Raw genomic sequence first — 109,606 nt, forward strand, 5'->3', positions numbered from 1 at the left:
GCATCTTCCAGGATGTGGTCGACGCGGTGGCCGAGCGTTTCCGTGCCCTTCGCGCCGGGCACCCGGAGCACGAGCCCGATCTCGGCCCCATGATCAACCAGGCGCAGCAGCGCCGCGTCCTCGGCTACCTGGAGCGCGGCCGCAACGAAGGCCTGTCCATCGTGGGCGAAGGCGTGGTGGCGCTCGATGCGCCTCCCGGCGGCTATTACGTGGCGCCGACCTTCCTTGCCCCTGTTCCGCACGGGAGCCTCCTGTCCCAGGAAGAGGTCTTCGGCCCGGTTCTGGTGGCAACGCCCTTCGAGGACGAGGCGGAGGCGATCCGTCTCGCGAATGGCACGCAATACGGCCTTGTGGCGGGCGTCTGGAGCCGGGACGGGATGCGCTCCACCCGGGTCGGCCGCGCCATGCGCGCGGGCCAGGTCTTCGTGAACTGCTACGGCGCCGGCGGCGGCATCGAGCTGCCCTTCGGCGGCTTCGGCCGCTCGGGCCACGGCCGCGAGAAGGGCTTCGAGGGCCTGATCGAGTTCACCACGACCCGAACGCTCGTCATCGCGCACGGATAATTCAATACGTCTCACATCAGGGGAAGAAGCATGAATCGCCTTGAAGGCAAGGTGGCGCTCGTCACGGGTGCCGGATCCGGTTTCGGTCTGGGCATTGCGCAGACCTTCGCGCGCGAAGGCGCCAAGGTCGCCATCCTCGACATCAACGAGGCGGCCGCCAAGAGCGCCGCCGAGGGAATCGGCGCCAATGCCATCGGTCTGGCTGCCGACGTGGCGAAAGCCGCCGACGTGAACGCCGCCGTGGAGAAGACGGTCGCGGCCTTCGGCAGGCTCGACATCGTGGTCAACAACGCGGGCATCAGCCACCGCAACCGACCAATGCTGGAGGTCGAGGAGGACGAGTTCGACCGCGTCTTCGCGGTGAACGTGAAGTCGATCTATCTCTTCGCCAAGGCGGCCGTGCCGCTGATGCAGAAGCAGAACAGCGGCGTGTTCATCAATGTGGGCTCGACGGCGGGCCTGCGCCCGCGCCCCGGCCTCACCTGGTACAACAGCACCAAGGGCGCCGTGCACACCATGACCAAGTCCATGGCCGTGGAGCTCGCGCCCAGCCGGATCCGCGTCTGCGCGCTGGCCCCCGTGGCCGGCGAGACGCCGCTGCTCGCCACCTTCATGGGCGAGGACACGCCCCAGAAGCGCGAGCAGTTCGTGAATTCCATCCCGCTCGGCCGCTTCTCCACCCCGCAGGACATCGCCAATGCGGCGCTCTACCTCGCCTCGGACGAAGCGAGCATGATCACCGGCGTGGTGCTGGAGGTCGATGGGGGACGGTGCATCTAGCGCAACCTGTTGCCCTCCCCTTACGGGAGGGCACAAGCGCATCACGCCTTCGACCACGCGAACGGCAGCGGCGCCTCCTTGAAGGCGAAGCGGTCGAGATGCGAGGCGACAACGCCCTTCATCCGCTGCAGGGTCTCGTCGTCGGGCGCCTCGACCGCGACCGTCAGGGCGTCGGATTCGGCCGTCATGGTGGCGACGGCGTTCGGGAAGCGCACGACGCCTTCGTTCCCGGAGAGCTGAACGTCGAGCTTGTGGCTCCAGTGCTTGCAGAGCTGCTGGAGATATCTGGCGCCGTTCGCGGTGGGCACCCGTGCCGTTTCAACAGCCATTTTAAACCCTTTCCCTGCCGCCGGAGCCGTCTGGACGTGCCGGCCTCGCGGCTTTGCCGACGAGGCTGCTTAAGCCCCGCCGAGGCCGAAGTTAAGTGAACAATCGGTCATGATGCTCTTCCATCCGGCGCCATCCTGCGTAAGCTGAAGCGACCGCGACCTGTCGCAGCCCTACCGGATGGAGTTCACGCCCGATGACGAAGCGCCTTCTGACCGCCGCCCTTCTCCTCTCCGTCAGCGTCATCCCGGCCTTTGCCGCCAAGACCTCCCTGGTGGTGGGCATGCCCATCGAGCCCCCGGGCCTCGATCCGACGGTGGCAGCCCCCGTGGCCATCCGCGAGGTCACCCTGGCCAACCTCTACGAGGGCCTCGTGCGCATCGACCGGACCGGCAAGGTGCAGCCGCTGCTCGCCAAGAGCTGGGAGGTCTCGCCCGACGGGCTGACCTACACCTTCCGCCTCCAGGAAGGCGTGAAGTTCCACGACGGCACGACCTTCGATTCGGCCGATGTGAAGTTTGCCTTCGACCGCGCCCGCGACCCGAAATCGACCAATGCCCAGAAGCAGATCTTCGCGCCCATCGAGTCCATCGAGACGCCCGATCCGCAGACGGTGGTGATCAAGCTCAAGAACCCGTCGGGCAACTTCCTCACCTATCTCGGCTGGGGCGATGCGGTGATCGTCGCGCCGGAGACGGCCGCGACCAACGCGTCGAATCCGGTCGGCACCGGGCCGTTCAAGTTCAAGACCTGGACGCGCGGCGACAGGGTCGAGCTGACCAAGAACCCCGATTACTGGCAGAAGGACAAGGTGAAGCTGGAGAACGTCACCTTCCGCTTCATCAGCGACGCGCAGGCGCAGGTCGCGGCCCTGCGCGCCGGCGACGTGGATGCCTTCCCCAACCTCGGCGCGCCCGAGCTCTTCGCCGAGTTCCAGAAGGATAACCGCTTCAAGGCGGTGGCCGGCAACACCGAGGGCGAGACAGTCGCCGGCATGAACAACACCAAGAAGCCCTTCGACGACGTGCGCGTGCGCCGCGCGCTGATGCATGCCATCGACCGCAAGACGCTGATCGAGGGCGCCTATTCCGGCTTCGGCACCCCCATCGGCAGCTTCTTCTCGCCGAACCATCCCGCTTATGTGGATATGACCGGTGCCGTTCCCTACGACCCCGCCAAGGCGAAGGCGCTGCTGAAGGAAGCTGGTTACGGCGACGGTCTCTCCATCACCATCAAGGCGCCGCAGATGGCCTATGCCAGCCGCTCGGCCGAGCTGATCGCGGCCATGCTCTCCGAGGTGGGCGTGGAGCTGAAGATCATCCCGACCGAGTTCCCGGCCAAGTGGATCGAGGAGGTCTTCAAGAACAAGGATTACGATGTCACCATCGTGTCCCACACGGAGCCGCTGGACATCGATATCTTCGCCCGCGACAACTACTACTTCAATTACAAGAATGATAAGTTCAAGCAGCTGATTGCGGATGCCGCCAAGACCACGGACGAGAAGGCGCGCTTCGCCAAATATGCGGAAGCGCAGAAGATCCTCGCCGAGGACGTGCCGGCCCTCTTCCTGTTCCAGCTGCCGAAGCTCGGCGTGTGGAACGCGAAGCTGCAGGGCCTATGGGAGAACTCCCCGATCCCGGTGAACGACGTGACGGAAGTGTCGTGGACGGAGTGAGGCATCCGCATCGTCTCACGCCGTCTCCTGCGGCAACCCCCCACGTCATCACCGGCCTTGTGCCGGTGATCCCGACCCGAAAAGCAAGACGCTCTTCTGATCGAGATGGCCGGGACAAGCCCGGCCATGACGGTGAAGGATGTCATTCCCGGCCGGAGCGCAGCGGAGCGGAAGGGAGTCCACTCACACACGCTGCGCTATGGATCCCCTTCCCTCGCCTGCGGCTCGCCGGGGATGACACAACCCCTCCCCGCAAGGGGGAGGGAAAAGGCTTGGCCTAAACACATGCTGCGTCTCGTCCTCTCCCGCCTCGTCTCGCTCGTCGTGACGCTGCTGTTCGTGTCGCTGGCGATCTTCCTGATCCTGGAGGTTCTTCCGGGGGATCCGGCGGCCATCATGCTCGGCACCTCCGCGCGGGAGGATACGCTGGCTGCGCTGCGCCAGGAGCTCGGGCTCGATCAGCCGGCGCTCCTGCGCTACCTGTACTGGGTCGGTGGAATTCTCCAGGGCGATCTCGGCACGTCGATCACCTACAAGATGCCGGTCTCGACGCTGGTGGCCGAGCGCATGAACGTGACGCTGCCCTTGAGCCTGCTCGCGATCCTGATCTCGACCGCGCTCGCGCTTCCGCTCGGCGTCGCGGCGGCTGCCCGGCGTGACGGGCCGGTGGACCGCGCCGTGCTGGTCTTCAGCCAGCTCGGCGTTGCGGTGCCGAATTTCTGGATCGGCCTCTTGTTCATCCTGTTCTTCTCCACCTGGCTCGGCTGGTTTCCGGCCGGCGGCTTTCCCGGCTGGAGCGCCGGCATCGGCCCTGCCCTCCAGGCGCTCCTCCTGCCGGCGGTGGCGCTCGCCCTGCCCCAGGCCGCCGTGCTCACCCGCGTCACGCGCTCGGCAACCCTCGAGGTGATCGGCGCCGATTTCGTGCGCACGGCCCGCGCCAAGGGCGTCGACAAGGGATCGACCCTGCGCCGTCACGTGGTGCCGAACGCGCTCATTCCCGTCACGACGATCCTCGGGTTGCAGCTCTCGTTCTTCTTCGGCGGCGCAATCCTGGTGGAGAACGTGTTCAACCTGCCCGGCCTCGGGCGCCTCGCCTATCAGGCACTCAACCAGCGCGACCTCGTGGTGATCAAGGACATCGTGCTGATCTTTTCCGGGCTCGTGATCGTTGTGAACTTCCTCGTCGATATCGGCTACGCCATCCTCGATCCGCGCCTGAGGGGCCGGTCGTGACGAAGCGCTCCCGCATTCCGCTGAACTCCGCCCTGGTCGTCGGCGGCATTCTCACCGCGCTGCTCATCGTCACCGCTCTCGTATCCCTCGTCTGGACGCCGGAGGTGCCCACCCGCGTGCGCGTGGTCATGCGCCTCAAGGGACCTGGAGAGGTCGGGCTTCTCGGCACGGATCATTTCGGCCGCGACGTCGCCTCACTGCTCATGGTCGGCGCCTGGAACTCGCTCGCCATTGCATGGCCGGCAGTTTTGCTGGGGGCTGCCATCGGCACCGCCATCGGCTGCGCGGCGGCGGCGTGGAAGGGCATCGCCGACGAGATCGCCATGCGCGTCTCCGACGTGGTGTTCGCCTTCCCGGCGGTGCTCTCCGCCATCATGATCGGCGCGCTCGTGGGCTCGGGGCCGCTCGCGGCCATCCTGGCGATTGCGGTGTTCAACGTGCCCGTTTTCGCCCGCGTCACCCGCGGCGTTGCGCTCCAGGTCTGGACCCTGGACTACATCGCGGCGGCGCGCGCCATCGGCAAGCATCCGCTGCGCATCACCTGGGAAGACGTGATGCCCAACATCGCCGGTGCCCTGATCGTGCAGGTCACGATCCAGCTCGCGCTCGCGATCCTCACGGAGGCTGGCCTGAGCTATCTTGGCCTCGGCGTACGCCCGCCCAATCCGAGCTGGGGCCGGATGCTCAGCGATGCGCAGACCTATCTCTCGCAGGCCCCGCATCTCGCCATCGCGCCCGGCATCGCCATCGCGCTGTCGGTGCTGGGGTTGAACCTCCTCGGCGACGGCTTGCGCGATGCGCTCGATCCGACGCTGAAGGGTCGGGGTGCTACGGCTTAGAAGCATGATGTCTTCTACGCACACACGTCATCACCGGCCTTGTGCCGGTGATCCCGATTGCATGAGGCGCTGCGCTCTTCGGATCGGGATGGCCGGGACAAGCCCGGCCATGACGGGGCGGTTTATCGAACCCTCTAAGCCGCCTTGCTCATACCCTGGTGCACATCCGCAAGGATCTCATACGAACGCAACCGCTTGCCGTGATCGTAGATCGCCGAAGCGACGATGAGCTCGTCCGCGCCGGTCTCGGCGATGAAGCGTTCCAGCCCCTCCCGCACGGTATTGGCGGAGCCGACGAAGGAGCAGGAGAGCATGCTCGTGGCCTGCGCCTTCTCGTGCGGCGCCCAGTAGCTCTCGATGTCGTCGATGGGCGGCTGGAGCTTGCCGCGCGCTCCGCGGAACATGTTGGTGAAGGCCTGCTGCGCGGAGGTGAAGAGACGTTTCGCCTCCTCGTCCGTGTCGGCGGCGATCACGTTCACGCCCACCATGGCATGGGGCCGGTCGAGCTGGGCTGAAGGCTGGAAGCGCTCGCGATAGACCTGCAACGCCTGCACCAGGGCGCCAGGAGCGAAATGCGACGCGAAGGCATAGGGCAGGCCCAGCATGGCAGCCAACTGCGCGCCGAACAGGCTCGAGCCCAGGATCCAGATCGGCACGTTGGAGCCCGCCCCCGGCACGGCCTGGATCGCCTGGTCCGGCTGCACGGGTCCGAGCAGCGCCTGCAGTTCCAGCACGTCCTGCGGGAAGGTGTCGGCGGCGGCGGGATCACGGCGCAGCGCCCGCAGGGTCCGCTGGTCCGTGCCGGGTGCCCGGCCGACCCCGAGATCGATGCGGCCCGGATAGAGCGCATCGAGGGTGCCGAACTGCTCGGCGATCACCAGCGGCGAATGGTTCGGCAGCATGATGCCGCCCGCGCCGACGCGGATCGTCTTCGTGCCGCCGGCCACATGGCCGATGGCCACGCTCGTCGCCGCGCTGGCGATGCCCACCATGTTGTGGTGCTCGGCGAGCCAGAACCGGGTGTAGCCCCAGTTCTCCGCATGCTGCGCCAGATCGAGGGAATTGCGCAGAGCGTCGGAGGGTGTGAAACCCTCGGGAACATGCGCGAGATCGAGGATGGAAAAGGGAGGCATCGGCGTCTTCCGGCTGTCTGGGCGGTAACCTGACAGATCAGGTCTGCACGCGCGGTCTGCAAGCCATCGCTCGCCCGGTGGCGACAACTGAGCCATGCGCCGGGCGCAGGCTCTGCCGGTTCAGCTTGTGCCGCCCCCTGAATTCGGAGCGTCAGGGGTGGGGCGGCCTCACCCCGGGTTCCTGAACCGTCAGGCGCGAGTGCGCGCAGTCGATCTCGGCCACGACCCCGTAGGGCAGCGTGGCAATCGGGTCCGTGTGCCCGAAGTCGAGTTCCGCCAGCACCGGCAGATGCGGCAGGCCCGCCTCGTCCAGGGCACGCAGGACCGCCCTGTCCTGCTCCCGGCGGTAAGCCTCGTCCGTCTGCCCGCCCGGCCGCCCGAGCACGATGCCGGACAGGCGGGACAGGATGCCCTGCGCCGCGAAGTTGCGCAGCCAGCGGAGCACCTGTGCGGCTGCCGGCGCCTCCTCGGAGGTCTCGTAGAACAGGATGGCCCCGTCCCAATAATCCAGCGGCGGCCACCATGCGGAGCCTTTCAGCATCTCCAGAACCTCGGCACAGCCGCCGATCAGATGTCCTTGGACAATCCCGGTGCCCTGCAACGTGCGTGGACCCGTCGAGGGCGTGAGCTTCCGGCGCCGGCTCTGGTTTTCCGGGTCTTTCCACGGCAGGTGCTCGACGGTCCACCCTTCGCTGTTCGGCTCGACTTCGCCGACAGGTGCCGTTTGGAAGAGGGCCTTGCGCAGAGCGTTCTCGGCATAAGCGTGCATGCCGCCGTTCTCGGCAAAGCCCGACATGATCGTCGGGCCGTAGAAGGAGCAGAGACCGGCCTTGAGGCAACCGAAATGCAGAATGGTCGGGTCCGAATAGCCGAGAAACACCTTGGGATTGCGCGCGATCACGTCCAGGTCGATATGCGGGATCAGCCTGATCGCATCATCGCCGCCGATGCTGGCGACGACGCCACGAATCGAAGGATCGGCGAAAGCGGCATTGATATCGTCGGCGCGTGCCTTCGGGTTTCGGTCCAGCCAATCCGCCTCGCGCAGGGCGTGAGGCATCTCGACCGGCACAAGCTCGAAGGCCTCAACCAGATAACGTTTTCCGGCCTCGTAGCGCTGCGGGAAAACCGCCGGGCCGCCCCAGCTCATCGACACGATGGCGACGCGATCGCCCGGCCGAAGAACTTGGGGTTTGACGAGAGGTCTTCTCCACCAGCGATCCGCCATGACGTCTCCTGCGAACGAGCGATCCTTCTTCGCAGATTGCGGGCATAAAGAAAACGGCGCCGCTTGCACGGCGCCGTCCTGTTCATCGGATGAAGGCTTGAGACTTAGAAGTCCATGCCGCCGGCGGGCATGGCCGGAGCCGCTTCCTTCTTCGGCTTCTCGGCGATCATCGCCTCGGTGGTGATGAGCAGGCCTGCTACGGAGGCGGCGTCCTCAAGGGCGACACGCACGACCTTCGCCGGGTCGATGATGCCGAACTTGTAGAGGTCGCCGTACTCGCCGGTTTGGGCGTTCCAACCGGCCGCGTAGTCCCCGGCCTCAGCCACCTTGCCGACGATAACGGAGCCGTCCTCACCCGCGTTGATGGCGATCTGGCGCGCCGGAGCCTGAAGCGCGCGGCGGACGATCTCGACGCCGGTCTTCTGGTCGTCGTTGGCGGGCTTCACGCCGTCGAGCGCCTTGAGGGCGCGCAGCAGGGCCACGCCACCGCCGGGCAGGATGCCCTCCTCGACCGCTGCCTTGGTGGCGTGCATGGCGTCGTCCACGCGGTCCTTCTTCTCCTTCACCTCGATTTCGGTCGCGCCGCCGACGCGGATCACCGCAACGCCGCCCGCGAGCTTGGCGAGGCGCTCCTGGAGCTTCTCGCGGTCGTAGTCCGAGGTGGTCTCCTCGATCTGAGCCTTGATCTGGCCGACGCGGGCCTCGATGTCGCGCTTGTCGCCGGCGCCATCGACGATGGTGGTGTTCTCCTTCTCGATCACCACCTTCTTGGCGCGGCCGAGCATGTTGAGCATGACGTTCTCGAGCTTGATGCCGAGATCCTCGGAGACGACCTGCCCCTTGGTGAGAACCGCGATGTCTTCCAGCATGGCCTTGCGGCGATCGCCGAAGCCCGGAGCCTTCACGGCGGCGATCTTGAGGCCGCCGCGGAGCTTGTTCACGACGAGCGTCGCAAGAGCCTCTCCCTCGACGTCCTCGGCGATGATCAGCAGCGGCTTGCCGGTCTGAACCACGGCCTCCAACACGGGCAGCATGGCTTGCAGGCCGGAGAGCTTCTTCTCGTGGATGAGGATGTAGGGATCCTCCAGTTCCACGCGCATCTTCTCGGCATTGGTGATGAAGTACGGCGAGAGATAGCCGCGGTCGAACTGCATGCCCTCGACGACCTCAAGCTCGGTCTCGAGCGACTTCGCCTCCTCGACGGTGATCACGCCCTCGTTGCCGACCTTCTGCATGGCCTCCGCCAGCATGCGGCCGACATCCGCGTCGCCGTTCGCCGAGATGGTGCCGACCTGGGCGATCTCGTCGTTGGACGTGACCTTCTTGGCGTTGTTCTTCAGATCGGCCACCACGGCCTCGACGGCGAGATCGATGCCGCGCTTGAGGTCCATGGGGTTCATGCCGGCGGCCACAGCCTTGGCGCCCTCGCGGACGATGGCCTGGGCCAGAACCGTCGCGGTGGTGGTGCCGTCACCGGCGATGTCGTTGGTCTTCGAGGCCACTTCGCGCACCATCTGGGCGCCCATGTTCTCGAACTTGTCGGCGAGCTCGATCTCCTTGGCGACGGTGACGCCGTCCTTGGTGATGCGCGGAGCGCCGAAGCTCTTCTCGATCACCACGTTGCGGCCCTTGGGACCGAGGGTGACCTTCACCGCGTCGGCGAGAATGTCGACGCCGCGCAGCATCTTGTCGCGAGCGTCGAGGGCGAATTTGACTTCCTTAGCAGCCATGGTTCGTCACTCCTGATGAGACGTAACGATGTGTGACTCTGATTGCGGGATTGGCCTTAGGCGGCCTTCTTCTGGGCGGCGGTTTCTTCCAGCACGCCCATGATGTCGCTCTCCTTCATGATCAGGAGATCCTCGCCATCGATCTTGACCTCGGTGCCGGACCACTTGCCGAACAGCACGGTGTCGCCGACCTGAACGTCGAGGGGCACGAGCTGGCCCTGCTCGTTGCGGGCGCCCGGCCCGACGGCGATCACCTCGCCCTGCTGGGGCTTTTCCTTGGCGGTGTCGGGAATGATGATGCCGCCGGCGGTCTTCTCTTCCGCGTCGATGCGGCGGACCACGATCCGGTCATGCAAAGGACGGAACTTCATGAAGCTTCCTCCAATGATATCAGTCTGTTAACTGCCTTCAAGCGGAGCCGTTCGGGCCTCCGCGGTCGATGATTTGGTTGAAGGAACTTCATCGTTCAAGAGGAGTGTGAAAAAATTTTTGGCACTCTTGCTCGGGAGTGCCAGACGGCTCCGTAACAGCCCTGATTAGACAATGCCTCGCCTCGGAGGCTAAGCCTCCCTCAGCCGGCGCAAGGGGCGCCCCTGGAGAACGATATGAGCGACAAGATTGTGAGGGACAGCAACGGCGCCCAGCTGAACGAGGGCGATTCCATCCAGGTCATCAAGGATCTCAAGGTAAAGGGCTCGTCGACCACCCTGAAGCGGGGCACGGTCTTCAAGAACATCCACCTGACGGACGACGAGGGCGAGATCGAATGCCGCTCGGCCCAGATCAAGGGTCTGGTGCTCAAGACCGAGTTCGTGAAGAAGGTTTATGGCGAGCGCCCCGCCGGGTCGGCTCAGTAATGCGGCGGCGGAGGCTCAGGCGGGCGCGGCCCGCCGGCGCTGTCCTCGACCACCTCGACGCGGTCCTGCACCTCGGCGAGCTGTCGCCTGAGGGCGTCGATCTTCTTCCACTGGTCGATGACGGCCTGGTTCAGGTCCTCGATCACCTTGTCCTGGTAGGCGACGCGCACCTCCAGGGCCTCGATGCGGGCATTGACGGCATCAGGATCGGTCATCGTTAGCCTCCCCTGCCTCTACAAGGCCGTGGCCGAGGGCGACGCGCTCGTCGAACACGAAGCAATCGCCCTTCCAGCGGCTCTCGGCCTCCGGCACATCTTCGAGGTATTTGAGGATACCGCCCTTCAGGTGGAAGACCTCCTCGAAACCCTGGTTCAGCATGTAGGAGCTGGCCTTCTCGCACCGGATGCCGCCGGTGCAGAACATGGCGACCTTGCGGTGCTTGGCCGGGTCGAGCTCCTTCTCGACGAACTCCTTGAACTCGCTGAAGCGCTTGATCCGGGGATCGACCGCGCCCTCGAAGGTGCCCAGCTCGACCTCGAAGTCGTTGCGCGTGTCGAGGAGCACGATGCCGGGCTCCTCCAGCAGGCGGTTCCACTCGGCCGGCGATACATAGGTGCCGACCCGGCGCAGGGGATCGGTCTGCGGGTCGCCGAGGGTCACGATCTCCTTCTTCAGCCGCACCTTCATGCGCTTGAACGGCATCTCGGCGGCTGAGGAGAACTTGAGTTCAAGTTTGTCGAGGCGGCCACGGAACAGCGGCCCGTCCCGCAGTTCCGCCATCAGGGCGTCGATGCCCTCCTCCGTTCCGGCCACGGTGCCGTTGATGCCTTCATGGGCGAGCAGGAGCGTGCCCTTGATCCCGAGGTCGAGGCAGAGCGCATGAAGCGGGTCCTTGATCTCGCGGAAATCCGGCAGCGGGACGAACTGATAGAGAGCGGCAACCTTGTACGTCATGGCGGCTGTTTATCAGGAGGAGGCCAGCCGGGGAACCCGGTGTCCTCGTTGCTGATGTCGCTCTGGATCCCCTTCCCGGTCCTGCGGACCGCCGGGGATGACAGTGAGGGTGTCATTCCCGGCCGGAGCGTCAGCGGAGGGGAAGGGAATCCAGAACCGCGTATCGACCACTTCTGAGGCAGCTAAACCTTCGGCCAGGGCCGCCTGTCCGGGCACATCTCCTCCCAGGCCTGGGAGAGCCGCAGCACGCCCACGTCGTCGAAGCGGCGGCCGACGATCTGGAGGCCGATGGGTAGGCCCGCACTTGTGTAACCGGCATTCACGGAGGATGCCGGCTGGTCCGACATGTTGAACGCGACCGTGTAGCCGATATGCTCGAAGGGCTCCTCCGGATCGTGGATAGGGGATGCGAGCTCCGCCGGATAGGCCACGCAAGGCGCGACGGGCGAGATCACGAAATCGAAGCGTTGCGTAGCGGCTACCGCCGCATGGCGCATCACCATCATCTGGTTCATGCCGCTATAGACCTCCGCGCCGGTCAGGTCCTTTCCGCCCTCGGCCCATTGCCGGATGTAGGGCAGGATTCTGCCGCGCTCCTCCTCGCTCAAGGGCGCCATGTCGGTCCAGGCGCGCTGGCGCCAGAAATCGTCGAGACCGTCGAGCATCTCGCGGGTGACGAAGGCCGGCATCGCCTCGATCACAGCGCCGGCGTCACTGAGGAGTTGCGCAGCCCGCTCGACTGCGGCGCGGATCTCCGGATCGAGCGCCATGCCGATGCCGGCTTCCATCATCACGCCGATCCTCAAGCCCTTGAGGTCGATGTTCAGATCGAGCCAGGGCAGATCCTGATAGGGCAGGCTCATGGGATCGCGCACGTCCGGCCGCGTCAGGCTCGTCATCATGAGGGCGGCATCGCGCACCGTTCGCGTCATCGGACCGGCCACACGTCCGTAATAGGTCGGGTCGATGGGGATGCGCCCGAAGCTGGGTTTGAGGCCGAACACGCCGCACCAGGACGCCGGTAGCCGGATCGAGCCGCCAATGTCGGTGCCGATATGGAACGGCCCGTAGCCCGCTGCCGCAGCCGCGCCCGCGCCGGCCGAGCTGCCGCCTGGGTTCTTCGAGAGATCCCATGGGTTGCGCGTGAGCGGATGGAAGCTGGAGAGTCCGGAGGAGAGCATGCCGTAATCCGGCATGGTGGTCTTGGCCAGGATGATCACGCCGTCCTCGCGCAGGCGCGCCGCTGAAGGCGCATCGTCGGCGGCAGGAACGAGCGGGCGGGCGGCGGTGCCGAGCGGCACCGGCGTGCCCCTGGTGGCGATGTTCTCCTTGATCGTCGCCGGTATCCCGTCGAGCGCCCTCGCCTCGCCGCGCATCCAGCGCTGCTCCGATTCCCTCGCAGCGCTAAAGGAGGCATCCGGATCGAAGGCATAGAGCGCCTTAAGTTGCGACTCGTAAGCCTCGATGCGGGCAATGACCGCCTTCGTCACATCGACGGGCGATACCGCCTTGCGGGCATAGGCATCGAGAAGCTGAGAACCCGACCAGTCGGCGAGGTCCGCAGAGGAATCCCGAGAAGGTAGGTGTGCCGACGATTGCGTGCTCAATGCAGAATTCTCCCCTGGCCGGATTTGCGTTCAGCCATGCTGCAACCTTCCTTGCCGGGGGTAAACCGCTTTTGCAGGCGCGCGGCGCATGGGGCCATGAAGCAGACGCAGGGAGAGGCTTGCGGGTTATACGGCAGGATTGCTGCCCTGCTCTTTCGAGGCATGCCCGCCCACGTGTCGGCACAAAGGCGAAAAAGAATCGGTTGTCGTCTATGGACCGCTCCGTCGGGCGCTTCACGGATAACATCTTTGAGAGGAGGCGGAATAACCGGACCAAATGCTTGTTCATAAGCTTGAGTGGCGCAGACTCATCCTCAAGTTGTGTTACTATAATCCTGCTTCGATGCTCGACTTCCTATCCCGGAGATCGGCACAACACGGTGATACCTTGCCATGAAGAATGGTCCCAAGGCTGACATTCACCGAAAGAACCGGCTCCTCGCCGCTTTGGAGCCAGAAGACTTCTCTTGGCTGGAGCCCCATCTCGAGATTGTGGATTTGCCGCGCGGCAAGGTGCTCTTCGAGATGGGAGAGCCCATCAGGCACACCTACTTCCCCCATGACGCAATCGTTTCTCTCCTGACGGTCCTTCAGAGCGGCGGATCGGTCGAAATGGCCGTGTTCGGCCGGGAGGGCGCCCTCGGATTCGTCAGCGCGCTCGTCACGCGCCAGTCGTTCGGACGCTACATCACCCAAGTCGCAGGAACGGCATCGCGCGTTGCCTTGGAGTGGCTGAACGAAGGTGTGGCGGAACGGCCGAAGCTGCGGCACGCCATGTTCCGCTTCACTGAAGCCTTCTTGGCGCAAACGCTGCAGACGGTTGCCTGCAATGCCGTTCACAGCGTGGAGGCCAGATGTTGCCGCTCCATCCTGACGACGCGCGATCGCACGGATCGGGACGATGTCCCTCTCACCCATGAGACACTGGCCGAGATGCTGGGCGTTCAGCGCTCCACAGTCAGCAGCGTCACGAGCGCCCTGCAGAGGTCCGGCCTTATCCTTCAGGGACGAGGCACGATCCGAATCACCAACCGGGAAGGCCTCGAGGCCACGGCCTGTGAATGCTACCGCGCCATCTGCGAAAGCTACGACAGGCTCCTGCCGGGCGCGCTCAGATGCGATTGACGGCATAAGCTGGGCGGTTCGGTACGGAAGAGCACACAAGTTTTCAATGAAATCGATTTCTTCGAATCTTGTGTCGGGTTCCCAACAGACGGGGTAACTCTAGCTTAGTACCTTCAAACTCTATTAACGCAAAGTTAATGTGAGGACGAAGATGGATGATATTAAGTTTCATCAAGATAAACCCGATAACGGGCCTCACCATCCAAGAATCTACTCACCCGCCTTCCAACCTTTACTGCAATCCCTCCTTGCAACCTTGGCCGATCTCGATTTCGACTACGAGAAGGAGAGAGAGAAGCTCAGCAACGCATCACCCGACACCAGCATCAGGATCCGTGCTCTCGAGAAGCTCAAGACCCGGCATCGCGAGCGCCGCGAACCTTACATTCAGCAGCTCGCCATCCTGCAGAAGCGCATGATGGAAATGAGGTCCTGATCACATCACACCAGCCTGCACATTTTCGGTGCGCCGGAAAGCCGGCACCGAGCATGGAAAAACAAGAATTCTTACGGGGGCAAGCACTCGATGAACAGGTCAGACAAGTGCCGTCAGAAGACCTGAGCACATCATCCATGTTCACGCGGGAACGCAGCCAATGACAGAGGAAGAGATTGAGGTCGTTGCGGAAGAACTGGCCAAGGTCGGTGGCGTGACCTGGTATCCGGGCCGGGAAAGGGGAACCCTGATGAGGGTCGTCTGCGATCGCTATCGCGATCGCGCCAGGATGGCCATCGCGGCTCTGGAGCGCCACCGGGCTGCGCGCGAGGCGACCGAGGCGACATTGTCCCAGGACAACGAGAAGCCGGCAGCACATTCGACGATCAGCGCGCCGACCTCCCTCGCCAGCGATGAGATCAGGCCGGGAGCAACCGTGATCTACCGCCCTCCCGGAGACCGCAGGGCCTATCCGTGCCGCGTGGTCGAGATCGAGGGCAACCGCGCCTATCTCGCCCCCATCCTCCGCGCCTGCACGGAGTGGGTCTCCATCGAGCACCTCATGCCCTCCAGGACGACGGACGGCGTCGTGTCTCAGGACTAGCGCATTGTGCGGACCCGGCGGGCCGCGAAGAACGATGCTCTTGTTCGAAGAGGACGCATCGGATGGATCCCAAAAGTGGATTCCACTTTTGGGTCCGATGCTCTAGGCGGCGAAGCGGCGGATCTGGAACCGGGAGATGTCGCTCGCCGATGTCTTTCCGACGGCGAGGTCGGCCAGCACCTCGCCGATCACGCTCGCGAACTTGAAGCCATGTCCGGAGCATGGCGACGCCAGGACGATCCGCGGGTCGACGGGCGAGAGATCGACCACGAAATCCTCGTCCGGCGTGCGGGTGTACATGCAGGCGCGCATCTGCCGGAGAGGGCCGTTCGCATCGGGTATGGCCAGCTTGAGCATCCGCCGGATCTGCGCCTCGTCGGCAGGGCCGCCATCCTGCGCCAGGTCGTGTGCCGCAGGCAGAACGGCCCCTTCGCGATGGGAGGCCGTCTTGACGCCGGTACCGGCGAAATCCGGAAAGCCGTAGCAGGCGTCGTCCTCCGATTCGAGCAGGAAGACCGGGCAGCGATCCGGCGTGAAGAGCGACGGCTCGAGCGGCGAGAACCAGCCGAGCACCTGACGGGTGATCCTGAGATGCGGTTTCAGCGCGGGCGCGAAATCGCCGATCCAGGCGCCGGTCGCGACGATCACCGAGCCGGCCTCGATCACCTCCGCGTCCGTTCGCACGCGGATCGCCGCACCGAGGGGCTCGATGGCCACGACGCGCGTGTTCATGCGCGTTTCCGCCCCGCGTTTCTCCGCCAGCTGCACGAAGGACCGGATCGCCAGCTCCGGCCGCAGGAATCCACCCTCGGGCTGGAACAGGCCGGTCCAGTTCAGCGGCACCTTGAAGCCGGGAAAACGCCGGGCGATGTCGGCAGCGTTCAGCACGTCATGGGTCAGGCCGTGCTGCCTTGAGGCATCGAGGGAGCCGCTCACGATGGGAGATCCGGGATAGCCCGCCTCGAGAACACCCGTCACGGTCAGGATCGTCTCGCCGGACAGGTCCTCCAACTCGCGCCACTTCTCCAAGGCCCGCTGCACCAGAGGCACGTAGGACGGATGCTCGAAATAGGACAGGCGGATGATCCGGCTCTCGCCATGTGACGATCCCCTGTCATGGCCCGGCTCGAACTGCTCGATGCCGATGACGCGCTGTCCCTGTCGAGCCAGGTTGAACAAGGCGGCGCTGCCCATGGCCCCGAGGCCGATCACCGCCACATCGCACGTTTTCATGGGATCACCCTCACCGACCTTTCGCGAGGAACCGCCGGCCTCACGAACCGAATGTCATCGGGCACCGTAAAGCCTTCTACGCTCCTGCCAATCCATATCACGCCCTCGACCCCAGTGGTCCGCAGGAAAGAGCAGCCCGAAGGCGGGGCCAGAGAGCTCCCGCGATGGCCCTCGTGCAGTATCGAAACCGGCCTGCTGCTCCCGGAGATTCCACCCATTTTTGCCGGAACTCTTTCGACCCGGCGGCAATTCCTGTCCATCCAATCAGGAGAAGTAAAATGAGCCGCGGCTTTCCATCCATGACAGCACTTCTGGGCCTTCTGGCCGTTGCCGGTTTCCAGAACCGGGACAAACTCGCCGAGATGTTCGGCAACGCCTCGGGCAACCGAGGGGGGCTCCCAGGCGGAGCCGGTCAGCAGCCGGGCGGCATGGGAGGCCTCGGCACTCCCGGCGGGCTTGGGGGCCTCGGCGGGCTTCTGGGCGGCCTGGGCGGCAATGCGAGCCCCGGAGGCGTCGTCAGCGGCGGCCTGGGTGAGCTGGTCGAACGCTTCCGCCAGAACGGTCAGGGCGACACGGTCGATTCCTGGGTGGGCACCGGCGCCAACAAGGAGGTTGCTCCGGACCAGCTGGAGCGCGCCATCGGCCCCGACGTGCTCGCAACGCTCACGCAGCAAACCGGTCTGTCCCGCGAGGAGATCCTGTCCCGTCTGTCGCGCGACCTTCCCCAGGCGGTGGACCAGTACACGCCGCAGGGGCGCATTCCGAGCCATCAGGAGTTCTAGTCCGCGGCACACGCATCGCGCAGCGTTCAGGCCTGCGCTCCGGGATCGAAGCCCGGAGCGCAGGCTTTTCTGCGTTGTGCGGACCCGACCCGCTCACCATCCGAGCGGCGCACTTCGGCCCCTGCGCAACTCTACCCTTTTGTCCCGGCCGCTACCCCTATCGTTTCCTTCCCCGGACCCGCCGATGCGGTAGGCTGTCCCGACTTCGCCCGACGGCGAAGCGAGGGAGACGCTGATGCACACGGATCGGTTTGTCGTCTTCAAGTTCCAAGGCGAGTGGCTGGTCACCTACGCGGACCGATTGCAGACGGCATTCGCAACCCGCGAGGATGCGGAGCGCTCCGCATTCGATGCCGCCGGCATGCTCGCATCCAGCGGCCATGCGGTTTCCGTTCTCATCATTCCCGATGGAGCCGACGGTGCGATCCCCCTCCCCGACAGGAGCGAGCCGAGAACGAACCTGAACTGACCCGAGGCCCCCGACCGGGGCGTCTCGCCATCAACCCTGGGGATAAGGGAAGCCTTGGCTACGTACCTTCCAGGCAAATCCAGCCTGCCGCAAGCTTGGGCATTCAGTTGCCACAATTGGAAGGTCCATTAGCCAAGATTGCTCGATTGTTCATTGGAGAGGATTGTGATCGCAGCCTACGATCTCGACGAGATGGTCGATCTTCTAGCCCTCAATCGACCGCTTCACGGCCCCGCCGGCCGGGGCATGACCGGCAAGGTCGCGACGCTGCCTCTCCGCGAAGCCGTTGCCGTCGTTGTCGAGGAATGGGCCGACGACAAGTTCCGGCAGCTCAGTGCCGTCATCGTCAGGCCTTCAGGCCCTGCCATCCGCGGCTTCGAAGAAATCAGAGATCTTTACGCAAAGGCCGAGGCCGCCCCGGCCTCCTGACCGGCCGCGCCGTCGCCCGCGGACGGCGATTTTGGACCTTGACGAAAGGACCCTGTTCGCGTCTATTGCGCCACCTGCGAAGCAGGATCCTGGATCCTGCCTTTTTCGCCTGGAGACGTGGCCGAGCGGCTGAAGGCACTCGTTTGCTAAATGAGCATACCCCAAAAGGGTATCGAGGGTTCGAATCCCTCCGTCTCCGCCATCCCTTCCGTCACGGTCCGCGATATCCCGTTCAAGCCGAGGCTTTGACGAAGCCTGCGGTCGACCTTCAAGGCTGAACGAGAGCGAAGGGTGAGATCAGCCCTTCACGCTCACCACGCCGGTGGCCACGGCCGGGCAGGCCAGAACGAATTCCGAATGCAGTTGGGTGAGCTCGAGTCCGCTCACGACCGTGCAGCCCTTCAGGTGCGGCCTCGTAGCGATGTACTCGACTGCGGCTTCCTCATGCCTGACGCCGGTGCGCGCCGGCACCGGCACGATCCCGCGGCGCTGCTCGCAAAGGGTCTGGACGGCCTCGGACACCGCGTAGGCAGCGACCAGGATCGTCGGCTCTCCCGGCCTCTGATAGACCTGATACCCGCCGCCGCATCTCGTCTCGACCAGGGCCACAGGGGTCGCCACGTAGTACGAGATCGATCCGGGAACCGTGCCTCGGGCGCAACCTGAAACGGATGCGGCGATGGCCGCAGCGAGAGCCAAGGGCAAGGTCCGGGTGAGCATCGGTTCCTCGGAATGAGAGCAGGTTCAGCCCTCCTAGCAGCAAATGCCGAGCTTGTCTTGAGGCTCCTGCGCTCCGTCCACTCCCTGCCGCCGAGGGTCTGTGCTAATCCGGCCAGCCAGATGCAATGCAGGAGCAGGATAAGAGCATGACGGATATTCGGCGTGTCGGGGTGGCCGCGCGGTACAGCGATCTCGTGATCCTTGGCGATACAGCGTATTTCTCGGGCTACGTCCCCGAGACGACCCTCGACGGGTCCGTCGCCGAGCAGACCCGGGACATTCTCGGGCAGATCGAGCTGTCCCTGGGCGAAATCGGCAGCGGCAAGTCGAGGCTGCTGCAGGCGACCATCTGGCTTGCCGATATCGCGTTCTACGACGAGATGAATGCCGTCTGGGATGCCTGGGTCGTACCAGAGCAGGCTCCGGCGCGGGTCTGCGTCGAATCCAGGCTGGCGAATCCCGCCTACAAGCTCGAGATCCAGGTCACGGCTGCCCTTTGAGGCTGCTTCAGCCCTACGCCCGCTCGGCCCTGGAATTGGCCTTGGCCAGGGCATTCATGCGCTTGCGCTCGAAGTGCTTGGCCACGCGCAGGTGGCGCCAGGTGGCGTAGTTCATGGCGATGAGGAAGCCGTAGGTGCCGCGCAGGATGTGCAGGCGCCCGAAATAGGCCTTCAGGAACGCGGCGGGAAACTCGAAGTAGACCCGCCAGGTTGGGATGGAGATGCCCCTCACCTCAAGGTCGATGGCCTGCTGGTCGGTATAGCTGTTGAGCTTGGCCAGCTGGTCCCCGAGGGACCGCACGGACCGGTGGTGAACGAGGCCCTTCAGCTTGCCGGTCTTCGTGCCCGGGTTCAGGTCGACCCGGTCGTGAACGAGCGAGGCGGAATACCGGCCGGCATCCCGGCGATAGAGCCGGACCGGCGCGACCCGGTACGCCAGGGCATGCGGCGCAGCCTCCCCCGGGAAAGTCTCGGCGATGCGCAGGCAGTAGGCCTGGCAGGGCGGCTCCCCATGGGCGAAGAGGCCGCGGATTTCGGCCAGAAGCTCCGGCGAGACCTCCTCGTCGGCGTCGAGGTTCAGGAGCCACTCGTGCCGGCACTGATCTTCGGCAAAGCGCTTCTGGAGCCCGTAGCCGGGCCAGGGATTGTGGATGACGCGGGCGCCGAGTTCCTCGGCCACCGCCTGCGTCCCGTCGGTCGAGCCGGAATCGACGACGATCAGATCGTCCGTCAGCCCCCGGAGCGCGCGGATGGTCGCGCCGATCCGGTCAGCCTCATTCTTGGCAATGATGAAGACGGAAACAGGAAGCATGGCAACGGGTGCTAGCCGCCCTGTCGATCCGTGGCAAGGGCCTTGCACCTCCCGGGGAGATGCGCCCGTTGCAATCTGTCACGGCTGTGTCGCCAATCCCTCAGCCTGCAGGGCGTGCTTCACCATCGGGCGGGTGGAAACCCGCGTCATGTACTCGATGACCGCCGGATGGGCCGAGAGGTCGATCCGGTGAAAGCGGGTCCAGCTGAGCACGGTGAAGCAATAGGCATCCGCCACGGTGAAATGCTCACCCGCAAGGTAGGAACGCTCTCGGAGGCAATGGTCGAGATAGGCGAAACGGCGCTGGAGCTGGCTGACGGCCAGTTGCCGTGCCTTGGGCGGCATCGGAGCCGTCCAGAGGGGATCGAAGCCCTTGTGCAGCTCCGCGCCGGTGAAATCCAGCCATTCCTTGACCCGGTAGCGGTCCAGGGATCCCAGCTTCGGCAGGAGACGGGCGCCAGGGGCCTGATCCGCCATGTATTCCAGGATCACCGGCACTTCGGCCAGGATGTCCCCGGTCTGGAGGACGAGGGCCGGGACGTAACCTTTCGGGTTGATCCTGACGAAATCACGCCCCGAGGCCGTCGTTTGGGTTTTCAGATCGACCTTGTCGTACTCGATGTCGAGGCCGGCTTCACAGGCGATGATCCGCGGCGCAAGGGAACAGGCTCCGGGGGTGTAGTACAACTTCATCGTGACCCTTCTTCCCGCGCCCCCACGGGAAATTAAAATTATAACGTAACACGATGGCTTATTCCTACGTCATACCGTGGCGCTTTCAAGGCGTCTTAGACTTATTGATACTTTATTTCACAGATACGTGGGCGCCCGTCAGAGCAGCTCCCCTTCACGGGCATGGCCGGTCGCCCCGGCCTTGGAAGGCTTGCGGACGCGCAGCTGCGCCAGCAGCGGGAAATGGTCCGAGGCAACCCGGGTCAGGGGGTTGCGCACCGGTCCGGCATCGACCACCTCGATCGACCTGGTGACGAAGACATGGTCGAGGCGCAGTACGGGCGCACGGGTGTGAAACGTCGGCTGCGGCTCCCCGAAGGAATTCGACAGCTGGGCGTCTCGAAGCCTGTCGGCGATCATCCGGTAGGAGCGTGAAAGGGGCGGCGCATTGAAGTCGCCCAGCAGAATCGCCGGTTCGGCGCAGTCGGGATGGCCGATCCAGTCGGGACCGACGAGGGCCGCGGCCTGGGTCCGTCGCTCGCCGGAACGAAGGGACAGGTGGGCATTGACCACCTGGATCGCCTGGCCGTCGATCTCGACGGAAACCCAGAGCCCGCTGCGCTTCTCGAAGGAGGGCCGCGTGGACTGGGTCGGCAGGCGCCCGGACTTCACGACGCGGGAGGGGTGGCGGCTCAGAACAGCGATGCCGTACTGCTCTCCCAGAACGCGGATCGTGGGCTGAAAATGCAGGTCCATGCCCAGAGTCGAGGCCACAACCGCCGCCTGATCGATCTCCCCTGCCCGCACCCGCCCGACGCGGACCTCCTGCAGGGCCACGATGTCCGGCTCGCAGGATGCGATGACCTCCGCGATCCGGGTCGGGGAGATCTTCCGGTCCGTGCCGAGCCAGCGGTGGACGTTGTAGGTGAGGATCCGAAGGGGCTGCCCCGAGTTGTCGCTGTGCTTCAAAGGTTCGTACCGGCTCAATCGTTCGTTACAGGTAATGGCACCGCCTCGCACGGCACAAGCCAAGAGTCTCAAGGGCGCGGCGTATTCAGCAAACGTGTCGGATCAATGACTCTGCAAAGGCCCCGGTTCCAAGGCCTGGCAGGGCCCTCAATTCACTTTTCGGGGCACTTGACCTTCCCATCATTGGAAGGACTAAACCTCGTTCCTACATCAGGGATGAGGAGATTCATCATGGCCGCCGGCAAGCTTGCCCCCACCGACACGCTCGACATTCCGATCCAGGGCATGACCTGCGCCTCCTGCGTCAACCGGGTCGAGAAGGCGATCCGGTCGGTGGAGGGCGTGAGCGCCGCCAACGTGAACCTGGCGACGGAGCGGGCGCATGTGGAATTTGCGTCCGCCGGGGCCGATCCCCTCGCCGTCGCCGAGGCGATCCGCCAGGCGGGCTATGAGCCCTCCGACAGCACGGTCGAGCTCAAGATCGACGGGATGACCTGCGCGTCCTGCGTCGGCCGGGTGGAAAAGGCGCTCAGGCGCGTCCCCGGCGTGCTGGAGGCGAACGTCAACCTGGCAACCGAGCGGGCGTCCGTTCGCTATCTCGGGGGCCCGGACATGGTGGGCCGCCTGATCGGCGCCGTCGCGCAGACCGGCTACGAGGCCGAGGCGCTCCGCCAGGACGATGACCGGACCGACCGGGAGCGGGCGGCCCGGGATGCGGAGATCTCAGACCTTCAGCGCTCCCTCACGCTCGCGGCCATCCTCACCCTGCCCGTCTTCGTGCTCGAGATGGGCTCCCATTTCATTCCCGCGGTCCACGACTGGGTGATGGGCACCCTCGGGCACCGCACCAGCTGGTATCTGCAGTTCGCGCTGACCACCGTGGTTCTGTTCGGCCCTGGCTTACGGTTCTTCAAGAAGGGCGTGCCCGCCCTCCTGCGCCGCTCGCCGGACATGAACTCCCTCGTGGTGCTCGGCACCAGCGCGGCCTATGCCTATTCGGTGGTGGCGACCTTCGTGCCAGGCCTGCTGCCCGCCGGCATGGCCAACGTCTATTACGAGGCCGCCGCCGTCATCGTGACCCTGATCCTGCTCGGGCGCTACCTGGAGGCCAAGGCGAAGGGGCGCACCTCCGAGGCGATCAAGCATCTCATGGGCCTGCAGGCTAAGACCGCCCGCGTGGTGCGCGACGGCCACTCCCAGGAGATCCCCCTCGATCAGGTGATCGCCGGCGACGTGGTGCAGGTGCGCCCGGGCGAGAAGATCCCGGTCGACGGCGAGGTCGTGGAGGGCTCCTCCTTCGTGGACGAATCCATGATCACCGGCGAGCCGGTGCCGGTGCAGAAGGCGGAAAGAGCCGAGGTCGTCGGCGGGACCATCAACAAGACCGGCAGCTTCACCTTCCGTGCCACCCGCATCGGTTCCGAGACGGTGCTGGCGCAGATCATCCGCATGGTCGAGCAGGCGCAAGGCTCGAAGCTGCCGATCCAAGCGCTCGTCGACAAGGTCACGGCATGGTTCGTGCCGGCCGTAATGGCGGCCGCCGCCCTCACCTTCCTGATCTGGCTCGTTCTCGGCCCCGAACCGGCGCTCACCTTCGCGCTGGTGAACGCGGTCGCCGTGCTGATCATCGCCTGCCCCTGCGCCATGGGGCTGGCCACGCCGACCTCCATCATGGTCGGCACGGGCCGGGCGGCGGAGCTCGGTGTTCTCTTCCGGCAGGGCGAGGCGCTGCAGAGCCTGAAGGAGGTCGGCGTCGTCGCCCTCGACAAGACCGGAACCCTGACTCAAGGACGCCCGGACCTGACCGACTTCGTGACCGCGCCCGGTGTCGCCGAGGCAGAGGCCCTGAGGCTGGTGGCGGCCGTGGAAGGCCGCTCGGAGCACCCGATCGCGCAAGCCATCGTTGCGGCCGCCGAGAAGCGCGGCATCGCCCTGCCCTCGACGGACAGCTTCGAGGCCGTGCCCGGCTTCGGCGTCTCGGCCACGGTCGAGGGCCGAAAGGTCGATGTAGGCGCAGACCGTTTCATGACGCGACTCGGGCTCTCCATCGCGGACTTCGCCGACACGGCCGCGCGTCTCGGCGCCGAGGGCAAGAGCCCGCTCTATGCGGCCATCGACGGCAGGCTTGCCGCCATCATTGCGGTGGCCGACCCGATCAAGACGTCGACCCCCGAGGCCATCGCGGCTCTCCATGCCCTCGGGCTGAAGGTCGCCATGATCACCGGCGACAACCGCAGGACGGCGGAAGCCATCGCCCGGCAGATCGGCATCGACGAGGTGGTGGCGGAGGTCCTGCCCGAGGGCAAGGTCGATGTGGTGAAGCGCCTGCGCACGACGCATGGCAGCATCGCCTTCGTGGGCGACGGCATCAACGATGCGCCGGCGCTCGCCGAGGCCGATATCGGAATCGCTATCGGCACCGGCACGGACATCGCGATCGAGAGCGCCGACGTGGTGCTCATGTCGGGCGACGTGCGCGGCGTGGTGAACGCCATCGCGCTCTCGAAGGCCACGATCCGCAACATCAGGCAGAACCTGTTCTGGGCCTTCGCCTACAACGTGCTGCTGATCCCGGTGGCCGCGGGCGCCCTGTATCCGGTCAACGGCATCCTGCTCTCGCCGATCTTCGCCGCGGGCGCCATGGCGCTCTCCAGCGTCTTCGTCCTCGGCAATGCCCTGAGGCTTCGCGGCTTCGAGGCTCCCGTTCCATCCGCGCAGGGCGCCGCCCCTGCCGCCCAGACCGCAGAAGGTGTCGCATGAACATCGGACAGGCCGCTCAAGCCTCCGGCGTCTCCGCCAAGATGATCCGCTATTACGAATCCATCGGACTGATCCCGAAGACCGTGCGGACGGAAGCCGGGTACCGGGTCTATTCGGACCGTGACGTGCATACGCTCCGCTTCATCCGGCGCGCCCGCGATCTCGGCTTCTCCGTCGAGCAGATCGCCGATCTCGTGTCGCTCTGGCAGGATCGCGAGCGGGCCAGCAAGGACGTGAAGGCCATCGCGCTCGAACATGTGACCGTGCTCGAGCGCAAGATTCGCGAATTGCAGGAGATGGCCTCGACCCTGACGCACCTCGCCAGGAACTGCCATGGCGACACGCGTCCGCACTGCCCGATCATCGAGGAACTGGCGAACGACGAGGCCGGCCACCTGCACGTCAAGCCTGATGCGAAGTTCGGCGCGCTGGGGAAAGCCCCGGTGCGCTAGACGCCGTGCGGATGGCGCCTGCGCTCAAGCCGCCATCTCCACCTCGCGGCTGCGGCCGAGATCGCGCATGAGCTGCTCGTAGCGCGGAATACGCTGAATCTGTCGGCCGTAATGGCGGCGCAGCGAATCGACGAGCCGCCCGTTGCGCGACAGCAGGTCGTCGGCAAACTCGATCATGCGGGAGTTCGGCCATGCCTGAGAGCGGATCTCGACCAGGCGCTCGAAGAGGCGATCCTCGCTCTCCTCCGGGTGCGTCTGCGCCAGCAGCGTCAGCATCGCCGCCGTCGAGCGGGACACGCCCATGTGGCAGTGGACGAGCAGATGCCCCTCGACCGTCCCGGCACGGCCCGCCGCCACCTCGTCCCCGAAGCGCAGCACCGCCTCCACATGCTCGGGCTCCGGCAGGATCATTCCCTGTGTCGGGTTGATGATGTCATGGAAGCGCAGGATCGTCCTGTGGTGAGGATCGTAGGCCTCGAAAGCCTCGGGATCCGGATGATCCGGATCGAGGATCGACAGCACGTGGGTCACGGACCGCTCGCGCTGGTCCGGCAGTTCCGAGATGCCGCAGATCGTGAGCATCTGGATGGAAGGGGGCTGCATCAAAGCACTCGCTCGAAAGCTGAATCGGGACGGAGACCCTAGCGGATCTTTTCGAGACGTTAACTCACGGCTGCCGGATTGGGTCGCATCGATCAAAACACTGTGTCTTGCAAACCACAACGGGTCTCTGCCACATTTCGGCCACCGAAGATCCACCTTCTCGTCACCGCCGGGACTATGTCTCTTGAGGAGTGCCGCCGACGCCTGCAAGGGTCGGTGGATGAAGCCAATAACCAGAAACTGCAGGTTCCCCCACTGATGTTTGCTGCACTGGCCCCGAGCCGATTCCTGTTGCGCAGAGCCGTTCGCGCCCTTGTCCTGCTTCTTCCCGTAGCCCTGGCGGCGTGCGTTTCCACCCAGCCCCCTCAGCAACAGGCCGTGCGCCGCATCGATCCTGTCTATGCGGCGATGTATGGGCCGCGCCCCGATGAGCCCCATCCGCTCCCGGCCACCGACATCTCCGAGGTCGACCCCCGCTTCCTGCGCCGCGAGGTCGCCTATTACGGTCGCGAGGAGCCCGGCACCATCGTGGTCGACACCGCATCCCGCTATCTCTACCTCGTGCGCGAGGGCGGCCGCGCGATCCGCTACGGCATCGGCGTCGGCAAGGAAGGCCTGGCCTGGGGCGGTCGCGCCCGCGTCGGCCGCAAGGCCGCTTGGCCGCGCTGGACCCCGACCGCCGCGATGATCAAGCGCGAGCCGGAGCGCAACGCCCGCTGGGCCGGCGGCATGGAAGGCGGGCTGGACAACCCGCTCGGCCCGCGCGCGCTTTATCTCTATGACGACGGCCGCGATACGATGTATCGAATTCATGGCACGACCGAGCCATGGTCCATCGGACAATCCGTATCGAGCGGCTGCATCCGCCTGTTCAACCAGGACATTATCGACCTCTACAATCGCGTGCCGGTCGGCTCGCCCGTGGTCGTGCTGCAGGGCCAGCGCCTCTTCGATGTGGGTGACGAGTTGCGGGTATCGTCGGCGTATTGACACACCCGCACCGCCCCGAACGGAGCAAAGGGCTAGCCGCCGGCTAGCCCTTTTTCTTAGGTGACCCGTTGCCTCGCGTGTGTAGGATCATCCTGTCTCTGCTGGAGGCATGGTCATGACAGTCGAACGCGCGATCCTTCTGACCGTCGGCGGGCTCATCATCGTCAGCGTCCTGCTCGCCGTCTACGTCAACATCAACTGGCTCTGGCTCACCGGCATCCTCGGCGCCCATCTGGTGCAGGCCTCGTTTACGGGCCTGTGCCCAGTGGTGATGATGTTCAAGCGCATGGGTCTGCCGAGCAAGCCCGGCTTCACCTGAGTCTCGCCCTGCCTCTGGAGGCTTCAGTGCGCTGTCCTATGACTCTGTGCTGGACAGAGTCATAGGAGCCTTCATGGAAGAGTCGTTTTCTCCGGCGCTGCACTTGATCACGCGCGCCATCGAGATCGGCGGGATCGCCGTCATCGTCCTTGGGCTTCTGGGAGCAACCATCGCCGTTCTCTGGCAGGTGCTGCAGGGGCGCTCCGGCCTTGAAGCTTTCGGCCTCTACCGATCCAACGTAGGGCGAGCCATCCTGCTCGGGCTCGAGTTTCTGGTTGCGGCTGACATCATCAACACGGTGGCCATCGATCCAACGCTCCAGAGTCTCCTTGTCCTCGGCGGAATCGTCTTGATCCGAACCTTTCTGAGCTTCTCCCTCGAAGTGGAAATCGAAGGGCGCTGGCCCTGGGACCGGCACAAGGGAGAAAGCGAACGTTCCTCAAGCCGCTCGTCCTAAGGCGGGAACACAGGCCTCGCAGATCGCCGCGATGTGGCGGTGATCCGTCCCGCAGCATCCGCCGAGCACCGACAGATGGGGCATGCGCCGGCGCAGATCCCTGTAGCGCTGGGCCAGATCGACCGGATCGCCAGGATCGAGCTCGGTGGATTCATCGAGTTCGGCATGGGATTTGGCCGAAGCGTTGGCGCGCAGGCCGCGGATGCGTCGGGTCCAATCGTCTCGTCCGTCCAGAACCCCGTCGAAATGGGTCGGGTGTGCGCAATTGATCATGTAGTAGGCCGGCGTATGACCGGTCTCCCGATCGGTTCGCTCGATGGCAGACTGGAGGGTTTCTCCCGATGCCAGCCTGCCGTCCGTCTCGACGGTGAACGAGACTACCACGGGAAGGCCAAGGGCTTCCGCCGCCCGGACGATGCCGATCGCCTCCTCGGCATAGTTCATGGTGATGGCGCTCACCAGGTCCGCTCCTGCCTCGCGGAAGGCTTCGACCTGCAGCGCGTGATAGGCCTGCGCCTCCTCCGCCTTCATCTGCGCGTCGGCCCTGTAGCCGTCGCCCCGCGGACCGATCGCGCCGTTGATGAAAACCCGCTCCCTGCTGTCGGAGAGCCTGTCACGAAGGTGAGTCGCCCAGAGCACGGCCTCCCGATTGACCTCCATCAGATCCCCGGGAGAAACGTTCAGCTTCGCGGCCCAGTCCGGATTGGCCCGCCATGTCGGCGTGTCGAGGATGAACCCGACGTCCCGCTCCACGGCCGTGCGGATGAACGGAGCGAAATACGTCTCGAGCCTCGCCCGCCCCTCCTCGCTGCGCAGCAGAGGAAAGGCCGCGAAACAGGGAAGATCGATGCCTTCGAGAAACACGAGCGCTGTTTCGAGGCCGCCGTCGGTCAGAAAAATAGCCTGGTCGGACGGAGGAAAGGCAAAGCGGCTGCTGGTCATGGAAGCATCTCCCTTGTGCTCACGCCGATGCTACGGTGTCACCCAACCCTTTAAGCTGTTCGCAACCCTACAGCGCCTTACCGATGCATGATGTGAGATAAATCACAGATGATCGCGAGACTTTCTCTTCTGGCGCGTTAGGTCATTCGCAAGAAGTATTGCCCATACTCATCTTTCAAACTCTGCAATATCTGCACGGAAGCGCCTGTGAACGACACACGACTAGGATGCCAGGGATGCCGGACCAGCGAACCGCTCCCGTTCGATTTCACCATGGCCTTCCATCCCATCATCGACATAACCCGAGGTGCCGTCTGGGGCTATGAGGCGCTCGTGCGCGGCACCAAGGGCGAGTCCGCCGGGGCGATCCTGTGCCAGGTCGATGAGGAGAGCCAATACAAGTTCGACCAGGCCTGCCGCGTGAAGGCCATCGAACTGGCAGGACGCCTGTTTCCGGCAGCGGAGGACACGAAGCTCTCCATCAACTTCATGCCGAATGCCGTCTATGAGCCGGCCGCCTGCATCAGGACGTCCCTTGAGACGGCACGGCGCGTGGGCTTCGATATGAAGCGCATCATGTTCGAGTTCACCGAGAACGAGCGCATGGTGGACACGAAACACGTCGCCAGGATCGTCGCGGAATACCGGCGTCTCGGCTTCATCACCGCCATCGACGATTTCGGTGCGGGCCACGCGGGCCTGAATCTTCTCGCCAACTTCCAGACGGACCTCATCAAGATCGACATGGAGCTCATCCGCGGGATTGCGGATTCCGCAGCCCGTCAGGCGATCCTGTCCGGCATCCTGGTGATGGCCCGCGCCCTCGACATCACGATCGTCGCCGAGGGCATTGAGACGGAGGCGGAGCTCGCAACCTTGAAGAGCGCAGGCATCGACCTGTTTCAGGGCTTCCTGTTCGCACGCCCCGCCGTCGAAAGCCTTCCCGCGGTTTCTTTCAGCGTCTGACCCAATTGGGCGGCAAACACGGTTGACGCCTCGGCGCGCCGGGATTACGAACGCTGTCCCGGCCGCCAGCCGCCGCCACTCTTCCAGTGTCCGTCGGCTCCATTCCTGCCCTCTTCTGGCGCTTCAGCCGCATGGCTGACGCAGCCTGCCGCCTGACCTCATGGCGGCCCCCTGCGGGCAGATGATTTCGACAACAGCAGCTGTTCACGTGAGACCCGAAAAGGTCCGGCGCGGCTGCTTCCGACATTCGCAGATCCACCATGAAGGATTTCCAATCAGGTCTTTTCCTGAACAAGATCCCGTATGTACGGGCCGGTTCGGGACCCAACCCCATCGTCGTGCTCAACGGCGGGCAGGCTTTCGTCAGACGCCCCACACCGGCCCGCGCCCTGCGCGATGCGAAACGCATCGCGCGTCTTCTGCCCCGCAACAGAACGGTCTACATCCTGGGTTACGAGCCCTCCCCCCCGGCCGATCACGGCATCGGCGCCATCGTGGAGGACATCGCGCGCATCCTGCAGGATGAGATCGGCCCTGCCGCCGTCATGGGCATCTCCTTCGGCGGCTTCGTCGCCGCGCGGCTCGCGGCGGCGCATCCCGGCCTCGTGGACCAGTTGATCCTGCTGGTGAGCGCGCACCGCTTCTCGCCCGCGGGCCGCTGCAGCATCGACCGGCAGATCGAATGCGCCTGGCGGGGCGACTTCGAGGGTTTTCTCGAAGAGTTCGGCCTCGTGTTCCGCCGCCCCTGGCTCAACTGGCTCCTTCGCGCCCGTTTTCGCCAGGAGCGTCATCGCCTGCACGAGACGATGAACGATCCCGCCACCATCGTGCGCGGGCTCCATGCCGTCGCGGGCGAGGATTTCGGGCAGGATCCCACGTGGCTCACCGGCATCCGGGCTCCCACGCTGATCGTCGGCGGCACGAAGGATCCGTTCTTCGACGTAGACGCCATGGCGGAGACCGCGCGCCTGATCCCAAGCGCGCAGCTGAAGCTGTTCGAACGGGAGACCCACATGCTCCCGGTCGAGCGGGCCCGCAGCGTCGCGAAGGCGGCGAAGGCGTTCCTCGAGCTGCATCCGCCGCGCAGGAGCGGCGGCCCGTATCAGGCGGCCGCTCCTCCATGAACCTCAATCACCCACCTGCACCAGAACGTGCCGCTTCTTGCCGGCGGTGAGCTTCAGGGCTCCGTCGGCGAGATCGGCGGCGCTGACGGGCGCTTCCGCATCCTGCACGAGCGCGCCGTTGAGTCTCGCCCCGTTGTTGAGCACGAGACGGCGGGCTTCGCTGCGGGAGGCGGACAGGCCCGCCCGGACGAGAAGCTGCGCGACGGTGACGCCGGAATCGAACTCGGACCGGGAGAGGCCGACGCTCGGAAGGCCGGCGGCATTCTCACCCTCCCCGAAGGCGCGGCGTGCGGTGTCCGCAGCCTCGCGTGCGGCCTCATCGCCGTGGGCAAGCCGCGTCGCCTCTGTGGCCAGGACCTGCTTCGCCTCGTTGATCTCGGCGCCCTTCAGCTGCCCGAGCCGCTGCACCTCGTCGAGGGGCAGTTCGGTGAAGAGCCGCAGGAAGCGGGCGACGTCGTCATCCTCGACATTGCGCCAGAACTGCCAGAACTCGTAGGGGCTCAGGCGGTCGGCATTGAGCCACGTCGCACCGCTTGCGGTCTTGCCCATCTTCGTCCCGGCGGAGGTGGTGATGAGCGGCGTCGTCAGGCCGAAGAGCTGGCGCTGGTCGATGCGGCGGCCGAGCTCGATGCCGTTGACGATGTTGCCCCACTGGTCCGAGCCGCCCATCTGCAGCACGCAGCCGTGATGTCGCGACAGTTCCAGGAAGTCGAAGGCCTGGAGCACCATGTAGTTGAACTCGAGCAGCGTGAGCGGCTGCTCGCGCTCGAGCCGCAGGCGCACGCTGTCGAAGCTCAGCATCCGGTTGATGGTGAAATGCGTGCCGAAATCGCGCAGGAAAGGCAGGTAGCGCAAGGGATCGAGCCAATCCGCATTGTCCACCATCACCGCATCGGTCGGGCCATTGCCGAAGGCGAGGTAACGGGAGAAGACCTGCCTCAAGCCCGCAGCGTTCCGGGCGATCTGCTCACCGTCGAGCAGTGGCCGGCCCGCATCACGGAAGCTCGGATCGCCGATCTGCGAGGTGCCGCCGCCGATGAGCACCACCGGTTTATGGCCGCACTTCTGCAGCCAGCGCAGGGCCATGATCTGCACGAGGCTGCCCACATGCAGGCTGTCGGCCGTGGCGTCGAAGCCGATATAGGCCGCGACCGGCCCGGCCGAGAGCCGCTCGTCGAGAGCCGTCAGATCGGTGCATTGATGGATGAAGCCGCGCTCGATGAGCGTCTTCAGGAATTCGGACTTCGGGGTGCTCATGTCTGTCTCCTGGGGTTTAGCGGAAGCCGCTGCCCGGAGACCTGATCACCAAATGAAGATGCCGCCGGAGAGCGGCGGCATCGAACGTTTGGTCGCAACCGAACGGAGCCGCCCTATGGGGACGGCGTAAAATAGTTCGTGAAATTGGTGCGACCGGTGATCATGTTCATGGTTCTACGAGAAATCGGCGCATCTCGTCAATTTACTTTTTGCGGACCGCTACCGAAGACCTGAGTATCAAAATACTGTCCGATTCTTTTTCTGAGATAGACGAGCGTTTCGTGACTATCAGGGCGGTCGAAATCAGAACCGAAAGAAAAGATTGTTTCAGTCTTCATCGGTGGCTTATAGTGAGAGATCACTTCCGTGCTGACAGCATCAAGATCGTTACGATCAGTCTCGCTGATTGGCCTATCAAGATGAAAGCGGAGCTTGACCCACTCTCCAGATATAGAGCCAGTTACGAAGATTATTTGAGGTATAATCTCGCCAAGTAGCGCTGTCTGCAGAATGAGCCTTAGCTCTTGTTCAAGCTCTGTTTTCTTGTTCATCTGATCCGATTACTTAACAACTTAGCATACTGCCTTAGAAATACCCCTTCAAATTGCTCCGCACCCGCTCCAGCACCGGCACGTTCGGATCCGGCAGGGCGAAGGTTTGTCCCGTGATCCGCTCGAAGGCGTCGATATAGACCCGCGAGGTCTCCAGAACCACATCCTGCGGGATTGCGGGGATCTCGTCCTTGTAGGGATCGCAGCGCGCCACCACCCAGGTGCGGACGAAGTCCTTGTCGAAGCTTTCGGGGCGCTCTCCTGCCTCGAAACGCTGCTGATAGCTCTCCAAGAACCAGTAGCGGCTCGAGTCCGGGGTGTGGATCTCGTCGGCGATCATGATGGTGCCGTTCTCGTCGATGCCGAACTCGTATTTCGTATCGACGAGGATGAGGCCGCGTTCACGGGCCATCTCCCGCCCCTTCGCGAACAGCGCAAGGGCGTAGTCGGAGACCGTGCGCCACTGCTCCTCGCTCAGCAGCCCCTGCCCGACGATCTCGGCGGGAGTCAGGGGCTCGTCATGGCCGCCGTGGAAAGCCTTGCTCGTCGGCGTGATGACGGTGTGCGGCAGCTTCTCGTTGTCGCGCATGCCATCCGGCAGACGCATGCCGTACATCTCGCGCTCGCCCTTCTTGTAGAGGGAGAGGATCGAGGTGCCCGTGGTGCCGGCGAGATAGTCGCGCACCACGATCTCGACGGGCATGATGGTGAGCCGGCGCCCGATCAGCACGTTTGGATCGGGGTATTCGATCACGTGGTTGGGGCAGATGTCGGCGGTCTTCTCGAACCAGAACTTCGCCGTCTGCGTCAGCACCTGGCCTTTCAGCGGAATGGCCGCGAGGTTCCGGTCGAAGGCGCTCAGGCGGTCGGACGCGATGATGATGCGCCGCCCGTCGGGCAGGTCGTAGTTGTCGCGCACCTTGCCGCGGTAGTGGTTCGGCAGTTCCGGGATGGTCGCGTCCTCGAGGACATAGCCGGCATAGGCTCCAAGGGCTGCTTTATCCACCATGCTCACCTGCCAAGGGTTTCACGCGCCGCGCGGGAACGGCGGCAGGCGGAGTTCTAGCCGGAAATTGCGCCCGTGCTAGGCCCCGGCGGCCAAAAACCTGCCCTGTCCACCAGAACGACCCGGCTCTTTGCCCCTACTGGCCGGCCCGGGCGTCCTTGCGATAGGTGGCGTTGAGGCCAGACAAGGTCACGGTGGTCTCGTAGCCCTGGGCGTCGACGATGGTCCACGCTTTCAGCGCATTGGTCCGGGTGTCGAAGCGAAGCGTGATCTTGGACGTGCCGCCGAGGGTCGCGCTGTCGTCGAAGCGGACGGTCACGATGCCGTCGCGGCCCACCTGCACGTCCCGCACCTTGGTGTCGCGCGCGAGGTCGATGTTGTCCTGCACGAGGAACTTCAGGGGCGTTTGGCCGACCGGGTAGACGTCATTGGTGCCGAGCTTCTTGTCGCGGATCGCCACGTTGCGCCCATCCGAGATCACCTCAAGGGTGCTCGGCGGCGAATAGGCGAAGTGGAACTGGCCCGGGCGGCGCAGGGAGAGCGTGCCCTCCGCCTGCTGGCCGTTGGGGTTCTTCTGCACGAAATAGGCCGACATCTGGTCGAGGCTGTTGAAATAGGCGTTCACCCGGTCGAGGGCCTCCTCGGGAGATTTCGGCCCGGGCGGCGAGGTCGGCGTCGGGGCCGACGCGGGCGCGGCGACAGCCGTCGCGGCGGGTGCAGCGGGAGCCGGGGTGGAGCGGGCGGGCTTCGGCGGCTCGACAACCTTCGCCTGGACCGGCGCGGCAGGCTTGGGCAACTCGGCAGGCTTGGGCGGCCCCGCCGTCTGGACGGGCGGCGTGGGAGCCGGCTTCTCGGGCTCGGGCGCAGCCGGCTTGGCCTCGACGGCGGGCGCGGGCTGAGGCTTCGCTGCCCTCTGGGGCTCGGGCTTCGGCTGGGCCTGCGGCTGTGCGGCCCTCTGCGCTGCGGGAGCCTGTGGCTTCGGGGCAGCGGCTCTCGGTAGCGGACGGGGCTGAGCCTGCGGGCTCGGCCGGGCGACGGCCGGTGGAGCCGGCTCTGCCTGGGGAGCAGCCTGAGGGGCGCTCACCGGAGGCGCCGGCTTCTTGAAGATGCCGTCGAGGAAACGGGTCAATGGATCGGAGGGCTGCTGAGCGGCCGCTGGAGACACGCACGCCAGGGCGAGGGCAAGACCGAGAATGCAACGCGAGGACGAATGAAGCATGACGCCACTGCTAACCTGAAAATGCACGAAGGCCGGTGCGCAAAAGCACGGCCTGGCAAGGATTTATGGCTCGGATAAGAGGCTGAATGAAGGCAGGAACCTTGGCCGTGAAAGCGATTCGTGTCCAGGGCGGCCGAAGGCAATGCCGCCCCTCAGGCGGCATCCGCCAGTTCGTCATCATCCATGGCTTGGCGGGCAGGCGCAGCCTTGGACTTTGGGGGCTTGGGGGCTCGCGGGCGGGAAGGCTGCCGCTTCTTGCCCTTGGCGGGCTTCGCCTGCGCGCCGATGCCCCTCCACAGAGCCTGCCAACTCCAGGCGCCGGGCCCGGTGAGAGCATAGAAAAGGAGCCCGGCCAGGACCCCGAGATGCGACAGGAACACGGCCTGCTCGGCTTGGCGCGTGAGGCCGCCGTAATCCCAGAACCGGTGCAGGGTTCCGGTCGTGATGACAAGGGCGGCGATCAGGGCCGAGGTGCTCAGGCGCGGAGCGAGGCCGAGAACCAGGGCCAGAGGCCCGAAGACCTCCGCCAGGACGACCAGGGTCGCCACCACATCCGCATAGGGCATGCCCTTCATCGTCAGCGTGGCGGCGAAGCCGGAGATGTTCGTGGCGCGTCCGATGGCCGCCGGCAGAAAGCAGCCTGCCAGCAGAAGGCGGTTCAGCAGCAGAACTCCGTTGATGCCCGCACCCCTGTCCATGCCTCTGCCCTCTCCATCGCGCCGGCCGGGAATCGGCCGCTGTCCGAGGAGCATTTGAAGGACAGGTTCTTAACCTGTTCTTAGCGGCAGGAGAGCGATCCACCGCTCTCTACAGCTTGAGATTTCTTTCCCGCAGCATGCTCTCCCAGCGCAGGGAGTGCTCCACGATGGTGGCGAGGTCGTCATGGCGCGGCTGCCATCCCAGGCGGGAGCGGATGCGGGTCGAATCCGCCACGATGGTCACCGGATCGCCGGCCCTGCGGGGTCCGTAGCGCGCCTCCACGGGCTTTCCGGAGACCTTGCGGACGGTCTCGATGACCTCCGACACGGAGTATCCGTGCCCATAGCCGCAGTTCACCACCATGCTCTCGCCACCGTCGCCGAGATGGTTCAGGGCCAGCACATGCGCCGCGATCAGGTCGGTGACATGGATGTAGTCCCGGATCCCGGTTCCATCCGGCGTCGGGTAGTCGGTGCCGAAGATCTCCATGTGGGAACGCATGCCGAGGGCGGTCTGGATCGCCACCTTGATGAGATGCGTCGCATTGGCCGTCGACTGGCCGTGGCGCATGGCGGGATCGCATCCCGCCACGTTGAAGTAGCGCAGGATCACGTAGCGCATGTCGTGGGCGGCCGCGACGTCGCGCAGCATCACCTCGGTCAGCTGCTTGGAGCTGCCGTAGGGAGAGAGAGGCGCCAGCGGCGCATCCTCGCCGATGGGCTTGTCGGAGGTGTTGCCGTAGACCGCAGCCGTCGACGAGAACACGAACTTCTTGATCCCTGCGGCGACGGCCGCGGCCATGAGGGAGCGGCTTTTGACGGTGTTGTTCAGATAGTACCCGAGGGGATCCTCCACGGACTCGGGCACGACGAGTTTGGCCGCGAAATGAGCGATGGCATCGATTCTGTGCGTCTGAAGGGTGCGCAGGACAAGCTCGAAATCGCCGACATCGCCGACGACAAGAGGCACTCCCTCCGGCACGGACCATCGAAAGCCGGTCGACAGGTTGTCGAACACGACGGGCTTGTGGCCGGCATCGAGAAGAGCCAGAACCATATGGCCGCCGATATATCCAGCCCCGCCGGTGACGAGAACGTTCATGAAATCTCCTGGAGGTGCCCGCTCAACATTTTGGCATCGTGGCTCTATTGCACCTGGATTTCCAGATCAATCCGGGGCCGATAGACGTTAGAATAGCCTGTCAGACATGGACGGATGCAGAATGGACGATCGTAAGGAATATTGGTGGGTTCGCTACGAGACCGCGATTCAGCCGGCCGAGGTCGGCTTTGTGGGCGGCATACCGGTCAGCTTTCGGTTCATCGGGCTGGCGGGCAGCATTCCGGCCGCATCGGCCGAACTGATCGAGCGCCTGCCCTCTCCTCCCGTGCCCATCATCAGCGCCCCTATCGAGACCTCGCCTCGGAGCCCGGCCCAACCGCAGCGATCGGGCTCGTGGCTGTGGTTCATCGGAATCCTTCTTCTGATCCTGGTCGCCCAATGCTCGGGGCAGCTCTTCGACATGCTCAAGTAATAGCCGGCCGGCAAGCTTTGCAATAAGCGCCCTCCGCATCAAGAGCGAAGCATCCGACCCTTTAGGGGTAGAGGAGGTAATTCTAGAGCATTAGCTTCGCATGAAGTGCTGGAATGGCTAATTCCAAATTGCGCAGCACATACAAAATGCATCCATTCCGATTTTACAGTAATGCCTATTTAATCTGAGCAATCAGGCAGTCACCGATGAGGAAAACGCCGTTATGCTCATGAATACGATCGGGACGAGATCTATTCCTCCCTGAGTGCCCGTGCCGGCACGAAACGTCGAGGCACCCCCGCTTTGCCAGACGGGCTCGAACCCACAATCGAGCAGAGCCGCCCATAAGAGGCGACATCAAACATGAACGGCGCTTCGCGTCAGGCGCACCGGACCCTTGTCTGGTGACGATGACGCTCGCCCTAGGCCCAACGCATCCATCCTCGAGCGCACAAGGATATCGCGAATGCCCACCATCTTCCTAGATAATCCATCGAGCGATCCCGCCGAGAATGTCGCGCGGATTCAGAAGGCCATCGCAGACGCCAACAAGCAGTACATGGATAACCCTGACGGAGGTCAGGTCACCGTGCAGCTCGGCGCCGGAACCTGGGTTGTCACGGGCGACAGAACGAATCCCTCGAAAGGCGCCATCGAACTCCTGTCGGGTGTCGCGCTGACGGGCTCCGGCAACCGCGATACGGTCGTCAAGCTCGAGGACAACTTCGATGCCCGTATGAACGGCATCGTGCGGACGGCGCTGGAGAACGTCGACAACGTTACGATCTCCAACCTGGTCATCGACGGCAACCGGGCCAACAACATCGGGCACCAGGCCGCCTTCATCTGCGGCACGAAAGAAGAATCCGGCAAGGTCCAGACCAACATCACCCTCGACAACGTCGAGGCCAGGAACTGCACGGCCTATGGCATCAACCCTCATGAGATCACGTACGACCTGACGGTCAAGAACTGCATCGCCTACGGCAACGGGCTTGACGGCTTCGTTGCGGACGGCGTCGTGCGTGGCGTCTACGAGAACAACCTCTCCTATAGCAACGATCGCCACGGCTTCAACATTCAGAACGCCTCGTCCGACCTCATTCTTAAAGACAACGTCGCCCATCACAACGGCCTGGGTGCAACCGGCGGCGCGGGCATCGTCATTCAGCGCGGCAACCTCCAGCGCGGCGATGAGCCTGAAATCGTCCACGTGACCAACGTTCAGATCATCGGGGGAGAGTATTACGCCAACACCCGCGAGGGTATTCTGGTCAAGCTGTCCGACAATGTGACCATCAGCGGAGTCGAGGTCTACGGCAACATGCGCCAGGGCGTGCGCATCGAGGGCTCTGCCAACACGATCCTCAAGGACAGCCTGATTTCGAAGAATTCGCAGGAGATCCCGGGTGAGTATGACGAGGTCCAGATCCGCCTGCGAGAGGATTATCCGGACGGCAACCCCGACAACAATCCAGCGACCAACCCGATCAAGAATTACTACTCGGTCGGCACGAAGATCCTGAACAACATCATCAACCCTGAGGACGCGCGCTACGCAATCCGCGAGGAGCCCACGAACACTGCCGGCGGACCGACGGGAACGGTGGTCGAAGGCAACACTACGGGCGGCATTGCGACCGACGGCAACGATACGCTCACCGGCTCCGGTGGCGTCGATACGATGGCCGGCGGCAAGGGCGACGATACCTACATCGTCAACAAGGATGGCGACACCATCATCGAGAATGCCAATGAAGGCATTGATCTTGTCCTCGCCTCGGCCAAGCATACCCTGGCAGCCAACGTCGAAAACCTGACGTTGACCGGCACCGCCTCCATCAACGGCTATGGCAACGAACTCGACAACGTTCTGATCGGCAACGCCGGCAATAACAATCTCGAGAGCTTCGGCGGAGCGGACACGCTCTACGGCGGCGATGGCCTCGACACCCTGCAGGGCGGCGATGGGAACGATGTCTATATCGTCCACGATGCTGGGGATCTGATCGTCGAGAAAGCCAATGGTGGCCTGGGCGGCTACGATCACGTCTTCGCCGGCGTCAGCTATACGCTCACGTCTCAGGTCGAAGAGCTGACCCTGGTGGGAACAGCCAACCTGACTGCGACAGGAAACAGCGGCACGAATACGTTGAACGGCAATGCCGGGCACAATGTTCTGAACGGCGCCGAAGGAGCCGACAGAATGAAAGGCGGCTTGGGTAACGACAGCTACTATGTCGACCACACCCAGGACATCGTCATCGAAGCGGATGGAGAAGGGATCGACACCATCCTCAGCTCGATTTCCATTCCCATCTCCAGCCCCCTGGCCGCCAACGTGGAAAACCTGTGGCTGCTCGACCCGGCCAACCCCGGTGACCCGCTGACGAAATGGGCAAAGGACGGCGCAGGCAATCAGCTCAACAACCTCATTATCGGCAACAGCACGGACAACAAGCTGTATGGCTATGGCGGCAACGACACCCTTCTTGGCGGCGCCGGCAACGATACCTTGGACGGCGGCGAAGGAAACGATGTGGTTCAGCTCTCCGGAAACCGGGCGAGCTACGCGATCAGCGGCACCCTTGCGAACAGGACCATCGCCGGTGGCCCTGAGGGTACGGACACCTTGCTGAACATCGAGGTTCTGCAGTTCAAGGATGGTAGCCTTGTTGGCGACACATGGGTTCCGAACCCGGTTGCCCCTCCTCCCCCACCTCCTCCCGGCAACACCGGCAACCCGGTCGTCTCTCGCAACGGAACGTCCGGCTCGAATACCCTCAACGGCAGCGACAATGTCGATGACCGCATGAAAGGCCTGGGAGGCAACGACACCATCAAGGGCCGCGGAGGCAATGACAGCCTCTGGGGCGGCTCCGGCAACGACAAGGTCTATGGTGACGCTGGCGACGATTATGTCAGCGGCAGCTCGGGCAATGACAGGGTCTATGGTGGCTCCGGCAACGACAGAGTGTACGGCAGCAGCGGTAACGACCGAGTCTATGGCAGTTCCGGCGACGACTACGTCAATGGCGGCTCCGGCAATGACAGAGTCTATGGCGGCTCGGGAGACGACAGGGCTTATGGCGGCTCAGGTGATGACAGGGTCTACGGCGACTCGGGTGATGATAGGGTCTACGGCGACTCGGGTGATGACAGGGTCTACGGCGGATCCGGAAACGACACGGTCAATGGCGGATCGGGCAACGACCGGCTCTACGGCGGCTCCGGCAGCGATGCTTTCGTGTTCAACACAAAGCTCGGGAGCGCCTCGTCGGACCGCAAGGTCAACTTCGACAAGGTTGTCGACTTCAATGTCAAGTATGACAGCTTCCTCCTCGACAATCGTGTGTTCGATGAGCTCGGCAGCGGAACGTTCTCCAATCCGAAGCAGCTGGAGAAGGAGTTCTTCACCAGCAGCGGCAAGGCTCGGGAGCGGGACGATTACCTGATCTACAACAAGAAGACAGGCGTGCTCTCCTACGACGTGGACGGCTCGGGCTCCAAGGAGGCGGTGGAGTTTGCTCAGCTGAGCAAGAACCTCAAGCTCACCTACAAGGACTTCTTCATCATTTGATGAAGTCGCATTCGAAGAGCCCCGGCCGAAAGGTCCGGGGCTCTTTTTGTTTTCGCCCGTGAACTTCGGCCACCGGGTGCCTGCCACCAAACCGGCGGATCGCAGTTGAGTGATCGGAAGGACAGGTGACAACCATCATCGACCTCTATAAAGACGAGGAAGTTTCACATTCTAAAGAAACAGAATATTATATTTCACATCTGAAAGATGCTAATATGGCCGCGCATGGCGCCCTGGACCTCATCGGCCGGACCCCTCTCGTCGAGGTGACGAGTCTCGACCCGGGTCCGTGCAGGCTTTTCCTCAAACTGGAGAGCGCCAATCCCAGCGGCTCCATCAAGGACCGGCCGGCCCGGGCCATGATCGAAGCGGCGGAAGCCGACGGGCGCCTGAAGCCCGGCGGCACCATCATCGAGGCAACGGCCGGCAACACCGGCGTCGGCCTCGCGCTGGTCGGGGCCAGCAAGGGCTACCGCACGCTGCTCGTGGTGCCGGACAAGATGTCCCGCGAGAAGGTGCTGCATGCCAAGGCCCTCGGCGCCGAGGTGGTCATCACCCGCTCGGACGTGGGCAAGGGTCACCCGGACTACTACCAGGACCTCGCCCAAGCGATCACCGCCAGGACGCCCGGCGCCGTCTACATCAACCAGTTCGAGAACCCGGCCAACCCGGCCGCCCACGAGGCGAGCACCGGCCCGGAGATCCTGGACGGGATGGACGGAGACGTGGATGCGGTCGTGGTCGGCGTCGGCTCGGGCGGCACGCTCACCGGCGTCGGGCGCTATCTCAAGAAAGCATCGCCCAAGACAGTCATGGTGCTGGCCGACCCGGCAGGCTCCATCCTCGCGCCGCTGGTGGAGACCGGGCAGATGATCGAGGCCGGCTCCTGGGCCGTTGAGGGCATCGGCGAGGACTTCGTGCCGCCGAACTGCGATCTCTCCTTGGTGAAGAAGGCCTACTCCATCACCGACAAGGAAAGCTTCTCGGCCGCCCGAGAACTCCTGCGCAAGGAGGGCATTCTGGCGGGCTCCTCCTCCGGCACGCTCCTGGCAGCAGCCCTGCGTTACTGCCGTGAGCAGACGGAGCCGAAGAGAGTCGTTACCCTGGTCTGCGACACGGGCGCCAAGTATCTGTCGAAGGTGTTCAACGATGCCTTCATCGCACAGGAAGGCTGGCTCGACCGCAAGGTGACCGGCACGGTCCGGGACGTGGTGATCAACCCGTTTGGCGAAGGCGCCACCATCTTCGTCTCGCCCACCGAGACCCTCCGCTCAGCCTTCGCGCGCATGCGCTCCTCCGATGTCTCCCAGTTGCCTGTGATCGACGACGGCCGTGTGGTCGGCCTCATCGACGAGAGCGATATTCTCGATGCGCTGGTGGCCAACGAAGGCGCGCCGCAGAGCGTGTTCGACAAGCCGGTGCGCGATGTCATGGTCACGCGCCTGCAGACCATTGCAGCCGATGCTCCCGTCCGGGAGCTTCTGCCCCTCTTCACCGCCGGTCTCGTGCCGGTGATCATGGACGGCGATGCCTTCGTCGGCCTCGCCACCCGCATCGACCTCATCAACTTCTTCCGGATCCAGCCCCAATGACCGCCCGCAACCAGCTCGATTTCGCCACCCGCTGCATCCATGCGGGCCAGTCGCCGGATCCCACCACCGGCGCCGTGATGATGCCGATCTACGCAACCTCGACCTTCGCGCAGGAGAGCCCCGGCGTTCACAAGGGCTTCGAATATGCCCGCTCGCAGAACCCGACCCGCATGGCCTTCGAGCGCTGCATCGCGGATCTCGAAGGCGGCTCGGCAGCCTTCGCCTTCTCCTCGGGGCTTGCCGCCAGCGCGACCATCCTCGACATGCTGGAGCACGGCTCGCACATCGTCGCCTCCGACGATCTCTATGGCGGCACGCGCCGCCTGTTCGAGCGGGTGCGCCGGAAATCGGCCGGGCTCGACATCACGTATGTCGATCTCGGCGATGCGGAAGCCGTGAAGGCGGCTCTGCGCCCCAACACCAAGCTCGTCTGGGTCGAGACGCCCACCAACCCGCTCCTCAAGCTCGCCGATCTCGAGGCGATTGCGACGGCAACGCGCGGGCATGGCACCTGGCTCGTGGCCGACAATACCTTCGCCAGCCCGTGGGTGCAGCGGCCGCTCGAGTTCGGCTTCGACATCGTGGTGCATTCCACCACGAAGTACCTCAACGGCCATTCCGATATGGTCGGCGGCGTGGTGATCGTCGGACAGAACCAGGAGATCCGCGAGAAGATCGCGTTCCTGCAGAACGCCGTTGGCTCCGTCTCTGGTCCTTTCGACAGCTTCCTGGCGCTGCGCGGCCTGAAGACCCTGTCGCTGCGCATGGAGCGGCACTGCACCTCGGCGCTCAAGATCGCCCAATTCCTCGAAGCACATCCAGGCGTGGACGGCGTGATCTATCCGGGCCTCGCCTCGCATCCGCAGCATGAGCTCGCCAAGCGCCAGATGCGCGGCTTCGGCGGCATCATCACGGCCCGCATCAAGGGCGGCCTCGACGGGGCCACGCGCTTCCTGGAGCGCTGCCAGCTCTTCACCCTGGCGGAGAGCTTAGGGGGCGTGGAAAGCCTCATCGAGCACCCGGCGATCATGACCCATGCCTCCGTGCCGCCGGAGGTGCGGGCCGAACTCGGCATCGACGACGGGCTCGTGCGCCTGTCGGTCGGCATCGAGGATGCGGACGACCTGATCGAGGATCTGCGCTCCGCGCTTTCGTAGAATGTCGATGTGAGCGATGCCTGCTCCGGCAACCCTGGAGCAGGCATTTCTTTCTCAAGCCGTCGGCGAAAACCGCCCCACGAGCTGATGCCGGTCACCGGGATAGGTGAGCCGCGCTTCGGTGACGAAGGCGCCTGCCTGCCAAGTCCGGCGCTCCAGTACGAGGCAGGCCGCGCCGGATTGGATCTGGAGCCGCTTCGCCATCGGGCCATCCGCGTTGACGGCACGCACGATGTGCTCCGCATCCGTCCACGGCACTCGCCGCAACAGCCACGTGCCCGGTGGGTCTTCCTTGAACGGCTCCTTGTCGGCCTCGGGCACGGTGGCGAGGTTGATCAGGCGCTGCTCGAAGGCGAGCGGCACGCCATCCATCACATGCAGGGTCGAGAGGCAGAGCATCTCCGTGCCCGGCTTGAGCCCCGTCCGTTGTGCGGCAGCGGCGTCGATGGGCTCGATGGAACGGTGCAGGATCTTGAAACGGTACTCAATTCCGGCGCGCGCCGCTTCCAAGGCGAAATCCTGAATCTGCAAAACCGCCTGCTGGTTGCTCGGCTCCGCCACGACGGTGCCTGCGCGGCGCCGGCGGGTGATGAGGCCGTTCGCGGCGAGCGTCGAGAGCACCTTGTTCACGGTCATGCGCGAGCAGCCGTATTCGGTCATCAACTCGTGCTCGAACGGAATGCGGTGCCCCGGCGCCCATTCGCCGGACATGATCTTGGCCTCGATGTCGTCGCGGATGCGCTGGTGCAGATGTTTCATGCCGCCTTCATCCTCCCTCAGACCAGGATGCGGGCCATGGCCTGCACGTAGCGGGCGCGGATCGTATCGCGGCTCACGTGCCGGCCGTTCCTGACCACAGGCTTGCCGGCGACGAACACCGTGTCGATGGCGGCCCTGCCGGCCACGAACACGTAGGCATCGAGCCAGCGGTCGCCCGAGACGGCGGCGAGATCGGGATGATCAGCGTCGAGCACGACGAAATCGGCACGATGTCCCTCGGCGATGGCGCCGATCCGCCGCCCGAGCGCCTGCGCCCCGCCCGTCAACGCCGTCTCGTAGAGGCTGCGCCCCGTGGACTGCCCCTCACGCTCGGCCAGAACATTGCGGGCACGGTGCTTGAGGCGCTGGCTGTACTCGAACTGCTTGAGTTCCCCCGGGGCCGAGATCTCGATGTTGGAATCGGACCCGACGCCGAAGCGCCCGCCGGCCGCCCGATGATCGACGCCCTCGAAGATGCCGTCGCCGAGATTGGCCTCGGTGATCGGGCACAGGCCCGCCACGGCGCCGCTCGCGGCGATGCCCTTCACCTCCTGCGGGTCGAGATGCGTGGCGTGGATGAGGCACCAGCGTCGGTCGACAGGGGCATGGTCGAGCAGCCACGCGACAGGGCGCTGCCCCGACCACGCCAGGCAATCCTCCACCTCCTTCACCTGCTCGGCGATGTGGATGTGGACCGGCCCCTCGCCTGCCATCGCGACGACCTCGCCGAGGCTCTCAGGGAGCACGGCGCGCAGGCTGTGGGGCGCTACGCCCACCACAGCATCGTCGAGTCCGGCCACCTCCCTGCGCGCTCCGTCCAGCAGGCGGGCATAAGATTCGACGTCGTTGATGAAGCGCCGCTGCCCCTCCGTCGGCGCCGCGCCACCGAATCCGCCCTGCGCGTAGAAGACCGGCAGAAGCGTCAGGCCCATGCCGGTCTCCTGCGCTGCAGCCGCAATGCGCCCGGAGAGTTCCGCGATATCGCCAAAGGGGCGCCCTTGCGCATCGTGGTGCAGGTAGTGGAACTCGGCGAGCGCGGTGAAGCCGCCCTCCAGCATCTCCATCATAGCAAAGGCCGCGACCGCCTCCACATCGTCCGGTGTGAGGGAGCCGAGGAAGCGGTACATCACCTGCCGCCAGGTCCAGAAGCTGTCGCCCTCGGGCCCGCGCGTTTCGGCAAGGCCCGCCATGCCGCGCTGGAAAGTATGGCTGTGCAGGTTGGGCAGTCCGGGTAGCGTGATCCCGGCAATGCGCTCGCGACCATCAGGCGAAGCCTCGGGATGCACGGCGGCGATTGCCCCGCTCTCGACGTCGATGCCGACGTTGCTGGCCCAGCCGCCGGGCAGGAGAGCGTGATCGAGAATGAGCCTGCGCATGGCGGACACCTTTGCTGCAAAGCGGCCTGACCTCGGCAGCCGCCAAAAAGCCATGCGGTCGCCCGACCATCAGAACCGATCGAATACGTCTAGACAATATCAATTGTTTGTATTTATGTATAGACATAATCGCAAACGAACCGGAGCAGGAACATGCGCTTCGACCGGGTCTGGCTCAATGCTCGCCTTGTTACGCTCGCTGGCGAAGGCCTCGGGATCGTCGAGAACGGAACTGTTGCCTCCACGGACGGTCGCATCGCCTTTGCCGGATCGATGCAGGATATGCCTACAGGCTGGGACGCAGCCGAGCGGATCGACTGCGAGGGCCGCTGGATCACCCCAGGGCTCGTCGATTGCCACACACATCTGGTCTATGGCGGCGACCGCGCCCACGAGTTCGAGCTGCGCCTCAACGGCGCGAGCTACGAGGAGATCGCCCGCGCCGGCGGCGGGATCGTCTCCACCGTGAAGGCGACCCGGGCGGCGAGCGAGGACGCGCTCGTGGCGAGCGCCCTGCCCCGGCTCGATCATCTCATCGCTGAGGGCTGCACCACAGTTGAGATCAAGTCGGGCTACGGACTCGACCTTGAGACGGAGGCTCGGTCTTTACGCGCCGCGCGCCGCCTCGAGCAGGAACGCCCCGTCTCCGTCACCACCACGTTCCTCGGCGCCCATGCGCTGCCGCCGGAGGCGAACGGCGACAAGGACGCCTTCATCGAGAAGGTCTGCCGAGAGATGCTGCCGGCGCTCGCCCGCGAGGGACTGGCCGATGCTGTCGATGCATTCTGCGAGGGCATCGCGTTTTCGCCGGAGCAGACCGCGCGCGTGTTCGACGCCGCCAAGGCGCTGGGCTTGAAGATCAAGCTGCACGCCGACCAGCTCTCCAACCTGCACGGCGCGAAGCTCGCCGCCGATCATGGCGCGCTCTCCGCCGATCATCTCGAATACACCGACCAGGAAGGTGCCGCCGCCATGGCGAAGGCCGGCACGGTGGCGGTGCTGCTGCCGGGCGCCTTCTACATGCTGCGCGAAACGAAGGTGCCGCCGATTGCCGCCTTTCGCGAAGCAGGCACCAGCATGGCGCTTGCAACGGACTGCAACCCCGGTACATCGCCGCTCACCTCGCTGCTCCTCACCATGAATATGGGCGCCACCCTGTTCCGCATGAATGTCGAGGAATGCATCGCAGGCGTGACGCGCGAAGCCGCGCGGGCGCTGGGCCGGCTCGATGAGATCGGCACGCTCGAGCGCGGCAAGAGCTGCGATCTCGCCATCTGGAATATCGAACGGCCTGCGGAGCTCGTCTACCGCATCGGCTTCAACCCGCTTCACGCCCGTGTCTGGAGGGGACAGTGACACAACCCATCATGCTTCACCCCGGCTCCGTTTCCCTGGCCGACTGGCGCAGCGTCTATCTCGGGGCTGACATTGCCCTGGATCAGGATTGCCGCAGGGCCATCGAGGCCAGCGCAAAGACCATCGACGACATCGTCGCCAAGGGCGATCCGGTCTACGGCATCAATACCGGGTTCGGAAGGCTCGCCAGTGTGCGCATCGGCGCGGCCGATCTCGCGACGCTCCAGCGCAACATCGTGCTCTCGCACGCCGCCGGCGTCGGCGAGCCGCTGCCCATTCCTGTCGTCCGGCTGGTGATGGCGCTGAAGCTCGCGAGCCTCGCGCAAGGCGCGTCTGGCGTCCGCTGGTCCACCATCGAGCATCTGACGGCTTGCCTGAAGGCCGGGCTCGTTCCCGTCATTCCGGGCCAAGGCTCTGTCGGCGCCTCGGGCGACCTTGCGCCGCTGGCGCACATGACGGCGGGCCTGATGGGCGTCGGCGAGTTCTTCGTCGACGGCGTGCGGGTGAAGGCGGAGGCGGCTCTCGCCCGCGCCGGTCTCACGCCGCTTGTGCTCGGGCCCAAGGAGGGCCTGGCGCTTCTCAACGGCACGCAGGTTTCGACCGCACTCGCGCTCGCGGGCCTGTTCGAGGCCGAGCGCGTGTTCCGCGCCGCTCTCGTCACGGGAGCGCTCGCCACCGATGCAGCCAAGGGTTCCGACGGGCCCTTCGATGAGCGCATCCAGAAGCTGCGCCGCCATCGCGGGCAGATCGAAGTGGCAGCCTCCTTGCGCGCCCTGATGCAGGGCAGCGCGATCCGCGCCTCGCACCTCACCAACGACGACCGCGTGCAGGACCCGTACTGCCTGCGCTGCCAGCCGCAGGTGATGGGCGCGGTGCTCGACCTGCTGCGGCAGGCGGGCGAGACGCTCGGCACCGAGGCGAATGGTGTCTCCGACAATCCGCTCGTGTTCTCGGATACGGGCGAGGTGATCTCCGGCGGCAACTTCCATGCGGAGCCGGTGGCTTTCGCCGCCGACATGATCGCCATGGCGCTCTGCGAGATCGGATCGCTCGCCGAGCGGCGCATCGCCATGCTGGTCGACCCGACGCTCTCAGGCCTGCCGGCCTTCCTCACGCCGAAGCCGGGTCTGAACTCCGGCTTCATGATCCCGCAGGTCACGGCCGCCGCTCTGGTTTCCGAGAACAAGCAGCGCGCCTATCCGGCGAGCGTCGACTCGATCCCCACCTCCGCCAACCAGGAGGATCATGTGTCCATGGCGACCCATGGCGCCCGCAGGCTCCTGCCGATGGCGATGAACACCGCCAATGTCATCGGCATCGAATATCTGGCCGCCGTCCAGGGCTGCGACTTCCACGCCCCGATGACATCGAGCGAGCCCCTGGAGCGCGCCCGTGCCCTGCTGCGTGCGCAGGTTCCGCACCTCGACGACGACCGGCACATGGCGCCCGAGATGGAAGTGGCCACGGCCCTCGTCGCCTCCGGCGCCCTCGCCGACGCAGTCGGCGGCGACGTGCTGCCGCTCGTCACGGATGAGGCGAGGTAATGAGCACGAAGCTTCCGGACTGGCTCACGGTCACTCGTGGCGATGCACCCCTCGTGGTGAGCCTGCCGCATACCGGCACCGACATCCCGGCCGAATACGAGCGCGGCCTCGTCTCGCCTTGGCTCGCGCGCAAGGATGCCGATTGGTGGATCGAGCAGCTCTACGACTTCGCCGCAGGCTTAGGCGCCACGGTGATCCGCACGACGATCTCCCGCACGGTGATCGACGTGAACCGCGACCCGTCCGGCGTCTCGCTCTACCCAGGGCAGGCGACGACGGAGCTGTGCCCCACGACCACCTTCGACGGCGAGGCGCTCTATCGGCCCGGAGCGGAGCCCACGGCCGAGGAGATCGCCGAGCGCCGCGCCCGCTTCTTCGATCCCTATCACGAGACGCTCCGCGCCGAGACCGAGCGCCTGCGCGCCCAGCACGCCAGCGTAGTGGTCTACGATTGCCACTCGATCCGCTCGGTGATTCCGCGCCTGTTCGACGGCACCCTGCCCCACTTCAACATCGGCACCAATGGCGGCACCACCTGTGCCCCTGCGCTGAGCGACGCCATCGAGACAATCTGCGCGAACAGCGGCTTCAGCCATGTGGTCAACGGTCGCTTCAAGGGTGGATACATCACGCGCAGCCTTGGGCGCCCTGAGGCGGGCGTTCATGCCGTCCAGATGGAGCTCGCTTGCCGCGGCTACATGCGCGAGCCGCTCGGACCTGTTTCCGAGAGCGAATGGCCCGCACCGTACGACGAGGCCTATGCCGCACCCATGCGTTCCGCCCTCACCCTCATTCTCCAGACCTGTCTCAACTTCGCCCAATCCAAAGCCTGAGGACCGTCTCATGACCCGCATCGACAACGCCCGCGTGATCCACGCTCCCCACGGCACCGAACTGTCCGCCAAGAGCTGGCTGACGGAGGCGCCCCTGCGCATGCTGATGAACAACCTCGACCCGATGGTCGCCGAGAAGCCTGGCGAGCTCGTCGTTTATGGCGGCATCGGCCGCGCCGCGCGCGACTGGGACAGCTTCGACCGCATCGTCGCTGCGCTCAAGAACCTCAATGAGGACGAAACGCTGCTCGTGCAGTCGGGCAAGCCCGTCGGCGTGTTCCGGACGCACGCGGATGCGCCGCGCGTGCTGATCGCCAATTCCAATCTCGTGCCGCACTGGGCCACCTGGGACAAGTTCCATGAGCTCGACCGCAAGGGCCTCATGATGTACGGCCAGATGACGGCCGGCTCCTGGATCTATATCGGCACCCAGGGCATCGTGCAGGGCACCTACGAGACCTTCGTGGAGGTGGGCCGCCAGCACTACAATGGCGACCTCTCCGGTCGCTGGATTCTCACCGGCGGACTCGGTGGCATGGGCGGCGCGCAGCCGCTCGCCGCCACCATGGCCGGCGCTTCGTGCCTCGCGGTCGAATGCCAGCCGAGCCGTATCGAGATGCGCCTGCGCACGGGCTATGTCGACCAACGCGCCGACACGTTGGACGAGGCTCTCGCAATCATCGAGCAATCCTGCCGCGACAAAAAGCCGGTTTCCGTCGGCCTCCTCGGCAACGCCGCCGAGGTCTTCCCGGAGATCTACCGGCGCGGCATTCGCCCGGATGCGGTGACGGACCAGACCTCCGCGCACGATCCGATCAACGGCTACCTGCCGAAGGGCTGGACGCTTGGCGAGTGGGAGGCCAAGCGCGAGACAGACCCGAAGGCCGTGGAGCATGCCGCCAAGCAGTCCATGGCCGAGCACGTGCGCGCGATGCTCGACTTCCACAAGGCCGGCGTGCCGACCCTCGACTACGGCAACAACATTCGTCAGATGGCGAAGGAAGAAGGCGTGGACAACGCCTTCGACTTCCCGGGCTTCGTGCCGGCCTATATCCGTCCCCTCTTCTGCCGCGGCATTGGGCCGTTCCGCTGGTGCGCGCTCTCGGGCGACCCGGAGGACATCTACAAGACCGACGCCAAGGTGAAGGAGCTGCTGCCCGACAACAAGCACTTGCACAACTGGCTCGACATGGCCAAGGAACGCATCAAGTTCCAGGGCTTGCCTGCGCGCATCTGCTGGGTGGGCCTGGGCGACCGCCACCGCCTCGGCCTCGCCTTCAACGAGATGGTGGCCAAGGGCGAGCTGAAGGCGCCGATCGTGATCGGCCGCGACCACCTCGATTCCGGTTCGGTTGCCAGCCCGAACCGCGAGACGGAGGCCATGAAGGATGGGTCCGATGCGGTCTCCGATTGGCCGCTCTTGAACGCGCTTCTCAACTGCGCATCGGGCGCCACCTGGGTGTCCCTGCACCATGGCGGCGGCGTCGGCATGGGCTTCTCGCAGCATTCCGGCATGGTGATCGTCTGCGACGGCACGCCGGAAGCGGCCAAGCGCGTTGAGCGCGTGCTCTGGAACGACCCGGCGACCGGTGTGATGCGCCATGCGGATGCGGGCTACGACATCGCGGTCGACTGCGCCCGCGAGTTCGATCTCAACCTGCCGAGCCTGCGCTGATGAAGGCGCGGGTCATCCGCAGCGAGGATCTCGTCCGCGCTCCCTGGAAGAACGGGGGAGGCACGACCGCGGAGGTCGCGGCCTTCCCGGAAGGCTCCGGTTTCGACACGTTCGGTTGGCGCATCAGCATGGCCGATGTCGCCTCCGACGGGCCGTTCTCGGCTTTTCCGGAGATCGACCGCACGCTGATCGTGGTCGAGGGCGGCGGCATTGAACTCGACGTGGAGGGTGTCGCCTATCGGTTGGACAAGGCCTCTCCCAAGCTCTCCTTCTCCGGCGGCGACATCACCATCGGGCGGCTCCTCTCGGGACCGATCCGCGATCTCAACGTCATGACCCGGCGCGGCCAGTTCCGGCACCGGGCGCGGTTCGTGGAATCCGGCGTGGCGCTGCTCGCCGAGGAAACCCGCGTCGCCTTCCTTGTCGCGCTCGACGGTTCCTTCGACGTGACCCTCGATTCGACCATTCATTCGCTCCAGGTGCTCGACACGCTGATGCTGGAGGCGACGCAGGATCTCATCCTGCTCTCCGGGACGGGCCGGGCGATCCTCGTCGAGATCGCGCCCGACCAGCCGACCTGAGAGTGCATTTTCGGCGGACGGTGCCCAAAACAACGGCAGGAGCAAATGTCTATACATTTGACATTGCCGCTCCGTCATGGTGCCATTCGCCCGCTCGGACAAGAATGCACGATGCGAAAACCGAAACCTTCCAGAGGGCGCGGTCGGCAGAACGAGCCAGGGAACTTGGATAAAACGGAGGCTGCAATGAAGGCGGTATTGGGTGGTTTGGCCGTGTTGGCGCTGGCGGTCGGGTCCGCTTCGGCGCAGGAGACGAAGGTGACCATCGGCATCTCGGGCTGGACGGGCTTCGCGCCCCTGACGCTCGCCAAGGAAGCCGGCATCTTCAAGAAGAACGGCCTCGACGTGACGATCAAGAAGGTGCCGCAGGCCAGCCGCCACCTCGCCATCCAGTCAGGCGACATCCAGTGCGCCGCCACCACGGTGGAGACCTGGATCGTGTGGAACGCCAACGGCGTGCCCACCAAGCAGATCTTCCAGCTCGACAAGAGCTACGGCGCCGACGGCATGGTGGTGCGCAACGACGTGGGCTCCATCAAGGACATCAAAGGCAAGCAGGTGGCGGCCTCCGCCCCCGGCACGTCGCCTTATTTCGTGCTGGCTTGGATGCTGAAGAAGAACGGCCTCTCCATGAAGGACGTGACCGTGGTCAACATGGAGCCCGGCCCGGCCGCGCAGGCCTTCATCGCCGGGCAGAACGACGCGGCCATGACCTACGAGCCCTATCTCTCCTCCGTGCGCGCCGCACCCCAGGCCGGCAAGATCATTGCCACCACGCTCGATTATCCGGCCGTGATGGACACCTTCGGCTGCACGCCGAAGTTCCTCACCGACAACCCGAAGGCTGCCAAGGCCCTCGCCGACAGCTATTTCGAGGCTCTCGAGATGATCGAGAAGGATCAGGCCAAGGCCTACGAGATCATGGGCGCGGACGTGAAGCAGACGGGCGAGGCCTTCGGCAAGTCCGCCCAGTATCTGCGCTGGCAGGATCGCGAGGCCAACAAGAAGTTCTTCGCGGACGAGTTCAAGACCTTCTCGGCCGAGGCCGCCGACCTGCTGCTCGAAATTGGCGTCATCAAGCAGAAGCCTGACATGGACGCCCTGGCGGACACGAGCTTCATCCAGTAACCCATTCTTCCGGCGGCCCGGTTTCGTCCGGGCCGCCTGCCCCTCCCTCACCCGCGCCATCCGGAACATCGATCCGGATCGCAGAGCAGATTCCCCATGCCTCGACCCCTCGAACCCGTCAGCCAGGGCACGCGCGTCACGCTCGGCATTTCCTTCTTCGTGCTCTTCGTGGCGGCCTGGGCCTTTGCGACCCTGGGCGGTTTCGTGTCGCGCACCTTCCTGGCCGATCCCATCACCATGCTGCAGGACGGCTGGCTGCTGCTCACGCGCTTCGGCTTCCTGGGCGATATCGGCATCACCGTCTGGCGCGTCGTCGGCGGCTTCGTCATCGCAGCCGCCATCGCCGTGCCGCTCGGCATCCTGATGGGCGCCTACAAATCCTTCGAGGCGTTTCTCGAGCCCTTCGTGTCCTTCGCGCGCTACCTGCCCGCTTCCGCCTTCATCCCGTTGCTCATCCTCTGGGCCGGCATCGGCGAGATGCAGAAGCTGCTGGTCATCTTCATCGGCTCGGTCTTCCAGATCATCCTGATGGTGGCAGTGTCTGTGGGCAACACGCGCCGCGATCTCGTCGAGGCAGCCTATACGCTCGGCTCCTCAGACCAAGGCGTGGTGAAGCGCGTGCTCATCCCGGCCAATGCGCCGGAGATCGCCGAGATCCTGCGCCTCGTGCTCGGCTGGGCCTGGACCTACGTGATCGTCGCGGAACTCATCGGCTCCTCATCCGGCATCGGTCACATGATCATCGACAGCCAGGCGCTGCTTGCGACAGGCCAGATGATCTTCGGCATCATCGTCATCGGCATCATCGGCCTGATCTCCGACTTCCTGTTCAAGGCCGTCAACCGCTCGCTCTTCCCGTGGAGGCTCGCATGACCGGCACGATCCTCCAGATCGACAACGTCTCGCGCGTGTTTCCCGGCGTGCGCGGCGGCGCGCCCGTGCGGGCGCTCGAGCCCACGAGCCTGCAGGTGGCGCAGAACGACTTCATCACCATCCTCGGCCCCTCCGGCTGCGGAAAGTCGACGCTCCTGCGCATCGTGGCAGGCCTCGACCGCCCGACCGATGGGCGCGTGCTGCTCAACGGGCGCGAGATCAAGGGGCCCGGCGCCGACCGGGGCATGGTGTTCCAGTCCTACACCCTCTTCCCGTGGCTCACGATTGCCGAGAACATCGCCTACGGCCTGCGTGAGAAGGGCATACCGAAGGCGCAGCGCCAGGAGATCGTCGCCTCCTACACCGAGAAGGTGGGCTTGCGCGGTTTCGAGAACCACTACCCCAAGCAGCTCTCCGGCGGCATGCAGCAGCGCACCGCCATTGCCCGCGCGCTCGCCAACGATCCGGACATCCTGCTGCTGGACGAGCCCTTCGGGGCGCTGGACAACCAGACCCGCGGACTGATGCAGGAACTGCTGCTCGGCATCTGGGAGCGTGAGCGCAAGACCGTGCTCTTCGTCACTCACGACATCGAGGAAGCGATCTTCCTCGCCTCCCGCGTCATCGTCATGTCGGCCCGCCCCGGCCGCATCAAGGCCGACATCCCCGTCGACCTGCCGCATCCGCGACACTACCGGATGAAGACGACGCCGGAGTTCTCGGATCTGAAGGCGCAGTTGACGGAAGAAATCCGCGTCGAGGCCATGCAGGCGGAAGGCGTGCATTGACATCGCCCCCGATGTGCTTCCGCTTTCGGGATATCCCTTCCGGATGAATTGACCCGGTTCCCCGTTCAGGTGACGCTTCCTGTCTCTGAACGGGGAAGGCACGATGCTCAAGCGCCTGTTAGCCGGATCCATCTTCATCACGAGCATGTCTCCCGCCATGGCCGACATCCTGATCGATCAGGCGATGATCACGGGTGGGGAGTTGCGTGTCATTGGCCGATTGAGCAAGCCGCGCCAGACGTCGATCACGCTCGACGAGCAGCATCAGACGAAGACCGATGCCAACGGACGCTTCACCTTCCGTCTCGCCTATCATCCTGCAACCTGCATCGTGAGCATTCAGGCCGATGACGAGCAGCGCCAAGCGGTGATCGGCTTCTGCGGGCAACGAGCTCCGGTCGAGACCGCCAATGCCGCCGTCGTTGCTCCTACGGAGCCTGGGCCTGCCGGGCCGATGGGGCCTCAAGGCGAGCCCGGGCGCGACGGAGCGCCGGGTCCGCAAGGCCCCGCCGGACCCGAAGGGCCTCCGGGCCCTCAGGGCGTCGCCGGCATGCCTGGGCCGCAGGGTGAGCCCGGCCCGGTCGGCCCTCAGGGGCCTGCCGGACCGCCCGGGAACCCGGACGCGGTTGCGGGACTGCAGGGGCAGCCTGGCCCGATCGGACCTGAGGGACCGCCCGGACCTCCCGGACCCCAGGGCCCGCAAGGCCTGGCAGGACATCAGGGTCCCCAGGGGCCGCAGGGCACCCCCGGCCCGCGAGGAGAGCCGGGCCCGGCCGGCCCTGCGGGTTCCGTAGGCCCTCCGGGACCTGTTGGAACCGTAGGCCCGACAGGGCCAGCCGGTCCTCCCGGACCGCAGGGTGCTGCAGGTGAGATCGGTCCCATCGGACCTCCCGGCCCTATCGGCCCGATTGGTCCTGCTGGCCTGACAGGGCCTGTCGGACCGGCCGGTCCCGAGGGCAAGCCGGGACCGGAGGGCAAGCCTGGAATCGCAGGAACCATCCTGAGAGTCTTCGTGCAGGAATGCGCCTCGCAGGCTCGCTGCACGGCGCGGTGCGACGAGAACGAGTATCCGGTCAACGGCACCTGCAACCGCGGCGACCGCTTCGACATGGACGAAGCCGGCGTGTACTGCTTTTCCACGACCGAGAGCCCTCAAGGCATGATCGCCCGAGCGATCTGCGCCAGGAAGTAAGCACGCCGGATTCATCATGAAACGCGAGATCGGCACGACGCAGCCGAGGCCATGAAGCGTCACCGCGAGGCGGTTGACCCGGCAAGGATATAGCCCGAGAGCCGATCCGCACCGTCAAGGCCACGGGGCGTGAAACCTGTGGGATTTCAGAGGGGGGAGAGAAATGGTGCCCAGGGACGGAGTCGAACCGCCGACACTGCGATTTTCAGTCGCATGCTCTACCAACTGAGCTACCTGGGCATTCGATGCGCGGCAAGGCCGGGCGCGTCGTGGAGGGGTGTATAGTCAGACAAAGACCCTCTGTCCAGCGGGTCCGAGGAGAAAAATGCAGATGGGGGCGGATCACGTCTCCCGCCGGTCCTCGTCCGGGTCGTCGGGTTCGCTCTCGACAACCGGAATGGCGTAGCTGCCGGTGAGCCAGCGGTTCAGATCCACGTCGGCGCAGCGCCGGGAGCAGAACGGCCGATAGTTCGGCTCGGTGGGCTTGCCGCAGATCGGGCATTTTCCGGTCGAGGCCTGGGGCTTGTTCTCGTTGGCGGCGTTCATCCCTTGCCTCCTTTCCTTCACAAGCGGCTTAGAGCATAGGACCTAAAAGTGGACACCACTTTTCCGCACGATGCGCTAGGTGGCTGCTGGTTACGCCCGATGCAAGACCGGGCTGTGCTATGGAAAGCCGCGTCAGGCTGCGTCGAGCCAGGAGGAGCGGACGGGATAGCCCTCCCCGTCGAGAAGGGCGACGGCCTCGTAAAGCGGCAGGCCGACCACGTTCGTGTAGGAGCCGACGAGCTTGACCACGAAGGTGCCGGCAAGCCCCTGTATGGCATAGCCGCCGGCCTTGCCCCGCCACTCGCCGGAAGCGAGATAGCGCTCGAACTCGTCCCGCGACAGGCGCTTGAAGCGCACCCTCGTTTCCACGAAGCGTTCCCGGATCGTGTCCTTGGGGGTGATCATGCAGACGGAGGTGTAGACCCGGTGCTGGCGGCCCGAGAGCAGGCGCAGGCAGCCTGCCGCCTCGTCCTCCACCTCGGCCTTGGGCAGAACCCGCTTGCCGACCACCACCACGGTATCGGCCGAGAGCACATAGGAATTCGTCAGGTCCTCGCGGGTGCGGGCCACCCTGCGGGCCACCTCGGCCTTCGAGCGGGCCAGACGCTTGGCCAGTTCCTTGGCGCTCTCGTTCTTCAGGGGCGTCTCGTCCACGTCGGCGGGAAGGAGCGCATCGGGCTCGATCCCCGCCTGCTGCAGGAGAGCGAGCCTGCGGGGCGAGGCGGAGGCGAGAACGAGCTTCGGTCGCGCGCTGGGATTCGACACCTCGGAAGACGACGCCACTTTTCTCTCCACGCTCCGGGATTTCACTAAGGCTAGGCTAGATCCGGTGACAACATGGCACCAGGGGACGATGAATCAAGCCGCGGGGGGCTCCTGCTCCGAGCTCGCCGGCTGGGGCTGCGCCGCCTGCGCGGCATGGGCGCGGTCGAGCTGGCGGTAGCGCATGACGCTCAGCGGAATGGACGCCAGGAACAGCACCGTGATGGCGGTCAGCATCTCCCAGGGGAAGTTCGCCAGGAGGCCGAAGAGCGCCGCCGACAGGACGAAGATCGGCAGAACCCAATGGCGCGGCACCTTCAACCCGATGGTCTTGCCCGAATAGACCGGGATGGTGGACACCATCAGGAAGGCCAAGCCCAGCAGGTAGACCAGCGCGATCGGAGCGGCAGCGGCCCCCATCGGAACGCCGAGGAACGACAGGTAGAGGGGCAGCATCGAGGTCAGCGCGCCGGCTGGCGCCGGCATGCCGGTGAAGAAGTTCTTCTTCCACTCGGGCCGGTGGGGATCGTCCAGCATCACGTTGAAGCGGGCGAGACGCAGGACCATGGCGATGGCGAAGACCAGCACCGCGATCCACCCGACCGCCTTCAGCTCGTTCAGCAGGAAGCTGTAGAGGATAAGAGCCGGGGTCACGCCGAAATTGACGAAGTCAGCGAGCGAATCGAGCTCCGCGCCGAACCGGGACGTGCCCTTGAGCATGCGCGCCACCCGGCCATCGACCCCGTCCAGGAAGGCCGCCACCACGATGGCCACCACCGCGGGCTCGTAGCGCCCCTCGAAAGCCAGCCTGATCGCCGTGAGCCCCAGACACAGGGCGATCAGGGTGATGATGTTCGGGATGAGGACGCGCACCGGAACCGGCTTGAAGAGGCGCCGGCGCGGCTCGTTCGGGTCGGGGGCGAAGGGGGGAAAAAGATCGCTCATGGCATCACATCTAGGGGGTGCCAGCTTAACCGGCAACCGACTCCGGAGGTGTTTCCCCCGTCATGGCAACACCTCCGGCCCCTGAGGGACCTTATTTTCCGGTCTCGAGGCAGAGCCCGGGAGCCGGGACAGGCCCTACCCGACGCGGTACTCCCGGGCAGGCTCGTTGGCGGTCAGGTCCGCAAGCACCGTCTCGCCCGCGACGGCCGTCTGGCCGAGGCCGACGAGAACCTGGGCGTTGAGCGGCACGAAGATGTCGAGGCGGGAGCCGAAACGGATCAGGCCGAAGCGCTCGCCGGTGCTCAGGTGGTTGCCCACCTTGACGAAGGACACGATGCGGCGCGCCACGAGGCCGGCGATCTGCACCACGCCGATCTTGGCGTGCGCCGTCTCGATGACGAGGGCATTGCGCTCGTTGTCCTCGCTCGCCTTGTCGAGTTCGGCGTTGAGGAACAGGCCCGGCGTGTAGAGAATCTGGGTGATCCGCCCCGCGACCGGCGAGCGGTTCACGTGGCAGTCGAACACGTTCATGAACACCGAGATGCGGGTCATGGGTTCGGGCGGCAGGTCGAGCTCCGCCGGCGGCACTGCGGTGGTGATGAGGTTCACCCGGCCGTCGGCGGGGGAGACCACGAGGCCTTCCCGGACGGGCGTCACCCGCGGCGGATCGCGGAAGAAGTAGCACACCCACACGGTCAGAATGGTGCCGATCCAGCCCAGCGGCGACCAGAGCCAGGCCAGAACGATCGTCGCGAACAGCGCGATCAGGATGAAGGGATAGCCCTCCTTGTGGATCGGCACGAAGATGCGGCGCATCGATTCCAGAACGTCGGTCATTTTTTCAAAGCCTCAGAGCGCCAGCGCATCGTGCGGAAAAGTGGTTTCGGTTTTCCGCGCTCAACGATGCGCTAGTTAAGAATGAGCATCGGATGGATCCCAAAAATGCAAATCCACTTTTGGGTCCGATGCTTTAGTCGGGATGGCAGGCGGAACCGCTTCTTGTCAACCTGCCACGCTCTCGCGGCTGCGTTCCTCCTCCTGGGCCCGCTTGAGGGCTTCGCGGGCCTGATCGGCCTCCCGCTGGCGGTTCCACATGGCGGCGTAGACCCCGCCCTGGGCCAGCAGGCTCCCATGGTTTCCGCGCTCGACCACCCGGCCCTGGTCGAGGACGATGATCTCGTCGGCCCCGATGACCGTGGACAGACGGTGGGCGATCACCAGGGTCGTGCGGCCGCGGCTGACTCGGTCGAGGGCATCCTGGATCTCCTTCTCGGTGAAGGTGTCGAGGGCCGAGGTCGCCTCGTCGAGAACCAGGATCGGCGGGGCTTTCAGGATCGTGCGGGCAATCGCCACGCGCTGCTTCTCGCCGCCTGAGAGCTTGAGGCCGCGCTCGCCCACGGGCGTGTCGTACCCCTCCGGCAGAAGACCGATGAAGCGGTCGATCTGCGCAAGGCGAGCCGCCTCCTTCACCTCCTCGGGGGTCGCGTCCCAGCGGCCGTACTGGATGTTGTAGCCGATGGTGTCGTTGAACAGCACGGTATCCTGCGGGACCATGCCGATGACCTTGCGCAATGACCCCTGCTGCACCTCGGCGATGTTCTGCCCGTCGATGAGGATGCGGCCGCTATTAGGCTCGTAGAAGCGGAACAGCAGGCGCGAGATGGTGGACTTGCCCGCGCCCGAGGGACCCACGATGGCCACCGTGTGCCCGGCCGGCACCTCGAAGCTGACGCCCTTCAGGATCGGCCGCTCCGGGTTATAGGCGAAATGCACATCCTCGAAGCGCACGACCGCCTGCTCGACCTGGAGGGGCCTGGCGCCCGGCTTGTCCTGGATCTCGGGGTTGCGGTCGATGATCTCGAACATGTCGTCGATGTCGATCAGCGCCTGCTTGATCTCGCGGTAGAGCATGCCCATGAAGTTCAGCGGGATGTAGAGCTGCACCAGCATGGCGTTGACGAGCACGAAGCTGCCGATGGAGGCATTGCCCGCCATGATGTCCCGTGCGGCCAGCACCATGACGACGGCCATGCCGATGGAGAAGATCACCGCCTGGCCGGCGTTGAGCACGGCGAGCGAGGTATAGGTCTGGGTCGAGGCCTTCTCAAAGCGCTCCATGGAGCGGTCGTAGCGGGCGGTCTCCCGCTGCTCGGCGCCGAAATACTTCACCGTCTCGTAGTTCAGGAGCGAGTCGACCGCCTTGGTGTTGGCGTCCGTATCGGAGTCGTTCATCTGCTTGCGGATCGTGATCCGCCACTGGGTCGCCTTGTAGGTATAGGCGAGATAGACGACGACCATGACGAAGACGACGGCCGAATAGACCCAGTTGAACTCCCATGCGAGGAGGCCCAGCACGAAGACGAACTCGAGGATCGTCGGCAGGAGCGTCAGCACCACCAGGCGCGACAGCTCCTCGATGCCCTCGCGGCCGCGCTCGAGCACGCGGGTCAGGCCGCCGGTCTTGCGCTCCAGGTGAAAGCGCAGGGACAGTCGGTGCATGTGCTCGAAGGTCTGCAGGGCGAGCTGTCTGACCGCATGCATCGCCACCTTGGCGAAGACGCCGTCGCGGACCTGCGTCAGCACCGCCATGATGATGCGGGTGAGGCCGTAGATCGCCGTGAGCAGGATCGGCGCCTTCCAGATCCAGGACCCGGCCGTTGCGGCGACCTCGGTCGCTTGGTTGCCGCTGCTCGTGACGGCCACGAGCGCGTCCGTCGCCCATTTGAAGGCAAAGGGCGTGACCATCGTGACGCCCTTGGCGACCAGAAGCAGGGCAAAGGCCAGGAAGACCCGCCGCTGAAGGTCCGGGCGGCCGTGGGGCCAGATGTAGGGCCAGAGCTTCTTCCAGGTGGGGGCCAGGCCGCTCGGCTCGGGCCGGGCTGCGCCAGTCGTCGGGACGGCGGTGGAGGGAGGCATCGGTGAGGTCCAATCGAAAGCTTGGACCCCGATATAAGCCATCGTCAGGGTGAATTCACCCTGCCCCAGGAAATGTCCTGTGCAGCCTCCTCGGGAGCGGAATCAGTTGCTCCTGGGCTCCTGATCGCCGGGCAGGACGAAGACCTGTCCCGGGTAGATCAGGTCCGGATTGCGGATCTGCTCCTGGTTCGCGCCATAGATCACGGTGTAGCGCAGGCCCTTGCCGTAGACCCGCTGGCTGATGCGCCACAGATTGTCGCCGCGGGATACGATGGCCGTGTTGATGTTGGGGATCACGATCGTGCCGGCATCGGCCAGCTGCCCCTGCGGCAGAGCCGAAGCCACCTCGCGCGATGCCTGCGGCTGGGAGGATGCCGGGGAGCCGGATGTGCGCTGCTGACCCGGCGCAGGAGCCTGGGGCTGAGCGGAGGCCACCTGGGCGGGCACGTTGAAGCCGACCTCGGCCCTCGACCTGACCTGACCGGAGACCGGATCCACGTCATCCAGGCGGATGCGATAGTCGCCGGGCTTCACGCCGCTGGCGATGGAGAAGGACACCCGGCCGTCGCCTCCGGCTCCTCCGGGAGCGATGAAGCTCTCATTGAGGTAGAGCCGGATGGTGGCTCCCGGCGAGGATTGTCCGGACACATAGAGCTTGCCCTCCTCCGCCTCGACCGTGACGATCTTGATCTCGGGCCGGGGTGAGGGCGTGGCGGACGGCGCGCCCGCAGCGGCAGCGGCGGGAGGAGCAGCCGGCGGCGGCGGGGAGACGGTCGGGGCGGCGCCGGCCTGCTGCTGGGGCGCAGGGGGAGCGGCTGGCTCGGCCTCGGACTTCGGCGCCTCGGCCACCTTGGTCTCCGGCGGCTCCGGATTCGACAGGACCACCGTGGGTTTGTCCGGGGATGTCAGCGTCACGAGGGGTCGGGTCTTCCCGTCCGTGATGACGACCGTCACGGCCTGCGCGGAGCGCTGGCGCGTTCCGTCCGGCGCAATGGATTGCAGCACCACCTGGTGGGACCCGGGCGGCAGGGGCGGCGGCACAATGGCGAAGAGCCCGGAGGCGTCGGCCGCCGCGCGGGCATGAACCTGATCGCCCCTGAGAAGCTCGATGGTGGCCCCTGGGGCCGCGCGACCGGCAATGACGCTCTCCCCGTCCGGCTCGACGCGCACGACATCGAAGGAAGGAACGATGGGGGCGTCCTTGGGCTGCGCGGCAGCGGGAGTTTCGCTCGCGGCAGGTGGTTTGGCGGCGGCCAGCTGCTGGCCGGGCGAAGACTGGGCCTGGGGAGCGACGGGCTGGGCCGTCTGGGCGGACGATCCGGCCTGCGGGGCTGCAGGCTTTCCGGACCAGGACCAGTAAAGCACGCCGAGGAGCACCGCGACGACGGCTGCTGCTGCAGCGCCGAGAAGCGCGATGGTGCCCTTTAACTCTTTCGGATGCGCCATGATGCTTTTTCTCAAACGCGGCACTTTCCGCCATTTAAACCGTTTATCTTTCAAAAGGCTACGGCCATAAAGGACAAAATATGCTCTACGACTCAGCCAGGGAGGCTCCCCGCCTCCCCGAAATGCCCATGTCATCTGTCAAACCGATCAAATCCATTTGTGTTTATTGCGGCTCCGGCTTCGGAGACGACCCTGTTTTTGCCGAGAATGCTTTGGCTTTGGGCCGCCTCATGGCCGAACAGGGGATCAACCTGGTCTATGGCGGCGGCAATGTGGGCCTCATGGGCACCGTGGCCCAGTCGGTCCTCGACCATGGCGGTTATGTCACAGGGATCATTCCGGAATTCCTGAAATCCCGCGAGAAGCTTCTGGACGACGTGCAGGAAACCCTCGTCGTGCCGGACATGCACACCCGCAAGCGGCTGATGTTCGAAAAGGCCGACGCCTTCGTGGCCATGCCCGGCGGCATCGGCACCCTGGAGGAACTCGTCGAGCAGATGACCTGGTCACAGCTCGGGCGCCATACCAAGCCGATCCTGATGCTGAGCACCAAGGGCTTCTGGAAGCCCCTGCTCACCCTGATTGCCCACATGCGCGAGCAGGGCTTCATCCGTCCCGGGCTGGAGCTCAACTATCTCGTGGCGGAGCGTGTCGAGGAGGTGATCCCAATGCTGGAAGCCTCCGCCCGCCGGGTCGGGATCGTCAGCAACGAAGAGGCGATCGAGAGCCGCTTTTAAAAACGTTGATTATCCTGCGCGGGACAACACAAGCCCGCCCAGGATCATGCCCGCCGCCAGGAGCCGCTGCCAGGTGATCGCCTGCACGGGAAGGCCGAAGGCTCCGACAGCGTCCAATACCAGGGCTGCAGCGACCTGCCCGAAGATCAGGGCCGCCACGGTGCTGACCACGCCGAGCTGCGGCACGCCCCAGATCACGACGGCGACGTAGAACGCGCCCAAAAGCCCTCCGAGCCAGGACCACCAGGGAGCCGCGGCCATGGCGCTGCCCGATGGCCATGCGCCGCGGACCGCGCTGAGCACGGCCAGAACAACGAAGCCGATCCCGAATGAGATGCAAGCCGCCAGCACGGGATCGCTGAGGGATTTCGCGAGCGCTGCATTGATGGGCGCCTGGGCCGCCAGGAATACGCCGCCGACGAGGATTCCTAGGAGCGGGAGCAGGATGGAGATGTTCATGGGAGCCTCAGAAGAAGCATAGGCTTGAATTGGCAGGTCGTGCACGCACAGACCTCATCCTGAGGAGCAGACAAAGTCTGCGTCTCGAAGGATCTCCAGTGCCCTCTGGAATCTGCTTCGAAACGGTCGCTTAGGCGACCTCCTCAGGATGAGGTCGAGTTTACGAAAACGGCTAAAGCGCCGCCCCACCCTTCAACAGTTTGTAGATTATCGAATCCGTCAGCGCCTGGAACGAGGCATCGATGATGTTCGGCGAGACGCCGATGGTGGTCCAGCGCTCGCCCGTGCCGTCGGCGAACTCGATCAGCACCCGCGTGACGGCGTCCGATCCGCCCTGATAGATGCGGACCTTGTAGTCGACGAGTTCCAGGTCCTGGATCAGGTGCTGGTACTTGCCGAGATCCTTGCGGAGCGCAACGTCGAGCGCGTTCACCGGACCGTTGCCCTCGGCCGCCGAGATCAGCACCTCGTCGCCGACGCGCACCTTCACGATGGCCTCGGATGCGGTGACGAGTTCGCCGACCGCGTTGAAGCGGCGCTCCACATTGACGGAGAAACGCTCCACATCGAAGAAGGCCGGCACCTCGCCGAGCATGCGCTTGACCAACACGTAGAAGGATGCGTCCGCGCCCTCGAAGGCGAAGCCCTCCGACTCCTTGCGCTTCACCTCGTCGAGCACGCGGGCGATGCGCGGATCGCCCTTCTGCAGCTCGATTCCGCAGCGCTTGAGCTCCGCCAGGATGTTCGACTGGCCGCCCTGATCCGACACCAGAACCTTGCGCGCATTGCCAACGACTTCCGGCTCGACGTGTTCATAGGTGCGCGGATCCTTGAGCACCGCGGAGGCATGAATGCCGGCCTTCGTGGCGAAGGCGCTGGAGCCCACGAAAGGCGCATGACGGTTGGGCTGCCGGTTGAGGATCTCGTCCACCTGCCGCGATACATGGGTGAGCTGGCCCAATGTCTCGTCGGTGACGCCGAGATCGAAGCGGGCGGCATAGCCGTCCTTGAGCTTCAGGGCGCCGATGAGCGTGATGAGATTGGCGTTGCCGCAGCGCTCGCCGAGGCCGTTGAGCGTGCCCTGAATCTGGCGCGCACCCGCCTCGACAGCCGCGAGGGAGTTGGCGACCGCGCAGCCGCAATCGTCGTGTGCATGAATGCCGAGATGCGCGCCCGGCACCGTCTTCGTGACCGTGGAGACGATCTGCGTCACCTCGTGAGGCAGCGTGCCGCCATTGGTGTCGCACAGCACGATCCAGCGCGCCCCCGCCTCATAGGCCGTCTTCACGCAAGACAGCGCGTAATCGGGATTGGCCTTGTAGCCGTCGAAGAAATGCTCGCAATCGACGAGCACCTCGCGGTCCCTGGCGCGGGCCGCCTCGACGCTCTCGTGGATTCCGGCGAGGTTTTCCTCCGGGGTCGTCTCCAGCGCCACGCGCACATGATAGTCCCAGGACTTGGCGACGAAGCAGATGGCGTCGGCCTCGGCTTCCAGCAGGGCCGCGACGCCCGGATCGTTCGACACCGAGCGCCCTGCCCGCTTCGTCATGCCGAAGGCCGTGAACTTGGCGTTCTTCGTGCGCTTCCCAGCAAAAAAGGCGGTATCCAGGGGGTTCGCCCCCGGATAGCCGCCTTCCACATAATCGATGCCAAGCCGGTCGAGGAGCGTGGCGATCGCCTTCTTGTCCTCGAGCGAGAAATCGACCCCCGTCGTCTGCGCCCCGTCGCGCAGGGTGGTGTCGAAGAGATAGACGCGTTCTCGACTCATGACGACAACTTCCTGTCTTCGGGCGGCGCCAGCCGTTTTTCCATGGTGGTGGTGCCGAGCCATTCATCGCCCAGTGGCATCGTGTTGCGGCGCTGCGGCTGAAACCCGTGCTTCTGGAAGAAGGGCTGCGCATTGTCGCTCACCTCGGCGACAATGCGCGAGGCGCCGCGTGCGGTGGCGAGCTTCTCAACCGCATCGTAGAGCATCGTGCCGATGCCCTGCCCTGCCACGGCCGGATGCACATGGAACAGCTCGATCAGCTCGTTGTCTTTCAGCGCAATGAAGCCGACGGGCGAGCCCTCGACGGTGGCCACCAGCGTGAGGCTTTTGTTAAGCTTCTCGGCGAAGGCATCATCCTCGGCGAGAGCCATCCAGGCCTCCTGCTGGCTCTCGCTGTAATCCTCGCCGGTCAGCTCCGCGATGCTCTCCTCGTAGATGTCGACGAGCACCTGCAGGTCGGCGGGCAGGAAGGGACGGAGCCCCGGTTTCGGCAAGGCCTGTCCCATCAGCGTGCCCTTCCCTTGCTGTTCCACTTTCCTCCAGCCTCATCCTGAGGAGCAGACGCAGTCTGCGTCTCGAAGGAGGATCCAGCGCGCACTGGAAGCTCCTTCGAGACGGCGCTGCGCGCCTCCTCAGGATGAGGGCAGAGGAAGGCAAAGCCGGTGTCCTGGACAGCTGTGAGGCTCATCGCGCCACCTCCCAGGTGGTGGTGCCGTCCTTGTTGTCCTTCACCACGACGTTCAAGGCCGCGAGTTCGTCGCGGATGCGGTCGGATTCGGCCCAGTTCTTCGACGCACGCGCTTCCTTGCGGGCGGCAATCAACGACTCGACCTGCGCGGGATCGACGCTCAAGGCCAACTGCTTGCGCGCCTTCCAGGCCTCTGCCCCTTCGAGCAGGAAGCCGAGCGCACGAAGGTTCGCGCCGAGTTCATCGTGAGCCCCCTGCCCGTCGAGGGCATGAAGCTCCGCCAGCATCTTCGGCGTATTGAGGTCGTCCGCCAGCGCATCGAGGATCTGGTCCGAGAGGAAAGCCGCCTCTCCGCTGCCCGCCAGTTCGTACCAGCGGTCGAGGGTCTTCTCGCTTTCCTCAAGGCCCTTTGTCGTCCAGTCGATGGGCTGGCGGTAATGGGTGCGCAGCATATTGAAGCGCAGCACCTCGCCGGGCCAGTCCTGCAGCAGCTCGTTGATGGTGAAGAAGTTGTCGAGCGACTTCGACATCTTCTCGCCTTCCACCTGCAGGAAGCCGTTGTGCATCCACACATTGGCCATGCGCGGCGTCTCGAAGGCGCAGCAGGACTGCGCGATCTCGTTCTCGTGGTGCGGGAAGACGAGATCGATGCCGCCGCCGTGGATGTCGAAGATCTCGCGCTCCGTCGGGTCGGCGCAGGTGAGCCTGGTCTCGAAAGCCTGGATCAGGTGCCGCCACGCCATGGCCGAGCACTCGATGTGCCAGCCAGGACGGCCGGGCGTCGCGATGCCGGCCGGGGACGGCCACGCCGGGTCCTGCGGGCCCGAAGGCTTCCAGAGCACGAAATCCATCGCGTCGCGCTTGTAGGGCGCCACGTCCACGCGGGCGCCGGAGAGCAGCTCGTCGAGGGAGCGCTTGGAGAAGGCGCCGTATTTCGGCACGCCGTTCAGGTTCTGCATGGCCGCGACCGAGAACAGCACGTGCTCCTCGGCCACATAGGCCGCCCCACGGGCGATGAGGCGCTCGATGATCATGCGCATCTCGTCGATGTGCTCGGTCGCCCTGGGCTCGACGAAGCGCGGGGGCTTGCCCGCCTCGTTCACGTCCTCGGGCATGAGCACGCCGAGCGCCCGGATGTCGGCGTGGAACTGCTCCTCGGTCTTGCCCGTCACGACCCGGATGGCCTCGTTATGGGGCAGATCCGGGTAATCCCGGGCCGCCCGGGCGTTAATCTTGTCGTCCACATCGGTGATATTGCGCACATACGTCACGGCTTGCCTGCCGTACACATGTCTCAACAGACGGAAGAGAAGGTCGAAGACGATGATCGGGCGGGCGTTGCCGATGTGGGCGTAGTCGTAAACGGTGGGTCCGCAGACGTAGAGGCGCACGTTCTCAGGGTCGATCGGGACGAACTCGTCCTTCGACCGGGTCAGCGTGTTGTAGAGGCGAAGCTTGGCCGCCATGAAACCATACCCCTGTCAGGCCGCAGGCCGGAGGGTGGTTTCGATCTTGGAATGAGAACGAGACGGCTCCAGCCAGCGAAGTGCGCTAGCCGCAAATAATCCCGGAAATGAGGATCGTTGCCGTGTTCATGAAGCCATCAATGCCTTTTCAGGCTGAAGTCGTCAAGATTTCCGATTCGGTAATCATGTTGAATTTGCACGGCCGCATGAAACGGGTTCTGCCCGTGCGCGTTAGAGCTTTGTTCACGCACACTCGTGACATAATGGCACGAGTTCAACCAATGAGGTCTTCGATGCGCCGCGCATTTGCCATGCTCGGAATGGGTACTGCCGTGTTTTTTGCAGCCGCGTCCCTGACGCTGCTCCCCAATGGTACCCAGGCCTCTTCGTCTGAGGCGACCTTCATGGTCCCTGCCGCCGACGGCTATGGCGTCGCGGAGTGCCTCATAACAAACCAAGCTTGTGGCCAAGTTGTGGCAAACGCCTGGTGCGAGGCTCACGGATACGCCAAGGCCGTTTCCTTCCGGCAGATGGCGCCCCACGAGACCACGGGAACGATCCAGAAGGCCTCCTTCGTCCCCAAGGAGCCGCCGGTCTCCGTCACCTGCTCGAACTGAGATCTGACCTAAGGTCATGCGTTAGGGAGCCGGCTTTCGGCTCCCTTTTTTGCGCCCTACCCGTTCAGCCACTCCCCGCATTTGGGCGGCACCTCGGTACCCCAGGGCATCAGGGGCACGGTCGAGGTGGAGTTCTTGGGCGAGCCCTCGATGGGCCGGTCCGAATAGACCATGTAGACCAGGGTGTTTCGCTTCACGTCGCAGCCGCGCACGATCTGCATCTTCTTGAAGATCAAGGAGCGGCGCTCGCTGAACACCACGTCGCCCTGGCCGAATTTCTGCTTGAACTTCACCGGCCCGACCTGCCGGCACGCCAGCGAGATGTCGGACACCTCCTCAGCCACGCCGAAGGTGCCGGCGATGCCGCCGCGTTCCGGGGTCGTGTAGTGGCAGGCCACGCCCTCGACCACCGGATCGTCGAGCCCGTACACGGCGAGCTTGTCGTCCGGGGTGAGCGCCCGCCAGACCGTGGACTTCTTGAAGATCAGGTCGGGCTCCTGCGCCGCGGCACCGGTGGCGGCAGCCAGGGTGAGGGTCAGGGCCAAGGCGATTCGTGCAAGCATCTTCGGTTTCATCTCCCACCGTTACGCTGTCATGTGGGGATGGCCGGGGCTTTTGGCGAGGGTCTATTCCGGCTGATGGCAGACGACGCAGATCTTGTTGCCGTCGAGGTCGCGAAAGTAGGCGCCGTAATAGTTCGCATGGTAGTGCGGGCGCAGGCCGGGCCTGCCCTCGTCCGTGCCGCCCTGCGCCATGGCGGCGGCATGGCAGGCGTTGACCGCGCTGCGCTTGGGCGAGAGCAACGCGATCATGGCCCCGTTGCCGACGCTCGGGGGCTCCCCATTGAAAGGGCGCGCTACCAGGAACTGTGGCGGCCCGCCAGGCAAACCCCACCCGACGAGCATGTCGTCCGAGTACCGAATTTCATGCCCGAGTGGCGCAAGGACGGCATCGTAGAACGACCGCGCCCGGGCGAGGTCGTTTGCCCCGATGGTCGTATGGGAGTACATGCTGGATCTCATTTCGGAGTCGCTCCTGGGGAAAGCTAGACAGCTTCCCCTGAAGCAGGCAAGGCGTTAATCACAATAGGGTCAAATTCGGGCGTCACATGACGAGCGACCCCGGCATAGGATGCCCAACGGACCGGTTCTGCGATCAGCTTCATGACAAAAATCCCTTTTCTCCGCTCCATCATCGCTCTGACGGCCTTTCTGGCCGCCGGACAGGCGGCGCTTGCCCAGTCCGCGCAGTGCCAGCGCTTCCAAGCGGAGCTGGCTTCCCTGGAGCGCAGCGGCGGCAGCGCGCCGACCGGCCAGATGCGCGCCCAGCGGGCGGAGATCAACCGGCTCATCGCCTATTACCGCAATATCGGCTGCGAGCGCGGTCCTCTCGGCTTCCTGGCCGGCCCCGCCCCGGCCGAGTGCGGCTCCATCGCCACCCAGATCCGCCAGCTCGAGGCCGGCTATGCCCGCCTCGCGGCGCAGGGAGCAGACCAGGGCGAGATCGAAGCCCGGCGCAGGCAGCTTCAGGCTGCGGTCCAGCAGACCTGCTCCACGGAGCCCCGCGGCTTCTTCGAATCGCTGTTCGGCGCCCCGCGCCAGCAACAGCAGCAGCAGGTCATGCCCGAGGGCCAGCCGATCATCGCCGATGACGGGCCACGGTCCCTCGGCGGCGGGCGCCTGATCTGCGTGAAGACCTGCGACGGCTCATTCTTCCCGCTGACCACCCCGCCAGGCGGCGGCCAGAGCGCGAACGAGATGTGCCAGGCCCTCTGCCCCGGCACGGAGACCACGGCTTTCGCCTATCCGGGCGGCGACAACGGCCTCAGCCGGGCAGCCTCGCTCTCCGGCAACCAGCCCTACACCTCGCTGGCGAACGCCTTCAAGTTCCGCAAGACCTTCGACGAGAGCTGCGCCTGCAAGAAGCCGGACGAGAGCTGGGCGGTGGTGCTGCGCAAGGCCGAGAGCATGCTCGAGCAGCGCAAGGGCGACCTGATCGTCACCGCCGAGAAGGCCGAGGAGCTGTCGCGCCCCAAGACGCAGGCCGCCCGCAAGGCCGCCGACAAGAAGGCCGAGGATGAGGCCAAGGAGGCCGCCGAGATCGCCGCCGCCGCGCCGACCGCGAGCAAGGAATCGGCCGGCATCGGGCCGCAATCCATCGACACCGGCACAGTGGTCCTCCAGGGCGAGGGCGCGAAGCGCGAGGTCGCAGCCGGCAACGGACAGAAGAAGACCGTCCGCGTGATCGCCCCCGACGTGATCCCGGTTCCGAACGTCCAGAACTGATCGTTCTGTCCCACGCGCTTCTTGTCATTCCCGGCCGGAGCGCAGCGGAGGGGAAGGGAATCCATAGCACTGCGTGTGCGGGTGGATCCCCTTCCCGGCCTACGGCCGCCGGGGATGACAGCGGCAGTCAGGCACGTCCATTCCACGCCGCGCCCCGTCATGCTATCACCCCGGCATGAAGCTGCTCGATTCTCTTGAGATGCCCCGCCCTGCGGGCGCGGCCGACCCGATCATCACCGTCTCGGGCCTGACCAAGACCTATGCTTCCGGGTTCCAGGCCCTGAAGAAGGTCGACCTGGAGATCCGGAAGGGCGAGATCTTCGCGCTGTTGGGTCCCAACGGCGCCGGCAAGACGACGCTGATCAGCATCGTCTGCGGCATCGTCAATCCGAGCACCGGTACGGTGATCGCAGACGGCCATGACATCATCCGGGATTTCCGGCCCGCCCGCACCAAGATCGGGCTCGTGCCGCAGGAACTCACCACCGATGCCTTCGAGAGCGTCTGGGCGACGGTAAAATTCAGCCGGGGGCTCTTCGGCAAGCCGCCGAACCCGGCCTACCTCGAGAAGATCCTGAAGGACCTCTCTCTGTGGGAGAAGCGCGACAGCAAGATCATGACGCTCTCGGGCGGCATGAAGCGCCGGGTGATGATCGCCAAGGCCCTGTCGCATGAGCCCACAATCCTGTTCCTCGACGAGCCCACCGCCGGCGTCGACGTGGAGCTGCGGCGGGACATGTGGGAGATGGTCCGCCGCCTCAGGGAGAACGGCGTCACCATCATCCTGACCACCCACTATATCGAGGAGGCCGAGGAGATGGCCGACCGGATCGGGGTGATCAACAAGGGCGAGATCGTCCTTGTCGAGGACAAGCATGTTCTGATGCAGAAACTGGGCAAGAAGCAGCTCACCCTGCAGCTTCAGGAACCGCTCGCGAGCCTGCCGCCCGAGCTGCAATCGGAGAACCTCCAGCTTTCCGAGGACGGCGCCGAACTCGTCTACACCTTCGACACGCAAAGCCGGGAGACCGGTATCGCGGGCCTCCTGCGCCGGTTGAGCGAGCACGGCATCGACTTCAAGGACCTGCAGACCTCCGAGTCGTCGCTGGAGGAAATCTTCGTCAGCCTGGTGCGGGGGCGCGCATGAACTTTTATGGAATCAAGGCCATCTATCTCTTCGAGATGGCGCGCACCTGGCGCACGATCATGCAGAGCATCGCCTCGCCGGTGCTGTCGACCTCGCTCTATTTCATCGTGTTCGGCTCGGCCATCGGCTCGCGCATGGCCAGCATCGACGGCGTGAGCTATGGCGCCTTCATCGTGCCGGGCCTGATCATGCTCTCGATCCTCACCGAGAGCATCTCGAACGCCTCCTTCGGCATCTACATGCCGAAGTTCACCGGGACCATCTACGAGGTCCTGTCCGCGCCGATCTCGGCGGTTGAGACCGTGATCGGCTATGTGGGGGCGGCCGCCACCAAGTCGATCATCATCGGCACCATCATCCTGATCACGGCACGGCTCTTCGTGGATTTCTCCATCGAGCATCCCCTGTGGATGATCGCCTTCCTGGTGCTGACCTCCGTCACCTTCAGCCTGTTCGGCTTCATCATCGGCATCTGGGCCGACAGCTTCCAGAAGCTGCAGATCGTGCCCCTGATGATCGTGACGCCGCTGGCCTTTCTCGGCGGCAGCTTCTATTCCATCAACATGCTGCCGCCGTTCTGGCAGAATGTCGCGCTGTTCAACCCGGTGGTCTATCTGGTGAGCGGCTTCCGCTGGAGCTTCTACGGCGTCGCGGATGTGGGCGTAGGCATCAGCCTCGGCATGACCCTGGTCTTCATGCTGATCTGCCTTGCGGCTATCGGGTGGATCTTCAGGACGGGCTACAGGATCAAGGCGTAAGCGGCATCAAGGCACAAGCGGCGGCTTTCACTCGCCTCTCGTCATGGCCGGGCTCGTCCCGGCCATCCACGTCTTTGCGGTGTATGGAAACGTGAATGCCCGCAACAAGTGCGGGCATGACGAGGGGACGAGGTTTGGCCCTAAGCCGCCTGCCCGGCCAACCGTGCCTTCGCGCGCTCCGGCCCGATCAGCGGCAGCAGCGCGGCCAGCTCCGGTCCATGATCGAGCCCGGTCAGCGCCAGACGCAAGGGCATGAACAGCGCCTTGCCCTTCATGCCCGTGGCGGCTTTGACCGCTTCCGTCCAGGTCTTCCAGGTGGTGGCATCCCAAGGGGCCGCAGGCAGGACGCCGGTCGCGGCCTCGATGAAGGCCTTGTCCTCAATATCAGGCGTCACGGGACCGCGCACGATCTTGGCCCACTCCACCGCATCCCGAACCTTCGTCAGGTTGCCGCGAACCGCATTCCAGAAGGCCTCGCCCTCGTCCGCGCCGAGCTGCGCCAGCCGCTCGCGGGCGGCCTCATAGGGCATCTCGTGGATAAGGCGGGCGTTCAGGTGCTCCAGCTCGCTCTCATCGAACTTCGCCGGCGCGCGGGAGATATGCGAGAAATCGATCAGCTTGGCGAGTTCGTTGAGATCCGCCACCGGCCGCACGGCCTCGGCCGAGCCGACCAGCACCGCCAGCGAGGCCACCGCCTGCGGCTCGAGGCCGGCATCGCGCAACCCCTTCACCGATAGGTGGCCGAGGCGCTTGGACAGCCCCTCGCCGCTTGCCGTGATCAGCAGGCTGTGATGCGCGAAGGTGGGAGCAGATGCACCCAGAGCTTCGAAGATCTGGATCTGCACCGCCGTGTTGGTGACGTGGTCCTCGCCCCGGATCACATGGGTGATCTTCAGATCGATGTCGTCCACCACCGATGGCAGGGTATAGAGATAGGTGCCGTCCTCGCGCACCAGCACCGGATCGGACAGCGAGCTGCAATCAACGTGGCAGGGGCCGCGCACGAGGTCGTCCCAGGCGACGTTCGTCGACTCCAGGCGGAAGCGCCAATGGGGCTTGCGGCCCTCGCCTTCGAGCTTGGCACGGTCTTCGTCCGTGAGCTTGAGGGCCGCCCGGTCGTAGATCGGTGGCAGGCCGCGGGCGAGCTGGCGCTTGCGGCGGAATTCCAGTTCTTCCTGGGTCTCGTAGCAGGGATAGAGCCGCCCGGCCGCCTTCAGCCGCTCGGCCGCGGCATCATAGAGATCGAAACGCTCCGACTGGCGCACGACCACGTCGGGCGCGATGCCGAGCCAGTGCAGATCGGCCTCGATGGATTCCGCGTATTCCTGCTTCGACCGCGCCAGATCCGTGTCGTCGAAGCGCAGGATGAAGGTGCCGCCCTCGCGCCGCGCATAGAGCGCGTTGAGCAGGGCGACGCGGGTGTTGCCGATATGAATGTGCCCGGTCGGGGACGGGGCGAAGCGAACGATGGGCTTGGACATGCGCCAACCCTATGGCGAAGGGAGCGAAGGCGCGCAAGGGGCTCGCGCCTTTCAAACCTTACCTTTGAGGGAGACGGAAGACCTTCGTCAGGAAATTCCTCACTTCCGCCTGCGCCGCCTGCGTGGCGGCCTCGTTGTATTGCGAGGACGGCCCGAGCTCCACGCAGGCATCCCTGTAGCTGAACGGCTGGCCCGTCGCCGCATTGATGATCCGCCCGTTCTGTTCACGGCGAAGGCAGTTGCGGGCCGTCTGGGCATCATCAACGGTATTGAGGGCAGGCCCCGCCGTATTGTCGAAGCTGTGGCGAGCGTCGGGATAGACGCTCACAGCCACATCCTGCCCGGCCGCAGCCAGCCGCCCGATGTAGTCCTCGCAGGGCGGTGCCGGGTTCCAGTCGTCGGCCGCCCCATGGAACATGCGGACAGGCCCCGCAACCTCCAGGTCGCTCTCCAACTCGAAGTTGCAGGCGGGATAGAAAGGCAGATAGGCCACGATGGACCCCTTCTGCGGCCCGTGCAGGGCGTGGAAGCGCTTGAGGCTGCCGTAAAGCGTCGCGATGCCGCCCCGCGAGAACCCCATCACCGCGATGCGGGAGGCGTCGATGCGGGGGTCCGCCGCCAGGATTTCGGCGGCCCGATAGGCATCGTAGGATTGGTTGAACTGGCCGACCTTCTCCTGATCGGTCGCGATCTGCTCCAGGCCCCGGCCGGTATAGCTGTCGATACGCAGGGTCGCGATGCCCATCCCGTTCAGAAAACGCACCCAGTTCGAGATGCCGGGGTTCCTGTAGCCGCCCGACCCGTGCAGGAGGATGACGGAAGGAACAGGAGCCTGTACGGCCGGGAGCTGAAGCGTGCCCGTGAGCGTTACCGCCTGGCCTGATGCCGTCTCACCCTGCAGGAACGCGTCGTCGCTGAGCGACAGGGACGGGATCGGGAGGGTCTCCTCGGGAGGCGCGGACGGCTGGCCGATGGCCGGTGCAACGCCGACGAGGAGGCCGAACAGGATTGGCAGCAGCGCAAATGACGGCTTCATGATCCTGGCTCCAGAACGGATGTCAAAGATCGCCTGCCCCTTTCCCGACGATGCACGCAAACCGGCGCACAGTAAAGGTTGTGCGCCCGTCCCTCGGCAGAGGTCTATACGTCCATCGACCCAACGCGCGGCTTGCCCATGGCGCGCTCCAGGGCTTCGTCCTTCTGGTGGGCCGCCAGTCCCTGATCGCGGTAGCGGTTGACGATGGGATAGCGGCGGTCGCGGCCGAAGTTCCGGCGCGTGACCTTCACGCCTGGAGCCGCCTGCCGGCGCTTGTATTCGGCGATGTAGAGCAGGCGCTCCACCTTTTTCACCACCTCCAGGTCATAGCCCTTCGCCACGATCTCCGAGACCCGCAATTCCTGCTCGACGAGCCCGCGCAGGATCTCGTCGAGATCCTCGTATGGCGGCAGCGAATCCTGATCCTTCTGGTTCTCGCGCAGCTCAGCGGTCGGCGCCTTGGTGAGGATGTTCTCGGGGATGACGATCCCGTCAGGCCCCAGCGCGCCCTTGGGCTTCCAGCGGTTGCGCAGGGCCGACAGGCGGTAGACCTCCATCTTGTAGAGGTCCTTGATCGGGTTGAAGCCGCCGTTCATGTCGCCGTAGATCGTGGCGTAGCCGACCGACATCTCCGACTTGTTGCCCGTGGTCAGCACCATGGACCCGAACTTGTTCGAGATCGCCATCAGGATCGTGCCGCGGGCGCGGCTCTGGAGGTTCTCCTCCGTGATGTCCCGCTCCCGCCCGGCGAACAGGGGCTGCAACGCGGCCTCGAAGCCCTCCACGGGCTCGGCGATCGGCAGGGTGTCGTAGCGCACTCCCAGCGCCTTGGCGCATTCCTCGGCATCCTTCAAGGATTCGCCGGAGGTGTAGCGGTAAGGCAGCATCACGCAATGCACCCGCTCCGCCCCCAGCGCATCCACCGCCATGGCGGCGCAGATGGCGGAATCGATGCCGCCGGACAGCCCGAGCACCACGCCGGGGAATCGGTTCTTCTCCACGTAGTCGCGAAGACCCAGAACGCATGCGGCGTAATCGGCCTCCTCGCCCTCCTCCACTGTGACGACCGGTGCATCCCGGCAGACCCAGCCCTCCTCGCCCTTCTCCCAGGTGGTGAGTGCGATGGTCTCCTCATAGGCCGGCAGGTGGCAGGCGAGCGAGCAATCCGCGTTGAGCACGAAGGAGGCGCCGTCGAAGACGAGTTCGTCCTGGCCGCCGACCTGGTTGAGGTAGATCAGCGGCAGGCCAGTCTCGGTCACCCGGGCGGCCGCGATGTTGAACCGCTCCTCGGTCTTGCCGCGCCAATAGGGCGAACCGTTGGGCACGAGCAGCATCTCGGCCCCGGTCTCGGCAAGGCACTCGACCACATCGCCGGTCCAGATGTCTTCGCAGATCGGGAGGCCGAGCCTGATGCCGCGGAAATTCACCGGCCCCGGCAGGGGTCCGGCCTCGAAATTGCGCTTCTCGTCGAAGACGCCGTAATTGGGCAGGTCGACCTTGAAGCGCACGGAGACCGCGCCGCCGTCGAGGAGCGCATAGGCATTGTAGAGGAGCCCTTCCTCCCTCCACGGCAGGCCGATGAGCAGGCCGGGCCCGCCATCCGCCGTCTCGCGGGCGAGCCGTTCGAGCGCGGCCCGGCAGGTATCCTGAAAGGCGGGCTTCAGCACGAGGTCCTCGGCGGGATAGCCCGCGAGGAACTGCTCGGCGAACATCACGATATCGGCTCCCATCCGGGCTGCCTCGGCGCGGGCTTGTCGCGCCTTCTCTTCGTTCCCGGCCACATCGCCGACGATGGGGTTGAGCTGCGCGAGCGCGATCTTGAGAATGTTCTGAGCCATGGCACCTGCAGATTTAGCGCGGGGTCGGGTGCGCAGCAATGCAAAGGGTAAGCTTTCCCACCAGAGTTGAGCCCCGGTGGAGCAGCCCTGATCTGCCCCTGATTTCCAAGCTCGATTGGAGCCGCCACGGCGGGTTCATCGGGCTTGTGCAGAGTTCAAGCATAGAGGGAACCCGTTACAGCCCAGTTCGTTGTTCCAACACGAAATTACCTGGGAGACTGACATGTTGAAAGGCGGCTTGCTTTGGCTCATCGGCATTCCCCTGCCGATCATCCTGATCCTTTTCTTCATGGGGTGGCTGAGCTGAGTTCGAATACCAGTAGAGTTGCGTATGCGTAAATGAAAAAGGGGCGCCGGAAGCGCCCCTTTTTCTTGAACCTTTCAGTTGTTCATTCCGCCGCCAGGGCGGCCGGTTGTTCCCTTGACTGGCGCTCGCGCTTGATGAGCTCCGAGGTCAGGAAGGCGATCTCCAGCGCCTGCTCGGCGTTGAGGCGCGGGTCGCAATAGGTGTGGTAGCGGTCGCGCAGGTCCGCATCCGTGAGCGCGCGGGCGCCGCCGGTGCATTCCGTCACGTTCTTGCCGGTCATCTCCAGGTGGATGCCGCCCGCATGCGTCCCTTCCGCCTGATGGATGGCAAAGAAGTCCTGCACCTCGCTCATCACCTGCTCGAACGGCCGGGTCTTATAGCCCGACCCCGCCTTGATGGTGTTGCCGTGCATGGGATCGCAGGACCACACCACCGTGCGCCCTTCCCGCTCGACCGCGCGGATCAGGCCCGGCAGATGATCGCCGACCTTGCCTGCGCCGAAGCGGCAGATCAGGGTCAGGCGGCCCGCCTCGTCCTCCGGGTTGAGGGCATCGATAAGCCTGAGCAGCCCGTCGGCCGAGAGCGACGGGCCGCATTTGAGGCCGATCGGGTTCCTGATGCCGCGCATGTATTCGATATGGGCGTGGTCCGGCTGGCGGGTGCGGTCGCCGATCCAGAGCATGTGGCCCGAGGTGGCGTACCAGTCGCCGGTCGTGGAATCGACCCGGGTCATGGCCTCCTCGTAGCCGAGCAGCAGCGCCTCGTGGCTCGTGTAGAAATCCGTCGAGCGCATCTCGGGATGAGTCTCGGGATCGATCCCGATGGCCCGCATGAAGTTGATGCTCTCGGTGATGCGCTCGGCCAGCTCGCTGTAGCGCGAGGATTGCGGCGAATCCTTCACGAAGCCCAGCATCCAGCGATGGGCATTCTCGAGATTGGCATAGCCGCCGGTCGCAAAGGCGCGGATCAGGTTGAGCGTCGCGGCCGACTGGCGGTAGGCCATGAGCTGGCGGCGCGGATCGGGCGTGCGGGCGTCCGGCGTGAAGGCGATGTCGCTGATGATGTCGCCGCGATAGCTCGGCAGCTCGACGCCGTCGATGGTCTCGGTCGAGGCCGAACGCGGCTTGGCGAACTGGCCGGCCACGCGGCCGACCTTCACCACGGGCGAGCCGCCCGCATAGGTGAGCACCACGGCCATCTGCAGGAACAGGCGGAAGAAATCGCGGATGTTGTCAGCCGAATGCTCGGCGAAGCTCTCGGCGCAGTCGCCGCCTTGGAGCAGGAAGGCCTCGCCCTTGGCGACCTTGGCCAGGGTCTTCTTCAGCTTGCGGGCTTCGCCGGCAAAGACGAGCGGGGGAAAGCCGGCGAGCTGCTGCTCGACGCTCTCAAGCGCCTCAAGGTCCGGATAGGCCGGAACCTGCTGGATCGGCTTGTTTCTCCAGCTGTCGGGCGTCCAACGCTCGGTCATGACACTTACCCCCGTGTCCTTTCTTCAATGCTCATCGTGCACCGCAACAAGCGGCATGAAACGGCACCTATACACGACACAAACAAAAAGGCGAGTGCCGAAAGGCCGCGCGGGATGCGCCCGGCACAAGGGAGGTGCCTCAGAAGGAATTTGCGTCTTTCGCTTCATTGGTCTCGAAAAGCGGCTTCGCTGCGTCGAATAGGTCTCTGGGCAGCATGCGCAAGTCGTTGGCCTCAAAAGGAAGGTGTTGCAGGTAACGCCCGACGATCTGCGCGACGGCTCTCGCCTGAGCGGCATCGCGACGCCGCTTCGTCGGATCCCGGTCGGGCTGCCCCGACAGCCAGAGCTTGTAAGCGGCAAAGACCCTCGGATCGCTCGCCACGATCCGGACAGGCCCGCCTTTTTCATCGATCGCAATGGCCTCGAAAGGCGGTGCACTCTCGTGCCATGCCAGCCCATCGATCGGCACAGCGGTGAGGTCATCCTCCACACATCCAACCTGCACTCTCTCGTTCTGCCAGGGTGGATTGCGTTGAGGCTTGATCAGGTCGACGACATAGCCCTCCCGGTTGACGGCGCGGAACGTTTCGCTGGTCCGCTCGAAGGATTTGTCGACCTTCCGCAAGAGGCCGATCAGGGCCGGCTCAGCCACGTCATCGCTCGTGACGATCCTGAGAGACAGTCTCGCGTCGAGGAGCAGGTCGATATCGAGCGTCGTCGTGATGTCAGGATCAACCATGACACCGGCAACGGCTTCGTAGGCATAGACGGCATTCGTGCCGACGATGCGGATGCCGTTGCCGAGCAGACCGGCTTCATCGAGGGCCCGGATCACCCTGGCGCCCATCAGCGGAACGCGCCCGAGCCTGACGGCCCTGTTGATCGCCGCCTGCCGGACCATGACCTCGCGCATGGACTTGAGGCGCTCGACAGCCTCCTGGCGCCCCTGCTCCCAATCAGCCTTGATCTTCTCCGTCTCGGGACTGCGCCTTCCTTCCGATTTCTGGCGTCGGTTCCCCGAGGCATCGTAGTAGCTGCGGACCAGGTACTGCTCGCCCTTGACCTCTTGCCAGACAAGAGAGCCACGGTAGCTCTCCGCCCGTAGCTTCGCCTCATACCAAGACGCATAGCGCTGGTCCGAGTTAACCTTCTCTCGCCTCTGGTCGTTATTAAGCTCTTGAAAAGTCACTGTTTCAACACTTGACATTCATCTGCCACCAACCTGTTGAAATTGAACTTACTGACTCTAGGGTCAGGTTTCAACAGTAAGGCGATAAAAGCATCAATGATGTTGAAACGAGATTATCCCACCGCCTCGGGCTTCTTCACCACCACCGGGGTACGCATGGTCACCAACTCCTCCGCTGCCGTAGGGTGAACCGCCACGGTGCGGTCGAAATCGGCCTTGGTGGCGCCCATGGTCACGGCGATGCCCGCGAGCTGGATCATCTCGCCTGCGTCGTGCCCCATGATGTGGACGCCCACGACCTTGTCGGTGGCCTTGTCGACGATGAGCTTCATGAAGACCCGGTCCTTGCCGCCCGAAAGGGTCGCCTTCATGGGACGGAAGGCGGTCTTGTAGACGTCGATGTCGCCGTAGATCGCCCGGGCCGCGGCCTCGCCGCAGCCGATAACGCCGATCTCAGGGGTCGAGAACACGGCGGTCGGGATCAGGTCGTGATCGACGATGGTGGGCTTGTTGCCGAACACCGTATCGGCGAAGGCATGGCCCTCGCGGATGGCGATGGGGGTGAGGTTCGCCCGGTTGGTGACGTCGCCCACGGCGTAGATCGACGGAATGAGGGTCTGGGAATAGGCATCCACCGGGATCGCCCCGACCTCGTCGAGAGTGATCCCCGCCTTCTCCAGCCCGAGCCCCTGGGTGTTGGGCCGCCGCCCGGTGGCGACGAGAACCTGATCGACCGTCAGGACCGACCCATCGGACAAGGTCGCGGCGATGCCGCCGGATGTCTTCTCCAGGCTCGTGAGGGTCCGGCCCAGGGCCAGGTTGACGCCGCGCTGCACATAGGCCTCCCCTAAGGCCGCGCGGACATCGTCGTCGAAGCCGCGCAGGAGCATGTCGCCCCGGTGCAGGAGCGTGACCTGGCTGCCGAGGCCCGCAAAAACACCCGCGAATTCAACCGCGATATAGCCGCCGCCGACCACCAGGACGCGCTTCGGCTGGGTCTCGAGGTGGAAGACCTCGTTGGACGTGATGCCGAGCTCGCCGCCGGGAATGACGGGCTCCAGGGTGGGATGGGCGCCCACCGCCACGAGGATGGTGCGGGCGCGGATCCGCGCCCCGGTCTTGAGCACGTGGACCGTATGCGCATCCTCGATCACGGCGCGGCTGTCGACGATCTCGACGCCGGCCTTGTCGAGATTGGTCCGGTAGATGCCCTCGAGCCGGTCGATCTCCCGGTCCTTGTTGCGGATCAGGGTGGCCCAGTCGAAGCGGGTCTCGCCCACGCTCCAGCCGAAGCCTTGCGCCTCGTGGAACTCCTCGGCGAAGCGGCTGGCATAGACCATCAGCTTCTTGGGCACGCAGCCGCGGATCACGCAGGTGCCGCCGACCCGGTACTCCTCCGCCAGCATGACCTTCGCGCCGTAGCCGGCGGCGATCCGGGCCGCGCGCACGCCGCCCGATCCGCCGCCGATGACGAAGAGGTCCACATCGAATGAGCTCATGGCGCGGTCTCCGCTCGAATCCTGTTCAGACAGTTCATATAGGGACAGTTTCGGGTGATGTCGCCCGCCAGCCCTGCTTCAGGCACATGGCTGCCCGCCCTGTCGTGATGCTCTTACGTCAGGGTTCAACAGCGATAAAGGAGCAAGCGCTTGCCGCTCCCTGGTTCCGTCTCTAGGTTCTGCCCCAGGACGCTCTCACTTTACGGAAGCGTCGATGGAGGAAACCACATGACCCAGTTTCGCAAAGGGCTCTGGCGCAGCGCACTCGCTGCCGCGGCCGTAGCCGGATTCGTCACCTCGGCAGCCGCCCAGATGGAGCTCAAGATCATGGCTCCGGCTGCGCCTGGCGGCGGCTGGGACCAGACCGCCCGCTCCATGCAGCAGGCCCTGACCCAGGCCGGCATCGCCAAGAGCGTGCAGGTCACCAACGTGCCCGGCGCCGGCGGCTCCATCGGCATCGCCCAGCTCGTCAACAACTCCAAGGGCGACGGCAACCAGCTCATGGTGATGGGCTACGTCATGGTGGGCGCGCTTCTCACCAACAAGTCGCCGATCACCCTCGACCAGACCACGCCCATCGCCCGCCTGACGGCGGAATACGAGGCCATCGTCGTGCCGGCCGATTCCCCGATCAAGACCGCCAAGGAACTGGCGGACGCCCTGAAGGCCGACCCGGCCAAGGTGACCTGGGCCGGCGGCTCCGCCGGCGGCGTCGACCACATCGCAGCAGCCCTCTTCGCCAAGGCTGCAGGCGCCGACCCGACCAAGATCAACTACATTCCCTTCTCCGGCGGCGGTGAGGCCCTCGCGGCGATCCTCGGCGGCAAGGTCACGGCCGGCATTTCCGGCTACGGCGAGTTCGAAAGCCAGATCAAGGCCGGCAAGCTGCGCCTCCTCGGCCTGACGACGCCCGCCAACCAGGGCACCGCCGACAAGCCTTCCATCCAGGCTCAGGGCATCGATATCGACATTGCCAACTGGCGCGCCGTCGTGGCTCCTCCGGGCATCTCCGCCGACCAGAAGAAGGCCCTCGTGGACGCCATGGACGAGATGGCCAAATCCGCCGAGTGGCAGGCGATCCTCAAGCAGAAGGGCTGGGAGGATTCTTATGTATCCGGCGATGCCTTCGCCAAGATCCTGCAGCAGGAGCAGGCCCGCACCAAGGAAATCCTGGCCTCGGTCGGGCTGGTGAAGTCCTAAGCTCAAGCCTAGAATGATCTCCGGAGCGCCGCGTTCATGAAGCGCGGCGCTTCTTTTTTGCAGGAATTGCCATGGCCTCATCTCCCCAGCGGCGCATCGACGTGGCGGGCCTCGTCATCGCCCTCATCCTTCTCGTCCTGGCCGGAATCGTCTGGTGGGACATGACGAAGCTTCAGATCCTGTCCCCCTACGATCTTGGACCGAAGGTCATGCCCGTGATCGTCTCGGGCGGCCTCACGCTGCTTGCCATCGGCAACGCCATCGGGGCCCTGCGCGGCACCCTGCCAGACCGTGACAGCCTGGACTGGAAGCCGATCATCCTGATCCTCGGGGGGCTTGCCTGCCTGATCGCCCTGATCGCCTTCGGCGGCGGCTTCATGATCGGCACGGCCCTGCTGTTCGCGGCGACGTCCACGGCCTTCGGACGCCGGGCCTTCGTGACGGACTTCATCATCGGCGCGGTCATTGCGGTGTTCATCTACCTGCTCTTCGCCAAGCTCCTCACCCTGTCCCTCCCGGCAGGGCCGCTCGAGAATCTGTTCTGAGGCCCTGCCATGGAAGCTTTCGTCTCCCTCGCGAACGGCCTTGCCGTCGCCATCCAGCCGGCGAACCTGCTGTTCGCCCTCATCGGCGTTCTTCTGGGCACCGCCGTCGGCGTGCTGCCCGGCATCGGTCCGGCTCTCACCGTGGCGCTCCTCCTGCCGATCACCTTCAAGCTCGATCCGGCGGGATCGATCATCATGTTCGCCGGTATCTATTACGGTGGCATGTATGGCGGCTCGACCACGGCGATCCTCATCAACACGCCGGGCGAAAGCGCCTCCATGGCCACCGCCCTCGAAGGCAACCTCATGGCCAAGGCCGGCCGCGGCGGCCCGGCGCTCGCCACCTCGGCCATCGGCTCCTTCGTGGCCGGCACTATCGCGACGCTCGGCCTCACGCTGCTGGCCCCGTACCTGGTGGAAATCGCCGTCAGCTTCGGGCCCGAGGACTACTTCGCCCTGATGGTCGTGGCCTTCGTCACCGTCTCGGCCACCTTCGGCGATTCGCCTGTGCGCGGCCTCACCAGCCTCTTCATCGGACTGCTGCTCGGGCTGGTCGGCATCGACATCCTGTCCGGACAATCCAGGCTGAGCTTCGGCGTGCCCGAGCTCTACGACAACATCGAGGTCACGACCCTGGCGGTCGGCCTCTTCGCCGTGGGCGAGGCGCTCTATGTCGCCTCCCGCCGCCATGTCCACGAGGAGAAGCTCGAGGCCGTGCGCGGCTCGCTCTGGATGACCAAGGAGGACTGGAAGCGCTCCTGGAAGCCCTGGCTCCGCGGCACCATGTTCGGCTTCCCCATCGGGGCTCTCCCGGCCGGCGGCGCGGAGATCCCGACCTTCCTGTCCTACGCCACGGAGAGGCGCCTGACGAAGCATCCCGAGGACTTTGGCAAGGGCGCCATCGAGGGCGTTGCCGGACCGGAGGCCGCCAACAATGCCTCGGCGGCCGGAACGCTCGTGCCCCTGCTCACCCTTGGGCTCCCGACATCCGCCACGGCCGCCATGCTGCTCGCCGGCTTCCAGCAATACGGCCTCAATCCGGGCCCCCTGCTGTTCGCCGATCAGCCGAACCTGGTCTGGGGCCTCATCGCCAGCCTGTTCATCGCGAACGCCATGCTGCTCGTGCTGAACCTGCCGCTCGTCGGCCTTTGGGTGCGGCTCCTGGCGATCCCTCAGCCGTGGCTCTATGCCGGCATCCTGGTCTTCGCCACCATGGGGACGATTGCGGCCAATCCGTCGCCGGTCGAGCTCATCATGCTCACGGTCTTCGGCGTGCTCGGCTTCCTGATGCGGCGCTTCGACTTCCCGATCGCGCCGGTCGTGGTCGGCCTGATCCTCGGCCCCATCGCCGAAAGCCAGCTGCGCCGGGCGCTCTCGATCAGCCTCGGCGACCCGATGACGCTGCTGCAGAGCCCGATCTCGGCGACGCTCCTCGCCATCGCATTGATCGCCCTCGTCCTGCCCTTCTTCCTCAACGGGATGGGGCGCTTCAAGGCCGTGGAGGATTAAGACTCCGCAGCCGCTCACGAAACAACAAAGGCGCCTCTCTTCGAGGCGCCTTTGTCTTGTCAGAGTTGCGGCAGGTGATGCCCGCCGCTGATCCCGCGCTCATCACCCGATCGACGCGGAAGCCTCGCGGACTTTCAGGGTGGCTGTGCTCACCAGCTCTGCGGAGCGGGCGATCTCGTTCATGCTCGCGCTGATCGAGGAGACGCTGCGCGAGGCTCCCTGCATGTTGGACGACATCTCCTGCGTCACGGCCGACTGCTCCTCCACGGCAGCAGAGATCGCAACCGAGATCTCGTTGATCCTCTGAACGGTCGAGGTGATCGCCTCGATGGCCGTCACGACCTGCTGGGTTGCGGCCTGCGTCTGCGCGATCTGCGCGCCGATCTCCTCCGTCGCCCTTGCGGTCTGCGTGGCCAGACTCTTGACTTCGGCGGCGACCACCGCGAAGCCGCGGCCGGCCTCGCCCGCCCGCGCGGCCTCGATGGTGGCATTCAGCGCGAGGAGGTTGGTCTTGGATGCGATGCTGTCGATGAGGGTGATGATCTCGCCGATCTTCTGCGCGGAGGACGAGAGCCCCGACACGATGACATTCGTCTGCCTGCCCTGCTCGACCGCCTCGTTGGAAATGGACAACGCGTGATTGACCTGCTGGCCGATCTCGTTGACGGAAGCCGCGAGTTCCTCGGCCCCTGCGGCAACTGCCTGCACGTTTCCCGACGTCTCGCTTGACGCGCCGGCTGCTCCTTCGGCTTGATCCGTGACGCCGGCGATCGCCCGCGTGATCTCGATGAGTTCGGCGGCAATCGATTTCTGAATCTCGGAGCGGCGGATCCGTTCATGCACCTGCGCGGTGATGTCGGTGGCGAACTTGATGACCTTGTAGGGACGCCCCGCCATGTCGAGGATCGGGTTGTAGGACGCCTGAATCCAGACCTCCCGACCGCCCTTAGCCATACGCTTGTACTCGGCCGACCGATACTCGCCTCGCGCGAGGGCTGCCCAGAAATCCCGGTAGTCCTGGCTGTTGCGATAGTCGGGCTCGACGAACAGGCTGTGGTGCCGCCCCTGGATCTCGTCGAGCCGGTATCCTATCGTGTCGAGGAAGTTCTCGTTGGCAGTCAGGATGGTGCCGTCGAGCTTGAAGGCGATGACCGCCTGGGAGCGATTGATGGCTTTGATCTGCCCTTCGAAATCGGCAGCCTGAAGCTTCTGCTCGGTCGTGTCCGTGGCGAACTTCACCACCTTGTAGGGCTTTCCGCCCCGATCGAGCACGGGATTGTAGGAAGCCTGGATCCAAACCTCCTTCCCGCCCTTGCCGAAGCGCCGATACTCGGCCGTCTGCGCTTCGCCCCGGTTCAGAGCGGCCCAGAACTCGCGGTACTCCGCGCTGGCCTGCTCGGCAGGGTCTACGAACAGGCTGTGGTGCCGGCCATGGATCTCCTCCAGCCGATACCCCATCGTGTCGAGAAAGTTCTCGTTGGCAGTCAGGATGGTGCCATCGAGCTTGAACTCGATGATGGCCTGAGACCGGTCCAGGGCCTCCAGCTTGTCCGACATCTCGCCGTTCGACCGAAACATAAACATTGACCACCCCCGAGGCTTGCCCATTGGCGCATCTTGGCGCCACCCTGTGGGGAGATGCGGAAGACGCTGCCGATCAGGCCGGGCAACGCGCTGACCTGAACTGGCGCCAATTTGGCCAGCAACTCCTAACAGCCCCTTAAGGCAGTGGAAGCGACGCAGAGGAACCCTCAGGTTTTACTTGGCAAAAATGCAAGTCGCTATTTGCATGCCAAATCGATGCTCAACCCAACCTTTGCGTCAGCCGAGGCTGTGAACTCGATTCCCCGGCCTTCCATGGCTCGTCTGATCGCATCGATACTTGCCTTGCGCACGATATCGCTGCCCTGAGCCTCGATACGCTTGATCGTTGTCGCGGAGATGCCCGAGGCATCGGCGAGTTCACGCACCGACCAGTTGAGCAAGGCTCGCCCGGCACGGATCTGCTCGCTTGTAAGGGGAGCCGTAAGATCGAAGGCGAGCGGCGTTGCGCCTGCGGGCGCAGAATCCGCATTCGCCCCGGCAAGTCCAACCCGTTCGAGATGATGAAGCCATAGCTCGTCGACAACCAGCCGTCCCAGGCCGGCGAGAACAGCTGCCTGATCCGGCTGGAACTCGCGCGGCTCGGTATCGATCACGCACAAGGATCCGAGCCTGATCCCAGGCTCGGTCGTCAGGGGCGCGCCTGCATAGAACCGAACCCCAGGCTCGCCTGCCACATAAGGATTGGTCGCGAGGACCCGGTCAGCCTTGGCATCGGGCACGACGAAAACCTCGTCGTGCATGATCGTATACTGGCAGAAGGAGTGCTCGCGCGCCGTGACCTGGAGATCGCCGATCCCGACGGTGGATTTGAGCCATTGCTGCGTGGCATCGAGAAAGGTCACGGCAGCGATTGGAACATTGAAGAGTTGCTGGGCCACGCGACAGATGCGGTCGAGGGAGGGAGAAGCCGGGGCATCGATGATGCCGAGCCTCCGGAGGGCGGCGAGACGCTCCACTTCGTTCGGGGGAAAAACATTTGCCATGAAACGGCCCTTGGCCCTGCCCTGAGGCAGGATGATGGCATGATCGGCGAAGGCTCCGCCATTGCTCCGTCAGGGCTGTTCCCGACGCCCCCGATAAGCCTGCGCCCCACACATCAATGCATCCTGAAACAATCCTGGGATTCAGCCGCCCCATCAAGGAAAGGCTCGGTTGCCCGAGCCTTTCCTTGATGGGGCGGACGGTGCATTTGCGCCTTACTGAAGCTGATGTCCGCGCTTGCCCATTTCCTCGCGGGCGCGGGTCATCACGAACTGAGCGGTCTGCTGCGTCCAGGTTGCGAGATCCCGAACCACGTCATCGAGGATGCCCGGCTGCACTTCCACGTACTTCTTGCCGGCCGCCGACTTGTAGAAGGCTGCGATGTCCTTCAGCTCGGCCTCGGTCATGCGGCTCGCGAAGGCTTTCGCCGCGTTGTCGACCATCTTCTGCTTCTGCTGCTCGAGTTCCGGCCGGATCTGCGCGACGACCTGCGTGAGATCCTCTTTGATTTCCGGGCGGGTCACGTTCATCTGCTGCAGCTGATCGAGGAACGGCTCGACCATGGCGTCGAACGAGCGGGTCATGCCGGAGCTGATGGCGACTTCGCGCGCGAGAGCCATGTGGCTGGCGGAAGGCTGCGCCTGGGCGAAGGCCGGGCTGACGAGCATGAACAGCGCGACGGAGGTCGCAGCCAGTCGGGAGGCGTTACGGATCATAAGTGTGGCTCCAATCGTAATGGTTTGGGTCAGAGCTGACCGAGTTCGACGAGCCCGTCAGCCGTAGCGAGGATCGCGCCGGTGGCCAGGCCCAGGAAAAGACCGTGCTCGACGACGCCGGGAATGTTGTTCAGCGTCGAGGCAAGCACGTTCGGCTTGTCGATGCGTCCGAGATGCGCATCGAGAATGAAGTGGCCGCCATCCGTCACGTAGGGGGCGCCGTCGGCGGCGCGCCGGAGGCGCAGCTCGCCGGTCATGGACAGGGAGTCGAGCAGCCTGGCGATGGCGCGCTCGGTGGCCGTGAGGCCGAAGGGCATCACCTCGACCGGGAGCGGAAAGCGCCCGAGCTTCTGGACCCGCTTGGACCCGTCTGCGATGACGATCATCCGCTGGCTCGCGGAAGCCACGATCTTCTCCCGCAGGAGCGCACCGCCACCGCCCTTGATGAGGCGCAGGTCGTCGTCGAGTTCGTCGGCCCCGTCGACCGTCAGGTCGAGATCGGGGGTCTCGTCGAGGGTGGTCAGGGGAATGCCCTCGCGCTGGGCCTGATCGCGGGTCGCCTCGGAGGTAGGAACGCCTACGACCTTCAGTCCGCCCCGGACGCGCTCACCGATGGCCGCGACGAAATGCGCCGCCGTCGAGCCGGTGCCAAGCCCCAGCCTCATCCCGTCGGTGACGAGTTGGGCCGCCCTTTCGGCTGCTGCGCGCTTGAGAGTGTCGCTCACGGAAATCCTCTAACACAATGGAGGCGCCCGGCCGGAGGGCCGTATGACCCGCCTCTAGCATGACGGAGCGCCTGGAAGAAAGAACGTTTCATGGATGAGCAGACCCTGGAGCCCCGGCCAGGGCCTCAAGGGCGCTGCGGCGAGGCTCCCGTGCCTGAACTGACGCTGGGCGTGGCCACGGGAGCGGCCGCCGAGGAGGTCGCCGGCGACGGCGTGGTCTGCGGGGTGCACACCACCCGCTCGTCGAACACGTAGCAGATGCTCATCTGGCCCGTCCGGTAATTGACCCGGAACACACCCCCTTCCCGCTCGTGGCGGGAGGCGACCAGCCCGTACTCGCCAGGAGCCTGGGGACCGGCGCCCTCGCCCGCGCTGAAGCACAGGGTCACGCCGATCGTGCCCTCCTGGAGGCCATATTGGCAGGAGCTGACCTCGCCGGTGATCCGATCGATCCTATAAATACGGTTCAGGTCGGTTTGGGGAGCGGGAACGAAATCATAGGATGCGGCCAGGGCGGGACCTTCGAGGCCCCCCAGCGCCAGGGCTGCAACAAAAAACGCCGCGGTACCAAAGGGCCGCATTCAACACTCCATTCGGTAAGAACGAATCAACCATAGGACCTTATCATCCCCATGCTTGATTCCCTTGCCCGCAGCAGGTAGCCGACCTTCATGGCCATTGATACCCCGCACAATGTCTCGCCCATCGCCGTCTTCGACCTCGATGGAACCCTGGCAGACACGGCCGCCGACCTCGTCGGAACCCTGAACGTGATCCTCGATCGCGAGGGATTGGCGCCCCTGCCGGTCAGGAAGGCGCGCGACATGATCGGCGCCGGCGCCCGCGCGTTGATCCAGCGCGGCTTCGAGGCGGCCGGCAAGGAGCTGACGCCGGATTACCTCGATGAGCTGTTCCGGCAGTTCATGATCCATTACGGGGAGAACATCTGCGTCCGGACCCGGCTCTATCCCGGTGTGGCCGAGGCCCTCGACCGGCTGGAGGAGGCAGGATTCATCCTGGCGGTCTGCACCAACAAGGTCGAAGAGCATTCGGTGAAGCTGCTGCAGGAGCTAGGGGTCGGCCACCGTTTCGCAGCCAATTGCGGGCGCGACACCTTCCGTTACTTCAAGCCGGACCCACGCCACCTCACCCTGACCATCGAGCGGGCGGGCGGCAGCCCGCGCCGGGCCGTCATGATCGGGGATTCCCGCACCGATATCGTCACTGCGAAGAATGCCGGCATTCCGGTGATCGCCGTGCCTTTCGGCTATACGGACGTTCCGGTTCGGGAGCTTGGGCCGGATCTCGTCATCAAGCACTTCGATGAGCTGTTTCCCGCCATCCAGCGCCTCATGAGGCCGCTCGCGGCCTGACACGAAAGCCGCCGCGCGTGCGCTCAGGGCGCCCACGATAATGTGAATCTTGTTATCAGGAAGGAAATGGTGGGCGCGACAGGGATTGAACCTGTGACCCTTCGCGTGTGAAGCGAATGCTCTCCCGCTGAGCTACGCGCCCTGACAAGGGCCTTCTAAAGGCGCAGAACCCTCTGCGTCAAGCCAAAGAAGCTTCCAAACCGGCAAGTATTTTGCAGTACGAATTGTGGCAGCCTGGCTTTAACCGTCCGGTTACGACGCGGCGAGATTGTGGCGGAACCACACTAGGATTTTATAGCAGAACCCTGATAATCCGTGGATCCCAAGCGGGGCTGTTGCGTTGAGCAAGGACGAACCCGCCACCAAACATGTTCAGACAGAGGCAAATATGGGACGCACTCGCGCTGCCCTCGCTGGGTTTGCTTGCGCCTTCGTGGCGCTGGCGACGCCGGCTGCGGCATTTACGGCTATCGATCCTCTCACCCGCCAGCCGCTCTACAGCGCTGAGGAAACCTATCGGGCGCAGGCTTCCGCAGTCCCGCGCGAGATCGTCTCCTTCAACGGCCGCTATGCGCCAGGCACCATCGTGGTCTCCACCAGCGAGCGCCGCCTCTGGTACGTGCTCGGCAACGGCCAGGCCGTGCAGTACGGCGTCGGCGTGGGCCGTCCGGGCTTCACCTGGTCGGGCACCCATTCGGTCACCATGAAGCGCGAATGGCCGGACTGGCGCCCCCCGGCGGCCATGCTCAAGCGCCGTCCCGACCTGCCCCGCTACATGAAGGGCGGGCCGGACAACCCGCTCGGCGCCCGCGCCCTCTATATCGGCAGCACCATCTACCGCATCCACGGCTCGAACGAGCCGGAGACCATCGGCGAGGCGGTCTCCTCGGGCTGCATCCGCATGACCAATGAGGACGTTACCGACCTCTACAACCGCGCCAAGGTCGGCGCCCGGGTCGTGGTTCTTCGGTAAGAAATTGCACAAACGCATCATGGCCGGGCCTGTCCCGGCCATTTTCGTTTCAGTCCGTCACCGCATTCGGTCGCGCGACAACCCCTTGGCGACCAGCTCGTCGAGATAGGCCTGCCACTTCTCCCCCTGCTCCGCTCCGAGCCGGTAGAGATAATCCCAGCCGTAGATCCCGGTGTCGTGCAGGTCGTCGAAGACCAGCTTCACGGCATAATTGCCCACTGGCTCCACGCCGACGATCTCCACATCCCGCTTGCCCGGCACAGTCTTGCGCTCGGCGGGGCTGTGCCCCTGCACCTCGGCCGAGGGGCTTGTGACCCGCAGGTACTCGGCGGGCAGGTCGAAAGCCGTGCCGTCCTCGAAGGCGACATGGAGGCTGCGCCTGTCCTTGGACAGCCGAAGCTCCGTCGGCCAGCGCTCAGTTGCCATGATCTCACCCTTTTCCCGGTTGCAATTGACGCTACGTGCTTGATGATGAGGGTTGAGGCAAGGATTCCCGTGAACGAGAGCGTATCCGCCATGAGAGCCAGTCCGGCTCAGCTTGAGACTTCCGCGACAGGTCATTCCCTCGTCGACCCCTTCGGGCGGGCGATCACGTATCTGCGCGTCTCGGTGACGGACCGCTGCGACTTCCGCTGCGTCTACTGCATGTCCGAGGACATGGCCTTCCTGCCCAAGCGCGACCTGCTGACCCTGGAGGAGCTCGACCGCATCTGCTCGGCCTTCGTGGCCCGGGGCGTGCGCAAGCTGCGGATCACCGGCGGCGAACCCCTGGTGCGGCGGGACATCATGACCCTGTTCGGCTCTCTCTCCCGCCATCTTGATTCGGGCGCCCTCGACGAGCTCACCGTCACCACTAACGGCTCGCAGCTCGCCCGCCATGCCAAAGATCTGGCCGCCTGCGGCGTCAGGCGCGTCAACGTCTCCCTCGACACCCTCGACCCGGACAAGTTCCGTGCCATCACCCGCTGGGGAGACCTGGGCAAGGTGATGCACGGGCTCGATGCCGCTCAAGCGGCCGGGCTGAAGGTCAAGATCAATGCCGTCGCGCTGAAAGGCGTCAACGAGGACGAACTGGAAACCCTGCTCGAATGGGCCCATGGCCGCGATATGGACCTGACGCTCATCGAGGTGATGCCGCTCGGAGAGATAGACGGCCAGCGCATCGACCAGTTCCTGCCCCTCTCCACGGTCCGCACCCGCCTCGCTGGGCGCTATACGCTGGAAGATCTCGACGACCGCACGGGCGGTCCGGCCCGTTATGTGCGGGTGAAGGAAACCGGCGGCCGGCTCGGCTTCATCACGCCGATGACCCACAATTTCTGCGAAAGCTGCAACCGGGTGCGGGTGACCTGCACGGGTCAGCTCTTCATGTGCCTCGGCCAGGAGGATGCCGCAGACCTTCGGGCGCCGGTGCGCACCTCCGAGAGCAACGACCTGCTCGACCGTGTCATCGTCGACGCCATTGCCCGCAAGCCCAAGGGGCACGACTTCATCATCGACCGGCGCCACTCCCGCCCGGCGCTGAGCCGCCACATGAGCGTCACGGGCGGCTAGGCCAACTTTTTACTGTCGTTCGACAGTACTGAGACAGCCTGTCATTTGACTGTTCAGTATTTTCACGTGATATCGGCCTCGACCATCTGGGCTGGGCGGCTGTGAGCGTACTGAGTCTTGGACGAAAACTGGCGATTGCTGGCGGGCTGCTGCTCGGGCTGGGCATGGGCCCATGCCTGTCGCAGGCGCAGGCTCCCGCGCCGCAACCGGTGATCCGCATCGCCGTCGAGGGCGCCTATCCGCCCTTCAACTTCATCGATTCCAGCAACGAGTTGCAGGGCTTCGAGGTCGATCTGCTCAAGAGCCTGTGCGAGGTCATGCAGGTTCGGTGCGAGCTCGTTCAGCACGAATGGGACGGCATCATTCGCGGCCTCCTGGACCGGGACTACGATGCCATCATGTCGTCCATGGAGATCACGGAGCGGCGCCGGAAGCGGATCGCCTTCTCCGACCCCTATTACCGCGTCCCGGCGATCTTCATCGGCTCGAAGGAGACCGCTCCGGGCGAGGTCTCGCCGGCGGCCCTCGCCGGCAAGACCATCGGCACGACGGACCGCAGCGACCACGAAACCTATCTCCGGGAGTTCTACAAGGACTCGCAGATCGAGGTCTATGCCAAGCCGGACGAGGCCAACCTCGACCTCTTGGTCGGGCGCGTCGATGCGGTCTTCGGCGACAAGCGCCTGCTGACCCGGTTCCTGGAAAGCCGCGAGGGCAGTTGCTGCCACATCCTCGGCGACACGCCCAAGAACCCGGCCTACCGGCACCAAGCCTACGGCATCGGCCTGCGCAAGGACGACGAGGCCCTGCGCGAGCAGTTCAACCGCGCCATCGCTCAGGTGCAGGCCGACGGCACCTATGACCGGATCCGGGCCAAATATTTTTCCTTCGACATCAAGTAGTGCCGTTTGACCCTGGCCTCCTCTCTTCCTAGAACCGAAGGAGGATTTCAGGGAGCGGACGATGGCGAAGGTTGCATTCCTCGGACTTGGCGTGATGGGCTACCCCATGGCGCGTCACCTCAAGGAGAAGGGCCATGAGGTGACGGTCTACAACCGCACCTCCGCCAAGGCGGACAAGTGGGTGTCGGAGAACGGCGGACGCGCCGCCAGGACCCCGCGCGAAGCGGCCGAGGGCCAGGAGATCGTCTTCGCCTGCGTCGGCAACGACGACGACCTGCGCCAGGTGACGCTCGGGGAGGACGGCGCCTTCCAGGGCATGGGTAAGGGCGCCATCTTCGTCGATCACACCACGGCTTCCGCGGAAGTGGCGCGCGAACTCTACGCCGCCGCCCAGGAGAAGGGCTTCGCCTTCATCGACGCCCCGGTGTCGGGCGGCCAGGCGGGTGCCGAGAACGGCGTCCTCACGGTGATGTGCGGCGGCGATGCCGAGCCTTACGGAAAGGCAGAGCCGGTGATCATGAGCTTCGCCCGCGCCTGCCGCCTGCTCGGCCCCGCCGGCTCCGGCCAGCTCACCAAGATGATCAACCAGATCTGCATCGCCGGCCTCGTGCAGGGGCTGGCCGAGGGCATCCATTTCGGCAAGAAAGCCGGCCTCGACATCGAGGCCGTGCTCGAGGTGATCTCGAAGGGCGCCGCCGGCTCCTGGCAGATGGAGAACCGCGGCAAGACCATGAACCAGGGCAAGTTCGACTTCGGCTTCGCCGTCGACTGGATGCGCAAGGACCTGTCCATCGTGCTGGGCGAGGCGCGCAAGAACGGCGCCAGCCTCCCGGTCACGGCCATCGTCGACCAGTTCTACGCGGACGTGCAGAAGATGGGCGGCAAGCGCTGGGATACGTCGAGCCTGATCGCGCGCCTGGAGAAGTGAGGCGCGGCCCACCATTCCAAATGAAGAAGCCGGAGCGCTAAGGCTCCGGCTTTTTTTGTTTTGAGGCGTCAGCGCTCCTGCGGACAGGGGCGTCCGGGCTGGCAGCGCTGGGCGCGGCCTTCTCCGCCCTGGCGCCTCGGGCCGTCGAAGGAAGGCCGGTCGCGGGATGGCCTGTCCATGTCACGCCCCGGGCGGGGCTGGTCGAAGCCTCTCGGCTGTTCGCGGAAAGCCCGCTCCACCCGCGCGGGAGCTTCCATGCGGGGCTCTGGCCGCTCCATCCGACGGGGCGCGGGGCGCTCCTCGAAGAGCTGGCGGGCGCGCCTCTCGGGCCGGTCGATCTCCCTGGGCGCAACATCGCGGAAGGGACGCTCCGGGCGCAGCTCATCGCGAGCAGCAGGCCGCATCGCACGGGCAGGCCTCTCCTCCCGGTCCGGCCTCTCCACGGATGCGGGCCGCTCAGGACGCCGGTGGGGCGCCTCATCGCTGTCACGACCGGGCCGGCGTTCCTCGATCCGGGGCAGCCCGATCACAGGGTCGAGTCTCCGGTCGGGCCTGATGCGCGGTTCGCGGCGTTCCGGCTCCCGGGCCGCTCTGTCCCGATCCGGACGCTCGCGCTCGATCTCGATCCGCGGCCGGTCGAGCCTCGGCTGACGGGGCAGAATCTCATCCCCATCGAGGCGCCGGTCTCGCGGACGTGCGGCATCCCGAACGGGAGCGTCGGGCCGGATATCGCGCTGGCCGCGATCCCGACCGGGGCGCTCCCTCGGCTCCACGATCTCGGGCCGAACGGGACGGGGACGCCCCTCCTGCTCGCCGATCAGCGGAATCCTTCGCGAGGGAATGCGGTCCGGCCGCATGCGCGGGCGCTCGCCGGAACGGACGTCCCTCTCCTCGCGGGGCGCCCGCGGATTGACGGCCACCGGAATCGGCTCGAGGGGCGCAGCCAGCCCTGGCTGGCGCGGCACGCGGAGCCGCTCGTCGCGCGGGTAGCGGCGCGGACCGGGGAGAGGCTCGTCCCTGCGGTCGAATACATAGGGAGCCCGCACGGGGATGGCGACCGGGCCTCTCGGCGTCCTGGGTGCGATCGGCTGGTAGAAGTAGCGCGGCGGGCGCGCCCGATACGGCACCGGAATCGGATACGGGATCGGCAGCACACCGGCCATGATGGGCGGCGGCGGCGGCTCGCGGATGATGGTGATGAAGTCCTCGTCGTCCTCGTCCCAGCGCGGCAGGAGATAGACCGGCACGCGCGGCGGCGGCACCTCGCGAATGATCGTCACAACCTCTACGATCTCGATCCGCTCGACCTCCGGCAGCGGCGGCGGGAGATCCTCATAGACCACCTCCTCGAAGAAAGCCGGCGGGGCATAGGGCGCGGACAGGCGCGCGAGCCTGCGCCGGCAATCGGCCGCATGCGGCCCCTTCGGGTAGGCGCGCAGATAGGTCCAGTAGGCCTCGCGCGTGTTGCGCGCGACGGTGCGGCGCCAGACGACCGCTTCGCGGCGGGCGGCGAGCAGCGCAGTCACGCGGCGGGCAAGGCGATGGTCGGGATAGCGGCGCAAGAACTCCTGATAGGCCGGAATCGTGTCGCGCTCGACCGCGATGGCATAGGCCTCCTCGGCCGGGACTTCCTCTATCCGGCGCACCTCGCGAACGAGGGGCGCTGCGGCCGCCTCGACCTGCTCGAAATAGACGAAGGAGGCATCGCGGAGATTGGCCGAATGCCACGGGATCTGCAGGCCGTTCGTGGCTTCGTGGGTGCGCAGGCGCGTGCGGGCGAAAACCTCGTCGAGGGGCAGGCCCGGCTGACGGATCATTTCCGCAAGCGCCGTGGCATAGGCGCCGTAGGGGCCCTGGCCATCACCGGCGACGATATTGGGCGCCGAGGAGAAGGCCATCAGGAAGCCAGAGGGCGGCTCGACGAGAGCCAGCCCCTTGGCGAGCGGCTCGCCCGTGGAGGAGAGCGGGTAATCCCGCGCCATGTCGGCCACGACCACCCTCACCTTGGCCGGGCTCTGCTCAAGGGCCCGGACGAGATCGGAGAGACGGAAGCCTTCGATGGGAATGTCCGCGTCGCGCTGAATGCGGGCGTCGACGGGCAGCAGGTAGTTGTCGCCTTCGAGCTGGACGCCATGCCCGGCGACATAGACCATCACCGTGGAGCCGGGCTCCAGATTCTCGGCCTTGTCGAGGAAGTCCCGGACGAGGCTGCGCAGGTCGCTGGCGTTGAGATCGCGGCCCTGGACGACCTCGAACCCGGCGCTGGTCAGGGTCTGGGCGATGAGGCCCGCATCGTTCGCGGCGGTCGGAAGCTGGCGCCCCTCATAGGCGCCCTGCCCGAGCACAAGGGCGAGGCGGTCCTGGGCAAGGGCGGCCGAGGCCTGACCAAGAGCAGCCGTCAGGGTCAAGGCAGCAAAAACGATAGCACGTTTCAGGGAAAGCACGGTTCACGCCCCTCTTCGACCCGCTTCTGCGGGATGATGCTGCCAGAAAAGGCCAAGTCAGTTGAATGGGCCGTGAACAAACGGGGACAATCGCCGCAGAAGCGGGTCGTCACCGCCGGGTCATGGTGAGGTAGACCACGAAGGCACCGATGGCGAGCGCAAGGCCCATGATCGCCATCTGCCGGGTCTCGCCCGTCAGCGCCGCGTCCCGGTACATCTGCGACATCCGTTCGGCGCGTTCGGGGTCGCGGGACATGAACATGCCGATCACGATGCTCAAGGTGGCGAGACCGAGGATCCAGTAGGTGGGGCGCATGGCTCTCTTCCTCTCACCGTCCCTGGAACCGAGGAGGACGCTTCTCGCGGAAGGCCGCGACGCCCTCCATGAAGTCGTCGCTCGATCCCGCTTCGCTCTGCAGCTTCGCCTCCAGCTTGAGCTGGGCCTCCAGGTCGTTCGACAGGCTCTGCGCCACCGCCTGCTTGGTCAGGCGATACGACAGCCCCGGCCCGGCCGCGAGCTTGGCCGCGAAGGCCGCCACGTCGACCGCGAAGGAGGCATCGTCGAACACCTTGTAGACGAGGCCCATGCGTTGCGCCTCCTCGGCCGGAACGGCCTCGGCGCTGAGCATGAGGGCGAGCGCCATCTTCGGGCCGATCAGGCGCGGCAGGATCCAGGTTCCGCCGGCATCGGGGATCAGGCCGATCTTGGAAAACGCCTCCTGCAGATAGGCGGAACGGGCCGCCACGACGATGTCGCAGGCCAGCGCGATGTTCATGGAGGCCCCGACGGCCGGTCCGTTGAGAGCCGCGATGGTCGGCTTCGAATAGCCGGAGAGCCTGAGGATCAGGGGATTGTAGTCGCGCTCCAGGGCAGGCCCTAGGTCGAGCCGCCCCTGCTCGTCGCGCTTCAGGTCGACCGTCAGGTCCTGGCCCGAGGAGAAGGCACGCCCCTCCCCGGTCAGCACCAGCACGCGCACATTGTCGTCCCGCTCGCACTGATCGAGCGCCTCGCGCAGCTCGGCATGCATGGTGGCGTTGAAGGCGTTCATCTTGTCGGGCCGCGCGAGGGTGATCGTCGCGACCGGTCCGTCGACGGTGCAGCGCAGGGTCGTCGGGCTCATGCTGTCAAAGCTCCTTATCGTCGAACCTGAACATAGTACGGATCTCCGAGCGGAGAACCGGCAAAAGCTCCGCTTCGAACCAGGAATTAGTCTTAAGCCAGCCGTTGTTGCGCCAGGAAGGGTGCGGCAGCGGCAAAATGCGGGGCTTTTGCGGATTCTCAAGGATCTCGCGCCAGCGCCTCACCGTCTCGGTGAGCCCGTCCTTGAAGTTGTCGCCGAGGTGCCACGCCTGCGAGTACTGGCCGATCAGCAGGACGAGATCGAGGTCCGGCATCGCCGAAAAGAGCGGCCGGCGCCAGGCCTCGGCGCATTCCCGGCGCGGCCCGAGATCGCCGCCCTTCGCATCCTGGCCGGGAAAGCAGGAGCCCATCGGCACGATGGCGACCTTCGCGGGATCGTAGAAAACCGCCTCGTCCATGCCGAGCCACGAGCGCAGCCGCGAGCCCGAGCGGTCTGCGAACGGAATGCCGCTGGCATGGGCCCGCGTGCCGGGCGCCTGGCTGGCGATGCACAGGCGCGCCGTGGCGCTGCCCTGGAGGATCGGGCGCGGCTCGTGCGGCAAGGCTGTGCCGTAACGGGGCGCATCGCGGCAGATGCGGCAGGCCCGCAACTGCGCGGCGAGATCTTCGAAATTCGTCGAGGGATTCATCCCCGTCAGATGGGGATCGAGGCCGGCCGTATCGAGACCACGGGTTGAGGCGGATCAAGGCATGCGCGTCTGGCGACGCTTACAAGGATGCCATGATCGATGTGCTCACCTTCGTCCCGGCCGTGGCCGCCATCCTGGCGACGCCGGGTCCGACCAATACGCTGCTCGCAAGCGCGGGCGCGCAGGCGGGCTTTCGCCATTCGCTGCCGCTCGTGCCTGCGGAGCTGTTCGGCTATGCCCTCGCGATTGCCGGGTGGGGCCTGTTTCTGGAGCCGGCCTCGGCTGCCTTGCCCTGGCTGAAGCCGGCCCTCCGGCTCGCCTGCGCGGCCTATCTGGTGGCCGTCGCGTGGGGCTTGTGGTCGAGGGCGGGAGAGGCGCTGGGCGGATCCGGCTTCGGCACCCGCCGGGTCTTCACGGCGACATTGCTCAATCCCAAGGCGCTCCTGTTCGCCGCCGTGATCTTTCCCGAAGCGGCCTTCCGGAGCTCAGCCGCTTTCCTGCAGGCGATGGCGATCTTCACGGCCGTGATCGTGCCGATTGCGGTGGCGTGGATCGGCTTCGGGTCGGCGCTGTCGCGACCGGATTTCCTCATCCGGCCGCAAACCCTTCAACGGGGTGCAGCCCTTGTCCTGCTCACCTTCTCGGCCTCGCTCGGAGCAGCCGCGCTCGGCTGACGTCACCGGCCCTGGGCGTTTCTCCGCCAGTCCTGCGGCCGCTCGAACTCGCCCTCCCAGAGCCCCGCTCCCCGCTCCTGTGCGCGCGCCTCCTCGGCATCGTAATCGCGCCCGTAGGAGACGGCCCAGCCGCTCTCCACCATTCGGGTGCCGATGTCGTTCCCGTCGACGGTGCAGCGGGCGAGAATTCGCCGGTAACGGTCGCGGCCGGCGGCGCGGCAGCGCACCGTCTTAGCCGACACGATCTCGATCAGCGCCCGCCGGGCAGTCTCGCCGCAGGCATAGGAGCGGCCGGAGCGGGAGCATCGCTGCTCCATCTCGGGCGCGTCGATGCCTTTGAGGCGAATGCGGGCGTCGCCGATGCGAATCGTATCGCCGTCGGTGACCTGCGCCCGGCCTTCGAGTGTGCGATCATTGGGCTTGAGCACGAGCCCGGCCCCGCCGGCGAGCGCCAACGCGATGGCCAGGGAGGTGATGCCGCTCGGCCCGGAGCGGCGACGGGACCGTCTCACGACAGTCGCTCGGACACCCCTGCCTGCCCGAAGGTGGCCATATCGCGATGGACCGCAGCCGCGGCCTTCACGAGCCCGATCGCCAGCGCCGCGCCCGATCCCTCGCCGAGCCGCATGCCGAGCGCGAGAAGCGGGATCTTGCCGAGGCGGGCCAGCACGTCCTGGTGCGCGCCTTCGGCGCTGAGATGGCCGGCGATGCAGTGATCGATGGTCGAGGGATGAATGGCATGGAGGATGGCGGCTGCGGCCGTCGCCACGTAGCCGTCGAGCACCACCGGGATCCGCTGCAGGCGCGCGGCCAGGATCGCGCCCGCCATGGCGGCGATCTCGCGCCCGCCGATACGGCGCAGCAGGTCGAGCGGGTCCCGCAAGTTGTCGCCGTGATGGGCGATGGCCGCCTCGACGGCCGCGACCTTGCGCTTCAGACCCTCGTCGTCCACGCCCGTGCCGCGCCCGACCCAGTGCTCGGCCGGACCGCCGTACAGCGCCGTGTAGATCGCCGCCGCGACCGTGGTGTTGCCGATGCCCATTTCGCCGATGGCAAGGAGGTCCGTGCCGCCCGCAATCGCCTCCATGCCGAAGGCCATGGTGGCCACGCAGGCCTTCTCGTCCATGGCGTCCCCCTCGGTGATGTCGCCGGTCGGCATGTCGATGGCGAGGTCGAACACCTTGAAGCCCAGGCCATAGGCGGCGCAGATCTGGTTGATCGCAGCCCCGCCCGCCGCAAAGTTCTCGAGCATCTGGCGGTTCACGTCCGACGGGAAGGCCGACACGCCCTTGGCAGTCACGCCGTGGCTTGCCGCAAAGACGCAGACAAGCGGACGGTCGACGCTGGGCGTCGGCTTGGCCTGCCAGGCGGCGAGCCACTCGGCGACCCATTCCAGGCGCCCGAGGCTGCCGGCCGGCTTGGTCAGTTGCCGGTCGCGCATCCGCACAGCCTCGACGGCGACCTCGTCCGGACCCGGCATGGTCGTGATCAGGCGGCGGATATCGTCGAAAGGTGAGGACACGGCATCAGACATGGAGGGCTCCAGCCCAGGGGGCATTGCAGAACGCGAAGAGGCGTGACCTATAACGGCCCATGCACGCGGGGTGAAGCATGTCGGAGCAATTTGAGCAGGGTGAGGCGGCGCCCATGAGCGCGTGGCGGGCGGCGGCCATCGACCTAGCCCATTGCGTTCGCTTCTATTCCCGGCTTCCGGTGCCAGCCCTGCCGTGGGAGCAGGACGCCCATGCGCCGCCGAGCTTTCCGCGCCTGCTGCGCATGATTCCCGTCGCGGGCCTCGTGCTGGGCCTTCTTCCGGCAGCCGTGCTGGCCCTTGCCCTGCTCCTCGATCTCGGCCCCTGGCTTGCCGCGACCCTGTCGGTCGCCGCCATGGTGCTGACCACCGGCGCTCTTCACGAAGACGGCCTGGCCGATACCGCCGACAGCATCGGGGGCACCACCCGCGAGAAGCGCCTGGAGATCATGCGCGACAGCCGGATCGGCTCCTTCGGCGCCTCGGCCCTGGTCCTCGCGCTCGCGCTGCGGATCGGCGCCCTGGCGGCCCTGGCCACGCGGATCGACAATGGGGCCGTCGCGGCGGCAATCCTCATCGCCGCCTCCCTGTCCCGCACGGCGGGCCTGATGCCCCTCGTATTCCTGCCCCCGGCCCGCCTGGACGGCATGTCCCAGGCCGTCGGCCAGCCGGCGCGCAAGACCTTCTGGCGGGCGGGAGGAATCGCCGTCATCCTCACGGTTCTGCTCGGCGTATTTGCCGGCCTTCCGGCTGCCGGGATCATCCTGATGCTGGCGCTCTCCGGGCTTGCGGGGCTTGCCGTCACCCGCTTCGCGGCCCGCCATCTCGGCGGGCAGACGGGTGACATCGCGGGGGCCGCACAGCAGATCGCCGAGATCGCCGCGCTGATCGGCCTCTTGACCGTTCTTCCGGCGTGACGACATGAGAAGACCATGACCCGCGTTTCCAGCCCCTGCATCCGCGTCTGCACCCTCGATGCCGAAACCGGCCTGTGCGAAGGCTGCGGCCGCACGCGGGAGGAGATCACCCGCTGGTACCGCATCCCGGAAGAGGAGCGCCAGCAGATCATGGCGGAACTGCCGGAGCGGATGCGCCAGGCCTTCTCGCTCGAATCCCCCTTCGCGCCTGAACCGGGCAAGGCCGATTGATGCCGGGCATTCGCGGAGCGGGCCTTATCCTTCTCATCGGCGCCTTTCTGGTGGGGCTCTTCGCCGAGGACACTATCGGCGAGTTCTCCCCTCTGGAGGCCGCAGGGCTGCTGGCCATGGGCGGCCTCTGCCTCCTCATGGCGGCCTCCATCGTCGAGGGTTTCGCCCGCCACTGGACCTATGGGGTGCAGTCCATTGCCGTCAGCGGCGGCATCCTCATCGCCCTGCTCGTCACCTACGCGTCCCGCGACGAGTTGCAGGCCGTGATCGACCGCGCCATCGGCGACATCGCGGTCGGCCGCACCGTCACCACGCCCGAGGGCGAGGTGGTGGCCGCACGGCGGATGGACGGCAGCTTCCTGGTGCAGGGCGAGGTGAACGGCCGCGACACGCGCTTCATCTTCGACACGGGCGCCAGCACCGTGGTCCTGCGGGCGGAGAACGCCGCGACTCTCGGCTTCGACCCAGAGGACCTGAACTACTCGATCCCCGTCTCGACCGCCAACGGCGCAGCTTTGGCCGCTCCCGTGGTGATCGAGCGCCTGACCGTCGGGACGATCACGGAGCGCAACGTTCGCGCGCTCATCGCCCGCACGGGCGTGCTCCACGCGAACCTCCTCGGCATGAGCTTCCTCGAGCGCCTCGGCTCCTATGAAGTGCGCGGGAACCGGCTGATCCTGCGGGCGAGACAAGAGCCCTAGTTCGGAACCAAGACCTGCGGCCTCTCTTGTCGAAATGCGTCAACGGCATTCTCGGAGATCCGCATGAAGATGAACGGCACAGTGGCGGCTGACCTCGCCAAGGGAGCCGCCGCAGGCGCGGCCGCCACCTGGGTCATGGACCGGGTCGATTGGTACATGGTGGAGCACGAGGATCCAGAAGCGTGGCGGCGAACGCAGCACGTGCGCCCGAACGGCAAGGACCCGGCTCACAACATGGTGGGGGCCATGGCGAAAGCGGTTGGCCGCGCGCCGCCAGCCCAGCCGCATCCGGCGGGCATTGCTATGCACTACGCCCTGGCCATGTCCTCGACCGCCGTTTACGGCACCATGCGCCGGCACATTCCGGACGGCGTGATCGGCCGGGGCCTTGTGCTCGGCCTCGGCATCTTGGCCATCGAGGATGAGCTGATCAACCCGGCGCTGGGATTTGCCGCGCCACCCCGCCGCTATCCATGGCAGGCCCATGCCCGCGGCCTCGTCGCCCATCTGGTCCTCGGCCTCGTGACGGAAGCCGTCCTGAGCGCCGTCGACAGCCGCACGCGATCAAGCTCGCGGCGGCAGGAGGCGCGACGCCGATGAAATCAGGCTGAGGCGGCCAGCAGGGCCGGTTCCGCCCGGGAGACGTGCGCCACCGCGTCCCGCAGGGTCTGCAGGTTCGCGCCCGGCTTCACCGCCTCGGTCGCCAGATGGCGGCGATAGGCGCGTGCGCCGGGGCGGCCGGTGAAGAGGCCGAGCATGTGCCGGGTGATGTTGTGCAGGCGCTCGCCCTTGGCGAGATGCTCCGCAACATAGGGCTCGTAGGCCTCCACCGCCTCGAACCCGTCGGCCACGGGGGCCGTCTCGCCGTAAAGCTCGGGGTCCACCCCGAGCAGGATCTCGGGCTCGTGATAGGCCACGCGGCCGAGCATCACGCCGTCAACATGCCTCAGGTGCTCATAGATCTCCGGCCAGGTCTTGATGCCGCCATTGATGGCGACCGGCAGGTCCGGCCGCGCCTGCTTCAGGCGGTAGACCCTGGGATAGTCGAGCGGCGGAATATCCCGGTTCTCCTTGGGCGACAGGCCCTGCAGCCAGGCCTTGCGGGCATGGACCGTCAGCTCGTCGCAGCCGGCCGCCACCACGCAATCGGTGAGACGGTTCAGGGCCTCCTCCGTGTCCTGGTCGTCCACCCCGATCCGGCACTTCACCGTCACCGGCAGGGAGACGGCCGCCTTCATGGCCGCCACGCACTCGCCCACCAGCTTTGGCTCCTGCATCAGGCAGGCGCCGAAGCGGCCGTTCTGCACCCGGTCGGAGGGGCAGCCGACGTTCAGGTTGACCTCGTCATAGCCGAACTCGGCGCAGATCCTGGCGGCTTCCGCCAGATCCTTCGGATCGGACCCGCCAAGCTGCACCGCCACCGGATGTTCAGCGCCGCTGAACCCGAGCAGCCGCTCCCGCGGCCCATGAATGACCGCCCCCGTGGTGACCATCTCCGTATAAAGCCGCGCCCGACGCGACAGAACGCGATGGAACGCCCGGCAGTGCCGGTCTGTCCAGTCCATCATGGGGGCCACGGTGAAAAATTTCTGGGTCATCTCGAAACTGGCATTTTAGGAGAGTTTTCCGACGATTGGTCCTTGCCACAGGCTTTTCCAATATGGTGGCTGCGATCTCAAGGAAAATAAGCGACCGTTGGTGTCACACACGATTGAAGCCGGTCTCTCCCCATGGCCACGCTACCGCAATGTCGCCCGATTGAGCCTGTGACCTGAAGGCTCGACCTGACCACCCTTCCCGAGATCACGCGTCAGGTGAGGATGGATCCATGCAGATCAACTGGCTGCAACTCACGGAAGGTCCCGCAGACATTCCTGTTCCCACCTATGGTCAATATGGAGGGCCGAACTGGTCAGGCGGCGAAGTTGTCGGCGACAACGAGCCGGGGAACTACTCCGTCCCGCCGGAGGACCGCCTCGATGCGCTGTTCCTCGTTCACGACCAAGCTTATGATCAGCCGAACACGCTTCTGCGCGCTCAGGCCGATCTGCTGCTGATCCAAGGGATTCTGGAGCAACCGGCGGACGAGGTGACGGGAGAAGGCGACCTGTACGCGGGTGGAGCGGTTCTGGCGATGCTCTATCAGATTGCCGTCGTCAACAACCACCCGGAACTCCTGCTGCAGGTTGATGTAGGGCAGATCGTCGAGGGCGCTATCGCCCGCATCGAGGAAGGCAGCATCACGCCCGAACCGCAGGAAATCGCCGGGTTCGTCGGCTGGCTGGGCACAATCGGCCAGGCGCTCGCAGCCTCCGAGAGCCCGATTGCGAAGGCGGCTGCCGGGGCAGTCCTCGACCTTGCCGGCTCCCTCGGCTCGGCGCCGACGAACTTTCAGGATGTGCTCACGGACGAGGCGATCGACTTCCTCCAGGACGCGGCGCCGCAGCTCGCGAACGCAGTCGAGACCATCGTCGACGGCTCCTGCCAATCTGACGTCGAGCAGTTCCTAGACGATGCTTCCGACTGGCTCAGCGATGTGACGACTCACCCCATCGCCCCGGAGCCCTTGACGGCGATCAAAGGCAAGTTCGCCTTTCTTGAGTACCACGATCTCCTGATCTGAATGTCGACTCCGACCTCACGGTCTTTCAAATGAGTGCCCGATTTCCGGCTGGGCAGAAGTGCGCTATGCTCTGATTCCGGCGCGGCCCACGCCTCCCCCCTCCACCGGGAAAGTATCATCCATACGGGGCTAAGACGATCATCGGACCGACTGTTCGAGCGCCCAGCATAAGGAGGGACTGCGAATACTGCTCGCAATAGGAGGTTTATCGATGAGGCTGTCTGCGCCTATTTTTCACTTGAAACGTAAAGCCAAGCTCCTGTCGCGCGACGAAGGCATTCCGCTGCACAAGGCGCTTGACCGAATTGCCGTCCAGGAAGGCTATAGCGGCTGGAGCTTGCTGGCATCGAAGCAGTCTGCGCTTGCGCCCGCCGGCAAGATTTTTGCGCAACTCGTCCCTGGAGACTTGATGCTGCTGGGTGCGCGACCGGGCCAAGGCAAAACCTTGATGAGCCTCGAACTTGCCGTGGAAGCGATGAGATCCGGCAAACGCTGCGCCTTCTACTCGCTGGAATATACGGAGAAGGACATTCTGGAGCGCTTTCGCGCCATCGGCGTGGAGCCGGCACAATTCGACGGGCAATTCGATTTCGATTGTTCGGACGCCATCCAGGCCGACTACATCATCGCCGCGCTGGCTTCCGCACCCCGTGGCACGATAGCGGTGATTGACTATCTGCAGTTGCTCGATCAGAGGCGCGAAAACCCCGCATTGGAGGTTCAGGTCGGCGCGCTCAGATCATTCGCGCAGGAGCGCGGGATGATCATTGTCTTCATCTCTCAGATCGATCGCTCATATGACCCCTCTAAGAAGCCATGTCCCGACATCCGAGATGTCCGATTGCCCAATCCTCTGGACCTGACGCTCTTCAGCAAGCTGTGCTTTCTGAACGATGGCGACATCCGGTTTCAGTCCGCACGTTAAGCGGACGACCTTCGACCGCGGGTGTTCCCACATCCGCGGTTTGGTCGTCGGCAGCTCTGAGCCTCGTCCCCCCGGGAACGCGAGTGACGTCAGGCTCTAAACCACCCCCGCGACCTTCGCATCCAGCACGGACGCCGCCGCACGCGGGTCGAGCTTTACCTGTAGTCCCCTCTGCCCGCCGTTGATGAAAACCTCCGCGTGCTCGAAGGACGCCTGCTCCAGCACGGTCGGGATGCGCTTCTTCTGGCCGAAGGGGCTGATGCCACCCACGTGGTAGCCGGTGATGCGCTCGGCATCCGCCGGCTTCATCATCTGGGCGGCCTTGCCGCCGAGCGCCGAGGCGAGCTTCTTCAGGTTCACCTCCTGGTCGGAGGGAAGGATCACGCAGGCCGGCTTGTTGTCCACCAGCACCATCAGGGTTTTCAGCACGCTCGACGGATCGGCCCCCATGGCCTCGGCCGCCTGCAGGCCGATGCGCTCCGCATTCGGGTCGTACTCGTATGAGTGCACTGTGAAGGACACGCCGGCCTGCTGCAGGGCCAACGTCGCGCGGGTGGTCTTGGACATGGTCGACGATAATTTAGCGCCAGCCCCGATCAGTGATCGTGCTTGTGTCCGTGGTGGCCGCATCCGCAGCCGGGGCCATGCTCGTGATGATGCGCATGGTCGTGGTGATGATCGTGCTTGTGATCATGGGAGTGCCCATGGTCATGGGAATGGCCGTGAGCGTGCGCGTGCTCATGGCTGTGCGCGTGGCCATGATGGTGGTGGCCATGGTCGTGATCGCACACATGGGTGCTGCGCTCCGGCTTGAACGGGCGCTCCACCGGGGTCACGGTGCAGCCCTGCCCGCGCGCCAACTCGGCCAAGGCCGGGTTGTTCTCGATGTAGAGAGCATCTGCGGTCATCTCAGCGAGGCCGTGATTGCTGCCGAGATGCCAAGCGAGGCGCATGAGGCGTAAAGGATTTTCGGCCCTCACCTCGAGCAGGGACTCAGGCGCAGCCTTCACCTGGACGAGATGCCCGTCCTCGAGCCGCAGGGCGTCGCCGTCGTTGATGGTGGTCTCCATGTCGAGGTCGAGATGGATCTCGGTCCCACCCGCTCCCTTGAGCGCTCCATGGCGGCGGTTTCTCGCCGCGTGGTCGAGGGTGATGGTGTCGACGACGCGGTCGGCCTTCACGGCGGGCTTGCGGACGATGGTGGTGACGCGGGGCATGGGTTCGTCTCGGTCTGTGTTCGGGTGAAGCTCAGATAGGCAGCCTGGCCGGGCGCTGCCACCCGGCCGGTCATTAATAAGGGATCTTGTCGTCCTTGTCCGCCCAGGCATCGAACACCGCCTTGGCCTCCAGGCTCGGCTGATGGTCCATGGGGATCAGGCGCTCGGAGACCGGCTTGGGGATCTCGTCGTAGATCAGGCTGTCGTCGAAGCCGATCTCAGCGGCGTCCTGCCGGGTGTTGGCATAGACAATGCGGCCCACCCGCGCCCAATAGGCGGAGGCAAGGCACATGGGGCACGGCTCGCAGCTCGTGTAAAGGGTGGCGCCCTCCAGGGAATGGGTGCCGACGGCCTCGCAGGCGCGGCGGATCGCCGTGACCTCCGCATGGGCCGTCGGGTCCTTGGCGGAGGTGACCTGGTTCCAGCCCTCGGCCAGAACCCTGCCGTCGCGCACGATCACGGCGCCGAAGGGGCCGCCGGCCCCCTGCTCCATATGCTCGCGGGACAGCTCAACGGCGCGCGCCAGATGGCGCTGATCTTCAAGTCGGTTGGTGCTCATGGGGCTTTATGTATCGTTCGAGGCTGCCGGAGGCGAGAAATTTCGATTGACCGGCCCGTGCTCCCGCACCTGCAGCAGTTGCGCGGTCACGGAGGCCGCGATGATGGCCGGGTCCTTGTCCTCGATGCCGGGCAGCCCGATGGGGCAGACGAGGGAGCGGATCGTCTCCTCGGGGAGAGCGAGCTCCCTAAAGCGCTTCTCGAAGCGCGCCCGCTTCGTGGCGCTGCCGATGAGGCCGACATAGGGAAAATCCCGCCTCAGGGCCGCCGCCGTGATCGCCATGTCGAGGGGGTGGTCGTGGGTCATGACCAGGATGAGCGAATCCGGCTTGGCCTCGTCGATCTCGGCCTCCGGATCCCACATGCGCACGGCCTTCGCGTTCGGCGGCAGATGCGCGGGAAAGGCATCGTCCCGGTCGTCGAGCCAGCGCACGGCGAACGGCAGAGGCGCGAGCGACAGCACCAGCGCCCGGCCCACATGGCCGGCGCCGAACAGGAGAACGGGGGTGCGAACCTCGCCATGGGTCTCGCGCCAGCCGGTCCAGCGGTCGTCGCCGACGGCCGAGGAGAACTCGCGCCTCACGCGCCCATCGTCCATCCGGCATTCAAGCTCGAAGAGTCCACCTCCCGACTCCGCTTCGACGAGCGGCGCAAGGTCTTCCATATCGCGGCCGTCAAAGGCCTCGATCAGGATCTTCACCCGCCCGCCGCAGCATTGGCCGAGATCGGGCCCGAGCGCCTGATCGACGATCCGGGCCGGACCGCGGCCAGCACGGAGCATCTCGCGGGCGATGTCGAGCATGCGGAATTCGAGCTGCCCGCCGCCGATGGTGCCGTGGAAGGCGCCGTCGGGCCGCACCACCATGCGCGCGCCGACCTCGCGGGGGGCGGAGCCTTTCACGTCATGGACGGAGATGAGGGCGGCGGCTCCGTGCCGCTGCACGAAGTCGGCAAGCTGGCGCCAGACCCTCACCCCATGGGCCTCCCCCGCAATGCTTCGCAGGCGCGCAGGACCGCCTCCGGGGTCGCGGGCGCATGGAGCGGCACGGGCTGCGCCGGGTCGAGCGCGTGGACGGCATCGACCAGCGCACAGAAGACGCTGTTGGCCAGCATGACCGGCGGCTCGCCCACCGCCTTGGAGCGGTAGATCGTCTCCTCCCGGTTCTCGTTTGGATAGAGCGCCACGTTGAAGGCGGCGGGCACATCGGACGCGACCGGGATCTTATAGGTCGAAGGCGCGTGCGTGAGGAGGCGACCGTCCTTAGCGAAGACCAGTTCCTCGGTGGTGAGCCAGCCCATGCCCTGCACGAAGCCGCCTTCGATCTGGCCGATGTCGATGGCAGGGTTCAGGGAGCGGCCCACATCGTGCAGGATGTCGGTGCGCAGCAGGCGGTTCTCGCCCGTGAGCGTATCGACGATCACCTCGGAACAGGCTGCCCCATAGGCGAAGTAGAAGAACGGGCGGCCCGTTCCCTTGGCGCGATCCCAGGTGATCTTCGGGGTCTTGTAATGTCCTGCCTCGGAGAGCTGCACGCGGGCCGCGATGCATTTCTTGGCCAGTTCATCGAACGGCAGGCTCTCGTTGCCGATGAACACCCGGTCGTCGCGGAACGCGATCTGATCCTCGGGAACACCATGGGCCTCCGCGGCATAGGCCGTCATCCGCTTCTTGATCGCGCCCGCGGCGATCTTCGCCGCCATGCCGTTGAGATCGGAGCCGGACGATGCGGCCGTCGGCGAGGTGTTGGGCACCTTCGCGGTCGTCGTTGCGGTGATGCGCACACGCTCCATGGCAATGCCGAATTCCTCGGCCACCACCTGCGCCACCTTGATATAGAGCCCCTGCCCCATCTCGGTGCCGCCGTGGTTCAGGTGCACGGAGCCGTCCTGATACACGTGCACCAGGGCGCCGGCCTGGTTCATGTGCGTGAGCGTAAAGCTGATGCCGAACTTCACCGGCGTGAGCGCGAGGCCGCGCTTCATGATCGGCGAGGAGGCGTTGAAAGCCGCGATCTCCTCGCGGCGGGCCCGGTAGTTCGAGGTCTCTTCGAGCGTGCGCACGAGATTGACGAGGGTGTCGGTCTCCTCCACCTCCATGCCGTAGGGCGTAACGTTCTCGCCCGGCCGATAGAAATTGGCGTAGCGCACGTCGAGCGGATCGCGCCCGGTCGCCCAGGCGATCTGGTCCATCACATGCTCGACGGCGAGCATGCCCTGCGGGCCGCCGAAGCCGCGAAACGCCGTGTTCGACACTGTATTGGTTTTCAGCCGCTTCGAGGCGATATGCACGGCAGGCATCCAATAGGCGTTGTCCGCGTGGAACATCGCCCGATCCACCACGCCGGCGGAGAGATCCGCCGAATAGCCGCAGCGGGCCAGCAGATCGACCGCATAGCCCTGGATGCGCCCCTCCTCGTCGACGCCGACCTTCCAGTCGCAGCGGAAGTCGTGGCGCTTGCCGGTGAGGATGAAGTCGTCGTCGCGGTCGAGCCGCAGCTTGCACGGGCGTCCGGTCACCCGCGCAGCGAGCGCCGCCGTCACAGCCCATTGCGTCGCCTGGCTTTCCTTGCCGCCGAAGCCGCCGCCCATGCGGCGCGTCTCGCAGGTCACGTAAGCATCCGGAATGTCGAGCACGCGGGCAACCACATGCTGCA

General features: G+C 65.3%; 111 protein-coding genes, 3 tRNA genes and 1 pseudogene (2 of these 115 cut by a window edge). 54 read left to right on the forward strand and 61 right to left on the reverse strand.

All coding sequences use genetic code 11. The features are described from left to right. Both JAO75_RS10285 and JAO75_RS10290 read left to right on the forward strand, forming a co-directional pair. Positions 1-563 carry the final stretch of an aldehyde dehydrogenase family protein gene (locus JAO75_RS10285; protein WP_199048873.1) on the forward strand. Its footprint begins 910 nt before the window's first position, so only the last 563 of its 1,473 coding nucleotides appear in the window; its start codon lies off the left edge, out of view; its stop codon occupies positions 561-563. Between the two features lie 30 nt (positions 564-593). After that, entirely contained in the window at positions 594-1,343 is a 750-nt protein-coding gene (locus JAO75_RS10290; RefSeq protein WP_199048875.1) for a glucose 1-dehydrogenase, read from the forward strand. Positions 1,344-1,384: 41 nt separating this feature from the next. Here the strand turns inward: JAO75_RS10290 and JAO75_RS10295 are convergent, their stop codons facing one another. Further along, positions 1,385-1,672, reverse strand: coding sequence for a DUF2218 domain-containing protein (locus tag JAO75_RS10295; protein ID WP_199048877.1), 288 nt, complete (start codon positions 1,670-1,672; stop codon positions 1,385-1,387). Positions 1,673-1,866: 194 nt separating this feature from the next. On the opposite strand from JAO75_RS10295, the gene JAO75_RS10300 reads away from it, so the two are divergent. From JAO75_RS10300 to JAO75_RS10310, 3 genes are all read left to right on the forward strand, one after another. Continuing rightward, positions 1,867-3,348 carry an ABC transporter substrate-binding protein gene (locus JAO75_RS10300; protein WP_199048879.1) on the forward strand — a complete coding sequence of 494 codons (1,482 nt, stop codon included), beginning with the start codon at positions 1,867-1,869 and terminating at the stop codon, positions 3,346-3,348. Between the two features lie 285 nt (positions 3,349-3,633). Next, a complete protein-coding gene (locus JAO75_RS10305; RefSeq protein ID WP_199048880.1) occupies positions 3,634-4,581 on the forward strand; it encodes an ABC transporter permease in 948 nt (315 codons plus the stop codon). Next, positions 4,578-5,420 (forward strand): ABC transporter permease subunit, encoded by an 843-nt coding sequence (locus tag JAO75_RS10310; RefSeq protein ID WP_199048882.1) that lies wholly within the window; start codon positions 4,578-4,580, stop codon positions 5,418-5,420. Before JAO75_RS10305 ends, JAO75_RS10310 begins: the two co-directional genes overlap by 4 nt. A 134-nt stretch (positions 5,421-5,554) precedes the next feature. Here the strand turns inward: JAO75_RS10310 and JAO75_RS10315 are convergent, their stop codons facing one another. From JAO75_RS10315 to groES, 4 genes are all read right to left on the reverse strand, one after another. Further along, the gene (locus tag JAO75_RS10315) at positions 5,555-6,553 is read right to left on the reverse strand and encodes an LLM class flavin-dependent oxidoreductase (RefSeq protein WP_199048884.1); all 999 of its coding nucleotides are present in this window, start codon (positions 6,551-6,553) and stop codon (positions 5,555-5,557) included. A gap of 151 nt (positions 6,554-6,704) precedes the next feature. Beyond that, complete coding sequence (locus JAO75_RS10320) at positions 6,705-7,781, reverse strand: S66 family peptidase (protein WP_199048886.1); 1,077 nt, start codon at positions 7,779-7,781, stop codon at positions 6,705-6,707. Between the two features lie 104 nt (positions 7,782-7,885). Next, on the reverse strand, positions 7,886-9,511 hold the full coding sequence (gene groL, locus JAO75_RS10325) for a chaperonin GroEL (RefSeq protein WP_199048888.1): 1,626 nt from the start codon (positions 9,509-9,511) through the stop codon (positions 7,886-7,888). A gap of 56 nt (positions 9,512-9,567) precedes the next feature. Further along, positions 9,568-9,882: a co-chaperone GroES gene (gene groES, locus JAO75_RS10330; protein WP_199048890.1), complete on the reverse strand. Its 315-nt coding sequence runs from the start codon at positions 9,880-9,882 to the stop codon at positions 9,568-9,570. A 234-nt stretch (positions 9,883-10,116) separates the two neighbouring features. On the opposite strand from groES, the gene JAO75_RS10335 reads away from it, so the two are divergent. Further along, on the forward strand, positions 10,117-10,368 hold the full coding sequence (locus tag JAO75_RS10335; protein ID WP_199048892.1) for an alkylphosphonate utilization protein: 252 nt from the start codon (positions 10,117-10,119) through the stop codon (positions 10,366-10,368). On the opposite strand, the gene JAO75_RS10340 is transcribed toward JAO75_RS10335, so the two are convergent. The 3 genes from JAO75_RS10340 to JAO75_RS10350 all read right to left on the reverse strand — a co-directional run bounded on the left by JAO75_RS10340 (position 10,362) and on the right by JAO75_RS10350 (position 12,929). Further along, on the reverse strand, positions 10,362-10,583 hold the full coding sequence (locus JAO75_RS10340; RefSeq protein ID WP_199048894.1) for a SlyX family protein: 222 nt from the start codon (positions 10,581-10,583) through the stop codon (positions 10,362-10,364). The genes JAO75_RS10335 and JAO75_RS10340 overlap by 7 nt on opposite strands. Continuing rightward, entirely contained in the window at positions 10,570-11,322 is a 753-nt protein-coding gene (gene trhO / locus JAO75_RS10345) for an oxygen-dependent tRNA uridine(34) hydroxylase TrhO (RefSeq protein WP_199048897.1), read from the reverse strand. Before trhO ends, JAO75_RS10340 begins: the two co-directional genes overlap by 14 nt. 182 nt (positions 11,323-11,504) lie before the next feature. Further along, positions 11,505-12,929: an amidase gene (locus tag JAO75_RS10350; RefSeq protein ID WP_199048899.1), complete on the reverse strand. Its 1,425-nt coding sequence runs from the start codon at positions 12,927-12,929 to the stop codon at positions 11,505-11,507. Positions 12,930-13,322: 393 nt separating this feature from the next. On the opposite strand from JAO75_RS10350, the gene JAO75_RS10355 reads away from it, so the two are divergent. The 3 genes from JAO75_RS10355 (at position 13,323) to JAO75_RS10365 (ending at position 15,094) form a co-directional block, all read left to right on the forward strand. Next, on the forward strand, positions 13,323-14,054 hold the full coding sequence (locus tag JAO75_RS10355) for a Crp/Fnr family transcriptional regulator (RefSeq protein ID WP_199048900.1): 732 nt from the start codon (positions 13,323-13,325) through the stop codon (positions 14,052-14,054). A gap of 151 nt (positions 14,055-14,205) precedes the next feature. Further along, on the forward strand, positions 14,206-14,490 hold the full coding sequence (locus tag JAO75_RS10360) for a hypothetical protein (RefSeq protein WP_199048903.1): 285 nt from the start codon (positions 14,206-14,208) through the stop codon (positions 14,488-14,490). Between the two features lie 160 nt (positions 14,491-14,650). Beyond that, entirely contained in the window at positions 14,651-15,094 is a 444-nt protein-coding gene (locus JAO75_RS10365) for a hypothetical protein (protein ID WP_199048905.1), read from the forward strand. Between the two features lie 102 nt (positions 15,095-15,196). On the opposite strand, the gene solA is transcribed toward JAO75_RS10365, so the two are convergent. Then, complete coding sequence (gene solA, locus JAO75_RS10370; protein ID WP_199048907.1) at positions 15,197-16,327, reverse strand: N-methyl-L-tryptophan oxidase; 1,131 nt, start codon at positions 16,325-16,327, stop codon at positions 15,197-15,199. A 278-nt stretch (positions 16,328-16,605) separates the two neighbouring features. On the opposite strand from solA, the gene JAO75_RS10375 reads away from it, so the two are divergent. From JAO75_RS10375 to JAO75_RS10390, 4 genes are all read left to right on the forward strand, one after another. Next, on the forward strand, positions 16,606-17,109 hold the full coding sequence (locus tag JAO75_RS10375) for a YidB family protein (protein ID WP_199048909.1): 504 nt from the start codon (positions 16,606-16,608) through the stop codon (positions 17,107-17,109). A 235-nt stretch (positions 17,110-17,344) separates the two neighbouring features. Then, positions 17,345-17,578: a hypothetical protein gene (locus JAO75_RS10380; RefSeq protein ID WP_199048911.1), complete on the forward strand. Its 234-nt coding sequence runs from the start codon at positions 17,345-17,347 to the stop codon at positions 17,576-17,578. Between the two features lie 165 nt (positions 17,579-17,743). Further along, the gene (locus JAO75_RS10385) at positions 17,744-18,007 is read left to right on the forward strand and encodes a hypothetical protein (RefSeq protein ID WP_343234590.1); all 264 of its coding nucleotides are present in this window, start codon (positions 17,744-17,746) and stop codon (positions 18,005-18,007) included. 111 nt (positions 18,008-18,118) lie between these two features. After that, positions 18,119-18,209, forward strand: a tRNA-Ser gene (locus JAO75_RS10390). Between the two features lie 95 nt (positions 18,210-18,304). On the opposite strand, the gene JAO75_RS10395 is transcribed toward JAO75_RS10390, so the two are convergent. After that, positions 18,305-18,727 carry a hypothetical protein gene (locus JAO75_RS10395; RefSeq protein WP_199048913.1) on the reverse strand — a complete coding sequence of 141 codons (423 nt, stop codon included), beginning with the start codon at positions 18,725-18,727 and terminating at the stop codon, positions 18,305-18,307. A gap of 146 nt (positions 18,728-18,873) precedes the next feature. Between JAO75_RS10395 and JAO75_RS10400 the strand changes: the two genes are divergently transcribed. Then, positions 18,874-19,227, forward strand: coding sequence for a RidA family protein (locus JAO75_RS10400; protein ID WP_199048915.1), 354 nt, complete (start codon positions 18,874-18,876; stop codon positions 19,225-19,227). A gap of 13 nt (positions 19,228-19,240) precedes the next feature. On the opposite strand, the gene JAO75_RS10405 is transcribed toward JAO75_RS10400, so the two are convergent. From JAO75_RS10405 to JAO75_RS10415, 3 genes are all read right to left on the reverse strand, one after another. After that, positions 19,241-20,038, reverse strand: coding sequence for a glycosyltransferase family 2 protein (locus tag JAO75_RS10405; protein ID WP_199048917.1), 798 nt, complete (start codon positions 20,036-20,038; stop codon positions 19,241-19,243). A gap of 78 nt (positions 20,039-20,116) precedes the next feature. After that, the gene (gstA, locus tag JAO75_RS10410; RefSeq protein ID WP_199048918.1) at positions 20,117-20,731 is read right to left on the reverse strand and encodes a glutathione transferase GstA; all 615 of its coding nucleotides are present in this window, start codon (positions 20,729-20,731) and stop codon (positions 20,117-20,119) included. Positions 20,732-20,869: 138 nt separating this feature from the next. After that, positions 20,870-21,679, reverse strand: coding sequence for an endonuclease/exonuclease/phosphatase family protein (locus JAO75_RS10415; RefSeq protein ID WP_199048920.1), 810 nt, complete (start codon positions 21,677-21,679; stop codon positions 20,870-20,872). A 231-nt stretch (positions 21,680-21,910) separates the two neighbouring features. Between JAO75_RS10415 and JAO75_RS10420 the strand changes: the two genes are divergently transcribed. Both JAO75_RS10420 and cueR read left to right on the forward strand, forming a co-directional pair. Further along, positions 21,911-24,439, forward strand: a complete 2,529-nt coding sequence (locus JAO75_RS10420) for a heavy metal translocating P-type ATPase (protein WP_199048922.1) — start codon at positions 21,911-21,913, stop codon at positions 24,437-24,439. Then, positions 24,436-24,891, forward strand: a complete 456-nt coding sequence (gene cueR / locus JAO75_RS10425) for a Cu(I)-responsive transcriptional regulator (protein ID WP_199048924.1) — start codon at positions 24,436-24,438, stop codon at positions 24,889-24,891. The genes JAO75_RS10420 and cueR overlap by 4 nt, the downstream gene beginning before the upstream one ends. 24 nt (positions 24,892-24,915) lie before the next feature. Here cueR and JAO75_RS10430 read toward each other — a convergent pair whose 3' ends face one another. Next, complete coding sequence (locus tag JAO75_RS10430; RefSeq protein ID WP_199048926.1) at positions 24,916-25,494, reverse strand: tyrosine phosphatase family protein; 579 nt, start codon at positions 25,492-25,494, stop codon at positions 24,916-24,918. Positions 25,495-25,752: 258 nt separating this feature from the next. Between JAO75_RS10430 and JAO75_RS10435 the strand changes: the two genes are divergently transcribed. The 3 genes from JAO75_RS10435 to JAO75_RS10445 all read left to right on the forward strand — a co-directional run bounded on the left by JAO75_RS10435 (position 25,753) and on the right by JAO75_RS10445 (position 27,260). Further along, the gene (locus JAO75_RS10435; RefSeq protein ID WP_199048929.1) at positions 25,753-26,484 is read left to right on the forward strand and encodes a L,D-transpeptidase; all 732 of its coding nucleotides are present in this window, start codon (positions 25,753-25,755) and stop codon (positions 26,482-26,484) included. Positions 26,485-26,599: 115 nt separating this feature from the next. After that, positions 26,600-26,803 (forward strand): YgaP family membrane protein, encoded by a 204-nt coding sequence (locus JAO75_RS10440; RefSeq protein WP_199048931.1) that lies wholly within the window; start codon positions 26,600-26,602, stop codon positions 26,801-26,803. A gap of 73 nt (positions 26,804-26,876) precedes the next feature. Continuing rightward, positions 26,877-27,260 (forward strand): DUF1622 domain-containing protein, encoded by a 384-nt coding sequence (locus JAO75_RS10445; RefSeq protein ID WP_199048933.1) that lies wholly within the window; start codon positions 26,877-26,879, stop codon positions 27,258-27,260. Here JAO75_RS10445 and JAO75_RS10450 read toward each other — a convergent pair. Then, positions 27,243-28,202 (reverse strand): homocysteine S-methyltransferase family protein, encoded by a 960-nt coding sequence (locus JAO75_RS10450; protein ID WP_199048935.1) that lies wholly within the window; start codon positions 28,200-28,202, stop codon positions 27,243-27,245. The genes JAO75_RS10445 and JAO75_RS10450 overlap by 18 nt on opposite strands. A 273-nt stretch (positions 28,203-28,475) precedes the next feature. On the opposite strand from JAO75_RS10450, the gene JAO75_RS10455 reads away from it, so the two are divergent. Together JAO75_RS10455 and JAO75_RS10460 are read left to right on the forward strand one after the other, a co-directional pair. Continuing rightward, on the forward strand, positions 28,476-29,168 hold the full coding sequence (locus tag JAO75_RS10455; RefSeq protein ID WP_199048937.1) for an EAL domain-containing protein: 693 nt from the start codon (positions 28,476-28,478) through the stop codon (positions 29,166-29,168). 260 nt (positions 29,169-29,428) lie between these two features. Continuing rightward, positions 29,429-30,292, forward strand: coding sequence for an alpha/beta fold hydrolase (locus tag JAO75_RS10460; RefSeq protein WP_199048939.1), 864 nt, complete (start codon positions 29,429-29,431; stop codon positions 30,290-30,292). Between the two features lie 3 nt (positions 30,293-30,295). On the opposite strand, the gene tyrS is transcribed toward JAO75_RS10460, so the two are convergent. The 6 genes from tyrS to galE all read right to left on the reverse strand — a co-directional run bounded on the left by tyrS (position 30,296) and on the right by galE (position 36,125). Then, on the reverse strand, positions 30,296-31,549 hold the full coding sequence (gene tyrS / locus JAO75_RS10465; RefSeq protein ID WP_199048941.1) for a tyrosine--tRNA ligase: 1,254 nt from the start codon (positions 31,547-31,549) through the stop codon (positions 30,296-30,298). 197 nt (positions 31,550-31,746) lie between these two features. After that, positions 31,747-32,100 carry a MafI2 family immunity protein gene (locus JAO75_RS10470; RefSeq protein ID WP_199048943.1) on the reverse strand — a complete coding sequence of 118 codons (354 nt, stop codon included), beginning with the start codon at positions 32,098-32,100 and terminating at the stop codon, positions 31,747-31,749. A 34-nt stretch (positions 32,101-32,134) separates the two neighbouring features. Beyond that, positions 32,135-33,109: a phosphoribosylaminoimidazolesuccinocarboxamide synthase gene (locus JAO75_RS10475; protein WP_199048944.1), complete on the reverse strand. Its 975-nt coding sequence runs from the start codon at positions 33,107-33,109 to the stop codon at positions 32,135-32,137. A gap of 133 nt (positions 33,110-33,242) precedes the next feature. Further along, positions 33,243-34,325, reverse strand: coding sequence for a LolA family protein (locus JAO75_RS10480; RefSeq protein WP_199048946.1), 1,083 nt, complete (start codon positions 34,323-34,325; stop codon positions 33,243-33,245). 152 nt (positions 34,326-34,477) lie between these two features. Then, a complete protein-coding gene (locus JAO75_RS10485) occupies positions 34,478-35,023 on the reverse strand; it encodes a DoxX family protein (RefSeq protein WP_199048948.1) in 546 nt (181 codons plus the stop codon). A gap of 109 nt (positions 35,024-35,132) precedes the next feature. Next, positions 35,133-36,125: a UDP-glucose 4-epimerase GalE gene (gene galE / locus JAO75_RS10490; RefSeq protein WP_199048950.1), complete on the reverse strand. Its 993-nt coding sequence runs from the start codon at positions 36,123-36,125 to the stop codon at positions 35,133-35,135. A 121-nt stretch (positions 36,126-36,246) separates the two neighbouring features. Here galE and JAO75_RS10495 point away from each other — a divergent pair, with 121 nt between their 5' ends. The 4 genes from JAO75_RS10495 (at position 36,247) to JAO75_RS10510 (ending at position 42,887) form a co-directional block, all read left to right on the forward strand. Then, positions 36,247-36,558 carry a hypothetical protein gene (locus JAO75_RS10495; RefSeq protein WP_199048952.1) on the forward strand — a complete coding sequence of 104 codons (312 nt, stop codon included), beginning with the start codon at positions 36,247-36,249 and terminating at the stop codon, positions 36,556-36,558. A 466-nt stretch (positions 36,559-37,024) separates the two neighbouring features. Beyond that, on the forward strand, positions 37,025-40,138 hold the full coding sequence (locus tag JAO75_RS10500) for a right-handed parallel beta-helix repeat-containing protein (protein ID WP_199048954.1): 3,114 nt from the start codon (positions 37,025-37,027) through the stop codon (positions 40,136-40,138). Between the two features lie 215 nt (positions 40,139-40,353). Next, positions 40,354-41,730, forward strand: coding sequence for a pyridoxal-phosphate dependent enzyme (locus JAO75_RS10505; RefSeq protein ID WP_199048956.1), 1,377 nt, complete (start codon positions 40,354-40,356; stop codon positions 41,728-41,730). Beyond that, positions 41,727-42,887 carry a cystathionine gamma-synthase gene (locus JAO75_RS10510; RefSeq protein ID WP_199048958.1) on the forward strand — a complete coding sequence of 387 codons (1,161 nt, stop codon included), beginning with the start codon at positions 41,727-41,729 and terminating at the stop codon, positions 42,885-42,887. Before JAO75_RS10505 ends, JAO75_RS10510 begins: the two co-directional genes overlap by 4 nt. A gap of 54 nt (positions 42,888-42,941) precedes the next feature. On the opposite strand, the gene hutC is transcribed toward JAO75_RS10510, so the two are convergent. Together hutC and JAO75_RS10520 are read right to left on the reverse strand one after the other, a co-directional pair. Next, a complete protein-coding gene (gene hutC, locus JAO75_RS10515) occupies positions 42,942-43,646 on the reverse strand; it encodes a histidine utilization transcriptional repressor HutC (protein ID WP_199048960.1) in 705 nt (234 codons plus the stop codon). Positions 43,647-43,663: 17 nt separating this feature from the next. Next, positions 43,664-45,022: a formimidoylglutamate deiminase gene (locus JAO75_RS10520; RefSeq protein ID WP_199048962.1), complete on the reverse strand. Its 1,359-nt coding sequence runs from the start codon at positions 45,020-45,022 to the stop codon at positions 43,664-43,666. A 153-nt stretch (positions 45,023-45,175) separates the two neighbouring features. On the opposite strand from JAO75_RS10520, the gene hutI reads away from it, so the two are divergent. The 9 genes from hutI (at position 45,176) to JAO75_RS24825 (ending at position 54,992) form a co-directional block, all read left to right on the forward strand. After that, positions 45,176-46,378 carry an imidazolonepropionase gene (hutI, locus tag JAO75_RS10525; protein ID WP_199048964.1) on the forward strand — a complete coding sequence of 401 codons (1,203 nt, stop codon included), beginning with the start codon at positions 45,176-45,178 and terminating at the stop codon, positions 46,376-46,378. Positions 46,379-46,389: 11 nt separating this feature from the next. Beyond that, on the forward strand, positions 46,390-47,922 hold the full coding sequence (gene hutH, locus JAO75_RS10530) for a histidine ammonia-lyase (protein WP_199049105.1): 1,533 nt from the start codon (positions 46,390-46,392) through the stop codon (positions 47,920-47,922). Beyond that, positions 47,922-48,755 (forward strand): N-formylglutamate deformylase, encoded by an 834-nt coding sequence (hutG, locus tag JAO75_RS10535; protein ID WP_199048966.1) that lies wholly within the window; start codon positions 47,922-47,924, stop codon positions 48,753-48,755. Before hutH ends, hutG begins: the two co-directional genes overlap by 1 nt. A gap of 10 nt (positions 48,756-48,765) precedes the next feature. Then, positions 48,766-50,430, forward strand: a complete 1,665-nt coding sequence (gene hutU / locus JAO75_RS10540; RefSeq protein WP_199048968.1) for a urocanate hydratase — start codon at positions 48,766-48,768, stop codon at positions 50,428-50,430. Continuing rightward, on the forward strand, positions 50,430-51,011 hold the full coding sequence (locus JAO75_RS10545) for a HutD/Ves family protein (protein WP_199048970.1): 582 nt from the start codon (positions 50,430-50,432) through the stop codon (positions 51,009-51,011). The genes hutU and JAO75_RS10545 overlap by 1 nt, the downstream gene beginning before the upstream one ends. 186 nt (positions 51,012-51,197) lie before the next feature. Beyond that, a complete protein-coding gene (locus JAO75_RS10550; protein WP_199048972.1) occupies positions 51,198-52,139 on the forward strand; it encodes an ABC transporter substrate-binding protein in 942 nt (313 codons plus the stop codon). Between the two features lie 96 nt (positions 52,140-52,235). After that, entirely contained in the window at positions 52,236-53,012 is a 777-nt protein-coding gene (locus JAO75_RS10555; RefSeq protein ID WP_199048974.1) for an ABC transporter permease, read from the forward strand. Further along, positions 53,009-53,800, forward strand: coding sequence for an ABC transporter ATP-binding protein (locus JAO75_RS10560; protein ID WP_199048976.1), 792 nt, complete (start codon positions 53,009-53,011; stop codon positions 53,798-53,800). Before JAO75_RS10555 ends, JAO75_RS10560 begins: the two co-directional genes overlap by 4 nt. A 103-nt stretch (positions 53,801-53,903) precedes the next feature. Further along, positions 53,904-54,992, forward strand: a complete 1,089-nt coding sequence (locus tag JAO75_RS24825; RefSeq protein ID WP_246742449.1) for a collagen-like domain-containing protein — start codon at positions 53,904-53,906, stop codon at positions 54,990-54,992. A 164-nt stretch (positions 54,993-55,156) separates the two neighbouring features. On the opposite strand, the gene JAO75_RS10570 is transcribed toward JAO75_RS24825, so the two are convergent. The 7 genes from JAO75_RS10570 to JAO75_RS10600 all read right to left on the reverse strand — a co-directional run bounded on the left by JAO75_RS10570 (position 55,157) and on the right by JAO75_RS10600 (position 61,607). Then, positions 55,157-55,232, reverse strand: a tRNA-Phe gene (locus JAO75_RS10570). A gap of 102 nt (positions 55,233-55,334) precedes the next feature. Further along, positions 55,335-55,538 (reverse strand): DNA gyrase inhibitor YacG, encoded by a 204-nt coding sequence (gene yacG / locus JAO75_RS10575; protein WP_199048978.1) that lies wholly within the window; start codon positions 55,536-55,538, stop codon positions 55,335-55,337. A gap of 132 nt (positions 55,539-55,670) precedes the next feature. Beyond that, entirely contained in the window at positions 55,671-56,321 is a 651-nt protein-coding gene (locus JAO75_RS10580) for a Maf-like protein (RefSeq protein WP_199048980.1), read from the reverse strand. Positions 56,322-56,396: 75 nt separating this feature from the next. Further along, positions 56,397-57,245: a CDP-alcohol phosphatidyltransferase family protein gene (locus tag JAO75_RS10585; RefSeq protein ID WP_199048982.1), complete on the reverse strand. Its 849-nt coding sequence runs from the start codon at positions 57,243-57,245 to the stop codon at positions 56,397-56,399. A gap of 135 nt (positions 57,246-57,380) precedes the next feature. Continuing rightward, a complete protein-coding gene (locus JAO75_RS10590) occupies positions 57,381-58,082 on the reverse strand; it encodes a phosphatidylserine decarboxylase (RefSeq protein ID WP_199048984.1) in 702 nt (233 codons plus the stop codon). A 165-nt stretch (positions 58,083-58,247) separates the two neighbouring features. Beyond that, complete coding sequence (locus JAO75_RS10595; protein WP_199048986.1) at positions 58,248-60,161, reverse strand: ABCB family ABC transporter ATP-binding protein/permease; 1,914 nt, start codon at positions 60,159-60,161, stop codon at positions 58,248-58,250. A 102-nt stretch (positions 60,162-60,263) separates the two neighbouring features. Continuing rightward, positions 60,264-61,607, reverse strand: coding sequence for a LysM peptidoglycan-binding domain-containing protein (locus JAO75_RS10600; RefSeq protein WP_199048988.1), 1,344 nt, complete (start codon positions 61,605-61,607; stop codon positions 60,264-60,266). 128 nt (positions 61,608-61,735) lie between these two features. Here JAO75_RS10600 and JAO75_RS10605 point away from each other — a divergent pair, with 128 nt between their 5' ends. Continuing rightward, a complete protein-coding gene (locus tag JAO75_RS10605; protein ID WP_199048990.1) occupies positions 61,736-62,344 on the forward strand; it encodes an LOG family protein in 609 nt (202 codons plus the stop codon). 9 nt (positions 62,345-62,353) lie between these two features. Here the strand turns inward: JAO75_RS10605 and JAO75_RS10610 are convergent, their stop codons facing one another. The 4 genes from JAO75_RS10610 to cysS all read right to left on the reverse strand — a co-directional run bounded on the left by JAO75_RS10610 (position 62,354) and on the right by cysS (position 66,725). Then, on the reverse strand, positions 62,354-62,803 hold the full coding sequence (locus JAO75_RS10610) for a DMT family transporter (RefSeq protein ID WP_199048992.1): 450 nt from the start codon (positions 62,801-62,803) through the stop codon (positions 62,354-62,356). A gap of 172 nt (positions 62,804-62,975) precedes the next feature. Further along, a complete protein-coding gene (cimA, locus tag JAO75_RS10615; protein WP_199048994.1) occupies positions 62,976-64,571 on the reverse strand; it encodes a citramalate synthase in 1,596 nt (531 codons plus the stop codon). Beyond that, a complete protein-coding gene (locus JAO75_RS10620) occupies positions 64,568-65,077 on the reverse strand; it encodes a GNAT family N-acetyltransferase (protein WP_199049107.1) in 510 nt (169 codons plus the stop codon). Before JAO75_RS10620 ends, cimA begins: the two co-directional genes overlap by 4 nt. A 178-nt stretch (positions 65,078-65,255) precedes the next feature. Further along, positions 65,256-66,725 (reverse strand): cysteine--tRNA ligase, encoded by a 1,470-nt coding sequence (gene cysS / locus JAO75_RS10625; RefSeq protein ID WP_199048996.1) that lies wholly within the window; start codon positions 66,723-66,725, stop codon positions 65,256-65,258. A gap of 293 nt (positions 66,726-67,018) precedes the next feature. Here cysS and JAO75_RS10630 point away from each other — a divergent pair, with 293 nt between their 5' ends. Further along, the gene (locus tag JAO75_RS10630) at positions 67,019-67,342 is read left to right on the forward strand and encodes a hypothetical protein (protein ID WP_199048999.1); all 324 of its coding nucleotides are present in this window, start codon (positions 67,019-67,021) and stop codon (positions 67,340-67,342) included. Between the two features lie 56 nt (positions 67,343-67,398). Here JAO75_RS10630 and JAO75_RS10635 read toward each other — a convergent pair whose 3' ends face one another. Together JAO75_RS10635 and JAO75_RS10640 are read right to left on the reverse strand one after the other, a co-directional pair. Next, entirely contained in the window at positions 67,399-67,905 is a 507-nt protein-coding gene (locus JAO75_RS10635) for a CreA family protein (RefSeq protein WP_199049001.1), read from the reverse strand. Between the two features lie 63 nt (positions 67,906-67,968). Beyond that, positions 67,969-68,352 carry a VOC family protein gene (locus JAO75_RS10640; RefSeq protein ID WP_199049003.1) on the reverse strand — a complete coding sequence of 128 codons (384 nt, stop codon included), beginning with the start codon at positions 68,350-68,352 and terminating at the stop codon, positions 67,969-67,971. Between the two features lie 153 nt (positions 68,353-68,505). On the opposite strand from JAO75_RS10640, the gene JAO75_RS10645 reads away from it, so the two are divergent. From JAO75_RS10645 to JAO75_RS10655, 3 genes are all read left to right on the forward strand, one after another. Further along, positions 68,506-69,627: a DUF2865 domain-containing protein gene (locus JAO75_RS10645; RefSeq protein WP_199049005.1), complete on the forward strand. Its 1,122-nt coding sequence runs from the start codon at positions 68,506-68,508 to the stop codon at positions 69,625-69,627. Positions 69,628-69,802: 175 nt separating this feature from the next. Next, positions 69,803-70,774 carry an ABC transporter ATP-binding protein gene (locus JAO75_RS10650; protein WP_199049007.1) on the forward strand — a complete coding sequence of 324 codons (972 nt, stop codon included), beginning with the start codon at positions 69,803-69,805 and terminating at the stop codon, positions 70,772-70,774. Further along, positions 70,771-71,532, forward strand: a complete 762-nt coding sequence (locus JAO75_RS10655) for an ABC transporter permease (protein WP_199049009.1) — start codon at positions 70,771-70,773, stop codon at positions 71,530-71,532. Before JAO75_RS10650 ends, JAO75_RS10655 begins: the two co-directional genes overlap by 4 nt. A 140-nt stretch (positions 71,533-71,672) precedes the next feature. Here JAO75_RS10655 and gltX read toward each other — a convergent pair whose 3' ends face one another. The 6 genes from gltX to gor all read right to left on the reverse strand — a co-directional run bounded on the left by gltX (position 71,673) and on the right by gor (position 80,350). Then, positions 71,673-73,013 carry a glutamate--tRNA ligase gene (gene gltX, locus JAO75_RS10660; RefSeq protein ID WP_199049011.1) on the reverse strand — a complete coding sequence of 447 codons (1,341 nt, stop codon included), beginning with the start codon at positions 73,011-73,013 and terminating at the stop codon, positions 71,673-71,675. Between the two features lie 58 nt (positions 73,014-73,071). After that, positions 73,072-74,049 (reverse strand): dienelactone hydrolase family protein, encoded by a 978-nt coding sequence (locus tag JAO75_RS10665; RefSeq protein ID WP_199049013.1) that lies wholly within the window; start codon positions 74,047-74,049, stop codon positions 73,072-73,074. Positions 74,050-74,153: 104 nt separating this feature from the next. After that, positions 74,154-75,887: an NAD+ synthase gene (locus JAO75_RS10670; protein WP_199049015.1), complete on the reverse strand. Its 1,734-nt coding sequence runs from the start codon at positions 75,885-75,887 to the stop codon at positions 74,154-74,156. A gap of 389 nt (positions 75,888-76,276) precedes the next feature. Further along, positions 76,277-77,662, reverse strand: coding sequence for a class II 3-deoxy-7-phosphoheptulonate synthase (locus tag JAO75_RS10675; protein WP_199049017.1), 1,386 nt, complete (start codon positions 77,660-77,662; stop codon positions 76,277-76,279). A 139-nt stretch (positions 77,663-77,801) separates the two neighbouring features. Next, positions 77,802-78,851, reverse strand: coding sequence for a GSU2403 family nucleotidyltransferase fold protein (locus JAO75_RS10680; protein WP_343234592.1), 1,050 nt, complete (start codon positions 78,849-78,851; stop codon positions 77,802-77,804). Between the two features lie 113 nt (positions 78,852-78,964). After that, entirely contained in the window at positions 78,965-80,350 is a 1,386-nt protein-coding gene (gor, locus tag JAO75_RS10685) for a glutathione-disulfide reductase (protein WP_199049021.1), read from the reverse strand. Between the two features lie 228 nt (positions 80,351-80,578). On the opposite strand from gor, the gene JAO75_RS10690 reads away from it, so the two are divergent. The 3 genes from JAO75_RS10690 (at position 80,579) to JAO75_RS10700 (ending at position 83,604) form a co-directional block, all read left to right on the forward strand. Then, a complete protein-coding gene (locus tag JAO75_RS10690) occupies positions 80,579-81,550 on the forward strand; it encodes a Bug family tripartite tricarboxylate transporter substrate binding protein (RefSeq protein ID WP_199049023.1) in 972 nt (323 codons plus the stop codon). Between the two features lie 71 nt (positions 81,551-81,621). After that, complete coding sequence (locus JAO75_RS10695; protein ID WP_199049025.1) at positions 81,622-82,095, forward strand: tripartite tricarboxylate transporter TctB family protein; 474 nt, start codon at positions 81,622-81,624, stop codon at positions 82,093-82,095. A 9-nt stretch (positions 82,096-82,104) separates the two neighbouring features. Next, the gene (locus JAO75_RS10700; RefSeq protein WP_199049027.1) at positions 82,105-83,604 is read left to right on the forward strand and encodes a tripartite tricarboxylate transporter permease; all 1,500 of its coding nucleotides are present in this window, start codon (positions 82,105-82,107) and stop codon (positions 83,602-83,604) included. Between the two features lie 102 nt (positions 83,605-83,706). Here the strand turns inward: JAO75_RS10700 and JAO75_RS10705 are convergent, their stop codons facing one another. The 5 genes from JAO75_RS10705 to JAO75_RS10725 all read right to left on the reverse strand — a co-directional run bounded on the left by JAO75_RS10705 (position 83,707) and on the right by JAO75_RS10725 (position 88,212). Continuing rightward, the gene (locus JAO75_RS10705; protein ID WP_199049029.1) at positions 83,707-85,188 is read right to left on the reverse strand and encodes a methyl-accepting chemotaxis protein; all 1,482 of its coding nucleotides are present in this window, start codon (positions 85,186-85,188) and stop codon (positions 83,707-83,709) included. A gap of 197 nt (positions 85,189-85,385) precedes the next feature. Further along, a complete protein-coding gene (locus JAO75_RS10710) occupies positions 85,386-86,192 on the reverse strand; it encodes a GAF domain-containing protein (protein WP_199049032.1) in 807 nt (268 codons plus the stop codon). Positions 86,193-86,405: 213 nt separating this feature from the next. Then, positions 86,406-86,906 (reverse strand): DUF2059 domain-containing protein, encoded by a 501-nt coding sequence (locus JAO75_RS10715; protein ID WP_199049034.1) that lies wholly within the window; start codon positions 86,904-86,906, stop codon positions 86,406-86,408. A gap of 29 nt (positions 86,907-86,935) precedes the next feature. Then, complete coding sequence (gene rpiA / locus JAO75_RS10720) at positions 86,936-87,631, reverse strand: ribose-5-phosphate isomerase RpiA (RefSeq protein ID WP_199049036.1); 696 nt, start codon at positions 87,629-87,631, stop codon at positions 86,936-86,938. A 125-nt stretch (positions 87,632-87,756) separates the two neighbouring features. Beyond that, on the reverse strand, positions 87,757-88,212 hold the full coding sequence (locus JAO75_RS10725; protein ID WP_199049038.1) for a hypothetical protein: 456 nt from the start codon (positions 88,210-88,212) through the stop codon (positions 87,757-87,759). Between the two features lie 90 nt (positions 88,213-88,302). On the opposite strand from JAO75_RS10725, the gene JAO75_RS10730 reads away from it, so the two are divergent. Beyond that, a complete protein-coding gene (locus tag JAO75_RS10730) occupies positions 88,303-89,004 on the forward strand; it encodes an HAD family hydrolase (RefSeq protein WP_199049040.1) in 702 nt (233 codons plus the stop codon). A 67-nt stretch (positions 89,005-89,071) separates the two neighbouring features. On the opposite strand, the gene JAO75_RS10735 is transcribed toward JAO75_RS10730, so the two are convergent. Continuing rightward, positions 89,072-89,146: transfer RNA gene (locus JAO75_RS10735), tRNA-Val, on the reverse strand. Positions 89,147-89,392: 246 nt separating this feature from the next. Here JAO75_RS10735 and JAO75_RS10740 point away from each other — a divergent pair. Further along, on the forward strand, positions 89,393-89,977 hold the full coding sequence (locus JAO75_RS10740; protein ID WP_199049042.1) for a L,D-transpeptidase: 585 nt from the start codon (positions 89,393-89,395) through the stop codon (positions 89,975-89,977). A gap of 57 nt (positions 89,978-90,034) precedes the next feature. On the opposite strand, the gene JAO75_RS10745 is transcribed toward JAO75_RS10740, so the two are convergent. Then, positions 90,035-90,403 (reverse strand): gamma-butyrobetaine hydroxylase family protein, encoded by a 369-nt coding sequence (locus JAO75_RS10745; protein ID WP_199049044.1) that lies wholly within the window; start codon positions 90,401-90,403, stop codon positions 90,035-90,037. 90 nt (positions 90,404-90,493) lie between these two features. On the opposite strand from JAO75_RS10745, the gene moaA reads away from it, so the two are divergent. The 3 genes and pseudogenes from moaA to JAO75_RS10760 all read left to right on the forward strand — a co-directional run. Beyond that, positions 90,494-91,531 carry a GTP 3',8-cyclase MoaA gene (moaA, locus tag JAO75_RS10750; protein ID WP_199049109.1) on the forward strand — a complete coding sequence of 346 codons (1,038 nt, stop codon included), beginning with the start codon at positions 90,494-90,496 and terminating at the stop codon, positions 91,529-91,531. Between the two features lie 101 nt (positions 91,532-91,632). Beyond that, positions 91,633-92,433 carry a transporter substrate-binding domain-containing protein gene (locus tag JAO75_RS10755; RefSeq protein WP_199049046.1) on the forward strand — a complete coding sequence of 267 codons (801 nt, stop codon included), beginning with the start codon at positions 91,633-91,635 and terminating at the stop codon, positions 92,431-92,433. Positions 92,434-92,488: 55 nt separating this feature from the next. Then, positions 92,489-93,361: pseudogene (locus JAO75_RS10760) on the forward strand (NAD(P)-dependent oxidoreductase); the annotation flags it as partial. Between the two features lie 68 nt (positions 93,362-93,429). On the opposite strand, the gene JAO75_RS10765 reads toward JAO75_RS10760, so the two are convergent. The 4 genes from JAO75_RS10765 to JAO75_RS10780 all read right to left on the reverse strand — a co-directional run bounded on the left by JAO75_RS10765 (position 93,430) and on the right by JAO75_RS10780 (position 97,575). Next, positions 93,430-95,805 carry a caspase family protein gene (locus tag JAO75_RS10765; RefSeq protein WP_199049050.1) on the reverse strand — a complete coding sequence of 792 codons (2,376 nt, stop codon included), beginning with the start codon at positions 95,803-95,805 and terminating at the stop codon, positions 93,430-93,432. Positions 95,806-95,914: 109 nt separating this feature from the next. Beyond that, complete coding sequence (locus JAO75_RS10770; RefSeq protein ID WP_199049053.1) at positions 95,915-96,121, reverse strand: hypothetical protein; 207 nt, start codon at positions 96,119-96,121, stop codon at positions 95,915-95,917. Positions 96,122-96,134: 13 nt separating this feature from the next. Continuing rightward, positions 96,135-96,926: an enoyl-CoA hydratase-related protein gene (locus tag JAO75_RS10775; protein WP_199049055.1), complete on the reverse strand. Its 792-nt coding sequence runs from the start codon at positions 96,924-96,926 to the stop codon at positions 96,135-96,137. Between the two features lie 4 nt (positions 96,927-96,930). Beyond that, the gene (locus JAO75_RS10780) at positions 96,931-97,575 is read right to left on the reverse strand and encodes a uracil-DNA glycosylase family protein (protein WP_199049057.1); all 645 of its coding nucleotides are present in this window, start codon (positions 97,573-97,575) and stop codon (positions 96,931-96,933) included. A gap of 92 nt (positions 97,576-97,667) precedes the next feature. Here JAO75_RS10780 and JAO75_RS10785 point away from each other — a divergent pair, with 92 nt between their 5' ends. After that, complete coding sequence (locus tag JAO75_RS10785) at positions 97,668-98,249, forward strand: LysE family translocator (RefSeq protein ID WP_199049059.1); 582 nt, start codon at positions 97,668-97,670, stop codon at positions 98,247-98,249. A gap of 2 nt (positions 98,250-98,251) precedes the next feature. Here JAO75_RS10785 and JAO75_RS24830 read toward each other — a convergent pair whose 3' ends face one another. Beyond that, a complete protein-coding gene (locus tag JAO75_RS24830; protein WP_199049061.1) occupies positions 98,252-98,761 on the reverse strand; it encodes a thermonuclease family protein in 510 nt (169 codons plus the stop codon). Next, positions 98,758-99,783 (reverse strand): nicotinate-nucleotide--dimethylbenzimidazole phosphoribosyltransferase, encoded by a 1,026-nt coding sequence (cobT, locus tag JAO75_RS10795; protein WP_199049063.1) that lies wholly within the window; start codon positions 99,781-99,783, stop codon positions 98,758-98,760. Before cobT ends, JAO75_RS24830 begins: the two co-directional genes overlap by 4 nt. Before the next feature lie 77 nt (positions 99,784-99,860). Between cobT and cobS the strand changes: the two genes are divergently transcribed. The 4 genes from cobS to JAO75_RS10815 all read left to right on the forward strand — a co-directional run bounded on the left by cobS (position 99,861) and on the right by JAO75_RS10815 (position 102,229). After that, positions 99,861-100,697 (forward strand): adenosylcobinamide-GDP ribazoletransferase, encoded by an 837-nt coding sequence (cobS, locus tag JAO75_RS10800; RefSeq protein ID WP_425523173.1) that lies wholly within the window; start codon positions 99,861-99,863, stop codon positions 100,695-100,697. Between the two features lie 15 nt (positions 100,698-100,712). Then, positions 100,713-100,928: a DUF1289 domain-containing protein gene (locus JAO75_RS10805; RefSeq protein WP_199049065.1), complete on the forward strand. Its 216-nt coding sequence runs from the start codon at positions 100,713-100,715 to the stop codon at positions 100,926-100,928. Beyond that, positions 100,928-101,629 carry a retropepsin-like aspartic protease family protein gene (locus tag JAO75_RS10810; protein WP_199049067.1) on the forward strand — a complete coding sequence of 234 codons (702 nt, stop codon included), beginning with the start codon at positions 100,928-100,930 and terminating at the stop codon, positions 101,627-101,629. Before JAO75_RS10805 ends, JAO75_RS10810 begins: the two co-directional genes overlap by 1 nt. Before the next feature lie 63 nt (positions 101,630-101,692). Beyond that, a complete protein-coding gene (locus JAO75_RS10815) occupies positions 101,693-102,229 on the forward strand; it encodes a hypothetical protein (protein WP_199049069.1) in 537 nt (178 codons plus the stop codon). 2 nt (positions 102,230-102,231) lie between these two features. Here JAO75_RS10815 and dusA read toward each other — a convergent pair whose 3' ends face one another. Then, a complete protein-coding gene (gene dusA / locus JAO75_RS10820; protein WP_199049071.1) occupies positions 102,232-103,227 on the reverse strand; it encodes a tRNA dihydrouridine(20/20a) synthase DusA in 996 nt (331 codons plus the stop codon). A gap of 230 nt (positions 103,228-103,457) precedes the next feature. On the opposite strand from dusA, the gene JAO75_RS10825 reads away from it, so the two are divergent. Next, positions 103,458-104,252, forward strand: a complete 795-nt coding sequence (locus tag JAO75_RS10825) for a phospholipase A2 family protein (RefSeq protein WP_199049073.1) — start codon at positions 103,458-103,460, stop codon at positions 104,250-104,252. A gap of 211 nt (positions 104,253-104,463) precedes the next feature. Beyond that, on the forward strand, positions 104,464-105,177 hold the full coding sequence (locus tag JAO75_RS10830) for a DNA helicase (RefSeq protein WP_199049075.1): 714 nt from the start codon (positions 104,464-104,466) through the stop codon (positions 105,175-105,177). A 96-nt stretch (positions 105,178-105,273) separates the two neighbouring features. Here the strand turns inward: JAO75_RS10830 and ybaK are convergent, their stop codons facing one another. The 5 genes from ybaK to xdhB all read right to left on the reverse strand — a co-directional run. Beyond that, positions 105,274-105,744 carry a Cys-tRNA(Pro) deacylase gene (ybaK, locus tag JAO75_RS10835; RefSeq protein ID WP_199049077.1) on the reverse strand — a complete coding sequence of 157 codons (471 nt, stop codon included), beginning with the start codon at positions 105,742-105,744 and terminating at the stop codon, positions 105,274-105,276. Between the two features lie 29 nt (positions 105,745-105,773). Continuing rightward, on the reverse strand, positions 105,774-106,394 hold the full coding sequence (locus tag JAO75_RS10840; protein ID WP_199049079.1) for an urease accessory protein UreE: 621 nt from the start codon (positions 106,392-106,394) through the stop codon (positions 105,774-105,776). 73 nt (positions 106,395-106,467) lie between these two features. Beyond that, entirely contained in the window at positions 106,468-106,953 is a 486-nt protein-coding gene (locus JAO75_RS10845) for a nucleoside deaminase (protein ID WP_199049081.1), read from the reverse strand. A 6-nt stretch (positions 106,954-106,959) separates the two neighbouring features. Then, on the reverse strand, positions 106,960-107,925 hold the full coding sequence (xdhC, locus tag JAO75_RS10850) for a xanthine dehydrogenase accessory protein XdhC (protein WP_199049083.1): 966 nt from the start codon (positions 107,923-107,925) through the stop codon (positions 106,960-106,962). Further along, positions 107,922-109,606: the 3' portion of a xanthine dehydrogenase molybdopterin binding subunit gene (gene xdhB / locus JAO75_RS10855; protein WP_246742450.1), read on the reverse strand. It continues 781 nt past the right edge of the window; only the last 1,685 of its 2,466 coding nucleotides appear in the window; its start codon lies off the right edge, out of view; the stop codon is at positions 107,922-107,924. Before xdhB ends, xdhC begins: the two co-directional genes overlap by 4 nt.

Origin of the sequence: Microvirga splendida (assembly GCF_016427565.1) — a bacterium.
Classification (GTDB): domain Bacteria; phylum Pseudomonadota; class Alphaproteobacteria; order Rhizobiales; family Beijerinckiaceae; genus Microvirga; species Microvirga splendida.

Excerpts from the sequence above, each read along its gene's own strand:
- JAO75_RS10435 (WP_199048929.1), top strand. The coding sequence starts at position 25,753 with ATGTTTGCTGCACTGGCCCCGAGCCGATTCCTGTTGCGCAGAGCCGTT.
- hutH (WP_199049105.1), top strand. The coding sequence starts at position 46,390 with ATGCTTCACCCCGGCTCCGTTTCCCTGGCCGACTGGCGCAGCGTCTAT.
- dusA (WP_199049071.1), bottom strand. The coding sequence starts at position 103,227 with ATGACCCAGAAATTTTTCACCGTGGCCCCCATGATGGACTGGACAGAC.
- JAO75_RS10700 (WP_199049027.1), top strand. The coding sequence starts at position 82,105 with ATGGAAGCTTTCGTCTCCCTCGCGAACGGCCTTGCCGTCGCCATCCAG.
- JAO75_RS10300 (WP_199048879.1), top strand. The coding sequence starts at position 1,867 with ATGACGAAGCGCCTTCTGACCGCCGCCCTTCTCCTCTCCGTCAGCGTC.
- JAO75_RS10475 (WP_199048944.1), bottom strand. The coding sequence starts at position 33,109 with ATGGTGGATAAAGCAGCCCTTGGAGCCTATGCCGGCTATGTCCTCGAG.
- groL (WP_199048888.1), bottom strand. The coding sequence starts at position 9,511 with ATGGCTGCTAAGGAAGTCAAATTCGCCCTCGACGCTCGCGACAAGATG.
- JAO75_RS10305 (WP_199048880.1), top strand. The coding sequence starts at position 3,634 with ATGCTGCGTCTCGTCCTCTCCCGCCTCGTCTCGCTCGTCGTGACGCTG.
- JAO75_RS10545 (WP_199048970.1), top strand. The coding sequence starts at position 50,430 with ATGAAGGCGCGGGTCATCCGCAGCGAGGATCTCGTCCGCGCTCCCTGG.
- JAO75_RS10585 (WP_199048982.1), bottom strand. The coding sequence starts at position 57,245 with ATGAGCGATCTTTTTCCCCCCTTCGCCCCCGACCCGAACGAGCCGCGC.
- JAO75_RS10555 (WP_199048974.1), top strand. The coding sequence starts at position 52,236 with ATGCCTCGACCCCTCGAACCCGTCAGCCAGGGCACGCGCGTCACGCTC.
- JAO75_RS10595 (WP_199048986.1), bottom strand. The coding sequence starts at position 60,161 with ATGCCTCCCTCCACCGCCGTCCCGACGACTGGCGCAGCCCGGCCCGAG.
- JAO75_RS10650 (WP_199049007.1), top strand. The coding sequence starts at position 69,803 with ATGAAGCTGCTCGATTCTCTTGAGATGCCCCGCCCTGCGGGCGCGGCC.
- yacG (WP_199048978.1), bottom strand. The coding sequence starts at position 55,538 with ATGAACGCCGCCAACGAGAACAAGCCCCAGGCCTCGACCGGAAAATGC.
- JAO75_RS10805 (WP_199049065.1), top strand. The coding sequence starts at position 100,713 with ATGACCCGCGTTTCCAGCCCCTGCATCCGCGTCTGCACCCTCGATGCC.
- hutC (WP_199048960.1), bottom strand. The coding sequence starts at position 43,646 with ATGAAACATCTGCACCAGCGCATCCGCGACGACATCGAGGCCAAGATC.
- cysS (WP_199048996.1), bottom strand. The coding sequence starts at position 66,725 with ATGGCGGCCAAGCTTCGCCTCTACAACACGCTGACCCGGTCGAAGGAC.
- groES (WP_199048890.1), bottom strand. The coding sequence starts at position 9,882 with ATGAAGTTCCGTCCTTTGCATGACCGGATCGTGGTCCGCCGCATCGAC.
- JAO75_RS10605 (WP_199048990.1), top strand. The coding sequence starts at position 61,736 with ATGTCATCTGTCAAACCGATCAAATCCATTTGTGTTTATTGCGGCTCC.
- JAO75_RS10395 (WP_199048913.1), bottom strand. The coding sequence starts at position 18,727 with ATGCTCACCCGGACCTTGCCCTTGGCTCTCGCTGCGGCCATCGCCGCA.
- JAO75_RS10405 (WP_199048917.1), bottom strand. The coding sequence starts at position 20,038 with ATGCTTCCTGTTTCCGTCTTCATCATTGCCAAGAATGAGGCTGACCGG.
- JAO75_RS10455 (WP_199048937.1), top strand. The coding sequence starts at position 28,476 with ATGGCCTTCCATCCCATCATCGACATAACCCGAGGTGCCGTCTGGGGC.
- JAO75_RS10725 (WP_199049038.1), bottom strand. The coding sequence starts at position 88,212 with ATGCGGCCCTTTGGTACCGCGGCGTTTTTTGTTGCAGCCCTGGCGCTG.
- JAO75_RS10355 (WP_199048900.1), top strand. The coding sequence starts at position 13,323 with ATGAAGAATGGTCCCAAGGCTGACATTCACCGAAAGAACCGGCTCCTC.
- JAO75_RS10510 (WP_199048958.1), top strand. The coding sequence starts at position 41,727 with ATGACCGCCCGCAACCAGCTCGATTTCGCCACCCGCTGCATCCATGCG.
- hutU (WP_199048968.1), top strand. The coding sequence starts at position 48,766 with ATGACCCGCATCGACAACGCCCGCGTGATCCACGCTCCCCACGGCACC.
- JAO75_RS10480 (WP_199048946.1), bottom strand. The coding sequence starts at position 34,325 with ATGCTTCATTCGTCCTCGCGTTGCATTCTCGGTCTTGCCCTCGCCCTG.
- JAO75_RS10730 (WP_199049040.1), top strand. The coding sequence starts at position 88,303 with ATGGCCATTGATACCCCGCACAATGTCTCGCCCATCGCCGTCTTCGAC.
- JAO75_RS10315 (WP_199048884.1), bottom strand. The coding sequence starts at position 6,553 with ATGCCTCCCTTTTCCATCCTCGATCTCGCGCATGTTCCCGAGGGTTTC.
- gor (WP_199049021.1), bottom strand. The coding sequence starts at position 80,350 with ATGAGCTCATTCGATGTGGACCTCTTCGTCATCGGCGGCGGATCGGGC.
- hutI (WP_199048964.1), top strand. The coding sequence starts at position 45,176 with ATGCGCTTCGACCGGGTCTGGCTCAATGCTCGCCTTGTTACGCTCGCT.
- JAO75_RS10770 (WP_199049053.1), bottom strand. The coding sequence starts at position 96,121 with ATGCGCCCCACCTACTGGATCCTCGGTCTCGCCACCTTGAGCATCGTG.
- JAO75_RS10505 (WP_199048956.1), top strand. The coding sequence starts at position 40,354 with ATGGCCGCGCATGGCGCCCTGGACCTCATCGGCCGGACCCCTCTCGTC.
- JAO75_RS10320 (WP_199048886.1), bottom strand. The coding sequence starts at position 7,781 with ATGGCGGATCGCTGGTGGAGAAGACCTCTCGTCAAACCCCAAGTTCTT.
- JAO75_RS10500 (WP_199048954.1), top strand. The coding sequence starts at position 37,025 with ATGCCCACCATCTTCCTAGATAATCCATCGAGCGATCCCGCCGAGAAT.
- cobS (WP_425523173.1), top strand. The coding sequence starts at position 99,861 with ATGTCGGAGCAATTTGAGCAGGGTGAGGCGGCGCCCATGAGCGCGTGG.
- solA (WP_199048907.1), bottom strand. The coding sequence starts at position 16,327 with ATGAAAACGTGCGATGTGGCGGTGATCGGCCTCGGGGCCATGGGCAGC.
- JAO75_RS10845 (WP_199049081.1), bottom strand. The coding sequence starts at position 106,953 with ATGAGCACCAACCGACTTGAAGATCAGCGCCATCTGGCGCGCGCCGTT.
- JAO75_RS10375 (WP_199048909.1), top strand. The coding sequence starts at position 16,606 with ATGAGCCGCGGCTTTCCATCCATGACAGCACTTCTGGGCCTTCTGGCC.
- JAO75_RS10485 (WP_199048948.1), bottom strand. The coding sequence starts at position 35,023 with ATGGACAGGGGTGCGGGCATCAACGGAGTTCTGCTGCTGAACCGCCTT.
- JAO75_RS10840 (WP_199049079.1), bottom strand. The coding sequence starts at position 106,394 with ATGCCCCGCGTCACCACCATCGTCCGCAAGCCCGCCGTGAAGGCCGAC.
- JAO75_RS10460 (WP_199048939.1), top strand. The coding sequence starts at position 29,429 with ATGAAGGATTTCCAATCAGGTCTTTTCCTGAACAAGATCCCGTATGTA.
- JAO75_RS10360 (WP_199048903.1), top strand. The coding sequence starts at position 14,206 with ATGGATGATATTAAGTTTCATCAAGATAAACCCGATAACGGGCCTCAC.
- JAO75_RS10365 (WP_199048905.1), top strand. The coding sequence starts at position 14,651 with ATGACAGAGGAAGAGATTGAGGTCGTTGCGGAAGAACTGGCCAAGGTC.
- JAO75_RS10745 (WP_199049044.1), bottom strand. The coding sequence starts at position 90,403 with ATGGCAACTGAGCGCTGGCCGACGGAGCTTCGGCTGTCCAAGGACAGG.
- galE (WP_199048950.1), bottom strand. The coding sequence starts at position 36,125 with ATGAACGTTCTCGTCACCGGCGGGGCTGGATATATCGGCGGCCATATG.
- JAO75_RS10450 (WP_199048935.1), bottom strand. The coding sequence starts at position 28,202 with ATGACCAGCAGCCGCTTTGCCTTTCCTCCGTCCGACCAGGCTATTTTT.
- JAO75_RS10825 (WP_199049073.1), top strand. The coding sequence starts at position 103,458 with ATGCAGATCAACTGGCTGCAACTCACGGAAGGTCCCGCAGACATTCCT.
- JAO75_RS10780 (WP_199049057.1), bottom strand. The coding sequence starts at position 97,575 with ATGAATCCCTCGACGAATTTCGAAGATCTCGCCGCGCAGTTGCGGGCC.
- JAO75_RS10340 (WP_199048894.1), bottom strand. The coding sequence starts at position 10,583 with ATGACCGATCCTGATGCCGTCAATGCCCGCATCGAGGCCCTGGAGGTG.
- JAO75_RS10470 (WP_199048943.1), bottom strand. The coding sequence starts at position 32,100 with ATGAACAAGAAAACAGAGCTTGAACAAGAGCTAAGGCTCATTCTGCAG.
- JAO75_RS10655 (WP_199049009.1), top strand. The coding sequence starts at position 70,771 with ATGAACTTTTATGGAATCAAGGCCATCTATCTCTTCGAGATGGCGCGC.
- JAO75_RS10445 (WP_199048933.1), top strand. The coding sequence starts at position 26,877 with ATGGAAGAGTCGTTTTCTCCGGCGCTGCACTTGATCACGCGCGCCATC.
- JAO75_RS10665 (WP_199049013.1), bottom strand. The coding sequence starts at position 74,049 with ATGAAGCCGTCATTTGCGCTGCTGCCAATCCTGTTCGGCCTCCTCGTC.
- JAO75_RS10335 (WP_199048892.1), top strand. The coding sequence starts at position 10,117 with ATGAGCGACAAGATTGTGAGGGACAGCAACGGCGCCCAGCTGAACGAG.
- JAO75_RS10420 (WP_199048922.1), top strand. The coding sequence starts at position 21,911 with ATGGCCGCCGGCAAGCTTGCCCCCACCGACACGCTCGACATTCCGATC.
- JAO75_RS10440 (WP_199048931.1), top strand. The coding sequence starts at position 26,600 with ATGACAGTCGAACGCGCGATCCTTCTGACCGTCGGCGGGCTCATCATC.
- JAO75_RS24825 (WP_246742449.1), top strand. The coding sequence starts at position 53,904 with ATGCTCAAGCGCCTGTTAGCCGGATCCATCTTCATCACGAGCATGTCT.
- JAO75_RS10785 (WP_199049059.1), top strand. The coding sequence starts at position 97,668 with ATGATCGATGTGCTCACCTTCGTCCCGGCCGTGGCCGCCATCCTGGCG.
- JAO75_RS10640 (WP_199049003.1), bottom strand. The coding sequence starts at position 68,352 with ATGTACTCCCATACGACCATCGGGGCAAACGACCTCGCCCGGGCGCGG.
- JAO75_RS10430 (WP_199048926.1), bottom strand. The coding sequence starts at position 25,494 with ATGCAGCCCCCTTCCATCCAGATGCTCACGATCTGCGGCATCTCGGAA.
- trhO (WP_199048897.1), bottom strand. The coding sequence starts at position 11,322 with ATGACGTACAAGGTTGCCGCTCTCTATCAGTTCGTCCCGCTGCCGGAT.
- JAO75_RS10695 (WP_199049025.1), top strand. The coding sequence starts at position 81,622 with ATGGCCTCATCTCCCCAGCGGCGCATCGACGTGGCGGGCCTCGTCATC.
- JAO75_RS10810 (WP_199049067.1), top strand. The coding sequence starts at position 100,928 with ATGCCGGGCATTCGCGGAGCGGGCCTTATCCTTCTCATCGGCGCCTTT.
- JAO75_RS10630 (WP_199048999.1), top strand. The coding sequence starts at position 67,019 with ATGCGCCGCGCATTTGCCATGCTCGGAATGGGTACTGCCGTGTTTTTT.
- JAO75_RS10690 (WP_199049023.1), top strand. The coding sequence starts at position 80,579 with ATGACCCAGTTTCGCAAAGGGCTCTGGCGCAGCGCACTCGCTGCCGCG.
- gstA (WP_199048918.1), bottom strand. The coding sequence starts at position 20,731 with ATGAAGTTGTACTACACCCCCGGAGCCTGTTCCCTTGCGCCGCGGATC.
- JAO75_RS10620 (WP_199049107.1), bottom strand. The coding sequence starts at position 65,077 with ATGGGACAGGCCTTGCCGAAACCGGGGCTCCGTCCCTTCCTGCCCGCC.
- JAO75_RS10590 (WP_199048984.1), bottom strand. The coding sequence starts at position 58,082 with ATGACCGACGTTCTGGAATCGATGCGCCGCATCTTCGTGCCGATCCAC.
- JAO75_RS10400 (WP_199048915.1), top strand. The coding sequence starts at position 18,874 with ATGACGGATATTCGGCGTGTCGGGGTGGCCGCGCGGTACAGCGATCTC.
- JAO75_RS10675 (WP_199049017.1), bottom strand. The coding sequence starts at position 77,662 with ATGACCGAGCGTTGGACGCCCGACAGCTGGAGAAACAAGCCGATCCAG.
- cobT (WP_199049063.1), bottom strand. The coding sequence starts at position 99,783 with ATGTCTGATGCCGTGTCCTCACCTTTCGACGATATCCGCCGCCTGATC.
- JAO75_RS10290 (WP_199048875.1), top strand. The coding sequence starts at position 594 with ATGAATCGCCTTGAAGGCAAGGTGGCGCTCGTCACGGGTGCCGGATCC.
- tyrS (WP_199048941.1), bottom strand. The coding sequence starts at position 31,549 with ATGAGCACCCCGAAGTCCGAATTCCTGAAGACGCTCATCGAGCGCGGC.
- JAO75_RS10710 (WP_199049032.1), bottom strand. The coding sequence starts at position 86,192 with ATGGCAAATGTTTTTCCCCCGAACGAAGTGGAGCGTCTCGCCGCCCTC.
- JAO75_RS10815 (WP_199049069.1), top strand. The coding sequence starts at position 101,693 with ATGAAGATGAACGGCACAGTGGCGGCTGACCTCGCCAAGGGAGCCGCC.
- JAO75_RS10715 (WP_199049034.1), bottom strand. The coding sequence starts at position 86,906 with ATGATCCGTAACGCCTCCCGACTGGCTGCGACCTCCGTCGCGCTGTTC.
- ybaK (WP_199049077.1), bottom strand. The coding sequence starts at position 105,744 with ATGTCCAAGACCACCCGCGCGACGTTGGCCCTGCAGCAGGCCGGCGTG.
- JAO75_RS10740 (WP_199049042.1), top strand. The coding sequence starts at position 89,393 with ATGGGACGCACTCGCGCTGCCCTCGCTGGGTTTGCTTGCGCCTTCGTG.
- moaA (WP_199049109.1), top strand. The coding sequence starts at position 90,494 with ATGAGAGCCAGTCCGGCTCAGCTTGAGACTTCCGCGACAGGTCATTCC.
- JAO75_RS10645 (WP_199049005.1), top strand. The coding sequence starts at position 68,506 with ATGACAAAAATCCCTTTTCTCCGCTCCATCATCGCTCTGACGGCCTTT.
- JAO75_RS10520 (WP_199048962.1), bottom strand. The coding sequence starts at position 45,022 with ATGCGCAGGCTCATTCTCGATCACGCTCTCCTGCCCGGCGGCTGGGCC.
- JAO75_RS10635 (WP_199049001.1), bottom strand. The coding sequence starts at position 67,905 with ATGCTTGCACGAATCGCCTTGGCCCTGACCCTCACCCTGGCTGCCGCC.
- cimA (WP_199048994.1), bottom strand. The coding sequence starts at position 64,571 with ATGAGTCGAGAACGCGTCTATCTCTTCGACACCACCCTGCGCGACGGG.
- JAO75_RS10705 (WP_199049029.1), bottom strand. The coding sequence starts at position 85,188 with ATGTTTATGTTTCGGTCGAACGGCGAGATGTCGGACAAGCTGGAGGCC.
- JAO75_RS10610 (WP_199048992.1), bottom strand. The coding sequence starts at position 62,803 with ATGAACATCTCCATCCTGCTCCCGCTCCTAGGAATCCTCGTCGGCGGC.
- JAO75_RS10380 (WP_199048911.1), top strand. The coding sequence starts at position 17,345 with ATGCACACGGATCGGTTTGTCGTCTTCAAGTTCCAAGGCGAGTGGCTG.
- hutG (WP_199048966.1), top strand. The coding sequence starts at position 47,922 with ATGAGCACGAAGCTTCCGGACTGGCTCACGGTCACTCGTGGCGATGCA.
- JAO75_RS10495 (WP_199048952.1), top strand. The coding sequence starts at position 36,247 with ATGGACGATCGTAAGGAATATTGGTGGGTTCGCTACGAGACCGCGATT.
- gltX (WP_199049011.1), bottom strand. The coding sequence starts at position 73,013 with ATGTCCAAGCCCATCGTTCGCTTCGCCCCGTCCCCGACCGGGCACATT.
- JAO75_RS10550 (WP_199048972.1), top strand. The coding sequence starts at position 51,198 with ATGAAGGCGGTATTGGGTGGTTTGGCCGTGTTGGCGCTGGCGGTCGGG.
- JAO75_RS10560 (WP_199048976.1), top strand. The coding sequence starts at position 53,009 with ATGACCGGCACGATCCTCCAGATCGACAACGTCTCGCGCGTGTTTCCC.
- JAO75_RS10670 (WP_199049015.1), bottom strand. The coding sequence starts at position 75,887 with ATGGCTCAGAACATTCTCAAGATCGCGCTCGCGCAGCTCAACCCCATC.
- JAO75_RS10830 (WP_199049075.1), top strand. The coding sequence starts at position 104,464 with ATGAGGCTGTCTGCGCCTATTTTTCACTTGAAACGTAAAGCCAAGCTC.
- JAO75_RS10775 (WP_199049055.1), bottom strand. The coding sequence starts at position 96,926 with ATGAGCCCGACGACCCTGCGCTGCACCGTCGACGGACCGGTCGCGACG.
- cueR (WP_199048924.1), top strand. The coding sequence starts at position 24,436 with ATGAACATCGGACAGGCCGCTCAAGCCTCCGGCGTCTCCGCCAAGATG.
- JAO75_RS10600 (WP_199048988.1), bottom strand. The coding sequence starts at position 61,607 with ATGGCGCATCCGAAAGAGTTAAAGGGCACCATCGCGCTTCTCGGCGCT.
- JAO75_RS10295 (WP_199048877.1), bottom strand. The coding sequence starts at position 1,672 with ATGGCTGTTGAAACGGCACGGGTGCCCACCGCGAACGGCGCCAGATAT.